The organism is Sphingobium sp. DN12 (assembly GCF_051058005.1).
GTDB classification, from domain to species: Bacteria; Pseudomonadota; Alphaproteobacteria; order Sphingomonadales; family Sphingomonadaceae; genus Sphingobium; species Sphingobium yanoikuyae.
The window spans coordinates 57,672-169,432 of sequence record NZ_CP173718.1 but is presented as its reverse complement, the minus strand read 5'-3'; the positions used below and the strand labels follow the sequence as shown (position 1 = coordinate 169,432).

The following is a 111,761-nucleotide window of genomic DNA, read 5'->3' as shown; positions in this document are numbered from 1 at the left end:
CGCGGATTTGCATGCTGCCAGGAGCAGGTTGGCGACCTGTTCGACGCCGAACTGTTCGCCGCTGAACGTGACTTGTGCGTCGTTGGCGTCGTTCGACCGGATGTCGATGGCGCAGTCGAGACAGGGGAAGCCAGGATCGGGAAAGATCGCGAGGAAGGTTCCGAACTTCGAGGCGCCTTCGGGGGGGAAGACAGCCCGAAATGCCGGATCGAGGGCGTCATATTGCCGCGCAAGATCCTCGTCCTCGCCGCCTGTGTCGAGAATCCCGCAGGCTTGCTCGGCGACGCGAAGGAGCATGGCGTCGGCATGGCTCATGAGGATGGTGAAGGCGGCTTTGGTGTAAGTGTTCGCCATGATGCTGATCTCCGTCCGGGTTGGGAACAGGCGCGGTCAGGCGCTTTCGACGTCGGACAGACGCGCGCGTGCGGCCGCGGCCTCGTCCGGGAAGGCGCCTGCAAGGTTGGTGTGGAGGGTCTCGAAATCGGGGACCGGGAAGCGCCCGTCGGGACGCGGGCGAGTGATGAGCAGGGCGCTCACGACCGCGGCGGTGGAATCGGGATGCACGATCCGGGGGGTTTCGCCGTCATGGATGACAGGCGCGCTGAAGCCGGCTTCGAGCCAGGTGCCAAGGCCCTCCTCGACCTGTTCGGCATAGGCACAGACGGCCTCGTCGGTCTCGTCGTCGATGTGCAGGACGAGCGTGACGTAGCGGCCGAAATCGTGGGCGTTTGACAGGGCAGCGAGACGGCAGCCGGGAGGCGGCGCGCCGTAGCGCGCGATCAGCGCGCATTTGTAGGTTGCGATTTCGAGGCGGTTGAGCGCGTCGAAGTCGGGCGATTGGCCAAGCTGCGCGCAATCCTCGTTGGTGGGACCGGCACCGAGGTCGATGACATGGGGCATGGGGTTCTCCGTCGATCGCTATTGATCGATCGCGCCCATCCCCCTCACCTTCTGCCCGGAGGCTCAGTCGCCAAAGAGGCGCCGCTTCATCGCGATCTGCGCCGGTCCATCCTTTGCGCCGAGCGTTTTCAGCCGGTCGGTTTCGAGAATGCGGCCAAGGTCGGCAGGAAGCCGCGCCCAGCGTGACGCGATCGCGATGGCGTCGGAAGCCGATTTCAGCTCGCCAGGTTCCGTCCCGTGCCAGACAATCGTGTCATCCTCGCCATCGAGATGGGGATGCCGTCGTAGAACCTGAACGAAGAAACTGTTCAATGGCCGGTCCCAACCGATGCTGACGCTGATATCGGGTTCGATGCCGGTAAAATCGTGACGGCTCATGTCGCGTCTCCTTGGAAGGTCAATTCCTGACGAATGTTTCCGCCTCACGCCGCAGAATGCCGGGTGACGAAAACCGATCCTGTGTCGTGCCGTTCACGCCTTGGGACAGGCGATCGCGAATGACGTCGCTTCGGCGTGGATAGGCAAGTCGAGGCAGGTCCTGGCCTGTTCGGCGCGCGTCACGGGTCAACTCGAAGCAATAGGTAAATAGCGGGCTTTGCCGATCGCGCGTGAGGATGCCGCGGTTGGTCAGGCGGGTGAGCCAGTCGGCGGGATGTTCGCCGGACATGGGCGCAGGCGCGCCAAGATCCACAAGGTGGGCGATTGCGCCGCCATGTCCTGAATCGAGTGAGCGGATTTTGGAGAGGGCGCGCCCGGATATCGTTTGCCCCGCGAGGCGCAGGACAGTCCTCGGCCTCGTTGTGCCCCGATAGGCCCCGGAGAGAGCGGCATAGACGACGCCGCAATGACCGAAGGCAGGGTCGGAAAAGCTGACGACGGCATCGATGGCAGGTTTGGCCTGGCGCAACAACCTGAAGGCACGGGCTGTAAAGAAGCTCTCGCCGTTGGCTGCGACACTGGGCAGGCACAGGAGACGCTGAAGGACGCAGCCGCGTGCAGCATCGGCATAGCCGGTGTGCCGGCAAATCACCGCGTTGCTCGCGGGTACGCCGAAGACGATCAGACCCACGAGCGAGGAACGCCCCGCGGCGCCCGGGCCGAACAGGCCGCACGCCAGCTGGGCGGCGGGATAGCGTGGCAGGTAATGATGATCGGCGAGGAACGCCCTGGCGATCTCGTGGCTGACGACATCGACGGCATAGCGCGACGGCTCGATCACCGTGTCGTTCGAGACGAAGAGGCTGCGCCGGTCGCGCCAGCGTTGTGAACGGGTGGTGAGCATGGGATCGTCCTTGGGCCCTGGAGCGTGTCAGGCAACGTAGCGCGGCGTCTCGGGCCGCCGGCTGTGCCAGATGTCGGCGGCCCAGCCCTCGACCCAGGCATCTGTTATCGCGTCATGGTCGAGCTCGCCGGTTTCTATAAGGTCGCGGATTTCCGCCCGCGCCTGCGCGATGGCTTGTTCCCAGGGATCGAGCGGCGGGGGCCGGACCGGGATGTCTGCGGCCTCGGTCAAGAAGCGCGGGGGTTCGAGCAGGCGCGCGCATTGGGTTCGATACCAGCGGTCCATGAAGTCGGCTGCAAGCCGGTCCGTCTTGGAGATGCGATGCCGCAGGGCATGCCTTCGAGCCGCGATGCCCCATCCCTGGCTGTCGATCGAGGCAATCCAGCGTGCGAAGGGCGCAAGATAAGGCAGAGCGTCGCCCTTGACCCCGAAGAGATGTGCCTTCGTCCCGATGGGCAGGATATGGGTGAGCCGCTCGACGACGGCGATCAGTCCCTGAGGTCCGTGGGTCGGCCGACGGCACATGCTGCCGATACCGATGACCGAGCCGGGAAGGACGATCGCGTCGATGGAATCGAGCGATCGGGCATAATCGTCGGGCTCGCGGCCCTGGATCACCGGCATGAACCGTTGGCGGATGCCGAGATCGCCGGCGCGTGCGAAGCATTCGCGGTTGGTCGCGGCAGTGCGCGCGACGCGGTCGAGAACCTCTTCCCGCTCATGGGCGACTTCGTGCTCGCAGCAGTAATCGACCGACGATATGCGCCGAAAGGGATAGGATGCGGCCAGGGTCATATAATCGGCGATCGACCATGGCAGGCCGCGGTAGCGCACCATCATGGTGTAGCCTGCGGAATCGAGGTCGAGACTTGCGAGGTCTCTCGCATTGGCGAGGGTCCCGGTTCGCCATCCGGACCATTGCCGCCAACCATCGGCCTTGCGCCAGCGCGACAGGCAATTGGCTGAGATCAGAACGGGCGCGCACAGCGCGGCAGCGCGCGCCAGAAGCGGGCCGTTCGCCAGATGGGGGAGGCCAAGGACGATTTCGATCGTCACAGATCCTCCCGCAGCATGAGCGTCAGCACGCGGCGCGTGATGCGCGCGTCGGCGGGGTCCTGCGAACCATATTCGAGGTGTTCGTCATAATAGTCGATCGAGAAGAAGACGCGGACGTCGCCAACGGTAAACTCGCCGCGATTGCGCTCCTTGTCGCGGGGGTCGAACGTGCAGCGGCGCAGGGCCTGGAGGAGATGGGCCTGCGCGATCGCCTCGGATGCAGGCGTATCGCCGGCAAGAGCGCCGAGGCAGGTGCGGGTGACGACGATGCGGGCGGTGCGATCGAGGCCTTGGCGGCAACGGTCGTTGAGGCGGCCTATGGTGTCGATGCGCGTATCGGTGGCGGCGCAGATCATGATCGATCCTTCCGTTTGCAGGGTTGGTTTTGCGAAATGCGGTCAGGCGGCGATCGCGTGCGCGGGTCCGCGGCCTCGTTGTGGGAAAGCGGCATGGAAGCGATCGAGCCAGTCGGTCATCGTCGGTCGCTCGCCGATGGGTATCTGGCCCGCAACGTCCTGGAACCGGATGAGGTCTGTCGGCGCGTCGCGCACGATGCGGTCGATTTCATCCGGCGGAAGCAGCTGCTCGTTCCGAATGAAGAGCGTCATCGAGCCGGGCCGCGCCCGGGTCGTTCTGCGCCACAGGCCCTCGACGGTATGCAGTCGTGGCGCGGCGCGCGCCTCGACCAGAACGATGAGGCGCAGGCACCATGCGGGGAGCGCTCGGATTTCCTCGGGCCGGTTGGCGATGCACAACCATTATGTCGCCATTGAGACGATCCATTCCCTTTGACGGGATAAGGATATTGTCCCATTATCGATCGGGTCGGGGCAATAAAATGGAAACGCCCAGTGTCATGTCGAGGGTTCAGTGCATCTTTTCCCGTTCGATCCTTGGCTCGGCGTCGAGCCTATACTTCTTGATGGGACGATGATCCGGCCTGCGCTTGATGACTCCATAAAGCAGGACGCAATCAAATACTTACCCGAAACAAATCTCCCTTCTCTCCTTCATTCCGACGGAAGCCCCGTTGTAGAAGTCAATTCGTTCATCACGTTCCTGCGATCCGATGGCGTGTCCCTTGCCAGCGCAGGCCACTATGCTCGAGATCTTCAGGTCTTTGCCCGTTACCTGCGGGATGCGCGTTCAAAGTCGTTACTCGACGCATCGAGTGCCGACGTAGGGAAATATCGCAGCCTTCGGCTCGAAGGGCCGGGCGAGCTCCGACTATCGGGATCGTCTTGGAAGCGCACCTCTGCGGCGCTAACGCGGTTCTATCAATGGGCCGCCAGCGAGGACGCAGGACTGATATCAGTTGCGCCGAAAACCAGATTCCGCCGTGATGGCGCGGTTGCCGAAGATACGATCCGCATGATCCCGCTCGAGGATTACGTTCTGTTCCGAGACCAAGGCCTGCTCGGTGGGGGTTACGCGAACGGCATCACTCACCGGCGGAATCCGATGCGCGATGCCGCGTTCGCCGAGCTGCTTGTGACGACAGGGGTTAGGCTCGAAGAAGGCGCAAGCCTTCTGATCGGTGAGCTTCCGACGACGAACGCCCGCGTCTTTCACGGCTGTCGCAGCACCATGATCGACCTGCCCGCCAGAATCACCAAAGGGCGCAAACCTCGATCAGTGCCGTTCCCGAGGCGGGTAGCCAGTAACTTCATCGACGCTTATATTCGCGAGGAGCGGAGCCAGTTGGTCGATCGCTGGCGACGCGCGGGTGGGGTCCGGACCATGCGGCAGCCGCTCATCGGCACGCTTGCAGGCGGGCAACGCGTTTTGATCAAGGGCGAGCGGCGCCCTCGATCACTGGCGACTCTGCGCATCGACGAACGACGCAACCTCCTATTGCTGCCCGGATCGGGCGCACCATTGGAAAGTGCGCAGCCGGCAGCATTGTGGCTGGCGCAGGACGGCCAAGCCCTCACCCCCGCGGCATGGCAGTCGATATTCCGGCGTACCAGCAAGAAGTTGTCGGAGGACATGGGCTGGGACCTACACGTATCGCCCCATACCCTCCGGCATACCTTTGCCGTCTACTGGCTTACACACCTCGTCAAAGCGGAAGTGATGAGGCTCGACGATCGATCTGTCCCGGATCGAACCGAGGAAATCTACATGAAGGTTGTCAGCGACCCCTTGCGCCGGGTCCAGCGATGGCTGGGTCACGCCAGCGTCCTGACCACTGAAAAATATCTCACCTACCTCGATGAAGCCTTCGAAATCGTAGATCAGGCGGCCGAGGCGCTGGACTCTCGTCTGATGGGCTTCTTCTAGCAGTGGGTCGCCCTCGCCTCTCGTTCCGCGATTTACCTCCGCAGCAGGATGAGGAGCCGCGAGCCGACGCGATCGTAGCCTATCATCATCGTGACGGTGTCGGGCGCGAAATGACCTGGTTGCTGCACGAGGTGGGGAACGAAGGCCTGGGTCGCGATCTTGCCTTGTACCTTGGGCCGATGATGAACGAGCTGTTCGCCGGCCTGGCCGTCCCGAGTGTCGAACAGTATCGACAGAGCTGGATCCCGCTCGGGAAACATCTGTCCTCCAGCGGGCGCCTCAACGGGGGGCTTCGCGTGATCACGGCCGCTGACATCGATGCCTGCGACGTTCGGGGTCAATACTCCCGGTTCCGTTGCCTTGTTCACGGCCTTCGCGCGATAGACGAACGAAACCCTGATCTGCTTCGTCCGGATCTGAAGGCGCGGATCAACTTCACGAGCCGGCACAACGGAACGGCATTACGGCCCCGCGAACCGTTGACACCGTTCGTCGCTCGCGTCCTGAAAGACGCCGCTGATCGCAGCGTGGTAGCTACACGCGAAAGGATCTTGTCGGGCCGCGAGCAGATCGAAGCTTTGCGAAACAAGCCGGAGAGGAGCCGCTTTGAGAATGTGTTCCTGAGGGTCGCCGACGGCACGCGCCCCGCTCGAAGCGAGTTCGACATGTTCAAATATCGCAAGGTTGCCATCGCCGCGGCCAGCGATCTTCTCGTTCTGACCCTGCCTGATGCGATCTGCTTCATCATCGCCATCGCGCTCCGGGTCGAAATGCCGATAGAATGCCTGCGGACCCTGCGGCGCGACTGCCTGAAGAACCCCGCGAGAGGGTACGTCTCCATTGAATACACAAAGGGACGAGGCGGCCCCCGCGCGAAGATCAAGCGCGAACGCGTGCGTGATGGTGGAATTAATACGCCCGGCGGACTCGTTCGCCTTGCCCTCGAACTATCCCGACCCGCCGCCGAGCGAATGGCCGATCGAGGGGACCCGAATGCGGATTACCTGTGGGTGGGCTTCGTTGCAGCCGGACTGCCGAGCTGGCGGCGGTTCAGCCTTTCTACCCACAACTTCTATGCCGCGATCAGGAGCCTTGGGCTCGTCGACGAAGCGGGCAAGCCGATAACCAAGATCGTTCCCGCCCGGCTAAGGAAGACGGTGAAGCGGGACAATTACTTGCGCCACACAGGCCACCTTCGGCGCTTCGCGAGCGATCACTCGAAGCCAGTTGCCGCTCGGCATTATGCCGCGGTGGACGGGCTTCGAGAAGAGCATGCACGCTCGGTAGCGGTCGCTGAAGGTCAACTGTTCGACATGGCGATGATGCCGTTGGTCCTGCCACCGAAGGAGGAAGTCAGCGCGCTCGCATCCGGCCTCTCGATCGGAAACCAAAAGCTCGACGCAGGCGCGGTCGCGTCGTTGGTCTCAGGCGATGCCGATACGTTCCTTGGCATGTGTTCCGGCTTTTGGTCGAGCCCTCTTGGGCGGAACGACAACGGCTCCTGCGCCACCGCGTTCACCGGCTGCCTCCATTGCTCGAATGCAGTGTTCACCGCACGAAAACTGCCTGCATTGCTGACCTATCTGACATGGCTAGCTGAACGGCGCGCCGTCATGACGGAAGCGGAGTGGCACGAGCGCTACAGCGCCGACCATAATCGAATTATGGTACAGATACTCCCCGTGTTCGACGCTGGCGATATCGAACAGGCTCGGTCCACGGCGGAAAATGCCGCTGTGGCGCCAGCGCTGCCGCCACATCTTCAGCGGGGCTGAACATGCGTCGGGTTCTGGAACGTGCCGAAGCATCTTGGCGGATTGACCGTTCGGCATTGGTGATTCCGCCCCAGATGGTCGTGAGTGGCCGTGAGCAGCAGAATATCTCTCTGGTCGGGGACGATAAGTGGCTGCTCGAATGTGCCATCGCGCGGCCGACAAAGGCCCATGAAGCCTGTATCTGCTTCGGTCGGATCGCCGATGCTGATGAGCGGGAGCTCATACGAGAATACCTGTTCCTGTCTTTAAACTACGACTCCCGAGACAATGTGCGCGGCCGCCTCGGCGTCCTGAAACCTGGTTCGCTGATGCAGGTCGGCAATATAATCCGGCATTTTCTACAAGAAGTGCGGGAAGCCGGACTTCGACTCCACGAGATCGATCAGCCTTGGCTGGATCAGTGGCTGTCCGCGAAGCGGCACCTCGCACCGGCAACTCTTGTCTACAAGATCCTCTGCGTACGGCGACTTGCGCTCTATACGCCCTCCCTGTCGTTCCGGGGAATCGAGATAGCTCCTTGGGGTAACCGTTCAGCGACTAGGATCGCGGGATACCGGGGTGGCCGAGAAAATGTCACACCGCGAATACCGGAAGCCATTAGCGCGCCGGCGTTGCGGTGGGCCATGTTCTACGTCCATCATGGGATCGACGATCTTATCGCCCGACATCGTATAGCTGGCATCAACATCGCCGCGCGTCGGCAGAGAGTGTCACCGAAACTAAGCGACCAGCGCCTGCGCGCTTATTTGGATGCGCTTGAAGCATCGGGCTCTGGAGTACCGGCGACCCAAGATGGTCGACCCGCGTGGCCAGAAATCTGCAAGGCCAGCGGCCTCGGCGTGGCAGTGCTGAAGGCACGCTCAGCTATGCTCGAGAAGGCAATCTCGCAACTCGGAACCGAGCGCCCAGGCGCAAGCAGTGGTTGGGCCAGCATGCCAGGAACAAACATTGCGTGGCGGTCGCATCTTCCCAGCTTCAGCAGCCGTTATACCTTCATACCGGCGATAGCCGCGTGCTATCTCGTAATCGGCCTATTATCAGGAATGCGCGGCGAGGAAGCGGCCGCGCTCAAGCGTGGTTGCCTCAGACTCATGCGCGACGAACATGGGAAGGTTAAGGGCTACGAACTCGTCGGAAGAATCTTCAAAACCCGTAAAAACGTCGACGGCGCTGAACATCGCTGGACCGTGATAGAGCCTGTTGCCAGGGCCGTATTGGCAGCAATACGGTTGCAGGACTATCTACACAACAGCGCCGATCGAACGGAAGCGCCGCGAGATGATGAGCCCCTGTTCAAACCGGCCTTGATTCGGGGGGTGGGCAATGTCCAGCTTACGGCGCATCAATCGACCGTATACCTGAATTACTTTGCCAAAGAGTGTCGCCGGCTCGCCGAAGAAATGGCAGCGGCGGCGCCCGCCGAAGCCGACCGCATACTGGCACTTTATCATATCCCGGACGAGGGTGATGAACCCTGGCGGTGGCGCACGCGTCAGCTCCGCCGCACCCTTGCATGGTACATCGCCAGTCAGCCCTTCGGCGTGATCGCGGGCATGATACAATATGGGCACGCGAGCGCCATGATGTTCGAAGGCTATGCGGGCACTTCCCAATCCGGCTTCCGTTCGGAGATCGAAGAGGAACGTCGCCTCGCTCAGCTCAGCGATATCGTCGAGATGTACGAGGACTGGAAGGCAGGGATCAATCCAGGCGGCCCCATGCGATCGAAACTCGTCGCCGAATTTACAAGCATCAGAAACAAGATCGGAGATCTGCCCGGCACGGTCGTTGATGATCGGCGCCGCGCAAAAATGCTCTCGAACACCGCCGTCACGCTTCATCCGGGTTATATCAACGACTGCTTCTTCTATGCCGACCACGCCCTCTGCTTGAAGGTGAAAGGAGCTGAGGCGCAGCCGGCATTTACGAGGTGCCAGCCTGCTCGTTGTCCGAACAGCGTGGTGGCGAGGCGGCATGTGCTGGCTCTGCAATCATGCATCGCAGATGCCGAGACCATGAAAAATGGCAAGAACATCAGCCCGATCCAGAAACACGCCATTGAGGCACAGATCGATATTTACAGGCAGTTGCTGGAACAGGTCGAACGATGACGACGAAAGCGAACCCTCCCCGGAAATCGCAAGCCACCGTCGCGCTGCTTGACGCCTATAACCGCTTGCGCGACGGCAAAGGCACCGCGACGAATGGCAAGCTGAGCATAACCAATGTTGCGCGCGAGGCGGGGGTCAGTCGAGCGACGGCCTATCGATGCTCCAAACTTCTCGCTTTGTTCGATGAAGCTCCGAAGCCGCCGAAGGCTAAACCACAAAGCACGAGCGGCAAGGCCGAGCTGCGAAACGTGATCAACCAGTTGCTCAATCGTATCATCATGCTGGAGGCTGCGTTGGAAGCCAAAGACGCGGAACTCCGGCAATTGCGCTCAATGCTGCCAAAACCACGGCCGGCCGACTCATGATGCGAGCAAGTCCTGAGGACATTACAATCGACGCCACGTTGCACGCTCAATTCGCTCTACGCTACATGGCGACGCGAGACCGCCACGGGCGGGCTACGCATTGAAGGCAGGTTCAGTGTAAAACCCTCCCCGCTTGCGCAGCACTGATCCTCCCCTGCACAACGCTTGATGGATTTTGGTTGGGCCCATCACTCGACGAAGAATTCCCTCAATCAACGGCCCGCCTGCGACCAGCAGCTTGAATGGGTATCTCGCATGTAAATGACCGCGATTGGCCGGTAGGCGACTGTCCGGTTCGGAGCCGGGATGCGTGGATAGCTGACGGTCGTTCGGAGTCGGCAACCGACCAAAGCACGAACCCGCTCCGCGGGAGGGTCGCTTGGGGTGACGTAGCGTAGTATTTGTGAGGCTTTCGGCGGTGCGGCGGCGCCCGCCGACGGTGGAGTTCCTTCAACGGAGAGGAACTTACCATGGATGCTATCACGACTGCTGCCCCGACCCATTCGCTGCGTGAGCGGATGCTGCAGGACATGACGATGCGTGGCTTCGGGGCGCACACGCAGAATGACTATATCCGACATGTCCGGAACTTCGCCGCGTTTCTCGGCCGCCCCCCGGACACGGCCACGGTGGAAGACCTGCGGCGTTATCAGGTTGACCAGCACGAGCGCGCCGTTGGTCCAGCCACGATCAATGGCGCGGTATCGGCACTGCGGTTCTTCTTCGGGATAACCCTCAGGCGGCCGGAGATGGCCCTAGCGCTGGTCGTCGTTCGCTTCACACCCAAGCTGCGTGTGGTCTTGAGCGTCGAGGAGACAGCGCGGCTGCTCGAGGCTGCGCCAGGCATCAAGTACAAGGCGGCCCTCAGCGTGGCCTATGGCGCGGGCCTGCGGGTTTCGGAGGTTGCCCACCTCAAGGTCGATGACATCGACAGCACCCGGATGATGATCCGCGTCGAGCAGGGCAAGGGACGCAAGGACCGCAACGCCATGCTTTCACCCCATCTGCTGGATTTGCTCCGTCAATGGTGGCGCGAAGGCAAGCGGCGCGAAGTGATGCTACCTCATGGCTGGCTGTTCCCCGGCCGCAGTGGCACGGATCCGGTCTCGGCTCGCCAGTTGCACCGCGTCGTGCAGGAAGCGGCCGAGCGCGCCGAGATCCACAAGCGGGTAAGCCCGCATACACTGCGCCACTCGTTCGCCACTCACCTGCTCGAGCAAGGCGTCGATATCCGGGTCATCCAGGTGCTGCTGGGACACGTGAACATCAACACGACCGGCATCTATACCCAGGTCTCGAGCAAGACGATGCGGGCAGTGGCCAGCCCGCTCGACCAGATTGTGGCCGTGATGGAAGGCAGGGCACCTCCCGGTTGAGCCGGTGCGCACCTCACTCGAGGTCGCCGATATCTTCCGGAGCAGCGGGCCGGCCTATCGCGCGGCCCATGCCGGGCATCTCAGCCTCGGCCAGCTCAAGGTCATGACGGCCATCGAGAACTGCCGCACCGCCGCGCTGGGCGGTCACGTCGAGGCCTGCGACGACTGCGGGCACTGGCGGGTCGCCTATAACTCGTGCCGCAACCGGCACTGCCCCAAGTGCCAAGGCGCCGCCGCGCGCACCTGGCTGGCCGCGCGCGAGGCTGACCTGTTGCCGGTTGGCTACTTCCACGTCGTGTTCACCCTGCCTAACGAGGTCGCAGACATCGCCTTCCAGAACAAGGCGGTGGTCTATGACCTGCTGTTCCGCGCAGCCGCGGACACGATGCTGATCATCGCCGCCGATCCCAAGCACCTTGGCGCGCGGATCGGCATCACCGCCGTGCTGCACACATGGGGATCGGCACTGACCCACCATCCGCACGTGCACATGATCGTGCCTGGCGGTGGCATCGCGCGCGACGGCACGCGCTGGATCTCGTCGCGCCCCGCATTCCTGCTGCCGGTGCGCGTGCTGGGCGCCTTGTTCCGCCGTCTGTTCGTCACCCGTCTGCTGGCGCTGTTTGACGCCGGCAAGCTGGGCTTCTTCGGCGCTCAGGCTCATCTTGCCGCCCGCAAGGCGTTCCTGCAGCATTTCTCGCCGATCCGGAAGAAGCGCTGGGTGGTCTATGCCAAGCCACCCTTTGCCGGGCCGCAGGCGGTGCTGGCCTATCTCTCGCGCTACACGCACCGGGTTGCCATCTCGAACCGACGGCTCATCACCTTCGACGAGACCGGTGTGACGTTCCGCTACAAGGACTATCGCCGCCCTGCTGCTGAACGCCAGCAGGTCATGACGCTGGCGACGGACGAGTTCATCCGCCGCTTCCTGATCCACGTTCTGCCGCGCGGCTTCCACCGCATCCGGCATTACGGCCTGCTCGCCAGTTCGACCCACAAGGATACCATGGCACTGGCCCGCAGACTGCTGGGCGTTACTGTACCGGTCGAGGAGCCCGAACCCGACGAACCTCCCGACCATCGCCCGCCATGCCCATGTTGCGGCGGGCACATGACCATAATCGAGGCCTTTGCCCGCTGGTGCCAGCCCCGCGCGCCGCCATCATCGGCATCGCCAATCCGGGGGAATGCGCCATGATCCGGCATGACTCAGGCTGCACGACGGTCGCGCCCATGGCGTCCTGGCCGATGACCCAGTGCATGCCCATTCCGGAATCGAGCCCAGCGCAGGGCACACCGACCAGCAAAACCACCACCGTCCGCACTCTGATGCCGCACAAAGTCACGTTGATCCGGCCAGAACCGACACTTGCGGATCAGCGTCGCTTACCCGTCCGAACCACCCCAAAGCCGCTTTACCCATAGACCAGCGCGTGGGGCCCGCGGGTTCCTGCACTGGAGGCTTTCGTACGCAAGCGCCCGAAACCCTTCACAAAATGCGTCGTTCACCGCTCGGGCTTCTAACGGCAGCTTGTTTCGGAACCTGCCGTTTGCTCGTTGCGAACCTTCGTGGCCGCCCAACAAGGGATTACAATCGCTGCGACACCGGTATGGCTTTTGGTCGATGAGTCGCGATGGAGGATCCGGTGCAGATCTCCAGGATAGACCTTCACCAAGATGATTGCCTCAACTCAGACTGTTACTAGATGATCGGCAAGAAAGGGCCTCCGCCGTCGATGGATCGTGAAATCGAAGATATGTCCCTACGCCTGAAGCAAGGGCTTCTCTGCCACGGATTGACCGTCACGGCCGCCCATTGAATGTTCCAGGTCGCCAGCACCTTCGATGCGGCGAGCAGCGGCAATGAGGTTCTGCTTTTAAAGAACAACTGGAACGACCGGTTCACCTGGATCACTCAGTTCTATGTCACGGTCGTCGATGCGGACGGCACGCGCACCCATGCCCTCCCAGCACGACAACGATGTTCACTACGTCCGGTAAGTCGAGCATGGACTCCCCATCAACGATCTCGCCTGCCATCTGAAGTGCCATCAAGATCCCGACCGAGATGGCGATACCCAACTCGGCCAGCACGCTGCGCATCCCCAAAGCCGACCGGGCGTCACAAAGATTTACAATCGTCGCCAACTCCTGTTGCCTGAAGGGCCGATAACAGCCTCAGACATCAAGGAGGCGGTTATGCGGCAGGACGATCGACACTGGACACGGATCATCCTGCGGCCCGATCCGTCCCCTTGATTGCATACCGCAATTTCCCCTTTGCGCTGGCTGTTGTCCCTTGCTCCTCCCCCTGGACGGCCAGCGCCGACGCGGTGCGGATCCTCGCCCCCCGGATCCGCACCGCGTCTTCTTGTTCGAAAGGCTTCACCATGAACCATTATCCGATCGCGGTCGCGACCGCATTGCTCGCCAGCGTGTCGACTATCGCCAATGCTGCCCCGGCCATGACGCTCTATCCACAGCAGATTGGCGCGGAAACGGCGCGCTATCAGCATGGCAGCGCGACCATTTCCCTGAAATCACCGACGGCCACCGTCGAAATTCGGCCCCTGCCGGTGGAAGACGGACGCGCCGCCTTTTCCATTGCCATCTTCAACCATGACGGCCGCCCCGCCAATCTGGGGATGGAAAATATCACCGCTGTCGTGAACGGCATTCCGACACCCGTTCCCACCTATGCGCAACTGGCGGAAGCAGCCGAGCGGAAGGCACGCCAGGCGAAGATCGGTACTGCGCTGTTCGCCGGCGTGCTGGCAGGCGTCGCATCCACCGCATCGAACCAGGGCAGCTATTATCGCCATGTCCGTGGCCCGCGCGGCGGCTTTACCCAGGCCATTCACTGGCAGGACGATACGCCTGGCGTGATCGGCGCGACGGCCGCGGTCGCAGGCGGCGCGATGGTGATCGGCGGCATCGACCGCAAGCTCGACTACACGCTGGACCAGTTGGGAACCCAGATCTTACAGACGACCACGATCGACCCCGGCAGCAGCTTTGGCGGCATGGTCATCCTGCCGATCGATCGGGACGCCGGCCATCCGGCCGATATCAGGGTCAATGTCGCCTTTGACGGCAGGGTCTATGCCTTCGGATTTCGCCTGACGCGCTCGGGCATCGGCGTGCCTGCGCCCGTGCCCGCGGCGGCAAGGGCGGACGCGCCCGGCGTCCAGGCATTGCCTGTCGACCTTGCCGGCGAAGGTGGCGGCGAATGACCATGGCGGAAAGGGGCCGGATGTGCGCAGCGGCGATACCGCTGGTCGGCGCCCTGCTGTTGTTGCCAGCGTGCGCCGGCACAGCCGTCCATGACCTCAGCATGGCGCCCGCGCGGTCGCAGCAGATACCCGGCGCCATTGGGGTGCGGGTGACGCTGGCGCCGGACATCCGGTCCGATCCCGATGCGGGCAAGGCCGCGCATCGTCTGCAGGCCGAACTGGTCAAGGCCTATCGCAAGGCTGGCCTCCCCGCCTCCGTCACGCCGGACGGGCAGCCCTCTCCCGGCGAAGCCACGGTAAGAGTCCAGATCGTCCGGGCGGACCCCGGCAACAGCACCGAACGGTTGCTGATCGGCTTCGGCGCGGGTCGATCAGCCCTGCTCACCAAAGCCTCGTTCGACATCGCCGGACAAGCCGGCCCGGCCATGTCCTTTTCCGCCACCGCCAAGGATGGGCGCAAGCCCGGCCTGATCGTGCCGGGCGCTGTGGCGGCCGCCACCGGCGAATTGTCGCGCCTTGCCATCGGTGGTGGCGTCAGCCTGCTGGTGGGACGCCGCAGCGGGCTGGACGGAGGCGCCAAGCGATCCGCCGCTCTCATCGTCAAGCAAACGCGGCAATTGTACCGCGCGTCCGGCTGGCCCTGGCCATCCGACAAGGGCTGCCCCTCCCCCTCTTGCCAGCAAGGTTCCCGCAATGAAGATGCATCCCCCCATCCAGCCGCCGCTTCCTGAAATTCCGCTGGTCGACAATATGTTCGCACCAGAAATATTAGCTGGCGGCCTGACCGGCCTGTCACTGCTCAACGGCATCGTGACGGTCACGCTGGAAAATCCAAGGGCCGACCATGGCCGCCCCGATCCCGGCCTGGAACGTGTTGCCCCGATAAGATGATCTTGCCCCGAAAGGACAGCCCATGGCTGCGACATTTTCCTTCAGCATTCAACAGCAGCTGGTGCTGACCGCCGCCCGTCAGTGGTGTCGGGCGCGGCACCTGCACATCCCTGCCCAGCCGCATCTCTACCGCAAGCTCGCCCGCCACGGTTGCGGACAGCTGGCTCCCGCCTGCGACAGCCTGATGAGGCTATCCGAACTCGTGCTGGGGCATCCGTTTCGCTGCGGTGCCGGCCTGGCCCTGTCGGAGGATGAATGGCGACTGCTCGACATGATCGAAGGGCGCGAGCGCCAATTGGTCCACGAATGCAGCGTCGCGCTGGCGAGCGCTTTCCGCCATGCCATCAGGTCGCTGCACATCATGATAGACATGGCCTTTAACATCGACAGCGGCGAGCCGGTGAAGCGTACCGTCGCTTCGACCGGCCTGATCGCCGCCTGATCGCCAGACACGATCATTTCATCAGCGCATTCACTCCGGTCAGCGTCTCATCGCCCAGATCGCCGGTCGCGGCGGCGAGCTGGAGCCGGGCCGTCATATAATCATATATGGCCTGACGCCGGTCGCGGTCGGTCGAAAAGCTCTGGCTCTGCGCATTCAGGACATCATCCTGCGTGCGGATGCCTACCTCCCGCCCGGTATTGGCGGCATCCTGCTGCAAGCCGGCCGATCGGTTCGCGGTGTTCAGGGCCGCTATGCGGCGCGCGCCGGTCGATACGGCATGCCAGGCCTGCTGCGCCTGAAGACGAGCATCCCGCCGCGCGGCATCCAGGGCGCGCTCGGCCTTGACGGCGTTGGCGCGGGCTTCCCGTTCCTTCGACTGAATCGCCCCACCGGCATAGAGCGGAATGGTGATACGCAGCCCGGCCGACGCCGACTGGATGCGGTCGGGAATGATGCCATTGCCCCCTTCCCCGCCCAGCCGATACTGGCCCTGATAACCGGCGACGCCTTCGACGACGGGGCGTCCCGCAAGGCCGTAGCGGTCGATATCGGCTCCTGCGGCCTTTGCCTGATGCTCGGCCGCCTTCACCAGCGGCGACTGACGCTCCGCCTGCTCGATGGATGCTTCCAGCGTCACGAGCGGCAACGGCGCGGCGAAATTCCCGGCGGGTCGGTCCAACCCTTCCGCCGGCAAGCCCGTCAGTTCGGAAAAATCGGCACGGGCATAGGCCAACTCGGCCTCGGCGCCGATGCGCTGTGCTTCACTCGCGTCGCGGCGGGCCTCCGCCTCGCGCACGTCGGTGATGCGCGCGCGCCCGGCATCGAAACGCGCCTGCGCAGCGCGCCGTTGCTGTTCTGCCGCATCGACCTGTGCCTGATAGGAGCTTAGCCTGTCCTCGGCCGCCAGCACCTTGAAATAGGCCTGCGATACACGAAGGATGAGTTGTTGCTGCTCGCCGGCAAACTGCACATCGGCGCCGGCCGCCTTTTCGCGCAGCTGGATCGACTGTGCATGTTTAGATGCATCATACAAAGGCTGAACCGCCTGCACGCCAACGGTCGCCCGGCCGCTCGATCGGCTTCCGGTAAAGACCGGGTCCAGTTCTTCCGGGAAACGGGCGTTGGTTTCTGTGACATTATATTGGTATCCGCCCTGAAGCTGTACGCTGGGCCGCTTGAGCGCCCGCGCCTGAACGGCGGCCTCCTGCCCCGCGTCGCGCTCAGCCTGCGCGCCCAGATGATCGGGATCATGCGCCGCCGCTGCTTGCCATGCCTCCATGAGGTCGGTCGCATGGGCGGGCGGCGCGAGCATGGCCGCTGCGGTACAGAGGAAAAGGCGCTTCATGCGGAAATCTCCTGGCTGTCGGCGCGATGCTGCGGGCGGTCGAAGACCAGCTCGTAGAGCGCGGGCAGGACGATGAGGGTAAGGATGGTGGCGACCATCAGGCCGCCCATGATCGCCCAGGCCATCGGCCCCCAGAAGGTCGACCGGGTGAGCGGGATCATGGCGAGGATGGCGGCGAGCGCGGTCAGCAGGATCGGGCGCAGACGATGGACGGCGGCTTCGCGCACGGCCTCCCGCATCGCCAGGCCATGGCCCGACAAGGTGTCGATCTGCGCGATCAGGATGACCGAATTGCGCAGCACCATGCCGAACAGCGCCAGCGATCCCAGCATGGCGACGAAGCCGAAGGGGATGCGGAACAGGGCCATGATGAGCGCCACGCCGATCAGCGCCAGCGGCCCGGTCGCCAGCACCACCAGCATCCGCTTCACATTCTGGAGCTGGAGCATCAGCAGGATGACGATCACGAAGATGGCGAAGGGCACGGCGGCCATGGTCGCCTTCTGGTTGATGCTGCTCTGTTCTTCCGACCCGCCCTTGACGATGGAGGCGCCGGACGGAAGATCGCGGCGCAGCGCCTCGATCTGCGGTTCGATCCGCTTCGTCAGGTCGCTTGCCTGCTCGCCTTCGACATCGGCGGAGATGGTGATGGTCGGCTGACGGTTGCGCTGGTAGATGACGGCCGGTTCGCTGCCCGCCGATACATGGCCAAGCTGGGCCAGCGGCACTGCGCCATTGGGGGTGGAGATCGGCAGGTTGGCGATGCGACCAAGGTCGGTCCGCTCCGCCGCACTCAGGCGAAGCACCACGTCGAGGGCCAGATCGCGATCCCGAAAGCTGGTGGTACCCGCCCCGCCAATCGCCGCCTGCAACGATTGCTGCACCGCCTGCGTCGACAGGCCGATCGCGCGAACCTTATCCTGATCCAGGTCGATCCGAATGGCCTTGAGCGGTTCGCCCAGATCGCTGTTCACGTCGCGCGCGTGACTGTCCGCACGGATCAGTTCCTCCAGCTTCTTCGCGACCGGCACGATCTGCGCAAGGTCCGGTCCCGCCACACGATACTGCACGGGCTGGCCGACCGACGGGCCATTTTCCAGACGGCTGACACGGCCGCGCGCTTCGGGGAAATGCATGGCGAACAGGCTCTGGATGCTGGCGATCACGCCTTCGCGCGCTTCCTCATCCCTGGTCTGGAGCACGAGTTCGGCCAGCGTGATATCGGGCGTCTGGACATTGAGCGGCAGGTAGAAGCGCGGCGATCCACCCCCGACATAGGCAGTGGTGGACACCACCCGGTCATCGCGCGCCAGCAGCTTTTCCATGCGGGCGGCGACGGCCTGCGTCTGGGCGAAGCTTGCATTTTGCGACAGCTGAAGGTCGACCACCAGTTCGGGTCGGTCGGACGCGGGAAAGAATTGACGGGGCACGCCGATCTGGAACAGCAGCATCGACCCCAGAAACATGGCGAGCGCGACCGCCACCACCGTCTTGCGCCGGTCGAGGCAGCGGTCGAGCACGCGCCGGAACCAGCCGTAGAAGCGGCCTTCATATTGTTCTTCGGGCTCTCCCGCGTCGTCACGCGCATCCGCGCGCTGGGGCAGCAGATGATAGGCGATGAACGGCGTGAAAATGACCGCGACGATCCACGACAGGACCAGCGAAATGGCGATTACCTGAAACAGCGAGATCACATATTCGCTGGCTGTCGCCTTCGACATGGCGATCGGCAGGAAACCGGCGACGGTGATGAGCGTGCCGACCAGCATCGGCACCGCCGTCACGCTATAGGCGCTGACGGCCGCCCGCGTCCGGGTCCATCCCGCCTCCAGATGCGTCGCCACCGCCTCGACCACGATGATCGCGTCATCAACCAGCAGACCCAGCGCAATGATGAGTGCGCCCAGCGAAATGCGCTGAAGGTCGATGCCTATATACAACATGCACAGGAACGTCATCGCCAGCACCAGCGGGATGCACAGCGCCACCACGATGCCCGGCCGCCAGCCCAGCGACAGGAAATTCACCGCCAGCACGATGACGATCGCCTCGATCAGCGATGTCGTGAATTCGCCGACGGATTCGTCGACCACATGGGTCTGGTCGGACACGGTATGAATGCCCACGCCGACCGGCATTTCGGACTGGAGGGCAGCGATCGTGCGCTTCAGATCCTCGCCGAGGCGCGCGACGTCACCGTCCGACCGCAGGCTGATGCCCACACCGACCGCGTCCTTCGCTCCGAAACGCATCCTGAACGTCGCAGGATCGACCGGCTTGCGTTCGACCCTGGCTATGGCGTCGAGCCGAACGCTTTTGCCGTTTGCGACGATCGGCGTTGCGGCAATGGCCTCCACCGATGCGAAATCGCCCGTCACCTGCATCCGCACCCGTTCCGCGCCGGCCTCTACGATCCCTGATGCAGCGACCGCGTTGGTGGTGTCGAGCGCGTCGGCTATCGCCTGCGCAGAGATGCCCGACATGGCGAGACGCGCACTGTCATAGGTGACATAGATGGCTTCATCCTGCGCGCCGATGATCTGCGTCTTGGCGACATCGGGCAGCGCCTGGATACGGTCGCGCAGCGTCTCGGCATAGCGTTTGAGCACCGGATAGGAAAAGCCGTCGCCCGTGACGGCATAGATATTGCCGTAGGTCGTGCCGAATTCGTCATTGAAGGCCGGTCCGACGACCCCGTCGGGCAGGTCCGCGCGATTGTCGGTCACGGTCTTGCGGATGCGATACCAGATATCGGGGACGGCGCTGCTCTTGACCGTCGATATGAGCGTGACGTTGAGCGTCGCCTGACCCGGTCGGGCCTTGCTCTTCACATAATCGATCTCGGCGATATTCTCGGTCAACACCGTCTCGATCGGCTTGATCACCTGTTGCGACATCTGCTGCGCCGTCGCGCCGGGCCAGCCGACGGTAATCATCATCGTCTTGACGGTGAATTCGGGGTCTTCCTTGCGCCCCAGCGCCATGTAGGAAAACAGGCCCGCAACGGCCGCCAGCACCAGCAGGAAGCCGACCATCTGCTGATGGGTGAGCGCCCAGCGGGACAGGTTCATGCCCTTCATGTCGATGCTCATGACTGCGGCACCTGCACGATACGAACCTTCTCGCCCGCACGCAGCAGATGCACCCCGGCCGTGACGATGGTCTCGCCCGGTTTCAGGCCGGACCGGATGGTCAGCATGTCGCCCTGCGCCGCGCCGATCTGCACGGCGCGCGGCTGCACCACCATCGTTCGCTGGTCGAGCACCCATGCCTGTGCGCGCCCGTTGGATTGCAGCACGGCGGTCAGCGGCACCCGGACGGCGGCATCGCCGGCATCGCCTTCGACCCGCAATTCGGCGGTTTCGCCCATCAGCAGCGCCTGTGCCGGCGCATCGACGGACAGGCGTGCCGCAAAGGTCCGCGTCGCGGGATCGGCAGCGCCCGATATGCTGCGCAGTCTGGCGGCATAATGCCGGCCCGGGCTGCTCCACACGCTCACGCTCAATCGTGAGGCGGACCGGACCCGGTCCAGACTGCCTTCCGGGAGCGCCACCGCGATTTCCGGCCGGGACGGGTCGGCCAGCGTCACGATCGCCTGTCCCGCGCCCACGACCTGACCAACCTCACCCTGAATCTGCGTGACGACGCCGGCGCGCGGCGCCGTGAGGACGGTGCGGCCCAGCTGCGCCGATGCCGTTCCGCTCTGGGCGCCGGCGGCACGCAACTGCGCCTGCGCCTGAACGGCCGCCGCCTTCTGCTGATCGAACTCTGCGGGGGAAATGAAGCCCTGCTTCAGCAATTCGCGCGACCGCGCCAGATCAGCCTGCTGCACGGCGGCGGCGGTCCGGGCCGAACCGCTCTGCGCCGCCGCGCTGTCCAGCGCCCGCGCATAATCGCTGTTGTCGAGACGCAGCAACGTCTGGCCCGCATGGACGCTGCTGCCAAGGTCGATCCTGCGCTCGACGATCCGGCCCGCCACTTCGAAACCGATCTGGCTTTCGAAGGCGGACCGGATTTCGCCGGCATAGGTTGTGCCGATGCCGGCATCGGCGCCGATGCGCTGGACGGCCACGGCACGCCGTTCATCCCTGACCTGCGGCTCATCCCGACAGGCCGGAAGCAGCAGCAACGCGATCGGTACGATATGGGCAAAACGTGCCATTCCATCCCCATGGAAAAAGGCCGCCGAGGCAGGCCGGTTCATGCAAGGCCAAGGGAATGGAGCAGGTCTGCAACCATCTGATACGCACTTTGTAACGCTATGTAACAGGCTGGCGGCGCTAGGCGCGCGTTCAGCCTGGTCAGTCGCCGATAGTGCCGGACCATGAGGCCGACCCGCCATTGGGACCGGTCATGTTGCGATGATAGGTTGCGGTCCCGTCGCCATTGGCTGTCGCGCTGGTCGATCGCCCCCAGCTTTTTCCGCTGTTGGTCACATGACTGGTGGAGCCGTGGAACTGCCCGTCCTGCGCCTGATACCCGCGCTGGCTGCTGAAGCCACGTCCGTCATTGGTCTGGACATTGCGACTCATGGCTGCCTGCCCGCCGCCGCGCGAGGCGTTGTAGCTGCTGTGCAGCCCTCGCCCATTCGGCCCCTGCACGTTGCGGCTGTGGCTATATTGAAAGGAACGGTTGCGGGCTTCGGCCGTCGATATGCTGGCTGCGATGGCCAGGGTCGAAACGATGATCGTGGTGAATTGGCGCAATGTCATGATGCATACTCCTTCTCCGCGTCAGCAAAAGGCGCGGGACGGGACATGTCGCACCGCGCCGTGAACGGCCTTGCCGCATAATGTGTCGGATATTTGCAGCGGGATCGGGCGCCGGATCGCGCTGTTACAAACCGTAATCTGTCTTCACCCGGGGGTCGAACATGCTGCGGTGGCGCGCGCTATATCGGCCACGCTCATTTTGGGCCTGATACAAGGAGAATGACATGAAATATCTGACGAGCGCCCTGTCGCTGGCCGCCGCGGTCATCGCCCAGAGCCCGACCGCCATGGCGCAGGATGCGTCGGCAAAGGCCAGGGAAATGTTCATCAAGGCCGACACCAATCAGGATGGCGCGCTGTCGCTGGAAGAATGGAAGGCGGCCGGTCGCCGCGATCGTGGTTTCGCGATGATCGACGCCGACAAGGACGGCAAGGTCACACCGGACGAACTGCGCGCCGCCGCCGCAAAACGTGGCAAATGATCAATTCCCCCTGGAACCATGCTAGATGGTTCCGGGGGCGCTGCACCATCGGCACAGGCGCTGACGACAAAGAGGTATGGCATGGTGGCCGAAACGCAGGCATCAAATGGCAAGGTCGCGATTGTCGAGGATGATCCCGGCATTCGAGATCTGGTGCGCATGTTGCTGACCCGTGAGGGGTTTGAAGTTCTGGCCATGGAAAATTCGGCCGGTCTCGACGTCGATGGCGTGCTGGAACGGCTCGATTGCCTGATCCTCGACCTGATGTTGCCCGGCGAGGATGGGCTGGAAATATGCCAGCGCCTGCGCGCCCGCTGGCCGCGCCTGCCGATCCTGATCGTCACGGCGAAAGACGATCCGATCGACCGGATCATCGGGTTGGAAATCGGCGCCGACGATTATCTCGCCAAGCCGTTCAACAAGCGGGAATTGCTGGCGCGGCTGCGCTCCATCATTCGCCGGACCCGTGACATAGACACGGCCGCCAGCGAGGAGAATGGCGACAGTTTCCGGTTTGACGGCTGGCTGCTGCGCCTGGGCGCGCGCGATCTGACCAACCCGGCGGGCGAGCCGGTGGGCCTGACCACCAGCGAATTCGACCTGCTCCATGCGCTGGTGCTACACCCACGCCGCATCCTGTCGCGCGAACTGCTGATCGACTGGACACGGGGCGGTCATGCCAGTCCGGTCGATCGCGTCATCGACGTGCAGATGAGCCGGCTTCGGCGCAAGCTGGGCGACGATCCGCGCGAACCCGTGATGATCCGCACCGTGCGGGGCGACGGCTATCTGTTCGCACCGGCCGTCACCCGATGCTGAAGCTGCGCCCGCCCCGGTTGCGAGAGCGGATAGGCCTCATCGTCCTGCTCCATCTGCTGGCCATGATTGCCGTCATTCTGCTGTTCCTGGAACAGACGGACATGCGCAAGATGGCCCCGCTATATCGGGTGCCCGTTCCCGAAAAGGTCGCTTTGGTCGTCACCGCATTCGAACGCACGCCGCCCAGATCGCATCCCGATCTTGTCCGCGCCTTTTCCGATGCGACCATGCGCGTCACCATGCTGGCGGCACTGCCTGCGGGCCAGGCATCCTCCGCCACGCCCACGACCCTGTCCCGCTATCAGGAGGCTTTGGGCGGCAGGCCGTTCCGCATCGAAACATCAGGCGACATCGGCCCCGCAGACCTCGACATGCGCCCCGCCGTCACGATGAACCCCGTGCGGATATCGGTCGCCCTGTCCGGCGGCGATGCCATTATGATCGAACAGATGGTCGCAGCGCCGCTGACCAAGATCGTCAACAATCTGATGCTGTTCCTAGCCGCCGTTGCGATTGTCGATATCGCTGTCATCCTGTGGCTGGCCGCGCAGACGACGCGGCCTGTCGAACGGCTGGCCCGCGCTGTCCGCGAGGACAGGCTGGATGCGCTGAAGCCCGACGGCCCGCGCGAGATCGTGGAACTGGGCGAAGCGTTCCGGCAATTGCGCCAGCATCTGCGGACGCTGCTTGATGAACGAACGCGCATGCTCGCGGCCATCGCACATGATTATCGCACCTATCTGACCCGCATGGACCTGCGCAGCGAATTTATTGAGGATGACGAACAGCGTGCCCTCGCTGGCAAGGATATCGAGGAAATGCGCGACCTGCTGAGCGACACGCTTACCTTCGCACGGGAATCGGCCGCGACCGACCTAGACATGGCGACATGCGACATTCGCGCCGAACTGGCGCTGGTCGCCGAAGAGCGCCTACAGCGCAACCAGCATGTGGACGTCGCGCCCCTGCCCCATGCCGTCCATGCCCATGTCTCCCATATTTCCTTCCAGCGCATGATGGCCAACCTGCTGGACAATGCGGTTCGCTACGGCGGCGGACAGGCGCGTATCCTTGTCGAACCCGACGGCCCGTTCATCCGCATCATGGTGGAGGATGACGGCCCCGGCGTACCCGAACCCAGCCTGCCGCGCCTGACCGAACCGTTCGAGCGGCTCGAGCCGTCGCGCGCGCGCAGGACGGGGGGCGTGGGCCTTGGCCTGTCGATCGTCCAGGCACTGACCCAGCGCTACCGGGGCGACCTGGTGCTGGAAAATCGCGCGGAAGGCGGGTTTCGCGCCATCCTGTTGCTCCGCAGTGCAGGAGGAACCGGACCGGCATGACCGACACGGACTGATACATGGCACCCGACCGGATGATGCAAAGGCCATCCATATCAGGCTTCCCACCCAAGGAGTCCGATCATGCCCCGGTTTTTCAATCCCCAATCCCTCACGAAGCACGGTGTCAGCGTCAGCGCCGCTTTTGCAGGCAGCGTGACCCTGTTCCTGTCCGTCATGGCCATAATGGCCAGTCCCGCCGCAGAGGCGCAGGTCGTCCGGCATACGACCGTCGCGCCCCGCGCCGGGGTCGTGCACAGCCGCACCGTCATCGTCGATCGCGGCCGTCCCGGCTGGTGGCGCGGCCACCCCGGATTTGTCCATTATCACGGGCCGCGCCATGGCCATTATTTCGCGCCCGGCTACGGCTATTACCCCATCCCGCCCAGACATGCGCATAGCGTTTGGATCGTCGGTGGCACCCTCCCCCTGTCGATGCGCCATTATGTCGTCGTCAATCCGGTCGGCTATGGACTGTCCCCAGCACCGACCGGCCATATCTGGTGCTATGCGGGAACGAATTTCGTGCTGATCTCCCGACACACCGGCGTCATCATCCAGTCCGTTGCCGGTGGTTGGTGAAAAAGCGACACTCGCTGGCAGTGCTTCTGACTGCCAGCGGCCCATACCGGTCTTTCCGCCGACGATTCCCAATGCTCAGGTGCAGTCCGCCAAGGACTTGCAACTCGCGACCAACTCAAGTCGCTCGGATGCGACGTTAGCAGGTCGGCTTACGGCGGAACTGGCCATTCACTGGTTACAAAGCTGCCTTCCGCAGTGCGCCATTATGTTCATTCGGCATGCCAGTAGGGAATTCCGAGCACAGTCAAGCTCGACGGATTCGTTGAGCACTCACTCCAAAATGAGCGCTTAAACTTCAAGTCACGAGACCCCAGATAAAATTGATCGAAATTTGACATGAAAACAGTGCTTAATCCTAATGTTTCAAGGTATTGGGCGTGTCTCTGCATCGCGCTCCCACACAACTTGATCAATGGACTTTCAGAAAATTACGATCTTGCTGGCGAAGTATATCGTCTCAAAGAATCGTTTTCCGTCATTACCGAAAATGCTACTATCAACTCAACATTCCGCCGATCATTGAAAATGAGCGGACATTCCTCGGGCTCGCAGCCGATTAAAGTTGTTTGCGGTTGCCGCAAAACGGGGGATTACATATGTTCAGGAGCAATCTTGCGGCAGCGGTTAAACCGCCGCACGAAACTCACTATAAACAATTTTCAACACTTCTACGGGAACGGGCGATTGGCGCAGTAACTCGCTGCATGACGGGCGCCATGCTTCTTTTGGCGACCTCCGGCTGCAGCACGACCCGCTTCACGCAGACCGCCGGACAGTTCGGCGCGCTGACCCGAAGCGCTGCCGAACAGCAGAATGAGCGTCTGGGCGCAGTGGCGGCGGACGAGATTGAGCGATACCGGCAGAGCTTGGCAGAGACGAAAACGGAGCTCAGGTTCCGGGATTGCGCGAGGACACTCGCCGATGTTCCGCCCGATCCGGAATCCGCGCTCGTCAAACCATTTCCGCGCTGCAGGCTCACGGAACGGGTATCACAGGGAGAATTTCGGGAACTCGCTCCCGACGTCCGATTCGAGAACATCACGACTCTCAATTCCGCTTTGGTAGACTACGCCAGCGGCCTGGTGCTGCTCGCCGCGGACGCTTCGGAAGATCAACAAACCTTCACCGCTTCGGTGAGCAATCTGGCGTCTTCGATCGGAGGACTGGACGGCGCGATCCGCAAAGTCACCGGCTCCAGCGAGGAAGATTCTGCGGCTAAGCTCAACGCGGTCGGGACGCTCGTCGCGAAACTGGGCAATCTCTACTTTGCCGCGCGTCGTCAAAGCGTCCTCAAGCATATGATCATTGAAGCCGACCCACTGGTCCAGCGCTCCGCGGCAATCCTCGGCGACGCCGACTCTCAGCTCGACCTTTATGATCGGCTTCCGCTCTACGAAGCGGTCGTTAAGGCGCAGCAGAATGCGGATGAAGTGCGCGCGGGAGGCGATGTCACTGCGATCCGTTCCGCGCAGGACAAGCTGTTTACCGCAGTCGAGCGATTCAACGCGTATCAAATCGACCGCTCACGCTTTGCCGCGATCGGCGCGGCTCACGCCAAGCTCGTCGAGGCGGCCAAAGCCGGAGCGACGATCAAGGAGTTGCACGAAGCCATAGTCGCCATCGTCGATCTTGCGAGCACTATCGGTGAGACCAAGAGCGCCTTTGAAACGGAGAAACAGTGATGGCCGTTCAAGTTAAAACTCTGCCAGTCTATAAGAGCCCGATCCAAAAGTTGTTGAGCAATACCAGCATGTTATGATTCACGCCGTCCTTGCGAGAGATGGAGTGATCAATGGCATGGACTGGCATTGCTCGAGATGAGCATAGCCGCAAAGGACTGCGGTATCCAAGCGACATGACGGACAGAGAGTGGGCGCTGGTGGCACCGTTCATTCCTCCGGCAAAGCACGGCGGTCGGCGTCGCAGCACGAATATGCGTGAAGTGGCCAACGCGTTGCTCTACCTGGCCTCGGCCGGATGTGCCTGGCGCCTGCTGCCCAAGTGCTTTCCACCGGTCTCGACGGTCCGGCGCTATTTCTACGCCTGGCGTAACGCGGGATTGTTTGAGGTGATGAACACGCTGCTGGTCATGAACCTGCGAGAGATCGAGGGGCGCGAAGCCTCTCCCAGTGCGGGCATCATCGATAGCCAGAGCGTGAAAACGACCGAGAGCGGCGGTCCGAGTGGGTATGACGCAGGCAAGAAAGTCAAAGGTCGAAAGCGTCATATCCTGACCGACACCTCCGGCTTTCTGATCTCCATCCTCGTGCACACCGCCGATATTCAGGACCGGGATGGCGCCGTCGACGTGCTCAAAAGGATTTGCCAGCGCTTCCCTTGGCTGCGCCATATCTTCGCCGATGGTGGCTACGCCGGTGACAAGCTCAGAACGGCACTCGCCAAAGCCGGGAACTGGGTGATCGAGATCATCAAACGATCTGATCAAGCCAAGGGCTTTGAAGTCCTCCCGCGCCGCTGGGTCGTCGAGCGCACCTTCGCCTGGCTGGGACGGTGTCGCCGCCTCGCAAAGGACTGGGAAGCGACCATCGCCTCTTCAACCGCCTGGGCTATGATCGCTTCTATCCGCATGCTCATCCGCAGAACCGCAAGGTATTGCTACGCCTGAGAAACTTTTGAATCGGGCTCTTAGCGGCAAGAGCCTGTGCCAATTGTGAAAGCCCCTGTTGACGAACAAGTAGCGCCTCTTCCCGTTGTTGCATGTCCCGGACGCTTATGAACCCCCTTGCAGCAACCGGACGTATCCGATCGAGTTCGCGATGAGCCGATGAGACGAGATTTTGCTGAATCGCAATCTGCGATTGGAGATGTTTTACCTCTTCTACGAGACCGGCATGTTGCGCCGCGAACTGCCGCAATTGTGCGCCTACAGCTTCTTCGGTAGCAATTTCCTGGGCGAAGAGTTGAGAATCTTGCGCGGCGATGGCAGATTCCACCCGCACAGCGGGAGTTTCAATGCTCGCGCTATCTTCCTCTGCGCGTATCAGGGCCAAGTAAGCTCCTGACTTCACCTCCTGCCCCTCTTCCACAGGCAGCGACGCGATCACGCCACTTCTCCCAGGAACAATTAGCGATATACCTGCCGCTGGGACTATCGAACCAGACGCTATCTCAACCCGAGTATAGCTGGCCAATGATAGAAATATCAAACAGGATAATACAATCCCTACAATAAAATATCCTACTAATTGCCAAGACACCGGAACGAATATTTCGACGTTGCCTGGAAGCTTATTTATTGAGGAGTCTGAAACGTCTTTCCGAAACATAGCCTCATGAAAACCTCTATAAATATAGATTTAGTAGATAAATTACATTGTAGAGCCAATTAATTCAATTCCTCTATGATCAGAAAAATATTTTACAATCACTCGTCCGCCCGACGTTGTCCATATTCTCGGTTTTTCTTCACCAGGCTCATAAATTACTTGGTCTATGGGAACGGATTCTATATCTTGACCTTTCCTAAACGATTGCAAAAGAGTGGTTTTGGAATGGTCAAATTCTTTAAACTCACGAAACTGCCCGACGAAAAAAATCCGAAAATCTTTCCAGTTTGGAACATTAGCGCTAAATGAAACGCAAGGATGTACTACAGAGGCGCTAACTTGGCCCGCATAAGGTGGAAACGTAACAGCCCTGCCGTGCTTTGTAAATATCACCGGCTTAGTCCACATTGCTCGTTGAGAGCAATCATTGTTACGCATTCGACCATTAGCTGCAACTTGATCAATAGAAAGTAGGCGGTAGTGATACCCTATTAGGTATCCAGCCATCATCTTTTCCCCATCATCACGGACTGATGTAACAATATGATCGAATCCAGCTATAACAATGGTCTTTCCTCTAATTTCTTTTATGGAATCATGCAGCTTTTTTGCTTGATTTTTCTCACGAAATCTTACAAAATTTCCAGAATTGCTAGCAATATCTTGTTCTTCATCGGTAAGTTCATATGCTATTAATTTATAATTTAATTTTTTAGCCAGTCGAACCAAATTTGCAAATACAGGGTCACGGACATACTTTCCGGCTTTTCCATTAACATCCGGTAGCGATACCGAGTTTTCAAATTCTACTTTATCGGCATTAAATGCTTCAGCAGCTATTTTTGTGTATCCGATGGATCGAAGTTTCTTTAAGATTTTTGCGACAAAAAATCTATGACTTGAATCGAAATGGGATTCGTTAAATAGGACAATGTCAGCATCTTTTGCTTTTTCTGTTATATAAGTCTCAGCGTCGCGCGCTTCGGCCCCATCAATGAAATTAATTATATTCAATTTTTGGGCTGGCTTATCTGAGTTGTATATAGCCATGGAGTCTTTGTATCTTCCAACCATGGCATTGTTTTCAGCCTGGCGCATGGCAATATCAAAGCCTACACCTGAATCCTCTTTGGCAGCATAGTGCCGTAGGTCAATCCGATCGCGAAGATAGCAAAGTGAATCGTCTAAATCCCATTTAAATATGTTAAATGGTTCTTCGGTAAATCTAGAACTACATTTATTCAAATCTGAAGCTTCTCCAAACTCACACACCGCAATCATGGCGCCGATACCAAACGTACCGACACCAAATTTACTCAGGAACAACTGACGAATGTATGAATTCATGAATTTTCGGCTCCTCAGCCATAACTAAATTGGCAATCTTGTCAAATTCATGCAGATACACGTGAGGCTTGTTGTTATATACGAAATCATCCGACCTCGATATTAGGAACTTAGAGCCCGATCCAAAAGTTGTTGAGCAATACCAGCATGTTATGATTCACGCCGTCCTTGCGAGAGATGGAGTGATCAATGGCATGGACTGGCATTGCTCGAGATGAGCATAGCCGCAAAGGACTGCGGTATCCAAGCGACATGACGGACAGAGAGTGGGCGCTGGTGGCACCGTTCATTCCTCCGGCAAAGCACGGCGGTCGGCGTCGCAGCACGAATATGCGTGAAGTGGCCAACGCGTTGCTCTACCTGGCCTCGGCCGGATGTGCCTGGCGCCTGCTGCCCAAGTGCTTTCCACCGGTCTCGACGGTCCGGCGCTATTTCTACGCCTGGCGTAACGCGGGATTGTTTGAGGTGATGAACACGCTGCTGGTCATGAACCTGCGAGAGATCGAGGGGCGCGAAGCCTCTCCCAGTGCGGGCATCATCGATAGCCAGAGCGTGAAAACGACCGAGAGCGGCGGTCCGAGTGGGTATGACGCAGGCAAGAAAGTCAAAGGTCGAAAGCGTCATATCCTGACCGACACCTCCGGCTTTCTGATCTCCATCCTCGTGCACACCGCCGATATTCAGGACCGGGATGGCGCCGTCGACGTGCTCAAAAGGATTTGCCAGCGCTTCCCTTGGCTGCGCCATATCTTCGCCGATGGTGGCTACGCCGGTGACAAGCTCAGAACGGCACTCGCCAAAGCCGGGAACTGGGTGATCGAGATCATCAAACGATCTGATCAAGCCAAGGGCTTTGAAGTCCTCCCGCGCCGCTGGGTCGTCGAGCGCACCTTCGCCTGGCTGGGACGGTGTCGCCGCCTCGCAAAGGACTGGGAAGCGACCATCGCCTCTTCAACCGCCTGGGCTATGATCGCTTCTATCCGCATGCTCATCCGCAGAACCGCAAGGTATTGCTACGCCTGAGAAACTTTTGAATCGGGCTCTGAGAAACGGGAGCCTCCGTTTAACGACGTGGGGATTCCTGTCAAAATTGGAGTACCTTCTGGTGAGGAAGAGCCAAAAAGGTTCACCGTAAATGTAAGTCCATCCTTTGGCTATGCGAACCGGGCGGTGAACATTATCTATAAAGGCCGCCGTCTTACACTTTACGCCAGTCCACGTATGCCTGGATACACGGATGACAATTTTGTGCATTTGAATACTGCTCAAGCGGATGCATTAGGTGCTCCTCGTGCAAACACGAGGGACAGTAGCCGGAGAATAGATGATCCTTATGTCCAATCGGCGTTTGCGGTCGAGGTCGTCAATGAGGATCCGAATCTATACGATCCAGTATGCCCAATGCATTGGAATGCCGAACGGAACCCATCACTCTGCAAGAAGGAGAAGCAGCTAAGAACTTCAGAATATCTGAGACTTTCGCAAAACGCAAATTGACTAATTACCCTGTTACATATTGGTTAGTATAAAAGAAAAATTGCGCGAGAGAATGGTAGATATTCTTGAAAACATCCGGGGGCAGCCTCTCGAGCGGCAGGTTCATCCGAAACCCGTCGTTCAAGGTCAAGCCCACGAAGGGCGGGTTTGTCCCAGACCACGTCATAGCTGTCGTTCGGCTCAACAGCGCAGGAAGACGCGAGCCGTACGACCAACTTGGGCGCGTAACAGACATTTCCCAATCTGTCGGCGCAACGATCAAGGCCGCATCAGCAAGTCCCGACGGGCAATGGCAAGTCAGTTTCTTCCGCTCAGCAAAGTCATTCCGGATGCCGCCGCGACGAGTCGCACCGCCTTCGGCGGTTGCGCTCGGGACAGTTGCAAAGTGCAGTAGCGCTTTGCAACTGTCCCGAGCGCTTCAATGGCCTCGGATCGTCTCAAACGGCGGATAATTTTGTAGCCCATAAATAAAGGGTTGCGGTGAGACGAGACACCATCTGCAAACATAAAGGGAAGCAGGCCGACTTGGGGGGCACGGGCAGGCCTTCGGCGACGATGCGGGCGGTGCAGTCTGCCCGATCCCAGTTCCAGCGGCGCAGGGGGTAATCGCACCGATAGAGGGGATCGTCGATCGAGAGCGCATGATTGGCGCGCGCAGTGTCGCGGGGTCCGGCATCGTAGCCGATGAGGCGTATGACCCGCTGACCCCTGCTCCATGCCTCGATCGCCGGTTGCCAGGTCTTGAGGAACGCGTCCTGCGGCGCTTTCTTGTATTTGAGGCTGCAACTGGAGCCGCCGAGCGATTTGCTCGGCAGCGTCGCGTTGGTCAGGCACATCTCGAAAATATGAAGTCAAGTTGTCTATGATGGCGTTTGCTGCCGTGGATATCAGGGGCTTATTCTCAATTTACCTGCCCGCGGTGTTCATGAACAATCTGAACGATCGGTAGAGTTGCAAAGCGCTACTGCACTTTGCAACTCTACCGATCGTAACCGCTAAAGGCGGCATGCTGACCATTGATCTGTGCAGATCATTGAAGGGATACCCGCATCTGATGTCATTGCTGCTTTTTCAAATAAAGATCAAACCAGGCGATTAGCTCATCGTAGAGATTGCGTACATTTGCAGGGGAAAGCGCAATAGAATGGTTCTCTCCGTGATAGCGCAGCAGGCGCGCCGGCTTTCCTTGCTGATCAAGCAATGTAAACATCTCCTCGGCTTCGGCAACGCTTCCCCGTATGTCGAATGTGCCGTGCGCCATGAGCAGCGGGGTATGGATCGTTGAAGTGTACATGATGGGCGAATTGGCCGCGTAAATCCCTGGATCACGATAGGCCTGTGCTGGCATGCGCATGGCAGTCGTCACGATCGTGGGATTAACTCCCTTGTCCTGAGCAATGCCTGGCCAACCGTCGCCGCTGCGATCAAACGCTCCGTACGTCGTGTGCATGTCCGCGATCCCATCGATAGCGGCGGCTGCCGCGAAGCGGCCGGTTTGCGTAACAAGGGAGTAGGTAGCGTAGCCGCCGAAACTCTGCCCAAAGAGCCCGACACGTCTCGGGTCGCTCCCTTCCAGTTCGATGAGTTTGTCCACAGCCGGCAGCACCCCTTCTTTCATATGGAGGTAGGGGCCACCGGATAGCTCCTGTGCGCGCGGCATGGATGGGACGAGGACCGTATATCCTTTCGCTGCATAAAGTTGAAGGTTGTAGATTCCGGGCAGAAGGCGGTCATCCCAATAGTCTTGCTTGCCCCGGATCATGGTGCCCGGATAAACCCAGACCAAGACTGGGTGGCTTTGCCCTCGACGGTGTCCGGGCGGATGGATCACCAGGGCCTTCAGCGGTGCTCCGCCTTCACTGACATAATCGATCGTGGAAATTGCCCCCCAGTCGATGGAGGCCAGATGGTGGTTGACCCGGAAAAGCTCCAGCGTCCGATCGGTGCCGGCCGGCCTTCCTTGTAGCACCACCCCCCGATCAGTCAGTTCCCGCCATATCGAACCGTACCTGTCCTGAGCGAGAAGCTGTGCGCCTGAGGGTAAATCAAGACGCTTCGACTTGGTCGGGGGAGAGGCTGGACGCGGTTTGCTCCTTTCCGACAGATACCACCAAGTTTCGGTTCCCTCGCTGGCTGAAATCTGCCGGCCGCGTATGAGCAGGGAGCTGTTTTTGAGCCATCGGGCAGAGAGCTCGTGGTCAACCGGACCGGCGTCCCAAGTCCGATCGACAAAGTTTGGGGCGACGGAAGAGACTTTCCCGGAACTTGCATCGAGACGAAACACACGCACGTCGCGGGTACTGCCGGACGCCCGCGCGCGCAAAAGCAATGCGGTACTGTCAGGAGACCAGTCAAGCAGGTCCAGTGGATAGCGTGCCTCTTCCGGCACCGTGACCCGGCGCGGGGGAGACTTGGCGGTAAGGTCGATGAGGATGAGCCGCTTATCCGATGCGGTTTCATCGTTGTTAAGAGGTTTCGGCCCGACTTCCTGCGGCGGGATCACGCCAGCAGGGGCCAGGACAGCCGCTGTTTTGCGGTCCGGGGACACCACTAGGGAGAGCATTCCGCGAAAAGGAAAGGCTGGGACGCTAGCCAGAAGCTGCCGTTCGCCACTCGCTGCATCAATCAGCGAGATTTCCACCTGATACTGTTCTCGTGTGCCAGAGAGATTTTCTCTGCCGCTGTCGGCGACGTCGACGGTGCTTGTCGTTCCATCCCGCAGCGTTTGGGCGACCTCACCGGCAAATTCCAGTGCGCGCGTGTTCTGGGTGAGCAGTGAAGAATTCTGCCCGGCGGGCATCTGCAGGACGAGCAACCTGTGTTCGTCGAGCCAGAGAAATGGTGCGCGTTCGCCTGCCCCCTCCGAGGGTGTACATCCCAGCGACTGGCGCTTCGCGTCTGCTCCTCCACGCAAGTCCAGCGCATTAAGCGGAGAGCCGTAACGCGTCATGGTCATCATGGGCTGCTGCGAAATGCGCCGGATCCCGTCTGTAGCGCGGGTCCACATGTATAGGCGAACGGCATCCCCGCCATGTGGCTCGGCTCCTTCGGGGCGGGTCGATAGAAAGGCGATCCTTTTACTGTCTGGACTCCACTGCGCGCACCAGTTTCCTGCCGCTGCCGCATGCCCATCAGTGAGGTTCCGACGGTCAGACCCATCTCGCCGAACAAGCCAGACATCGGCGCGGGACGGATCCACTTCATAAAAGGTGCGACCGGCCACTTCCCCCTCTCCGGCTGGCCGTTGCACAACGACAGCAAGGTCCTCTCCATCGGGAGAGGCGGCGACCTGCTCCATAGCTACCGTGCGAAGGACATCGTCTATCGTCAGGGGGGCCGCATTTGCCGTTCCGGAGACCAAAGTGATGGCCATAAAGGCCAGTGAGACGTAAAATGATCTGCGCATGCCCCAACTTTGATCCCAGCAGTGAATATGGCCTATCAATAGAGGCGCCTATCTTTTTAAAGGCAAGATTTTCGGCTTGTTGCCACCGAGCCGGATGTCACCACTACAGATCGCAACGGTCACTGTGCCGGCGGTGATTTCAACATAACGATATTTGCGTCACTGCCCCTTTTCGAAGAAAGCCGTTCATAAGCTTGGCGCCAACGCGCCGCGTCGCGCTCGGCATTCACGCGAGCATGAAAGTGCCCGGCAGCTTCGGCCAACGCCATCTTGAGTTGCTTCCGGGTCTCGGAAAGTTCGGCTCGTAAATCGATGATGGTAGTTGCTGTCCCACGCGAAGCATGAGGTTTTGCCAGCTCCATCAGGCGGTGCTTGACGGTTGGATAGGTGGTATCTCTCGTTGCGATCAATGTCCGAGACCGGCCAGCCTCGAGCGCCACATTCGAAATGTTGATCGCAAGCCTGCCAGTCTCCTCTTTCCTTTTCTTAAGCGCCGGATGGGTCGGTCTGCCGCTCACCAAGCGTTCGATTGCCATCAAGAAATCGGTTTCGATCTCTGCTCGTCTCCTATTCTCTGCCATCCACCGCCTCCATATCGACGCGTGCTTCCAGCGCACCGATGTCAGCGCCAATCGCAACAAGTAGCGCACGGGCTTGGGCAGCTCGATCGCCGATGACCCGGAACGTGTCGCCGTTACCTGCGCGTACCGCGGCTCGGAAAGCCGTCATGTTGGCGAGGAAGCGATCCTCCCAGAAAGTACGGTGTTTTGAATCTATTACGAAGGATGGGCAGCCGGCGCACACGCCGGGCTCCCGTGTCTCATAGTTCGGCTCTTTATTCAGCCAGGAAGATGTGCCGGCGAGTTGGTGGCATCTCATCGCCTGCGGAACAAGGGGGAGGCATTTGCCATGGGGTGCGAACCACAGCCTGATATCATATTCGAACACGAGAGAGATTGCATTGCGCCACCCTTCGCCTCCGCCTCGGACGCCTATTTTGGTGCGCAATTCTTCAATCGAGGCCTGAAGTTGGTCGCCCATGCGCCCGGATACCAGCGTTTTGCCGGTGGCAAGTTCGTACAGGAGAAGCGCGGTATGTTGGCGCTGCGTCGTGGACAGCGGCTCAATCTGCAGAAGATTGGTGCCCCAGTAATGCCCTTCGGTCATCGCCTGGCTGATATGGTGAAAATGCATTTGCACTGCCGGAAGGAGGCGAGGATCAACACTCAGGGCGAAGTTTGCATAGAATTTTCTGAATTGGTGGCTGCGAATGCAGCGGCCGTTGGTGTTCTTGTACGGGACAAGGTCATTATCTTCGGCCGGATGCTCCGATTGGTTGGGGAGTGAAGTGAAATCTACCCACTCTTCGACAAAATCACGCATACCTTTCAGAAGGGACATGGATCGAATTTGGGCTACAGATGCCGACCTGACCGGCAACCCTCTGAGGTTCGTGAATTGTACCAGGAGGCGATCGGACCGAAGCATCTGCCGGTAGCGTGCAAGTAACTGATCCAAAATGATGATTGCCCGGACCGGCAGCGGCAAATCGGACGCCCCCTTCGGTCGCATTCCAGCAAGCCAGTCGACTTCTCTAGGGGTGTCCTCCATCTTCGAGATAACAGTCCGGATCAGGAAAATCTCGTTCAACCCAGTGAAGCTGGGTACGACGCGCACGCAACGCGGCAAGCCAGATTGGTCATCCATTCCAGCAGGAAGCCCACAAATCTCAGATATCCGCATGCCGGTGCCTGCTTGAATGGTGATCGCTGCCGCATTGCGTACGGCCAAGAGCAATTGCCTGAAGCGTTGTGCCGGGTAGATGAGTTCTCCGCGTTCGTTCGTGATGATCTCCAATCGATCGTGCCAAGGCTCTCCTGTTTGGGGATTCCTGCTGAATATGAAGGCCTTCAAGGCTTCGCCTCGAAGTTCCTTTTTATACACCTCGGACGTTCCGGGACCGGTGTGATGATCGGTCGGTTCGCGATCATTGATGGCATCGCATTGAGCCTGCAGTCTCAGGACGTCATCTGTGGGTTGGCCCAGGAAATCAGCGGCCCTGTTGAGAACAGGAATGGCAATCTCGTCAGGCAGCGGCATCGTGTATCCGTCCGCCCTCGCAGTAACCTCCCTAGCCATCTCGATGGCGCCTCGCCCTCCCCATGGAATCTGCGGCATCGGAGCGATGCCTGCCGCGGAAAGTTCCCCACGCTGCTGCCACAATGCGATTATGGGCCGAAGACGAAGGTTAGCCTGGGCTTGACTTAGGTCATCGCCGTCGGAGTCTTCGGCAAGGGAGTAAGCGAGGTCGTCACGATATGATGCGAGCGCTGCAGGATCGAGCTGATCCGGTTTGTCATAGCTGTTTTGAACCAACCAGGATGCCAAGTAACGTAGCCCGGTTGAGGTGGTCGACGCAGAACCCGGTGAGAGAGGTTGAGCATTGTTACCGGGCGAAGCAAAGAGCGACCATGCGAGACGACGCAGCCAGTCGAGCAGGTTGTTATGATGTTCGTCCAGCAGATTGCGACCATCAGGGAGGATCAGATCCCAAGAGAGCATGCTTGCCGACGAAGGGGCGCCAGGCACCGGATTGTCGAAGAACCAGCGAGCATCACCCCATTTGCTCGACGGGGATACTGGCGCATCGCGAAGATCTGCATCATGGCGCAGGTGGAGCCTGGAGTTGCTCGACAGGGTCGCGAAGGCCGTCATCCGACGGTGGGTAGCTTGACGTTCAGCCGCGAGGCTGTCGCGGCGATCACAGGGTCGACAAATTGCAGCAGAGCGTCGACATCTAGGAGGATCGGCGCCCAACGGGCGACCCAGGCCTTTGGTCCAACACTTGGCTGGGCCGCATATATCGCCTGACGCAGCCCCTGGTACAGCGCCACATTGGCAGCCTTCCCAATTTCTGCCGCAGCTAATGGGCAGCTGGGGCAATGGCCATAAGCATTACACAATCGCCCACGGCGCTGCCCAGGCAGTGGGCTGTCCATAGGGTCAAGGCAGATGAAGCCGGGCGTTGCCGCGCCGCGATCCATCGCGGGTGCAAGCAATCTTGAGCGCGGGTCGATAACACCATGAGTCTCACGCCATCGTTCACGTGCAAGGAAAACTTCTCCAAGTCGCTCATTATACCGCTGGATTGTACCGTTAGAGGTATAGTGGCGCCAGAGGGTCTGCGGATCTTGCTGTTGACCAACCGCGCGTGCAGCGAGGATATCACCGGTTGTCACCTGTATCTCATCGAGAATGGTCGGGCGAATTTGGGCCAGATAGAACGGTTCCAACCCATGGTCCTTGATAAAACTGCGCAAGGCGAGGCGCCATTTTGAATCCTGGGTATCGCGGTCGTCGCGACCGAAGGAGGTTACGCGCTTGTCGCCGCGCTCTGGTACGAACAGAAAGACATGATCCTCATCGCGTGGGTCAGTAATGTGTGGACGCAGACGTTCGGTCAGACGTCTCAGGAGGTCGAAAAGCTGGGCGGCATTAGTACCGTCTCCGGCAGTCGCATCCAATGTTGCGACCGGATCAGTGGCAGCCCTGGGTTTGCTCCCGACAATCCGAACGAACTGCTGCCCAAACCGATTCCCGAATGCAATATTGGACCATTCGAGGCTTAAGATCGTGTCGCTGTTGAACGCGGTCGCGACAGACAGGAGCAGAACGAAAGGAACGAGGTCGCGGCCGCTGGCGTAGAAATAGCCTGCGGTCTCTTCGCGGCCAAGAATCCGAGCAGCGTTCCCAATAGCTGTGTCATGTCGACGGATAACTTGAAAGTTCGGTATAACTCCCGGGTACATGCACTCCAATGCGGCGAGGCACAGGCCCTGGTCTTTCCGGTATGAGCCGCCGAGACAAAGAGCTTCTCTTCCCTTGGCGAGGAGATGTTCTCCTCGCTGCAGCCGCCCTGCAATCGCAAATACCTCCCCTTCGGCAGCCGAAATGATCCGAGCGAGATGATCCTTGGAAAGCCGGGGCCTCGGGCTGGTCTTGCGCGTTCGACCGACCCACAGGTTTCTCGGCACGTCGGCGATCACCCCTTGCGCATGCAAACCCCAGCCCGGATCATCCCGTAAGGCTTCCACGATTGCGATCAATGCGTAGAAACGAGCGGATCTCACTGAAGGTTGGAGGAGATTCCCGTGCCGGCTAGCTTCGTCGCTGTTCAGCCATGAGATAAAGGTCAGCATCAGGGATTTATCGAAATCAGCCAGTGTAAGATCGGCCCGTCCCGTTTGCTGGAGGAATCCGAACCACCCCACGGCTAAGTCGCGCTTTCGATGAATCTTCGTTTTATCAGCGTGTGAAGCACCCCAAAGGCGGAACCCGTGAGTGATGGGTTCGATCAATCGGGGATGATTGTTGAGAAAATCTAGTTCAATGGAAAGCGGAGGCAATCCGGCGCGCGGAAAGGTGACGATGGTCTTAGCCGATGAAGGTGCCGGAAGATTGCGCCGCCCTTCGAATGGAACGAGGCTGCCGGGGGCTTCTGCCTGCTTGCGCAACAACGCTGCAATCGATGGAGTGCGAGGGCTTCTCAAGGTTCGATCCCCAGCAATCGCCGAGCGTCGAAAAAATGTCCGTGCTGGCCAAATATCTCGACAAATGAGAGATAGGTGTTGATCGTCGTTGTCAGCTGCGCGTGACCAAGTTGGGCTTGAATCTTCTTCCACGGTTCAGGATTACCGTTCCGCTTCTCGAACCAATAGGTGAGCACAGCATAGGTATGTCGAAGATCGTGGACACAGTGACTGGCCCTCTCGCGTACGAATATCTGGCCCGTTCCTGGATCGGTGACGTTCTCCTTTAGTATCAGGTTGGTACGAAGGCATGCCTCCTCGATCACCTGCTGGAAACGCCGGTGAGATATCGGGCGACCTGGCGCATTGGCTTCCAGCCCAGACAGGAAAAGATTTGGAGGTTCGGCAGCGCAGTTTTCTCGGGCAAGAAGAGCAGCAGCGCGCTCTGTCGTAATGTACGTCAAAGCATCGAGGACGAGCCAGTTCGGAACGGCCACCATCCGCCTCTTGCGCCCTTTACCGATGATGGACAGAGGCTGCTCAGCGGCGGGTGCCGCTCTATCCGGTCGCATGCTTTCAATCTGATAATGGGTGAGTTGATGGAGCTCGTCGTTACGAAGGCCAACAAACAGGCCGAAATCGCCAATCAGTCTGTCACGACATGGACGTGGATCAGATACTTGCTCCGTTGCCCGCGGCCCCAGAGCCTGCAGAAATGCGGGAATCTCCGCCGCCATGAAAGGGCGTATCGTCGATTTGTGGGGGCGCCGCTTCGGTGCGAGATCAGTCCAGTACCGGGGTCGATCAACTCGACCGAGATGCGACAATGCCGAACGATCCAGTGGCGGCCGGAAAGGTGACCATGTCGAGAGCTGGCGTATGGAGGCGTCGCTGTGCCACCCCCATTCAAATGACCGCTCATAGAATGCCGCGATCACAGACATACGGTTCGCAATGGTTCCAGCTGCATATGGACGCTTGGTCAAGGGCGAGACACCGGTCTCATACATCTCGCGATAGGCAACGAGTTCCGGGCGGCCAGCAATGTGCAGATCCGGAATGCCGAGATCAGCAAGGAACTCGATCCAGCTCGCCATAGCGAATGCAGCATCACGCCAAGTATGTGGTGACGCTCTACGCCCACTCTCAACATAGTGACGGCGGATGAAGAAGGTCGGGAACTCGAGCAGGCGTAAGGTCTGGGCGTCAAATAGGGCCGGTTCTCCCTTCTTGAGGCCGTATGCCGCCGGCCCGTTCAGAAAAACGAGCACATCCTTCGGCAAAGACGCAAGGCTGAGACGGCTCTCCAAGTGGCACCCCCTTCGCGTGTAGCCAGATTACCCGGATACCTCGTCCGGCGAAATGCGCTTGCTGTCAGCCGGTCTCAGGCCGCCGCGAAACGCACACCAGAGGGATCACTTCATATTTTTTCCAGGATGCCGTAATAGGGCGGCCAGTGCTTGAACCGTTTTGGCGTGTACGAGACGATCTCGTGCCGGATGCCCCGGTCGCGCATCCAGGGGCCGATGACGTCGAGATAGGCGTATGTTTCCGGTTTCTCGTTCCCGGTGTCGGCTGTCAGCACGAGGTCGGGAGTTGCCCCGCGAGCATGCAGCTCGAGAAGCAGCGCAGTGCTGTCCACGCCGATGCCGTAAGCGAGGACCACCGGAGGCCCCGGGATGGGCATTGTCATGACGATTCCTCCGGCTCGAGATAGCTGTCGAATGGGGGACCGACCGCCTCGATCCAGGTGCCTTCGCGATCGAGTTCGGCGATGCGCGCTTGCAGGGCCGCCTTGAGTGCGTCGGGGTCGAGATCCTCGCCCTTGGCGTCGCTCGACACAGTGCTGAACGCGATCGTGAACGCGTGATTGTAGCGCGCCATTTCAGGCGACCTCGGGATCAGACGTCCCGGATGCGCGGGGCGCGATGGCGATGTCGAGCCGGTTGCGGCTCATGACGATGGTGACGGTGCGGTCCTCGGGAAGAAGGTGACGATGGTTGAAAAGCCGCGCGCGGATACTGTTTTCGAGCGCCGCGTCGTCGCCTTCGAGCAGACCGATGATGCGTTCGGCCGCGTCGGCGCGAAATCGCTCCTGCTGGGTCTCGTAGCTGTCCGCGTTGCTGTCTTCGCTGGCGTAGAAAATGGCATTTTCAAACAGATCGGCAACGTCCTGCGCGGTCATGGCGGTGCCGCGGCGAACGAAGATGCGGGTTTCCTCGACAGAGTTGCAGGAGAACTGGTCTGGCGCGAACGCGACATCGGCTGCGCATTCCACGGTGGCGAGGACGCCGGCTTGACCGATCGTCGCTAAAAGCGTGATTGCCTCGACAAATCCGTCCTCGGCTTCGATCGGCGCTTCCTTGCTGTCGGAGATCGTGAAGGTGCGGTCGCCCTGCGTGACGCGGAAGACAACGTCCTCGACGCGCGAGAGACGGTCGTACCAGCCATAGCCGGTGAAGGCGTCCTGGGCTTCGACCAGCGGTCCGCCGAAGGGGTTTTGCGCCGCGACCGCAGATTGCACCGGTTGGGCGACCAGCGCGTCGAAGTCGGGCATCAGGACCATGGCGGGATCGGTTTCGCGCATGCCCGTTTCGTAATTGCGGCTGCTGTCGGCCGCGGGCGCGGACCAGGTAAAGAGATACGGTGCCGCTTCGGGGAGAGTAACACCCATGTCTCTTGCGGCGCGCCAGTCGTGAAACGAGAGCCGGTGCCTGTCCTGCGCGGCGATCGCCCGGAAGATGGCGACGTGGACGGCGTGCCGCAGGTCGGCGATGGCGGCGTTCTCGACCACTTCCTTGCGTGCGGGAAGCACGAGCTGGATCTGCGGCGCATCGAAAATGTCGACCTTGGCGATCCAGTGCCCGCCGCGATCGACCTCCTGGACGAAAGGCAGGGCGCAGGGAATGGTGACGCCGTGGAAGTTGAGGCGGTGATCGCGCGAGGAATAGTGGGAGGGATTTTTCCGGAAGACACCGATCCGGGTGCCGTTCCATTCCTCGACATGATCGGCGTCGGCGAGCCAGTCTTCGTAGGGAAGGGCCTCTCCATCGAGGAGCACGGCAACCGGATAATGTTTCGCGGCGCGCGTAATGTCGTCGCGCAGGGTGCGGACCCACTCGCCCTGCACGCAGACGGTGATGGCGGTCCCGCAGGCGATAGGATCGGACGTGATCGCGATCGGGCGGCTCGTTTCCCAGGCAGTGGCCGGGATGTGCGCCATCCAGCCCTGGCGATCGGGCCGCGAGTAGGAACGAATAATGACATTCCGCCCGGCGAGGCTGAAGACGCCCATCCCGGCGGGATCTTCGGCGCGGCGGGTCTCGTCGGACCATCCCGATCGACCCAGTGTCACGATCGAGGCGGGGTCGGCAATGCCGTGACCGTCGTCGACGACATGGAGGAAAGTGTCGGCGCCCGATGTCTGGATCGACACCGATACGCACTGCGCACCGGCACGGCGGGCATTCTGGAACAGTTCGTTGATGACGTCGAAGGCGGTGTTGTTGAACAGCCGCGTCACCTTGGAGATGGTCTCGGGTGCGACGGCGGTTGCGATGGTGGCTGGGATCATGGGGACGCTCCTCGTGGCTGGCGCGCTTCTTCACGCCTCCCCGCTCGTTCCCTCTCCCCTCTCCTGATCGCCGGGGAGCGTCTGCTCTTGCAGGAATGTCCCGCGCCCGCCTCGAAAAGCCCCGACCACGGTGCCGCCGTCCCAGTGACCCCCAAGAATGCCTTTGCGCACGATACCGCAGACAGGAGCCCTGCGCGCGGCGAGAAGCCGTGCGCGGCGGGTATCGCGGTCTATCGGTTCGCCTGTCGCGATGTCTGTCAGGGATCTGAGCGGCTTCATGGCTTGTCTCCGGCGATATCTTCCATGGCAAGGATCTGGTCGAGTGTCGGTGGGGGCGTGCAGCGCGGTCGACGGCCGAACAGCAGTCCCATCTTCTGAGCATATTTGTGGACGGCGGCATGGTTCCGGCCCAGTGCCGTGACGACATCGGCAAAGGCGACGCCATTGTTGTAGGCGCGCTTCAGCGCATGGCGTTCGTCGTCCGTCCAGGGCTTCTGATATCCATGAACCAGGCCGAGGTTATTGGCGCGCGTGAACAGCGACGCCTTGGTCCGCCCCATGCGCGTCGCCAGTTCGGTCATTGGAATCTTGCCATAGAGCGCGCGCAGGGTGGCGATATCGTCGTCGGACCAGACCGGACCGCCGCGAAAGCCGTCCCGCATTGCATGGGTGCCGCGAAGTCCAAGATATTCGCTGCGCCAGCGGATCGAGTAACGGGTCCGCCCGAGACGCGTCAGGAGGGGTGTGAGGCTTTTGCCCTCCCGATAGGCAAGCGTGAGGAGAGCGTCCTCTTCGGGTGTCCATGAACGTCCCCAGCCCCGCCCGTAGCCGAGGCGTTGCAGGATCGCCTTGATTGCGATCTTGCTGCGTTCGCAATAGCCTGCTTCGACCAGCAGGGATGCGATGTGGCCGTAGCGATGCCCCTCTTCTGCCAGCGACAGCGTGAGCATGGCCTCGGCCTCGGTCCAGTCGGGGGGCTTTGCCGGATGGCGAAGGCCAAGACTGTTGGCACGGCTCGCGGTCCCTGACAGCGGGCGGCCGATAAGGATCGCGATCTGGGCGATGGGGACGGCGGCGGCATATCCAGCGCGCAACTGGGCATCCTCCCACGATGTCCAGCGTGGGGGGTTGCCTTCGGTGAGCCCCAGGACCCCGGCCCGCGCATAGACGGCGCTGCATGCGCGACCGAGATCGGCGGCAACGTCCGCGGTCGCGCGTGAGCCATAGTGGCGCGAGAGCCAGTTATCCTCGTCGGGCGTCCAGGGACGCTGGGAATGGCGGCGAAGGCCAAGCGTTGCGACCTTGTCGCGAACGCCGGCAAGACCCCGCCCCAGGGCGGCGGCGATCTCGGCCAGCGGGATATCGGCGCGAAAGCCGGTCTCGAGCGTGGCGACTTCCTGCGGGGTCCAGGCATTTTGCCGGAAGGGCATTTCGGGCAGGCGGCCCTCGGGCTCGGGGCGCACCGGACAGGCGACCAGTTCGACGACGGTGGGGGCAAGATCGGTCATAGCGACACCACAGCGACATCGCTCAGCCGCGCGCGCAGCCTGGCATGGAGGCGGGCGATCCGGTCATCGCCCCTTGGCATGGTATCGATCGCCGCGATTGCCGAGAGGAGATTGAGTGCGCGATCCGTTCGATCGGCGTCGAGGGACAGGTGCCGCGCCAGATCGCATGCCGTGCTGGCGTTGGGCGAAATGCGCTTGAGCGCGTCCATTATGGCAGCGGCATCGGTCGCGGAGGGATCGAGGAGGAACGCGTCGAGCGCGCGCGTGCCCTTGAGTGTTATGCCAGGACCATGATCGGCGACCTCGGCAAGGCCGGCAAGATCCAGCAGCCGCGCTGCCTCATCGGCCTCGATCGCCGCTGCCGCGCGAAGTTCCGGTGTCCTGCCCACATGCTGGGTAATGGTCGGATCGATATGTGCCAGGACAGGCGTCGCCGACAGTGCAGGCCCGAGCGCGAAGAAGTCGCCGGGGGCAAGGTTACGCAACAGGTCTGCGTCGCGTGGCGCAAAGCCCAGGAGATCGGCCGCGCGCGCGATGTCGCGGTCGAACACATTCAGCCCGACAAGGAAGTTCTGAAGTTCCGACACGACCGATGTCGATAGCTTGGCGAGCCGCTGGGTGGCGATAACGGTTGCCAGACCGCGTTTGCGTCCTCTGGCTGCAAGGTCGGTGAGGGTCGCGACCCCGAGCCGCCGGGCTTCGGCATCGCGCGCCGATCCTGCGACATGGGGCGCGAGAAGATGTCCCTCGTCGATGCACACAAGAACAGTATGTGCCCAGTCCTCACGCGGCGCGCCGACAAGCCCCGCGAAGAAGGCGGCAGCCTTGATGATCCGCTGGTCGGGGTCGAGGTCGGTGAGATCGACATGAACGGAGAGACGGTGCCGGCGGCTTCGGGCGGCAGCGGCGGTCAGGCCATCGGCGGTCAATTCGACCGCGCGGATCGTGGTCGCGCCGATATGCCGTGCGAGATTTTCGAATTCCCCTTCGGGATCGACGATGGCGACGGTCGTGTAATCGAATGCTTCCTCGATGATACGACGCAGCGTCCGGCTCTTCCCGGCACCCGAGCTGCCCTGGATCAGCAGCCGTCCGGCAAGGAGGCGATCGAGATCGAGTTCGAGCGATCCGGTGGAGTGGCGGCCGAGCGGTACGCGATTGGCCGCGGCCTCGGCGACGGAAATGGAAGCGGGCGAGGTCATGTCCGGTCCTTTGGGGCGACATCGGCGTCAGGCAGTGCCGGATCGTTGGCGGGCGGGGCGGCAATGGCGTCGGGATCGGGCGCAGGCGCGCCGTCCATGCTCTTCCAGTCCAGCATGTCGTCGCTTTCCCGTTCGCATTGCTGGCAGGTCGTGGAATCGTAAGTGCTCAGCAGCACCCATGCCTGGGTCTCGACATCCCAGACGGCGACCGCGTCCTTCGTCACATTGTCGCTGCCGCAATGGTCGCAGACAGGCTTGACCGCCTTTGTCGGGGGACGGAGGCGATCCTGGGTGCAGACTGACCAGTCGCCGTAGAATTTGCCGCCATAGGGCAGGCAGTCGCCCTCGATCTGGATGGCATGTTGGCCAAATCCGTCATGGAAATGAATGTCCGTATCCGGGAAAAACTTTTCCAGGACGTCGCGGGGAGCGCAGATCTTTACGTCGCTCCCGTAGGTGGTGTGAACATAGCTGAGGGGGCCGATGGCCGGCCCTTCGCTGCCCCATGCCTGCATGTCCCGGTCGGCGTTGTCGCGACCGTGAAAGAGATAGAGATAGACGCTCATGGCTCGTGCCTCACGATGCGGTGGGAAGGAGGGAGGCAAGCGCGCTGGCCGGCACCTGCTTGCTGATCGGTGCCGTGCTTTCGACGCGGATCGCTTCGAGGCTGTCGAAGGTCTCCGGCATCTGCCGGCGCTCGTAGCGGTCCTTGTCGACAAGTCCGTAGATGGGCTCGCCTTCGTGGCGGGCAAAACCCAGGGCATCGACGCTCACGACGCGGCGGAAAACGCAACCGACCTTGCCGTCGGGCACCCAGTCGGCCCAGGAGCCCGAGGCCGAGACGCTCTCATATTGGCCGATGATCGCCTGATAGGCGGCGCGCCGTCGCACGACATGGCTGTCGTGGATCGAAACCTCCTCGCCGGTCAGGTCTTTCCAGCGATCGGGATGCCAGCATCGCACCGATCGGCGGGCATTCTCGACCTGAAGAGCGATGCCGGGGATCGGCAGGCGGCGGAATTCGTCGGCGAAGCCGTAGAGAACCAGCGCATAATCGACATCCTCCTCGTAGAAGGGATCGTCGCGTCGCAGGGCGTCGGGCATTGCGGCTTGACGCTCGTCGGAAAGGACGTAGCCGCCATAGCTCGGCGTCCAGACCCGCCAGATGCCGGGCAAGACCTGCTCGGCCCGGTCGGGGATATCCCATGGCGTGGTTGCGGGCCGCAGGCTCGGTTGAAATCGGGTCATCTGTCGTCTCCCTTTGTGGATCGGACAGTTTCTCCCTCTCTCCTTCGGCTTCGATCGTCCCGGGGCGCAGTTTTCGAATAACGGGTTAAGTCATGTAGTCAGTTTCATCCGATCCGTAGCTGATCGAGAATGGCCGCTTCCAGCGCATCGCCTTCGAGATCCTCAGCGTGGATGGTGACGACAGGCGCGATCTCGCGCAGCTTCTCGACCTGGCGCAGCTTCAGCCCGAGCGTGTCAGCATCCTCGCCGGTCACGATTTCGAGGGCGGATTCGATGACCTCGCCGGTGGTGAAGTCCCGCAGGTCGAGAAGCAGATCGGGACGCAGATCGCCCGCGCGTGTCGCGATATCGAACAGGAGGCGTTTGAACCCGACACCGATGCCGCGGCGGCGGAAGCGATATTGAAGGTCGAGCAGCCCGACGATCGTCTTGCGCTCTGCAAGATTATGCACCGCAATAAAGTTTGCGGGTCGGGCGATAGGCTGGGCGTAGGCGCGGAGCGCGGCATAGCCCTCGCGCGGATTATGTTCACCGACGACTGCCAGAACCAGATAGGGCGGTCCCATCCGGCGCTGATTGACGCCGATATGCCGGATGCGGTTCTTGACCGTGAGTTCCCGGCCCTCTGCAAGGGTGATGGTCGAGCCGGTGACGTCGGTCGCGTAGAGAAGCAGAAACGCCTGCGGCGCATGTTCGCTCGGCCATTTCCGAGCCGCCTCGCGAAGTTTGGCGAAGACGATGCCGCGCTCATAGGGATCGATGTGGGTGTAGAGATGGCGCGCGAGCGGGATGCCCGGTGCGATCTGAACGCGCTCGGCGGCGTGGCGCAACGCGGCAAATTCGCTCGCCATCGATGTCGTCCTGGGTTCCCCGACCTCGAGCGGATCGACGACGTTGACGTGCGCCATTTCCATGAGAAGCCACAGCAGCCGGGCAAGCCGTGGGATGGCGACGCCGCGGGTGCGATCGTCGGGCTCGGTATCGGCGGGGAGCTGTGCCAGCTTTTCGGGGGCGAGGCGGTGCGCGGAGAAGAGCCCGTCAGGCTCGTTGATCGATCGCGGCGTGGCAGTCGCCCGTTCGCGGATACGCGGCGGCGCCTGTTCGCGGAAGAAGGGGCAATCGACATGATGTTCGGGGCGTCGCTGGCGAATGCTGGTCAGGCGGCGCAGATAATAGGTTTCCGCTTCGGAGAGATAGGCCGGTGAAAGCAGCGGGGGATCGGCCCCCTCTCCCAGGCAGTCGCAGGCGATCCATTGGTGATGGTCGCGCGCCTTGACCACCATGATGACCGAAGCGCGGTGATCGGCGTCCTCACCCTCGCCGGTGTACCAGCGCACCAGCGCCTCGCGGACCACGTCCGGGACGGGGGAACGGGAGGCAAGGCCCCTGGTATCGCGCGGAACAAGCCACATGGCGGTGAGGATACTCCATAAAGCTTGCAAGGTCACCTTTGTTCACGTTACGTTCAATGACGGAAGGAGTTCGCCATGCAGCAAGCGGATTTTATCGGTGCGTTCGATCTCGACACGGTGCTCATCGAATTGTCGGTGGATCTCGATATTCGCGTTACGCGCAGGATGCTGGCAGGAGCCTGCATCGGCAGCGATCCCGAAGATGCCTATCTGTCGGCGCGGGAACTGCGCGAATCGCTCGAATGGATTCATGAGGGCCAGGAGGCGGGCAAGGGAAAGCTGACCACGATCCTCGAAACCCCGTGTGACGATTTCCAGCGTTGCCTCTATTATTGCGTCGCCGGCAAAGGCGTCGTCACCATGCTGGATGACCTGGTGTGGCTGGAGAAGCTGCTCGAGGCGCGGGGGAGGCTCGCAGCGAGGCTTTATCGCGACAAGGCGGCCGTTAAGCCTCTGGTCAATCCGTATGTGGCGTCCGAACCCGACGGGCCGGTGGGGCGGTTCGATCCTGCCTTCAGGATCGGTGCATCATGGTCGCACGATCCGGGTCCCGACTATGTGGCGGACGACGATGGGCCGGGTCCCCGGCTCACCTACTGACGGCAAATAAAACAGCGGTCCGGCATGGGGGGATGCCGGACCGCTGCCTCAGGGAGGGAATGGGTCAGTAACGTCCTTCGCAGGCAAGCCGTTCCCCATGCCGCCAGCGTGCCGGGTCGATATATTCTCCGGCGTAGGCGCCACGCCCCTGGGTCTTCGCTTCGAGGGCTGCGGCGAGATAGGCCGATGCGCGCTCGGGATCGCTGCGCAGATACTGGGTCGCCGGCACCGCCAGGCCTTCCCGGATCATCCTTTCGCCCAGATCCTGTCCATCGACGGTGACGATCGCGACCGGTCGGCCATAGCTGTTGGCGCCGGTGGGCGTGACGGTGGCGGTGCCGCTTTTGAGTATCCGGGATGCCAAATCCTGCGCCAGCTTTCCGCATGGGTAGCAGGAACCCTTTGTCGAGCACATTTGCTTGCGCTCGAAGGCGTCGGCACCCGACAGGCGAAAGTCGATCGAGACGGTGTCGCCGTCGATCGCCCTGCCCTTCCCGCTGATCGGGCTGTCGTCGGGCGGTGGCGAGACCGCGCCGCAGGCGGCAAGGGCCGCGAGCAGAAAAGGAAGCGCGCTCCTCATGCGTAGCGCAGTTCGACTTCGACGTTCGGCCCATCGACGATGAAGGGCACGACGCAAAAGGGCTGGAGGGGTTCGGCGGTACGCACGATCGACACATGGCGCGCGCCCGCGTCGAACATGCGGGCAGCGACCGCCTGTGCGTTGGCGCGGCTGCACAGTCGCCAACGCTTGGGACTGATGGAGGTGGGAGTTTGGGCGGACATGGGGGTCATCCTGACTGGGGCGGCGGCGTCGATCAACCGAACACCGTCTTGTGGACGCGGGTTTGCGGCACGAGCGTCCAGGGGAGGTCTCGCAGGCCGCCGATGCGGTAGGAAGGATAGCCAGATCCCGGTTTTGCCAACGCGATCTTGCGGCCGCGCTTGTGGACGATGAACTCGTCGCCCTCATAGCCGTCGGTGAAGCGCACAGGGTTCGGCAGGCGGATGTGCATGCCGTGTTCGAGTTGCCGGGTGGGGCGAGCGAGACGTTCGAGGCAGCGCCGGCGCCAGTGCAGCGCACCGGGATCGTCGGTATCGCCCAGCAGCGCGAGGATGCGCTCGGGGCATTCCGCCTCGCATGGCCCCATATGTTCGGTCATATCCTTGAAGGCGAACACATACCCGTCCTTCGCCCGCGGGTTCCAGGTAACGAGGCAAACGATGGCGAAAGCGGGTTCATCGATGCCATCGGTCGAAGGCACCGCGGCCGCGTACCAGACCTTGTTGCGAAGACACGAGGAGGCAATGACGCGCAGCCCCTTGCCTTTCCCGTCGGCATCGCGCCGGTCGTAGGTGAACTGTGCCTCAAGATAGGCCTTGGGGGTTTGGTGGGGATACATGGATGACAGGGGCATGCTGAGCCAGCCCATGGCGGCGTCCTTTCGAAATGCGGTGGCATGAAGGTCAGGCGAACAGGCCGACCGGATCTGTGCGGGGGGCCGAGAGACGCAATTCCCGGCGCAGGCGGGCCGCGAACCGTTCGGGTGCCAGGAGGTCGCGGATCGACGCGAAGCGGCGAACGTCGCCGATGCAATCGTGAAGACCATCGACACGGCGATAAATGACCTCGCTGTCGGGACCCGGTGCGCCCAGTGACAGCTGGACGTGGACCTCCTCGCCATGAAGCGTGATTTCGCCCGATTGCGAGGGGTGGCTGCGGTTCGAGTGGATGCGGTAGCGCCCGTCTTCGAGACCGAGCGCATCGGCGAGACGCCGCATGGCCTTGCGACCGTCGGCGTGGAAGCGATCCTTTGCAGCTGCGTCATGGGCGACGCCGCGCACCGCGAGCGTGAGCAAGGCCGGGAAGCGTCGTAATTCGGCGATGGTATCGATGCAGCGACGCCGCAACAGGCTTTCATCGCTGCCCGCGCCGGCGATCGTGCCCAGATGCCGGGCAAGGAGGATCACTGCCGGATCGGTTTCGGCATTCTTGCCGGCATTGCGGCAATCGTCGATCGCGGTCGTGATCGCGTGAAGGGCGGCGGTGATCGTGGCGAGCGCACTGGGGTCGAGTGCCTGCTGGTGACGAAAGGCGACATCGTAGGACATGGCGGTCTCCTCGAGCGCCCTATGCGCTCGACTCCCCGCCATCCCCCTTCCCTCCCTGTCTCCGGGTCTCAGGCGCTATCGCGATCGTCGACCGCGATCAGCGTGTCGATCGCGACAGCGAGAGCCGTTTCGTCGCCGTTGACGATGCGCGCCGTCGGCCTTGCCGCAAGGACGCGGGCGCGAACATCGTCCAGCGCCCGGCCCTTGAGGGCATAGGTGAACACCTGGCCGTCTTCGATCGTCACCAGTTTCGTGCGACATTGCGCGCGCAGCCTTTTCGTTTCGGTCGCGCGGGTGATGAGCGCCGCGACCTCGAACTCGAGACAGTGGGGAAGGACGCTGTCGCCGAGCCGCGAGGCTGGCCTGTTGGCGGCGAGCCATGCGTTGACGGCGTCCTCGGTGACGGTCCCTGTAGGATGGAAGTCGTCCGCGCCGCCCGAGCCACGGTTCGAGGCGAGGAAGGCTTTGTTGCCATCGATCCAGATTTCCGCGCTGTAGCAGGCGGTCTCGTGCGAGAGGGAAGCGACGAGCTGCAATTTGCGCAGTTCGATGTGCATGGCGGGCTCTCCGTGTCATGCCGCAAGGGCTTGCGATGTGTGGGGTTGGGCGGCTTGGGCTGCGGCTGCCTCCCTGAGCCAGGCCACGGCCTGCTCGGCTTTCGCCGCGGCCTTGATGATCGCGCTCGCATCGCCTTTCAGAATGCGCAGCCAGTTGTCGATGTAGCTGGCGTGATTGTCGTGGAGCTCACCGGGAAGATCGAGATCGGCGCACACCAGACATTGCCCGATGCAGGCGACCAGTTCCTCGAACGCATAGGCGTTGTCGCCGAAGCGTTTGCCGAACTCGCGCGCGAGCCGCTGCGGTGCCCCTGAATAATGCACATATTCGTGCGCCAGGGTGCTGGCATAATGATCGTCCGACTTGAACGCGCCGCGCATCGGCATCCGGATATAGTCGCCGATCGGCGAGTAATAGGCTTGGTCTCCGCCATGTCGCACAGTGCCGGGCAAGGCTCCGAAGAACGCGTCGATCGCGGCGCGATGCACGCTTTCGACCCGCGGTTCGGGCGCTGCTGCGACAGGATAATAATAGGCCGGGAGGCCGTCGATCTGATCGACGTTAAAAACGGTATAGGACCGCAGGAAACGGATATTCTTCGTGGCCGCTTCGCCGGTCATCCGATCGGTATCGGTCTTCGAGAAGCTCGAATAATAGACGCTGTGGGCGCCGCGCTCGCCGCGCCGGACCTGCCCGCCCAGTTCGGTGGCCTGGCGATAGGTCATCCAGTTGCGGCCCGCATAGCCCTGTGCGTCGCCGATCGCCCAGAGATAGAGAGCGTTGATGCCGGTATAGGGTGTGCCGCAATGGCGGAGCGGACGGCCCCCTGCTCCGGTCAGGCCCCAGGGTCTGGACCAGGGGAGAACCCCCGCTTCCAGCTTGGCGATGATAAGGCTTGTGATCTCGGCCGCGACGTCGCGGCGCGGTCCTGCGGGTTTGCGTGTAAAGGTCATGGCGATGTCCTCGCGTCGCGGCCTGTCGCTTCGGGCCGCGGATAAAAAGAAAGCGGCGCGCCCCGGTATCGGGACGCGCCGCAGGGAAAGCCCAGGAGACGATGGGCGGGGGTTATTCGGCAGCGATCAGCGTGGGATCGGTCTCGTCGGAGGCAGTGCCGTCGTCCGGCAGGACTGCGTCCTGCGTATCGACATGGTCGCTCTCGGCGTCATCGGCATCCTCTGTCTCGATACCCTCGCCCTCATCGAATGCCTCGTCGTCGAGATCGCCCTCGTCGAAGTCGCTTTCGTCCACCAGCGCGGAGGCCATGTCGTAGCGCATGGCATCGGGCACCCAGGCCAGCGCGGCGTCTTTGGTCTCCGCCTCGGTGATTGCTTCGCCGGCGAACAGCTTCTCGCAGCTCGAAGAGATCTCGCCCTTCTTCGACCCCATGTAGCGAGCCGCGAGCGGGGCACCGCCGACCTGGGTCAACAGCGCGAGAAGGGTTCCCTTGGACACGCGATCGAAGAAGTTTGCCGAAGTCGGCCGCCACCATTTGGCCGGTTCGATCTCGAGGATGCTCGCGAGGCGGGCATGGAGCGGGTTGGTCTTGACCGAGTTATAATCGTCCTTGGCCTCGAGCGAGGACGCGACGACGATGGCAAGCCATGCGGCCTTGGCGTCGTCGTCGAGCGCGCGGAACCCTTCGAACCGGGTGACTGGATCTGAGGCCTGCGTCCAACTGGTGTCGAGCCCTTCGCGCGCATCGGCGATCGCCTGCTGGGCCTGGGTCGCAGGCTGATCCTTGGGCATCTGGGGGTCCTGCGGATGGTTTGCCCGCAGTGTGGTGCCATATCGGGTAAAATGCGTCGGGTCGGCGAGCGCGAAGAGCATGTAATCGAGCGCGAGCGCCGGATCGCCAAGGATCGAGGCAGCGAGAATATCGCGGCGCTGAACGGCCAGTTCATCGTGCAGACGGGCGCTGAGCGCCTTGCCCCCCGGTGCGACCGCTTCGGGCGGCAAAGGGGCGGTTTCGCGCGAGGACGGCGAAGAGGGGACCGGACGATCGTCGCCGGGGAGGCGGACAGGCGCCTCGCTGTAGTAGGTGGTGTCGAGCACCATCTTGCCGTCACGGCCGAGCGTCAGGAACACCCCGACCTGCCCCTTGATCTCGTCGGTGAGTTCGGGTGCCTTGGAGTTGAGCGCCTCATATTCCTCGCGCAGCGCGTCATACTCTTCCTCGAGCTTGCCGTAGGCGTCGGGTTCGAGGCTCTCGTCGGACATTTCCTCCTCGAGCACTTCGCATCGCTCGACGATGGCATCGGACCGTTCGGCCTCTTCCTGCGTCATCGGTGCGGGCGGGAGCACGACACGGTGAAGGTCGGAGGTGATGCCGTAGAGACTGGTGGTCGCAACGGGGCGGACCCATGCGACGCCCAGATTCTCGCCGAGGCGTTTGGCTTCCGCCTCCATGATCGCGGCAGCCAGGGTCTGAGCCAGTTCCGGATCGGTCCACCGATCCCCGTCCTCGCTGAAGAGTTCACGCTCGATGCGTCCGCCCGCCGCGACATAGGCATCGGCGCCGACAAGCACGGCAACCGGGTCGGTCGCTTTCATGCTATCGTTGGCGATGGCCCTTCGGATGCTGTCGGCATTGACGTAGGAGCTGTGGCCGTATTGCTGGAAGACGCGTTCCTGCTTGGCGACATCCTCGGTCGAGCCATAGGCCTTGGCGAGGTCGAGCGATATCCGTCCTTCGGAAAGCGCCTCGAAGATCGGGGGCGCGAGATTGGCGAGACGCAGCCGCCCTTCGATGAAGCGGCGGGTCTGCCCGAAGCGGCGTGCAACCGCCTCGATGTCGCCATCGGCTTTGAGAAAATGCTGGAAGGCAACGCATTCCTCGGCAGGGGTCATTGCCTCGCGCTGGAAATTCTCGGTGAGCGAAACTTCGCGCAGGTCGGCTTCGTCGCCGCTGATCACCTTGACCGGCACATCATATTGGGCCGCATCGATCTCGCCGGCTTCCGCCAGCATCATCGCGCCGAGATAGCGTCGATCGCCGGCAATGATCTCGAACATGCCCTTGGGGCGGGCAGCGGTGACGAGCAGATTCTGCATGATGCCGCGGGCGCGGATGCTCGCCGCCATCGCCTCGATGTTCTTCGGCGGGGTCGTGCGGACATTCTTGTCGGAGCGCTTGAGCTTGGCGAGTTTGACGGTCTGGGTCATTTGGGGTCTCCATGAGCATGATGGTGTCCGGCGCGCGTCTTTCCCCACACCGGACACCCTCCCCGATCCTCCTCCCCTTCCCGTCCCGCGCTTCGCGGGGGTTAGCCACGGGGGTCATGGCCCGAAGCGCAGGAGAAACGGGTATCGGCGGGAGGTCAGGCGGTCAGGCGCGCAAGCACCGCATCGGCAGTTTCGACCGGCACGAAGACGCGGGTCTTGTAGGCGATGATTTCGGTGAAGCAGCCGATCGACTTCAGCCACGGCAGCTGGTTGGCCGGAGCGCCCACGATCTCGATGCGGGGGCTGGTGTTGACGCGGACGCGTTTGACCTCGCATGCGAATGGCCGTTTGATGGTCACGGTGCCACCTTCGAGGGCGGCCTTGACGACTTCCGCAGGGCTAAGGACATCGTTGCTCTCAAGCCCCAGTTTGGAAAACAGTGCGGGCACGTCGCGGGGAAACACCATGCGCCCGAGCCACGAGCGCCCGCTGTCGTCGACCACCCGGTTGACGACGAGATGATCGCTGGGAAGGGCCGACCAGATCGGCAGCAGGAGTCCGGTCGCAAGGCGGATCGTCTCGGTGTCGACCTTGTCGAGGATCTCACGGACCTCGGCGCTCCATTCTTCCTCGAACCGCGCGCGCGAACATTCGCTCCAGGCCGTCTCGTAAAGATCGTTGAGCGCCAGATACTCGTGACGGGAGGGACGCATCAGTTCGATCCGGGGAATCGCCACGCCATCTTCGGTCAGCCAGGGCCGTGCGTTGGTGCGCAGGGCAACCTTGCCGGACTTGCCGTTGCGCACGAAAGCCGCGCTTCTGTCGGTATCGGCGATCCGCAGGACGCGCTCGAGCGAAACCGGATTGCGGCGGCGGGTGACCTCGATCGTGAGGAGATGGGACGTCGCTTTGCTGACCGGATCGGTGCGCAAGATCCTGTCGTCGAGGACGGTTGCTGTCTCCACCGTCATGGTCTCGACGCCGACATCGAGCGTGCCTGCCTCGCGCGCGGCAGCGACGCGGGCTTCGACCAGGGCGAGAAACTCGTCGAAGATGACGTTCTGCAAGCCGATCGGCAGCGCCAGAAGGCGGTTGAGCCAGCGCTGGATGGGGGGCAGGTCCTCCTTCAGCACGCCATCGGTGTCGAGCAGTTCAAGCCCGGTGCGGTGTTGGAAGTCTGTGAGGTTGGTGCTGGTGAGCTTGCCGGCGACCAGCAGATGATACCAGCTGACGAGGGCCGCCTTGGCATATTCGCTTTCCAGATTGTCGGCGGGATCGAACAGGTTCTGCCCGCCGGTCTGGCGCTGACCGCGAGTGAGCGCGCCCAGGCTGTCGAGCCGGCGCGCGATCGTCGAGGTGAAGCGCAGTTCGCCCTTGCAGTCGGTGGTCACGGGCCGGAAGAGAGGCGAGCAGGCCTGATGGGTGCGATGCGTGCGTCCGAGGCCCTGGATCGCCCGATCGGCCCGCCATCCCGGTTCGAGGAGCAGATGCGCACGCTGTTGCTGGTTCCTGGCGTCGAGGCTGGCATGGTAGGAGCGCCCGGTCCCGCCCGCGTCCGAGAAGACGAGGATGCGTTTGGTGCCCTCCATGAATGCGGCGGAGTCGGCCTGGGTGGCGCGCGCGGAACGCGATTCGAGCTTCTGCCCGCCACCTGGCAGATTGATGAGCCGCTTGGTGCGTCCGGTGACCTCGGCCACCATCTCGGTGCCGAACCGCGTGATGATGGCGTCGAGGACGGCGGCGATCGGCGGCAGGGCGCATAGCTGCTCGATCAGATTGTCGCGCTCCGCTTCGGCTTCCGGGTTGGTGACAGGGTTGCCGTTGGCATCGAGCAGCGGTCGCGATCGGACCTCGCCGGTGTCGTCACGGTAGAAGGTCATCTGCTGAACCGGAAAGGCGCGGGTCAGATAGTCGATGACGGCTTCTTTGCAGTCGCAGTTTATGTCGAGCGTGGCGGCGGGAGGCGCAGGTTTCCTTCGGTTTTCCATGATTTCACTCCAGATAATTACAGTTCCTTCGACCTCAACAAGTCGAAGGAAGCTACATGCGAACAAGATCATCATTGCCGTTTCGAGCGGCCTCGCTCCGGGTCGAAGACCCGCCCAGTCACGGCACCCTACTCACCGCATTCCTCTCCTCTCTGTCGCTCGACGAGAGGTCAGCCTGTGCGGTTCTGTTTGGCGCTGCTGTCCGCCATTTCCTGCATTGGCTGGAACTGCATGGGATCGCGATCCGCACGATCGACGATCAGGCTGTTCGGCGGTTCGAGAAGCACCGGTGCCGGTGCCACCGGTATTCGGCGCAGCAGCCAGTATATAAGGCGGACATTGCAGCGCGGGTCAGACGCTTCGTCCGCTTCCTGGAAGATCAAGGCTACGTCGAAGTCGACGACGGGATCGACGATCTGCCACGGCACCTCGCCGACTATTTCGACGCGATCGATCGCCTGCAACTCGCCGAGGGACCGGCGCAGTCCTATCGATCCGAGGCCGAGCATGTCGTGGCCTGGCTCCGCATTGCGCGACGACGGTGGGCCGATGTCGACGACACGATCATCGACCAGTACGCCGTGCATGATTGCCGTTGCCCGGTCTGGCGCAAGCGGGGCAAGCTGGTTGCCACGGGCACCAAGCGGCGGCGGCGCTGCGCTCGGCACTTCGTCGAGTTTCTGCGGGGTCGGGGCGTCGTCCCATCGGTCGAACCGATGGTGGACGATAACCCGCACATGGCGGCATATCTTACATGGCTCAAGCAACATCGTGGCGCGACCGACGAGACGATCCGGCGTTACCGGACCGATATCACGCGGCTCATGCCCATGCTCGGCGAGCCTTCACAATGGGATGCAGCCGCTCTCAGGCGCGCGTTCCAGCGACGAAGCAAGGAGACGCCGGGTTCGGCATCGCTGCTCGTCACGATAATGAGGAGCTACATTCGGTTTTTGATCGTGCAAGGCGAGTGCCGACCGGCATTGTTGCACGCGATACCATCAGTGCAACGCTACCGCCTTTCGGCGTTACCCCGTCACGTCGACCCGGCCACGATCGAGAAGATCATTGCAGCCTGTCCGACTGATCGGCCGGTGGAAGTCCGCGACAAAGCCATAATTCTCCTGCTCGCCAGGCTCGGACTGCGAGCGGGCGATGTCCGGGACATGCGGCTCGACGATATCGATTGGCGGGGCGGGTACATCCGGGTCAAGGGCAAGACCCGAAGGCCGGACCGGTTGCCACTGCCGCAGGATGTCGGCGACGCGATTCTGACATATCTTGCGGCAGCCCGCCCGAAGGCCGTCGAAGAGCATCTGTTCCTGCGCGTGCAAGCTCCGTTCCGGCCATTCAGCTCGTCTGCGGAGATCGCAGGCATCGTCGCACGCACACATGAGCGCGGTGGGATCGAAGGGGTGCCGACCGGGTCGCACATATTCCGGCATTCGCTTGCCACCAACTTGCTGCGCGCGGGCGCGGGCTTGGAGTCCGTAGGGACCATCCTGCGTCACAGCACGCCCGAGACCACTGCCATCTACGCCAAGGTCGATCTGCCGATGCTCATGAAGATCGCGCAGCCCTGGCCCGGAGACCTGCCATGTTGAACACACACATCTCAAGATACGTCGCTCTGCATCGCAGCCTGGGTCGGAAGTATTCCGAACAGGACCGGATGCTCCGCCAGTACGCTGCTTACGCCGAGGGTTTCGGCGATCGGCACACTCAGGTCCGGCGCATCTACGACTGGTGCCACACGTCGAGCTCACAATATGTGGCCCGCCGGAGGTTCGACACCGCACGTAACTTCAGCCTTTTCGCTCACGCCGAAGATTCAAGCCATGAAGTTCCGCCTGCCGGCGTCTTCGGCCGGGGCAAGCGGCCACGCCCGACGCCGACCATCATTGAACCGGACCAAGTGCGGGCGATCATGACTGCTGCATTGGACGTTCCACCCCAAGGCACGATCAGCCCATACACGTACCATTACCTGTTCGGGCTGCTGGCGGCGACAGGTCTCCGGATTTCCGAGGCCCTCGCGTTACAATGCAACGATCTGGTCGAGGATGGCCTGATCGTCCGCAACGGCAAGTTCGGCAAGCAGCGGCTGATTGCCTTGCAGCCATCGACGCGCCAAGCACTCGAAGCCTATCTCGCCCTCCGCGAGAAGCACGCGGCCAGGGGCAACGACCTGTTCGTCACTATCCGGGGACGGGCACCGCACAAGGTGCGCACCCACGTCGTGTTCGTCAGATTGGCCCGGCTCCTCGGATATCGTGGACCAACCGGTACGGCGGGCATGCGACTCCACGATCTGCGGCACACCTTCGCTGTCCGCTCGCTTGAGTCATGTCCGCCCGACAGGGAGGCCATCGCTCACCACATGGCCGGTCTCAGCGTCTATCTGGGGCACGTGTCGGTCGCCAACACGTACTGGTATCTCGAGGCCACTCCAGTGCTGCTGCGCGACATCGCTGCCGCCAGCGAGCAGCTTTACCGGGGAGAAGCGGCATGACGGCGCTAGCTCCCCATCTCTCGGCATACCTGCGTGAGCATCTGCCGCGCGAACGTGCCGTCAGCCCGCACACGGTGAAGACCTATGCCAACTGCTTCGTCCTCCTCGTTCAGTTCGCTGCCGATCGGCTGAAGCGTCGGCCGACCGATCTTGAGATCGAGGATCTCGGCACCGACATGATCATGGCCTTCCTGGACCATATAGAGACCGGCCGCGGCAGCTGCGTGCGGACCCGTAATGGCAGGCTCGCTGCGATCCGATCCTTCTTCCGGTACATCGAGTATCGGATTCCAGCCTGCCTCGATCAGGCTCTCCGCGTCAGATCGATCCCGACCAAGAGGACCGACAAGGCGCTGATCGACTATCTCGACCGGGCCGAGATCAAGGCGTTGCTCGACGCCCCCGATCCCCGCACTCGGCTTGGCACCCGCGATCGCGCCATGCTGCATCTGGCCTATGCTGGCGGGCTGAGGGTGTCGGAACTCGTAACGCTGCAGCTGCGCGATTTCCCGGACCGCTCCCTGTCCACCGTGCACATCATGGGCAAGGGTCGGCGTGAACGGGTCCTGCCGCTCTGGAAAGAGACCCAGTTCGTATTGCGCGCGTGGCTTGCGATACGGCCCGACGCGCAAGCTGCCGAGATATTCCTCAATGCCAACGGGCAGCCCATGACCCGCGACGGATTTGCGTTCCGTTTGGCCGAGCACGTCAAGACCGCGGCAATGAAGCAGCCGTCGATCCTTGGCAAACGGGTTACGCCGCACGTGCTGCGGCATTCCTGTGCGATGCACACGCTCGCGGCGACCGGGGACATTCGCAAGGTCGCATTGTGGCTCGGCCACGCCAGCATCCAGAGCACCGAGACCTACCTGCGGGCCGATCCCGAGGAGAAGCTGCAAATCCTCGCGGCCCATGGCGCGCCTGCAATCAAGCCCGGGCGCTTCAAGCCACCATCCGATGCCCTGATTACCATGCTTACCGACGTTCGAAGGCGGGCTTAGCCCGTCCCAGAACATTCCCCCTGACCCTCATATTATCTGGAGTGAAATCATGGAAAACCGAAGGAAACCTGCGCCTCCCGCCGCCACGCTCGACATAAACTGCGACTGCAAAGAATACGTGTAATGTGGATCTCAACATTAGACGGCTTCGCGGGGCGAAAGATCGATGTCGAGATCCGCGCGCTCATCGGCCGAGAGTTCGCCGAGGCGGCGGTCGAGGATGGCTTCGGCCGTCGTCACCAGCTGCAACACGACGGATTGATCTGCGGCAAGATGCTGTTCGATCGCGGCGATGACGGTCGGCAGCTTCGACGACAGGAGGAGTGCGCCGAAAAAGCGTTGCTTGCATCCCTCGAACCGTGAGCGCGCTGCGGCCTTGGCGCCGGAGTTCAGGGTCTTGCCCTCGGCAGCATCCACGACGCCGGTGAGTTCGAGGGCTTTTTCCAGACCGCGGTGAATGATTGCCCATGCGTCGGCATAGGTGTCATAGACTTCGATCTGTTCGGGCGTCAGTTCGTGGCGCAGGATGTCGTATTCGACGCCTGCGAAGCTGAGTGCGCGCGCGGTATAGAGTCCTGTGGCCTTGAGATCGCGGGCGACCAGCTCCATCGCCGCGATGCCACCCTGACGGATCTGGGTGATAAAGGCTTCACGGTTGGCGAAGGCGGTATCTGGCCCCCACAGGCCGAGCCGCACCGCATAGGCAAGATTGTTGACCTCGGACGCGCCGGTGGCGGACGCATAGAGCACGCGCGCGAGCGGCAGATGGTTCTGGAGCAGGACCCCTGCGATGCCCTGCTGCGACCCCTTCTTGGTGCCCATCGATCCCTCGCCGCCTGCAACGCCGCCCATCTCATGGGCTTCGTCGAAAGCGATCACGCCGTCGAAATCGGCACCTGCCCAGGCAATGATCTGGTCGAGCCGCGTGGCATCGCCCCGGTTTGAGCGCAGGGTCGGATAGGTGACGAACAGGACTCCCTCGGCCATCGATATCGGCTCGTCGATTTTCCAGCGCGAGAGCGGCTGCACATCGGCGGCAAGACCGCCCAGCGCGGTCCAGTCCCGGATCGCATCGGCGTGCAGTGCTTCGTTCTTGCTGATCCAGATATTCTTGCGACGACCGGCAAGCCAGTTGTCCAGAATGACGGCCGCGACCTGACGCCCCTTCCCTGCCCCGGTGCCGTCGCCCAGGAAATAGCCTTTGCGATAGGCCCGACCGTCGTCGGCGAGGACCAGGCCGACGCCTTCCTTGTCGGGCTTTGACAGGCCGGGGATGAACTGGGTCCAGGCATGACCGGCATAGACGACGGTCTCGAGTTGCGAGGAGGACAACAGCCTGTCCGTCACGGTTCGCTCAGGGAGCGCGGGCACATGGGAGGGGATCGGCGCCGGGATCGAGCCCATGGCGATGGATTCGACCAGGGCGGTCGGATGCTCCCCAGCGGTATCGAAGACGATCCGGCTCGGGCGATAGGGAAGATAGACGCCGGTCTGCTCGGCCAGCGGTGCCGCCGTTTCGAGGACGGCATAGCTTACGGGAAGCACGTCGTTGCGCGCCGGTGCGCGGAAGATTCGCGGCGTGGCGGCGGGCTTCGACTTGACGCTGCGCATCAGCGAGATCGGGCCGCTGCGTTTGACAGGCGTTGGCGCGACCGCGGTCATTGGCAGGCGTGGCGGGATCGCGAGGACATCGAGAAGGTCAGCGACATCGCGGCGCTGGATCGTTGTTGTCGTGGTATCGCCCACGGCCTTGTCGATGACGTAAAGGCGGACTGCGACCCCGGTGCCGTGCTTGCCATAGGCATGGGTGAGCCGGATCGAGGTGCGGAGGCTGACGCTGGCGAGCGTGGTCGACCAGACCGATGCCATGCGTGCCGATTGCGCAAACCAGTCGGGCATGATTGCCACGACGCGTCCCCCCGGTGCCAGACGTTTGATGGCGGCCTGGAGATGGCGGACGGCTGCCAACGCATCGGCGCCGCGGCCGAGCGACCGCGAGAATGGCGGGTTCATGAGGATGAGGCCGGGGCGCGGTGCTGCCGTCATGACGCTGGCGATCTGTGCGCCGTCATGCCCTGTGACGCTGGCAAGTGGATAGGCCGCTGCTAACCGAGCGCGGCGGGCCGGGTCGATCTCATTGAGATGAAGCGCCGCGACAGGTGGCAGGCAGGCGATCAGCAGGCCGTTGCCCGCGCTCGGTTCAAGGACGATATCGTCGTCCTGTGGCGCGGCAAGCAAGCAGGCAACCGCCGCAAGGTCGAGCGGCGTCGAGAATTGCTGCCAGTCGATCTGTTCCTCGCTGCGGACGGTCTGGGTGGGAAGTCGGCCGACAAGAGCGATCGCCTCTGCGATGCTTGGAGGCTTTGCCCCGCCATTGACCGCCAGGACGGTCGCATGCTCGAGGATTTCGAAGCTCTCGCGCTGGGTCCAGTGGCCATCGGCGTCGCTGCCGCCAAAGGCGTTTGCCATTGCGTCGTTAAGCTTGGCGCGGGTGATTTTGACCCCGCTTGCGATCGAGGCCGCGACGTGACGGGCAGCAGCGGTGGCATTTCCGGCGCGGGCAGGCGCCGTATCGAACAGGTCGGTCATGGGGATCTCCAGGGCTTGGGCTGCTCGTGCAGCTCGCAAACCCGATCCCCCTCCCCTTCAGGCTCCTGGCTTCAGGACGTCGGCCCAGTCGCCGAAGCGCGGCGGTGGCGGCATCCGCTTGAGGATGAACCCCTGTGGGCGGTAGGCGGCCCAGGCTTTCCGCCGCGCGCGCCGCCCTTCGAAATCATTATCCTCGGCGAAGATGAGCGTGGTGACACTCGCGGGGATATAAACACGGTCGAGGCGCGCTGCGCCAAGGGTCGCCCAGCAGGGAATGCCGTGGATCTGGCTGAAGGCAGCCGACGTCTCGAACCCTTCGCCAAGGGCGAGTGTCTCGCGAACGCGCACCCCCTGCCACGTCGCGCCGCCCGGCGTTCCCAGGGTGACCTTGTCGAGATAGCTCCCGGTCTCAAGGTCGAGGAAAATACGCTGGATCGCTCGAAGTACGCGCCCTTCCCGCGCCGCGACCAGGAGGGCCGGGAGAAAACGGGTCAGGGGCTTTGGACCCCACGGGCAGCGCGGATGAAAGCGCAAGTCGTCGAATGTGCCGGTGATACCGCGAAAGCGCAGATAGGCTTGCGCCGGCGTACCCTCGATCGGGAGAGCATCGTTCCACAATCGCTCGAGATTTGCGGGGCGTCCAGCGCGCTGGGCGGGAGGTGGCTCGTAGCGACGACCCGGTTCGATGCGGGCGATCTCGCGCAGGACGTCGTCTGCCGCGCAGCCGGCAAAGCAATGGACCAGGATGCCGTCATGCCCTTGCCGCAGCGACAGGCTGGGTTTGGAATCTGCGTGCGCAGGGCACCGGCACATGGCGTTGAAGCCGTGCCATGTGCCGCCAAGGGTGCCGACGATATCGACGAGGGTCTGGGTGGGTTTAAGGGCAACGAGGGGCATCACATATCCTTTCTCGTCTGCTCGACCCCCCTCCCCTTTTCTGATCGTCCTATCAGCGGTCCTTCGTAAACAGCGCCCAGGCTTCTTCGATGAGTACGCCCTGGGTGACGCCTCGGCGCTGAGCTTCATCCGCGATTTCTAATGCGACATGCGGCAGTACCTTGGCGTGGACTTGTCCTGTTCTTGGACTTGGACGCCGACCAGCCTTGCGAGGTTCAGGGTCGCGAGAAACGAACCCATGTTCTTCTGCCGCCTCGTCTGCCGCTCGGAGTGCAGACGCATCTTGTGGTTTTGGCCGGGTTTTCAGGCCACCGATGTCGATGGCGAAACTTGGCTTTTCGGTCATCGTGCAGTCTCCTTCAGTCGTTCTACGACGGCTTGCATAAATGCTGAGGCGTTCTGCTGTGCTGCGACTGCATTCCCCTGGGGTGGCATCGTGTAGAGATCGCCACCGAATTCGAAGAGGCTGGAGAAAGCCGATCGTTCCAACAGGTCGGGTTCTATAACGTCAACGCCTTGTCCACGGAGCGAAGCGACAATCCCGGAATGCTGCTTGGAACGGACTGTTTTTGTCATCGTGAATACCGCGGCATATCGAATCTGCCGACCCAGCGATTCCTCTTCTTCCATTATCAGGGCGATCGCGCGTGCGCCGATTGTTGCATCGAGAGTGGTTGCTCGCATCGGTGTAATAACAAGATCGGCTTGCGATATCGCTCGCGACATCAGTCGTGAAGCCACACCTTCCATGTCGACGATGACGATTTCCCCATCGCGATCGAATTCTTTGATTGTTTTGATGACTGTCGATTCCGTCACGTCGTTGAGAACCTTGATTCTCGGAGGCAATGCTCCTCGGCTTGCCCAAAGGCTGACGGACATATTCGGATCGCAGTCTAGAAGCGTAACGGGCACGCCAGCGTGAGCGAGTTCCGTGGCCAGAATGACCGCTGTGGTACTCTTGCCGGCCCCTCCTTTCGGGGACGCGATCGTGATTGTTGGCATGGGGACCCCCTGAATGTTGTTGCCCGGAGCGCTTTCGCAAACCGGGTTTTGGTATCAATCGGATATGCTTATCAACCGGATTTCATCGATGACCAGATATGGCAATTAACCTGGTATATGCCATAACCGGATTGGAATGGAAACCCGGTATTGGCGTCGACCGGGTACTCGAGATGACCCGATAATTCCTTGCACCTGATAAGAGGGCTTACCCGATAATCCCTTATACCTGATAACACATCATACCTGATATTCCTAAATATCCGGTTTCCCAGATTATCGGGTGATCTCAATAATCCGGTATAACCTCTAACTCGGTTCGTCAAATTATCCGATTAGGATCGTCATGCGCCCAGGAGCGATGAGGGCGTGCACACAATCGTGCACAGCGGGCTTTGACCGAAGCCAAGTGACTTAGGGCCCGGAAGCAAAGCTCATTTGGTAGTTGCACGATCTGATACGATCAGACTGACGTCGAGTAGAGGGGCGCTCTGCCAATTTAGCTCAACAAGTCACCCCTTGACGGACGCACAGTGTAATTTTTTTCCACATTGACCGGATTGGTCGACTCTGGCTGTTTGAAGCTATGAACTCATGCCTCGCAATAAGACTTGTAACAGGTGTAACAGCGATCGCGGCCGTTTCTTCACCCGTCGCTGCGTCGCAGCGTAGAGTCGAGATCGTCGCCTTTGGTGACATATCCCGGGGTGCTGTAATTGATGTCGGTCCCGCGCGCGCTATCCCCAGGCAAGCAGACGTGCCTGAGATTGGTGTTTCGCCGGAAAGACTTCAAGCCGATTTCCGCAATATTACAGCGGGAGAGAACGCCTGGGGTTCGGATATACCGAATCCTTCGGTTTCTGTTCCTCTTTGGATGCAGACCGGCACGGTGATGACCGGCGCAGCTCGGGCTGCGCAAAATGTCGTCGCACCCTTCATGTATAGTCCGGCCGCCTGCTCAATCACGCCATACCGTCCGCGTGGCGATCTGGCCCCTTGGCAGGAGGCACGAAGAGCGCGCTATTTCCCGATGATCTCAGCCGTAGCTTGTGAAGCTGGGGTCCCGACCGGCCTTCTCGACGCTCTAGTGGCCCAGGAAAGCCAGTATGATCCGCTTGTGGTCTCGCCCAAGGGCGCCGTTGGCCTGACCCAGTTGATGCCTGGCACGGCGCGCGGGTTGGGCGTTTACAACTCTCGCGATCCGCTTGCCAATCTGAGGGGAGGGGCGAGGTATCTTCGTTCTCACCTAGACGAGTTCAAAAGGGTCGACTTGGCGCTGGCAGCCTATAATGCCGGTCCGGGTCGCGTTCGTATGCTCGGCCGGATACCGCCGTTCCGTGAGACGATCGATTATGTTGCCGCAATCACCAAGGGTTGGAGCAACGGCGTGTCAAGAATGGCGTCGATCCAGACGGCTTCCCACCCCAGTCTTCCTAGGATAGCGCAGGGCAGGGGGGTCGAATTGTTTGCCTACACATCAACGAGTGTTTCAAACCCCAGATAGTGTGCAAAATAGATCGCAATACATAAAACTGCCGGCGCACCTTGGAGATAGTTGATCTGCCAACGTACCCAGACCCTGGGGAGCACGAGCATCTTATCCAGCGTCGATGTTGTGGGAAGACCGATTCCCCCCTGTCGATAGTCGTAAGCTGTTTTGGCAATTGCGAAGGTAGCGCACATTAATGCCATGACGCCGACGGCGGCATAGAGGGAGAGCCAGGCCTGAACTGTCGCTTGGGGCATGTTCGCTACCTAACAGTAAGATCCTGTCGCTTCCTTAACTCTCTGATCGTGCCGAAGTTACCGGAGGCTGGATCAGTTTGCGCTAAGGAGGGCACAGCGTGGAAAGTACGCCAGACAACGCTAAGTGAGAACGTTCGGAGAACCGTCGATCGGGGAAGGGGCGGGCCTCCATCGAGTAACCGCGATCAACCTGATCACAGCCTGACGTCACAGCACCCTGACATCTGTGACGTCTGACATCTTGCGGAGCTGCTCCAAGAATTCACGGTGCCGCGTGGGAGTGTCGCAGAACGAGATATGCATCCGGGTTACCCCGTCCTGTCGTTCGTATGCAAGCGGACCTTCCTGTAATCGGCATTTGCTGAGAGCGTCGTGGATGGCTTGGACAACGCTCTCGTTCTCATATGTTGTAATTTGATATTCGAGGATTTGCCACTTTTCGCCTAAGCGTTTTTCGATGAGCGCAAGCACGCGCAGCGCGGCCAGCGCCAGACCGACGCCTACGCCCGCCAACACATACTCCTGCGTGGCGGCAGCAAGGCCCAACGCGCCGTTCACCCAGATAAGAGCGGCGGTCGTCAACCCGCGCACGGTGCCGCGATGCTGCAATATAACTCCCGCACCCAGAAACCCGAGGCCCGTCACCACATTTGCCGCGACCCGTCCGGTTTCCATCCCCGGAATTGAGCGCCCAGCCAGGACGAATATGGCCGTGCCCAACGTGATCAGAAACTGTGTCCGAAGGCCTGCGGGTTTGCGCGCCAGTTCACGCTCGAAGCCCAGTGTCAGGCCGACCGTCGCGGCGGCGACAAGCGGCAGCAATGTGTCGATGATGAACTCAGAAAACGACATTGTCACAGCAGGAACGGGGGGCGGAAATCAAACGCGGCGCGACGAGAGATGATGCGCCGCATCGCCGCCGCGAACAGGCGATCGCCCGGGCGGGGGCACGGGTATGATCGCCTATGGTCAGCGATGCGGCGCTGGCCGGGCGCAATTGCGGCGACCCGCCCGGCCAAAGGCGGCAGTGGAAGGATGATTCGGAAGCAGGGTTGTCAGGCACGGGCGGATTCTTTGGCGGTGTCGGCACCGATGGCGGAAATCATTTGCTCCAGATGCCCGTCCAGCACGTCCAGGGCCGCGCGCCGCGCGGCAAGTCGTGCCCGCAGGCATAGCAGAAATTCGATGGCATCGCCGCCGCCGCCGTCCAGAGCGTGACACAGCCTGGTCAGTTCATCGAGGCCGACGCCCGCCTCGAACAAGGTGCGCACGAAGCGCATCCGCTCCAGCGCATGATCGTCATAGAGACGGTGACCGCTCTGCGTGCGGCGCGCCGGGCGCAGCAGCCCGCGCAGCACATAGTCGCGCACAATATGTACGCTCACTCCGGCATCATGGGCCAGACGGGACGCTGTGTAGGGGGCATCGGACACCTCCCTCCTCTGTCGGCAGGGCATGCGCTCCCCGGAGTTCGATCCGCGCGCTGCAAATCCGATGTCAACTGGGTTGTATGCGATCATGGCGTTGCCCGGTGTGGCGGGTGCAACAGCTGTCGATTCAGCTCCTGGCCCACACAAAAAGCCTCCCGAACGCCGATGATGGTCAACCCCGGACGCTTGGAGGCCCAGTCTTGCGCCACATGGGTAGAAGCAAAGAAATGGACGTGGCAGCAGAAGGACCGACGAACGTCGTTCGTTTCCTGCGGCGGCACCAACGACACCGCCACGTCGGCGGGTTCAACAGCCCGTATCTCGTTGGGTGACACGGTAAGCGAAACGGGCGCTCCGGTGGCAGCGCAACGCGATGAGACGCGGGCTGTACAGCCGAGCAGCGCCGGAAACATCAATGTATCCAAAGCGCACCAGGCGTAGAGGCGGCGGCCGTCGATCTCGAAGGAATGCGCCGTTTCGCGTAGGGTGAGGCCGTGGCCGATGATGTTTCCGTCATCATCATATTCGGTACTGGCGGTTTGCGCGAGCACGGCGGCGATGCGCTCATCAGGCCAGTTGAGAATCCCGGCAAGCGTGGTTCGCGATACCGGGCGCCCCTTGGCGAGTTCCCGCAACAGCGCGACGAGGAGTTCCGCGGAATCTTGAGACCGACTGATCGACGGGAAATGCTCGATATATGTAGTGGGGCTCATGACGCTCTCTTTCATCCTGCGCAGCAGGACAGTTTTGCCACATCCTTGCCGAAGCCCTGTGCGGCGAGTTTCAGGCCCTCGACCGTGGTGAGATAGGGAAAGATCGTCTCGCCCAGCGCCTTCGTCGTCATGCCGTGTTTGATCGCGAGCACCATGGTCTGGATGCTGTCGGCTCCCTCGGGCGCGACGATTTGACCGCCCAGCAGGCGATCGGACGTTTTGTCAGCGACCAGCTTGATCAACCCCCGTGTGTCGCGAGCGGCCAGTGCCCGCGGCACCTGGTCGAGGGCGACGATCGAGGTCTTGGTCTCGAAGCCCGCTGCCTGCGCTGCCCTTTCGCTCAGTCCCACGCCCGCCACCTGTGGGTCGGTAAACGTGACCCAGGGCATGACCGTATTGTCGTAGACGAGGTCGTCGCCGTTCAGCGCGTTGTGCGCGGCGAGCTTCGCGCCATAGGCCGCCATATAGACAAACTGATCGCGACCGGTGACGTCGCCGGCCGCATAGACATCCGGTCTCGAGGTGCGCATCCGGTCGTCCACGACCACACTGCCGTTGTCGGCTTGGGCGATGCCCGCTTCGACAAGGCCGAGGCCATCGGTATTCGGCGCCCGTCCGGTGGCTACGAGCACCTGCTCGGCGGCGATCACCTGCTGTGCGCCGTCGGTGGTGATACTCAGCTCGACGCCGGCAGCCGTGCGCGCGATTCCGCGATAAGTTAGTCCGGTCCGGACGGTAATGCCCTCGTCGCGGAGATAGCCGGTCAGCGCCTCGGAGATTTCCGGCTCGGCCTCCGGCAGCAAGCGGCGGCGGGTGATGAGCGTCACCGCCACGCCGACGCGCGCGAACATCTGCGCCAGTTCGCAGCCGATATAGCCGCCGCCGATGACGAGCAATGAGCGCGGTAGCGCGCCAAGTTCCAGGGCAGTCGTGCTGGTGAGATAAGGCACCTCCTCAATGCCGGGAATGTCCGGCAGGGCCGGCGAGGTGCCGGTCGCGATGATGATCTTGCCCGCTGAAATCGCGGCGCCATTCACCATCACGCCCTGCCCGTTCAGACGCGCCGCGCCTTCCAGATAGGCAACGCCGTTGTACTCGGGCAGCAGGTCAATATATTTCTTCTGCCGCAAGCTGGTGACCAGCTCGTCCTTGGCCGCGACGAGCGCGGGCCAGTTGGCCACGCTTGCTTCCCCGACCAGGCCGGGAAAGCGTTGCGCGGCCCGCACACCATGCAGCGCCTCGGCCGCGCGGATCATCGTCTTCGACGGCACGCAGCCGACATTGACGCAGGTGCCGCCGATGGTGCCGTGGCCGATCAGCGCGACATTGGCGCCCTGATCGGCGGCGGTGATCGCGGCCGAGAATCCGGCCGATCCGGCGCCGATGACGGCAAGGTCGTAGCCGCCCTTACGGCTTCCTTCGGTGGTGCAGCAGTCTGACATGTTCAGCTATTTTCCTTGTTCGTTTGTGTTTCAGTCGCACAGCAATCTGCGGCGCGTTGTCGGCGCCAGAGGCCATAGCCGGTGAGCGCGACAAAGAAGGCGAGCGCCGGCATGAGGACATAATCGATCCAGCCCAGCCAGGCCGACAACCCGATCGCGCCGAGCAGGACAACCAGCAAAGGCGTGGCGCAGCAGATCACAGCAATGAGCGAGCCGGCGATGCCGGTCTTCAGAAGCGTTGCGTCCTTCATGCTGCGGTCCTCATCCCGCCGGGCGGGCCGGATAGCCGGCATTGGTGGACGCGGCGGCAATGGCTGCGACGGTGGCGGTCGCCGGGTCATAAATGACCGTCGCCGTCTTGGCGGCGAAGTCGACAGTGACGGACTTCACTCCGGCGACGCCTTTCATCGCCTTTGTCACTGTCACCGGGCACATGGCGCACGTCATGTTTTCGATGCTGAACGTTGTCTTCTGGACCGCGGCGGCTTGCGCGGGGGCAGCTTGCGCGGCGAGCGGTGAAATCGTCGGCGCCGAGAGAAGGCCGGCGGCGCCCAGGGCCGCCGCGCCGAGCGCGATGAGAAGGGGGCGTTTCATATGGGTTTCTCCTATGGGGTAGCGTGATCAGTAGAACAGCGGCGCCCACCAGCTGATTGTCAGGGCAAGGAGGACCAGAACCGTGGCCAGCCACAGCGCCGACTTGGTGATGCGCGAGGCTTGCGGCCGAGCGCAGTAGGAATCTTCCGCGCAGGCCCCCTTCGGCTTGAAATAGACCTGCCGGAATCCGAGCCCGATAAAGACGAGCGCTACGGCGGCGGCGTAGGGCTTGTAGGGTTCAAGGGCCGTGAGGTTGCCCATCCAGGCGCCGGAAACGCCGAGCATCAACAAGAGAAGCGGCGCGATGCAGCACGTCGAGGCGAGGATCGCTCCGACCACACCGCCCGCCGCGAACCATCCTGGCCGGCGGCTCGCCGTTGCCTTTGGCTGCTCAAGAACCTGCATTTGCATATTAGCGCGATCCATGCGACTCGCCTCTCGATTGCTATTCCACTTCATGCTACGCTCTGTAGGTACTACAGACTCAAGAGGTTTTTTGGACCGATGAGCGATCACGTTTTCGGGAAGGGAATGCAGCGCGCTGACTTGGCCAAGCTTACGGGCTGCAATCTGGAAACCATCCGCTATTACGAGAAAATCGGTATGATGCCGGACCCGCCGCGCACGGCCTCCGGCTACCGCATTTATGGCGAGGACCACGTATCCCGCCTGCGCTTCATCTTGCGCGGCCGCGAACTCGGCTTTTCGCTCGACGAAGTACGCGGCCTGCTTGCCCTCGTCGAGGGCGGCGCGCAGACCTGCGCAGAGGTCAAGGAGCGCACTGAGCGGCATCTGGCCGATGTGCGCGCGAAGATCGCCGATCTCAGGCGCATCGAGAAAGTGCTGACCCAGACCGCCGCGCAATGCTCCGGCGATATGGTGCCGGACTGCCCGATCATCGAGGTGCTCGCCTCATGACCCGCTGAGCGTTAGGATTTCGTGTTCTCCCGCAAACTACCCCTTCTTGCGCAACAGCGGAACGACTGCAATTCTCCACCCGGCTCTGTTGCAAAGATTGGCGGCAGTCAGAGGTAGGCTGTCGCTCTGCGCCGATCAGGCGGCTGCTGCGAAATGGTGGTTGAGCATGCCCATGGCCTCCGTCAGCGCCGAGGGCCCAATGCCAAAAGCTCTCTCCACAAGGCGCACCTCGCCCCTGATGCCGGGCTGCAGGCACCAGGGGCGAGCCTGTCCTTTGCGCAGGGCTCGCATGACTTCGAATCCCTTGATCGTGGCATAGGCCGTGGGGATCGATTTGAAACCGCGCACCGGCTTGATCAGTATCTTGAGCTTTCCGTGATCGGCCTCGATCACGTTATTGAGATACTTCACCTGCCGGTGGGCCGTCTCCCGGTCCAGCTTTCCTTCGCGCTTCAATTCGGTGATCGCTGCACCATAGCTCGGCGCTTTGTCGGTATTGAGCGTGGCAGGCTTTTCCCAGTGCTTCAGGCCTCGCAGGGCCTTGTCCAGGAACCGCTTCGCTGCCTTGGCGCTGCGGGTCGGCGACAGGTAGAAATCGATCGTGTCGCCCCGCTTGTCGACTGCCCGGTACAGGTAGGTCCACTTGCCCCGCACCTTGACGTAGGTTTCATCCAGGCGCCAGCTCGGATCAAAGCCACGCCGCCAGAACCAGCGCAGCCGCTTCTCCATCTCCGGGGCGTAGCACTGGACCCAGCGATAGATCGTCGTATGGTCGACCGAAATGCCGCGTTCCGCCAGCATTTCCTCAAGGTCGCGATAGCTGATCGGATAGCGACAATACCAGCGCACCGCCCACAGGATCACATCACCCTGGAAATGGCGCCACTTGAAATCCGTCATCGTTCCGTCCGTCCAATCTCCGCCAAGCATGCTCAAGCTTCACGATTTTTGCAACAGAGCCCCAGCTACAACTGGCGAGCTACATCTTCTTCTTATGAGCCTTGGGGGGCACCTTCGTAGCGGCCCTCTAGGCTTACCTTGGATGGCGACGGCAGGGTTGCTCCCTCCCCCGCTGCTGTTCTCAGGCAGCATCGGAAACGCACGGAGATCATCGGTCATTCGCTGCCGGATTGAGATCGCCGCTCGGCATAGCGGATGACGAACGCCTCCCAGACGCGTAGCCATTCGGTGTCGGTCCGTGGCTGCTTGATCCCCGGAAAGCCTGCCCGGAACGCTGTCGCCATATCATCGACCGACCAGGGTTTGCCTTTTTCGAGGCCAATCGCTCTAAAGGCTGCCTCTCGTGTTCCGTAGCTCATCGAACCTGCAGGGAAAGCCTGCTTGGGCTCGTCCTTGCCGACCTGAGCTTTCGCTCTTGGCGCGCTGACCGATGATCTCGGTGCCGTTTGATCCGGCTGAGCACCGATGAGCCGCAAGTGTGACCCCACGAGCTTGCGCTCCAGCGGCGCCGGGGACGGGTGAAGCACGACCTTGCGTCCCGAGAGATCGACATTTGCGTTCGGATAGACAGCCGACACGAGCTGCATTGTCTCTCGAACCGTCTGACGAAAGCGCTTGCTGTCGGCATCGTTGCCGAGGTGCTTGGCAAGCTGATCCCAGGATATGACCTGACCCTTGCCTGTGATCCGCGGTAGCCGATATGCCAAATAGGTATAGAGATCGAGCGCCGTAGGGGTGCCCTTCAACTCGCGGATGGCGACTTCGTTGAGCGGTACCGCATGATCCACCAAATGGCTATAGAACGCTTCGGACATCCGGATCTCGCGGGCAAAAGCACCGTTCGCGCCCAAGCTTCCGGCATATTCGTTGGAGATCTTGACGTCTCGGACGGCGAAGGCGTTATCGCCGGCATCCGTCCCGTCCCACCGGATCTGCCACTCGCAAGCGAGCAGACGGTCGACCTGCTCGCGCATGAGGTTGGCCGTGCCGCGCGGTCCGTAGGACACGGTCTGATACCCGAGCCGGCGCATCCACTCGGTGAAGTTGCGGCCCAGATAAACATCACGCGAGCGCTTCGTGACGGCCTGGGAAAGCAAATAAATCAGCGCGACTCGCGGATAGGCTCCGTACGGAACTCCCAAGCTACGGAAGACGGGCTTTCCGTCCACCGTCTGAAGAATAGGCTTGGGATTGATGGCGAGAGCATACCTGCCGTCTTCGCGTAAGATCGGCTGGGTGTCGTCCTTCGGCCGTTTTGTGGGTAGGCTCATGGCGCAGAGCGCGGAATGGAGGAAAGCTGGAACCGGTTCTTCGTCATGAACGCGTAGGAAGGCGTCCATCGTAAGTTGGGTGCCAGCGGCCTGGGCGACCCGGCGAACCCGGTCCTCGCCGCCGTCGAGCATGGCCAGAGCGTATTGATGCCCTATCGGTTTATGGCTGTCACCGCTCATGCCTTTGCCCTTCCCCGACTCACGGGCTCTGATTGGCTCCTTTCAACAGCTTCGGACGGCTTTGGCAAGCATGTTGGCAGTTTCAGCGCCGGCAGCAGGGCGAAACCTCCAAATTTACCGATGATGTCGGTGCGGTTTGCCCCCTCCCCTTTTCAAAATTGAAAAACGATTCGCCCAATCGGATTTCTATAGGGATTCGAGTCTTTAGGTATGGGCTCCGAGATCATCGGTCGGGTCGGAACCGAGATCATCGCTTTCCGGCACCGAGTTCATCGGCTCGCACCGACATCATCGGCGGTTATCCACAGCCCTGATCCCCACAACGGCCTGAGCGCTCGGGAACGCACTGGCCGCGGAAAACCGCACCGAGATCATCGGTCGCTGCCGCAAGTCAGGAGCCGGCGAACTCTCGAAGCCCCAGAACGGCTCGGAGATCATCGGTGAAGTTGCAAGGTTGGTGGACAATTCTTGCTCCAAACTGCCAACGACGGTAGAGATTGGCTTCAATCTCACAAAGTGGCGGCCATGGCGAGCGAACAAACCTTAGAAGCACCTCAGGACGAACTGCTGGATGACGGTCTCGGCCTATTGCACCGGCGCGCGCTCACGATCCTGAAACGGATCCGGGACAACGCAATTGATCCAGAGACTGGCGCGAAGAAGGGGCCGTCCTTCCCCATCTCGAAGGCGGCGGCGCTGGTTAGCCGCACGGCTTCTGCAATCCGCGAGGCCGAACGGGACGGCCGCCTGCCGGCGCGGGGGCGGACAGCGTCCGGTCACCGGGTGCAATATTCACTCGAGGAACTCGACCATATGCGCGAGGTGTTCGGTACGCGGCCGTGGCGCTCGCCTGAGGACGTGCCGGCCATCATTTCCGTGTCGAACTTCAAGGGAGGTGTGGGCAAGTCGACGATTGCACTTCACCTAGCGCAGCATTTCGCCATTCGTGGCTATCGCGTGCTGTTCATCGACTGCGACAGCCAGGCAAGCTCGACGATGATGTTCGGGTATCGACCTGATATCGACCTGTCAGAAGAAGACACGCTTTACGGGCACTTCCACAACCCCGAGCTGCTCGGGGTTCGTAAGATCATCCGCAAGACGCATTTCTTCGGACTAGATTTGATCCCTGCCAACCTCAAGCTCTACAATCTCGAATACGAGATCGCGGGCTATCTGGCGCAGAACCAGAGCTTCGACATCATCGACATGATCGCGCAAGCGATCGATGACGTGGTCGACGACTATGACGTCGTTATCATGGATCCACCGCCAGCCCTCGGCATGGTCTCCATGGCTGTCCTCCAGGCGGCGAACGCGATGGTGATACCGGTTCCGCCGAGCGTGATTGACTTTGCGTCAACCGTTTCCTTCATCGACATGGCGCGCACTACCATGCGGCAGCTGGAAAAGCTCGCGGGGAGGGTGAAGCCGGCATACAATTTCATCCGCCTCGTCGGAAGTAGGGTGGACGAAAGCAAATCGATGCAAAGCGAAATCCTGACCATGATGCGTCAGGTTTTTGGAGGTTCGATGATCAGTTCGGTGCTGCGTACGAGCGCCGAAATCGACAACGCAAGCTCTCGCATGAAGACCGTTTTCGAACTGGATCGACCGGTCACTTCCCACGAGGTCCACAACCGCTGTGTGAAGTACCTGAACGAGGTCTGCCTCGACATCGAGAAGGATGTCCTGCGCACCTGGCAGAGCCGGGCAGGGGAGGTGGCGTGACATGAATTGCCACGTGGCAACAACTCGAAACACGTCAGTATATGAATATGTTACGTCTGGCGCGGCGAGGCACACGCAGTGGATCACCCGCGACGATGAACGCCGGTTGCCACGTGGCAACGCAACCCTCGCCAAGCGGCTTTCAGGCCAAGTTGCCACGTGGCAATCGCGGCAGGGTGGAACAATTTCAAGTGGGATAAGCGATGATGTCCAAGGGTAACAGAGGCTTCGGCAGCAGTCTTACTGAGGGTCTAGACGAGGCAACCGACGTCGACACCGCTGCGCCGGCCGAAGGCATTATGGCGAGCCGCAGCCAAGCCTTGGCCCGCATCGCATCGGGCAAGGTGGTGACAGACCGTACCGAGTGGGTCGATCCTGCGAGGTGCCGGCCGTGGCGACTTCATAATCGCGATCTCGACCATCTCAATGAAGAGACCTGTCGCGATCTCATTGACGCTTTTCTCTCGGCGAAGAAGCAGCGCATTCCGGCAATCGTCAGGAGGCTGCAAGGCGATCCCGACTTCGATTTTGAAATCATCGCCGGGGTGCGGCGCTGGTGGACGGTCAAGTGGCTTCGTGAGCATCACCATCCTGAATATGACTACCTCATCACGATCCAGTCGGTTTCCGACGAGGAAGCATTCCGGGTCTCGGACATCGAGAATCGTTCCCGCAAAGACATCTCCGATTGGGAGCGGGCGAAGGAATATTCACGTGCCCTGGCGGAGTTCTACAATGGCTCGCAGGCCGAAATGGCAGAGCACCTCAAAATATCTCGCTCGTGGCTCAGCCGGCTGCTCGACGTGGCGCGCCTGCCGCAGTCCATCGTAGCCGCCTTCAGCGATCCTCACGATATCACCGTGCGGATTGCCCGCGACGTTAAGCCGCTCTCAGTTGACGCGAAGATGTTGCCGTTGATGGAGGCAGAGGCGCGGCTGATCGAGAGCGAGCGAGCCGATCTCGGAGCCAAACTGCCGGGCGCCGAGGTCGCCAAACGGCTCGTGCGCGCGACTGTCGCCCCAAAGCAAAAGGGTGGCGCGGAAGTGGAGCTTAAGGCGAGGAACGGGAAGGCGATGTTGCGCTATACGCGGGGCAGCCGCGGCGGCCTGTCCTTGAAGGTACTGCCACGCTCGGGTGCTTCGACCGACGAGGTTCTGGAATCGATCCGCAGCCTGCTTGAACCTTGAGCAAAACCGGCGGACTGCGACTCCGGAAGCGCTAGCCAATGCGACCGGAGTGGAGGTCAGCGGCTCGCAAGAAGCGCGTCTATGCGCTCCATCTCCTGGTCGAAGGCGACAAACGCCTCGGCCAGGTCCCGGCGTGGGGGCAGGGGAGGGGGCTCCTTTGGAGGTCGGCCGCGTTTGGGCGCCACAAAGCCAAAGTCGACAGCTAGATCTGCGGCAACGAAGATGCGCCAGGAACGCCGCCGCGTAATCTCGACGAGAAGCTTGGCCGAGGCGGCTCGTGCTAGGAGCTTGCTCGCGCCAGCAAGAGTCAAGCCGAGCGCGCCAGCCACCGATTGCGGCGAAAGCACCGGATGATGGCAGCTTAGCGCAGCAAGGGCGGGAAGCATGCCTGGCCGATACTCGGCCATAATCTTGCGCTGCGCATCCCGATAAAGCCTTTCGAGTCGATCGAGGCGATCAAGCCCGGCAATGGCGGCCGCTTCAACCGAGCGAACGGCCGCTTGCCAGTCATGGTCCGCTGGCATGCGTTTGAGGCGCAGCGCCTTGGCCCCTCCCGCGAGGCAAGGCAGCGGCGTCGTCGTCAGATCGTAATCGCGCAGCGCGAAGGCCAGGCCTAGCCATGGCTCGATGGTCGCGTCGATGCGGGCATGCTGGCGAACACGCTCGAGGGCCCGGACGAGGGCTGGGTGCTCCGTGACAAAATGCGGTTCCGTTACAGCTACCGGCAGTTTGTCACGCCAGGCGAGCCGATCAGGCTCGCGCAGCGCCTGCGCCCACGCCGGGAAGCCGTCGAATACATCCACGTTGGTCGCGCGCCGCGGCCGTTCTGGAATATGGATGCCGCAGCCCCAGGAAAATACGTCGATTTCGTCGATCTCCGCCGCCTGCAGGTGGAGCGCCCGCGCATAGCCCGACCAAGCAGCTCGGCGCGCCCAGGCGGATGCGGCTGAACTGACGCAAATGCGGGCATCGAGGCGCGAAATTGCCGCTGTACACGACGCTACGCTTGCAACCATCCGCGGGCTGTAAGTGGGGCCGAAGCGGGCCGGCGAGGAAGGTGCGGGCATAGCCAACAGTAAACCGAACAGGCATCTAAGTAAATCGTGCCGAGATACACAGTGGTGATAATAGGTCGTTATCAACACTGGTGGGCTGCGGACCGATCGTGTAAGACGCCGCAGCAATATCAAGGCGCCAGAAGGAAACCCGTGAATTTCGATGATGATCCGATCCGCAAGGCGATGCGGGACCTGAACGGCACGTCCGATATCATCCGCGCCGCAACGCAGGCGGGAAGGAACGCCGATGTCCTCGCTAGGGCGCTGAAAGGGCAGCGACGCCTTGACGAGATGCTTAAGCTTCGACCGACGATCTTCGAAGAGATGGCGGCGAATCACAAGCGCATCACAGACATGCTCGAGCGCCGTCCCAACATCATCGAGGAGATGGCCCGCCGACAAAGCGAGTTCGATAAGTTCGTTTCGAGCGGCGGCTATGCGCAAGCGACCGGTCGCCTTTCCGCCTTCCAAGAGGCGCTCGCGAGCGTCGAGCGGCTCGACAAGCTCCTGCCGAAGGCTGACGTTTATCAGCGCATGCTGGGTGCGCGCCCGCTGATCCCCGATACGGTGGCCGATGCTCTGGCGCGTGGTGGCGCGCTTGCGCCCATGCTCGAACGGCTCGGCACCGCGGCCGCGCTGGACCGATCGATTGTAGAGCAGCTTGCCGGTGTCGAGGAGTTCATTGCTGGCACGAATGCCGCGCGCCTTTCCCGCGCCGCGCTTTCGTCGAACTTCCCGGACCTCGTGCCTGAGCTGCGCTTTCCCACCGCGGCCGAGATCGCCGCAGTGGACCTTGCCGGAGTTGCGGGGGTGGGTGATCCGGCAGGGGAGTGGGCGCGTGCGACCGCCGCGCAGATGGCGGGCATTGAAACCCCCTGGGTGCGCGATGATCAGCCCGAGCTTTCAATCGAGGGTTATGCCGCTTTCAAGGGCATGACCGAGATTGTGGCGCGCACCAGTCCTGCCGCCCCTCGAGCCACCCAGCTGGTGCGCGCCGAGCTTGGCGACTATCGGCGCGAGGATCAGGGCGACGAAGCGGTCGACGACGCGATGCTGGCCTCAGGCCTGCGCATCGCGCGGGGCTTCGACATGCGCTTGGCCAGCCTGCCGATGGCGCTCGTGGGCAATATATTCGTGCCCTTTGGCATGGTTCCGGAAGCACCACCCGAAGCCGACCCCGATGAGCTCGATGCGGTCATCTCCTTGATGTTCCGCCAGCTCGAGCGCCGGCTGCGGGCCTTCATCGATCGGTCGATGAAGGCCGGGGTAGGGGAGAAATGGATCCGCCAGCGCGTCCACAAGAATATCCGCGAGGAATGGGAAAGACGGCGCCAGGCCGATGTGGACGCGCAGCGCGCACCTGGAGAGCTATTCGACTATGCCGATTTCGGTGACTATCGCGGCATCATCGAACGTGGCGAGAATTGGCGCGACGTGTTCCAACCGTTCTTCAAGGTGAAAACGTCAATCGGCGAGACGCTCGGCCGCCTCAGCGTCATTCGCAATCCAGTCGCGCACGTGCGGCCTTTGACCGTCGAGGATCTGCTCGTGCTGCGTGTCGAGGGCAACCGCCTGTACCGCTGGATGGGTGAGCCCGTGCCATGATCGATAGCGCAATCCTGGCACCCCAGGGCGAGACCGATCGCCATGGCAGTCTGGCGGTTGTCGCGGACGTCCGCGAGCTGGTGGGTCCAAGAGCACCGATCGACGAGGCGCTCGTTGCCGCCGCCGTTCGAGGATGGTCTGCGAACACGCGCCGCGCCTTCCGTTCGGACCTGACTCTCTGGGGCAAATGGTGCCGTCAGAACCGGATCGCGGCCGATCGCGCCGATGCCGCGCTCGTGGCGTCCTGGATCCGCGCTCTCGCCGGCATCGACGACAGCAGCGAGACTCAGCGGGCGATGGCGACGATCGAGCGCTACATCGTCAATGTCGGTTGGGCTTACCGCATGGCTGGTCTTCCCGATCCAACGTCCATGCCGCTCGTTCGGCTTGAGAAGAAAGCGGCGCGCAAGGCTCTCGGCGTCAAGCAGCGACAGGCCCGAGCCATTCGCTTCAAAGGCGAAATATCGGACCTGGACAGCCCGGCCGTGGGGGTCTGTCTCGCTCATCTCGTCAGAGCGTGCCGGCGCGACGAACTGGGCCTTCGCGATGAGGCATTCCTGCGCGTCGCCTACGACACCGGGGCGCGGCGGTCTGAGCTCGTGGCGATCGATGTCGACCATGTCGAAGGGCCAGATACCGAGGGGGCGGGCATTCTCTTCATACCTTCGTCGAAAACCGACCAGGTGGGGGAGGGGGCCTACGCCTATCTTGCGCCCAAGACGATGGCGGCGATACGCCGCTGGCGCGACAAGGCCGATGTTCGAAAAGGCCCCCTATTCCGGCGGGTCGAAACCCATTTTGACGGGTCTGTAGCTGCTATAGGCCGAAACCGTCTCCATCCCAACAGCGTCACCTTGATTTACCGGCGGCTGATACGAGCGGCCTGGGAACGCAAGCTTCTGGGTGCGATGTCTGAAGCCGAGCTTGAGCGCTGGGTGGCCGCGGTTTCGTCGCACTCGATCCGTGTAGGCGTGGCCCAGGACAATTTCGCGGCCGGGGAAGGCTTGCCCGCGATCATGCAGGCTTACCGCTGGCGCGACCCGAAGACGGTCATGCGCTATGGTGCGCGTCTCGCGGCCAAGAGCGGCGCCAGCGCTAGACTGGCCAAACGTTTCGCTGATTGAGCGAGCTGATCGACCCAGCCGAACGACGTTCTGGTCGTGGTTGCGCTCTCGTCAGGCAGCCTTGAGCCAGCTTACATCTTTTGCATCGTCGCTCGGGCCAGCCGTGAGGCCGCCGGTCATTTGATGCCCGGCGGTCTCAACCGGCTCGGGTCAACCCGTGGCAGGCAGGCGAACCTCGAAGGTGCTCCCTTCGCCCACCGCGCTTCTGGCCAGCACGATCGAACCGTCATGAAGCTCCACCAGCTGTCGAACCAGCGCGAGGCCGATGCCGAGACCGTCTTGCGTTGCACGCGCGCCACCTTCGATCTGCTCGAAGATCTCGAAAATTCGGCTCTGCTGCTCGGCCGGTATGCCAACGCCGTTGTCGGTGACCTGCAAGAGCGCCGAGGACCCGTCCCGGCCGACACTGAGATCGATCCTTCCGCCCGGCGGGGTATATTTCACGGCATTGCCTACGAGGTTGTTGATGATCTGGGTGATCCGGGCCGGGTCCGCATCGAGCCAGATGGGCTCCGGCGTCACGTCGAGATGGAGCGCGTGCTCTGCCTCCTCGAGGGCGGGCCGAACCGCCTCCATTGCAAAGCCGAGAACCTCCTGAAGATGCAAGCGCTCCTTTCTCAAGGATATCTTGCCCTGATCGATCCGCGCGATGTCGAGGAGATCTTCGACCAACCGGGTCACATGCTTGAGACTGCGGCGCATGCCGCTGCGGATTTCGCGCGCCAGCTCGGTTCCTTCGCGCTTTTCGAGGAGCTCGAGTCCACCGCTCAGCGCCATGATCGGATTGCGGAGCTCGTGACCAAGCACGGCGAGGAAGCGGTTCTTCTGCCGGTCGGCTTCCTGAAGCGCTTTCGTGAGGCCTGCGAGTTCGTCCCTTTGTGCGATGATCTGCCGCCGCTGACCGTAGAGATCGAAGAAGACATTGGCCTTGGAGCGCAGCACGTCGGCTTCGATCGGCTTCTGGATGAAGTCTACGGCGCCCGCTTCATAGCCGCGGAAGCGCCGGGTGACGTCGGCGCTGCCTGCGGTAACGAAGATGATCGGGATATGACGCGAACGCTCGTTGGCGCGCATGATTTCGGCGAGTTCGAACCCGTCCATGCCGGGCACGCGAGCGGTGTCCGCCGTTCACGCGCTCAGTTTGCGGACGTCGATTTGTTTGGACGCAGCTTCAATGCTGATCTCGAAATGATCGGTCTGGACGACATCGATGATTCCAGCCGGCCGATATCCAACGACGTTCGTGCCGCCCCGATGGCGCAAGCTGTCATAGGCAATGCCGGCTGAGGCCGACGCGCGAATTGTCTCGCCGAATGCCTGTGCTCCGGCATAGCTGTTCGGGAGATAGGCATCGGGATAGGCTGACTGCTGGCCGCAGATATCTAGGTAATTGCCGACCAGCGTGGCGCTGTAGGAGCGATAGGTCCGTGCCATGGCCTCTACCGAGCGCGCCACCGTTTCACGCCGCAGATGATGTCCGACCTCGGCCGCAGCCGTGACGATCGAGGCCGACGCGTACCAAGCGCCAAGATCGGGACCATTGAACCGCATGCCGCCGGGCGCGACATGGAGAAAGGATGCCATGATGATGCTCGCGTTGGGACGGCCATAAACCCACTGATCGCGAGGCAGGCGATCGATCCGTTCGGCCACCAGGCGGTCGTTCGTCCAACCGGCAAGCTCCATTACGGCAGCCGCGTCGGCGGCTGTCGCCACCGTGTCGAACAGGCCGATGGGGGGAAAGCGCGACGGCACAAGTCGATACGCCGGCCGAGGCGCGGGCCTGTAGTCGGTCACCCGAAGACGATTTCGCTGTCGCTGTAGGGAGCGAAGCCTTCGTCGGCGGCGTTCGGAGCCATGTAGATGCCGCCGCGCGCACTATCGAGGAAACGGCGCACGGTCATCAGCCCGTCCTGGGTGCCGCTCGTCAGCAGATCAATCGGCGGATGGCCGCCGAACACCGGAGCGTCGTGAGGCTGGCGCAGCCAGTCGATGCCTTCATGCTCGTCGGCGAACAGCACGCCCAGCGCCTGATGAATGCCGAACAGTGCCGAGATCCGGGTAAGCACGTCGACATCGAGGGTGATGGTCCCATGTTCGCGCGCCTGCTTGCACCAGCTATGATAGGTCGATCGGGAGGGATAGCCGAGCACCAACCGGCGCTGTTCCTCGTTAAGCCCCCACAGGTCGGCAATCGCGACGAAGGTCCGCATGGCAGGTGCGCTCAGGCGGCGTCGATTGGCCGGCGCGAAGCGGGACAGGTCCAGGCGCGGCGGAAGTTCCGCCGTCTGGCCGCCGCCTTCAATCGCGTTCCTCGCCATTTGCGCCTCCTGAACGGATTTGGATATAGTCCAAATCTGGACAGTTCGCAATTGCGCGAGTGCTTGTCGCGAATGGCTGGGGGGAGGGGCGACGGCACGAGCAACCAACGCCCGTGCCGCTCCATCCATCGATCCAGCATGTCGGGCGACACGCGCAGTCGACACAATACCAGAACAGCGCTGAACGGCATCGAGACCGCTAAGCGGGACAGGTTTCCGCCGCCATAATAGCGCCCGTTGCCGATGGCGATCTGAAGGGTGCGAACCCTGACGGTCTGTCCATCGTGCGAGACGGTCGCCCGGAACGGACGGACCGCGCGCAGCGCCCGGAGCGCCGCAATGATGTAGCTCCACCGGCCAAAGCGGCGTTTCGCCTCGCGAGTCAGCGCCTGCGCCAGGTCGGCGCTGAGCCCGATGCTGGCCACGTTGAAGAAGAGGTGTCCGTTTGCTTCACCCAGGTCGATCTTCGATGTGCGCCCTATGGTGGGCAGCGACACGCATTGCTCCAGCGTGCAACCGCCAAGGCCCAAGGTCCGCGCGAGATCGTTCGCGGTGCCGGCCGGCAGCAGGGCGAGCGGCAGGCCCGTTGCGAGCAGGCCTCGCGCGGCCGCATTCATCGTTCCGTCGCCGCCTGCGACCATCACGAAATCCGCGGCGTCGCCCTGCTGGGCGATCCAGGGGCTGACCTCCTCGGATGTCCTGCTGTCGAGCCGAGTGACCGTGCAGCCCTGGTCGGCGAGCAACCGGTGCGCTGCCTCGCCCATCGCTGCGCCCGACCGGCTCAGAGCATTGATCACGAGCAGTGCGCGCGTTGGACGAGACGCCAAGACCATTCCTTTCCAAATGAGCGGCGCTTGCATGCGGACGAGGCAAGGGCAGAAAAAAGACGCCGGCGGGAAGGCAGGGGGGACGTCCCCGCCGGCAAGGTTGTTCAGGCCGGGTGCGCGGCCTGGTCCCTCGTCTTCCATAGCGACCAGCCGATGCCGGCCGCCAGGATCGCGAAGGTGACCGAAAGCGAAGCCACGGGCGGGATCTTCGCCAGCCCCAGAGCGTCGGCGACGAAGATCTTGGAGCCAATGAACACAAGCAGGATCGCCAGCGCGTACTTGAGATAGTGGAACCGGTCCACCATCGCGGCCAGGGCGAAATAGAGCGCCCTGAGGCCGAGTATGGCGAAGATGTTCGATGTGTAGACGATGAACGGATCGGTCGTGATGGCGAAGATCGCCGGCACGCTGTCGACGGCAAAGACCACGTCGACGATTTCGACCATGAGCAGGGCCAGCATGAGCGGGGTCATGAACCAGGCCTGCTTGCCGGTGGCGGGGTCTGCCTGCTTCACCCAGAAATGCTCACCATGCAGGCGGTCGGTCACGCGGAAATGCCGGCGCACGAACTTGAGCACGGGATTGGCCGCGACGTCATATTCCTTGTCGGCGAAGAGCCACATCTTGACGCCGGTGAAGATCAGGAAGGCCGCGAAGACATATAGCACCCAGCTGAACTGCTCGACCAGCGTTGCTCCGACGCCGATCATGATCGCGCGCAGGACGATGACGCCAAGGATGCCCCAGAACAGCACGCGATGCTGGTAGAGGCGCGGTACGGCGAAATAGGTGAAGATCATGGCGATGACGAAGACGTTGTCCATCGCCAGGCTTTTCTCGACAACGAAGCCGGTCAGATAGTTCATGCCCGCGGTTGCGCCCATGTACCACCAGACCCAGCCGCCGAAGGCGAGGCCGAGCAGGATGTAGGCCGCGGACGTCACCAGGCTTTCGGTGACGCCGATTTCCTTCGACTTGCGGTGCACGATGCCGAGATCGACCGCGAGCATGACGATGACGATTCCCAGGAAGCTCAGCCAGAGCCACAGCGGCTTGCCGAGCCAATCAACAAACAGGAAATCCATGTGTCTCTCCTTTCGCGGCCGGCAAGCGGCCGCGTTTGTCCCTCCGACATCGCAGACGGTCAGTCTGCCAGCGGGGCCCGGCGGGAAGAGTGACGGCGGCCGCGCGGGGCGGCGCGCCGCCGATCAGTCGAAGAGCTCTTCGAGAAAGCTCTTTCGGCGCTTCTGATAAGGCGGGTGGTAACCGCTTTGATGGGGCGGACCGCTCCAGCCGGGCGACGTCTGGGCAGCCGCGGCTGGTGGGGCGGGCGGGGCCGCACTGCGCTCGATGATCTTGTCGAGCTCGCCGCGGTCGAGCCACACGCCCCGGCAGGAGGGGCAATAGTCGATTTCGATGCCTGAGCGCTCCGACATCTGGAGCTCGGTTCTGCACGAAGGGCAAAGCATGATCAGTTCTCCTGGCGCTGGCCGAAGAAGGTCAGCAGCAGCTGGAAAAGGTTGACGAGATTGAGGTAGAGCGAGAGCGCGCTCATCACGGCGAGCTTCTCGGCGGCTTGCGTGCCGCCATAAGCCAGATAGTCCGACTTGGCGCGCTGGGTGTCGAACGCGGTGAGCGCGGTGAACACGATCACCCCGACGATGCTGAGCACGAGCTGCAAGACGCTCGAGGCGAGGAAGAGGTTGACCAGGCTCGCGATGACGACGCCGACCAGACCCATCAGCAGGAAAGTCGACCATTTCGAAAGGTCGCGGCCGGTCGTGTAGCCCCATAAGCTCATCGCGAGGAACATCGAGGCGGCGATGAAGAAGGTCGTCGCGATGCTCTGCCCGGTAAAGACCAGGAAGATGCTCGCCATGGAGATGCCCATGACCGCGGCGAACGCAAAGAACGCCGTTCGGGCCCCAGCCGTGCTCATGCGCTCGATGCGGAAGGAGAAGAAGAGGACAAAGGCCAGCGGCGCGAACATCGCCGCCCATTTGAGCGGCGTATTGAAGATCGGCTCATAGATCGCCGGGCTCGAGGCGACGCCGAGTGCGACCGCGCCGGTGATGGCGAGGCCGAGGCCCATGTTGCGGTAGATGCCCAGCATGTGCCGGCGCAGGCCGGCGTCAAAGGTTGCCGTCGCCGCGCTCGCGGCATGCGCGTTCGCAGATGGGTAGGATCTGTAACGCTCCATCGTCACACTCTCCTCGGTGTTCGCGCGAGGGCAGCGAGCCGGTCCTTCAGGGCCAGCTTGAGCTTCTTCAGGCGCATGATTTCGAAGGGGTTGGGGACCGTATGGCGCTGCTCGGCGCGAAGCGCTTCATCGATCCGCTTGTGCATCTCGTGCAGACGGAAGGCACGCCAGTTCATTGTATATCTCCTCTAGTCACAAACCATGGGTTCGATCGGAGAGCTGACGGCATTTCGGCGATGATAGGGCCCGCTTGCATGCCATCGGAACGTCCGATGTGGTCCGACATCGCACGACAGGACTTCTCGCCGCTGCCGTGCCAGAGGGGCCCGGGCCACGTCATGTAATTAGCGAAGGAGCGGTGTTCTCGCCAATCGATCTCTCCCCTCTCGGTGATAGGATTAGCCTATCGGCTTACGCGCCTACGATTGTCAGCGCCTCGCATCGGACGCATTCCGCGATACGGGCATAGGCGTCGGCAAAGGCGGCGCCGTGCCGCCAGGCCGCGGCGATGCTGCGGGTCGGTTGCCAGTTCTTGACCTCCAGCACTTTGACTCCGGCGCTGCCGCCTACTTCCGAGCGGATATAGAGATCGGGAAGTATGGTGAGCGCGAGGCCCGTCGCCGCCATCTGCCGCAGGCTATCGAGGCTAGTGCCCTCGTAATCGCGCAGCAGCTCCATTCCGAGTTCCATGCAGAAGCCAGCGACCTGCCGATGGAGATGGTGCGCTGAATGAAGGCTCAACACCTGCGCGCCCTTGAGGTCGCTTTTGCGAAGGACCGGCCGCTGCGCAAGGGGGTGGTCCGGCGCGGCCACAAGCCGGAGCCGTTCGCGAAAAAGCGGCTCGACTATCGCCCCTTCGCCGGCGATCGGCAGCGGACCGAGCAGCATGTCGAGCTGACCGCGCGCCAGCTCGAGCGCCTGTTCATCCGGAATGCCCTCGCGGATATAGAGCCGCAAGCCCGGCTGTTGGCGGTGCAGCGCCAGGATCACGTTCGACATAAGATAGGGCCCTAAGGTGGGCGTGACGCCGAAGCGGATCGTGCCGGCGTTGCCTTCCTGCGCGCGCCTGGCGAGCTCGCGCATGTCTTCCACGGCCACCAGCACGCCGCGCGCGCGTTCGGCAAGCTCGCGGCCGATGGGCGTTAGTTCGACACTGCCCTGATTGCGTTCGACAAGAACGGTTCCGAGGCGCTGCTCGAGCGCGCGCAGCTGCTGGCTGAGCGAGGGCTGAGAGACGTGACTGGCCTGCGCGGCTCGACCGAAGTGGCGCAGGTCCGCGAGGGCGACGAGATATTCGAGCTGGCGGAGTGTCGGCATGACAGGACGATAGAGCGAAACTATCGCGTGGCTCAATCCTCATTGGCGCTGTCTCTTCTCGTCAGCTAGGTCCCCGCTTCCAGTTCCACTGGAACTTCCCGGGCTGCTTCGCCGCGCGACACGGTGAGCTTGACGACATTGCCGACCTTGCGGTCGTCGAGCTTCGCCAAAAGCGCGCCGAGGCTGTCGACATCTTCTCCGTCGATCGCGGTTATGCGGTCTCCCGGCACGATCCCGCCCGGTGTCGCCGTGATGCCGACAAGGCCTGCGCGGGCCGCGGGCGATCCGGGGCGAACGCTTAGGACATAAACCCCTTCCCGTCCGGTGATCGCTTGCAGGCGTTCGTTCACCTGCTCGTCCGCTTCGACGCCGAGAGCCGGCCGAACATAGCGGCCGCTTTTGATAAGTTGCGGGACAACGCGCATGACGGTGGCGACCGGGACCGCGAAACCGATGCCTGCCGATGCGCCTGACGGGCTGAAGATCGCCGTGTTGATCCCGATCAGGCGTCCGCTCGAGTCGAGCAGCGGGCCGCCCGAGTTGCCGGGGTTGATGGCGGCGTCGGTCTGAATGAGATGTTCGATGCTGGGTCCGCCGCGCTCGCTTGGCAGCGATCGGTCGAGCGCAGAAATTATGCCGGTGGTGAGCGTCCAGTCGAGCCCGAACGGATTGCCGATGGCAAAGACCTTCTGTCCGACCTTCAGATCCTCGCTGGTACCGATGGGAACGGGTGCCGGGCGGCGCAGCGCAACGCCGATCTTGAGCAGCGCAAGATCGTGGCTCGGGCTGGCGCCGACCAGCGAGGCGCGGAACTTGCGACCGTCGGCAAGTTGGACCGTCGCCTCCGAGGCGCCCTGGATCACGTGGAAGTTGGTGACGACGTGCCCGGCGCCGTCCCAAATTAAGCCGGACCCTGTGCCGCGCGGGACGGAGAATACATTGCGCGACCAGGCGTCCTCCACCAGCTGGGATGTCGAGATATAGACGACCGATCCGCGGGCCTTTTCGAACAGGGCTATGGTCGCCTTTTCATCGCCGGCAAGGTCGCCCCGCGCCGTTACAAGCCGGGATGCGGGATCCGCTGGAGCCATCGGCTGCAGGACGCGCCACAACAGGATCAGTGCGGCGGCGCAGGCAGTGACGAGAAGACAGCGGCCGATAAAGCCGAGTTTCGCTGTTTCAGGGCTCATTCCTGAAGACATGTTGCGCCTCGGGGAATTGCGTCAAGTATCTCAGATCCCGATTGTTGCAGGCGAGCTGCCGCGAGGCTCGCGACTTGCGGATGGTGGCGGGGTGAATGGCATGCTCCTGCTATGAGCGAACGTTCCGCGCCGCTCGGACGATCGACGTCCATGATACGCTTGATCGTCGTAACGTCTGTGCCCTGACCTTGACCCCATGGTGAAGCAGCGTTCGCTATCGGCCCACTGCCGCGTACTTGTGAAATCGTGAGGTGTTGGTCAGAGGATCTGCGACGTAGATCTCGGCTTCGAAGACAGAGAAAGGACGATCATGATCGGCAAGATTCTGGGTGCGATTGCGGGCGAACGAGCGGCCAAGCACGTGCGGGGGCTCGGGGGCCCCGGCGGAGCGCTCCTTGGCGCTGGCGCAGCCGCGCTGATACGGCGTCTGGGGCCGCTCGGCCTCGTTGCGGTCGCTGTCGGCGGATATGCGCTGAAGCGGCACCTCGACGCCAAGAACGCCGAACAGCCGGGGGCAGATGGGCAGGACAACGAGATGCCTGCCAATAAAGCCAGTCAGCCCGGTCAAGCGTAAGCTCTATATCGCGCCTCTGGCGGCCCAGAGATCAGGCGCAGCCAGTGACTCCTGTTCCCGGTCCGCGAGAGCGATAACTTTCGTAAAAGCCTCATGCTGCGACAGCCAGACCTTGCCTGAGAGGCCGTCGAGCAGATGCGAGCGCTCGAGCGCGTCCATGACCGGGCCTTTGACTTCCGACAGGTGCAGGCAAACACCGGCGTCGGCAAGACGCCGATTGATCATCTCGAGGCTCTCGAGTGCGGAGGCATCGATGGCGTTGACCGCCGAGCACATCAAGATGAGGTGCCTCACGTCACGTTTTTCGGCGATTTGTTCGAGAATGGCCCCTGTGCATTATTTGGGCACAGATTCACGGTAGCGGCTTGGTGAGCAAGGGCATGAAGCCGTCGGCATCGAGCTTGAGGTTCTCCGCCCAGACATAGTCGCCCGTCAGATTTATGTGGTCCCAACCCAAAGGGGAAAGCTGCGCCAAAATGGCAGGATCGACGGAGGCACCCCTTCGCTGCAATTCGCCAATGGCGCGGCCGAGATAGCGGCAGTTGAACAGGATTATCGCGGCGGACGTGAGATTGAGAGCCGCTGCCCGGATTTGTTGGTTCTCAAGGCCTCGATCCCGGAAGCGTCCGAGACGGTGGAAGGCGATCGCCCGCGCCAGACTGTTGCGCGCCTCGCCTTTGTTCAGTTCAGCGGTCACCATCCGGCGCAGTTCCGGTTCTTCGAACCAACGTAATGTGAATAGGGTCCGCTCGATCCTACCGACCTCACGTAGGGCTGCGGCAAGGCTGTTCTGCTGGCGGTAGGCAGAAAGCTTCTTCAGGATCAGCGAAGGCGTGACGGTGCGATCACGCATGGCGCCGATGATTTGGGCGATCTCAGGCCAGTGGCTTACAATGAGGTCGCGGTTGAGTTTTCTGCCGAAAAGCGGGCTCAGCCGGCCGTAACGGTTGGCAGGCTCGAACGCGTAGAGGCGGCGATCGGACAGGCGGGGAATACGCGGCTCAAAATCGAGGCCAAGCAGATGCATGACCGCGAAAACGATGTCGGAGACGCCGCCACCGTCCGTGTGCAGAGCGGTGAGATTAGCATTGCTGTCGTGGCCGAGGATACCATCAAGGGCATGGATGGCTTCGCCTGCCGTGCCAGCGATGACAGTGTGGTGAAGCGGGGCATAACGGTCTGTGATCGTCGTGTAGATCTTCACCACCGGGTCGCGGCCGTAATGCGCGTTGACCGTTCCACCCGCCTCGCCGGCACCACCGAGATAAAAGGCCTGCCCATCGGCAGAAGCACGGTGGCCGGGGCCGAACCAGGCGGCAATCGGTTCAGCATGGATGGCGTCGGTCAAACAAGCAAGAGCAGCGCGGAAGGTTTCCTCGCGCATATGCCAAGTCTGCATGCGCAGAAGTGCCCGCCGTGATGCTGCCCCGCAGACTTCTGCCATTCGTGACATGCCAAGGTTGGTCGCTTCCGCGATCAGCGTGGCAAGAAAGGCCCGCTCGTCAGTCGGGGGAAGCCCGGTCGAGACATGACCGAAGTGCTGGGTGAAGCCCGTCCAGCGCGCGACCTGCGATAGAACATCGGTGATCCGTGTAGCCGGCAGCATACGATAGCAGGTCCGCGCGAATTTCTGCCCTGCATCGTCCTCGCTGTCGTCCCTTGTGTCCTTGGGGAAGCGCAGCCGATCTCCGACGAACAAAGCGCCGTCGCCACTATTCAGGCTGCTTGCTACCTTGGACAAGGACTGGTCGAGCTTCTCGGCGCGCTCATCAAGCCAGGCATGTGGGTCACCAAGGGTAAACGCCGCTTGCCGTTGCACGCCTGCCGGCGCCAGCAGGGTATCAAGCGAGCGGTGCAGCCGGGAGGTCGGAACCCAGATATCGCCAGCTGCAAGTGCATTGGCCAGTGCGCTGTAGGTCGCCATCTCCCAATGGGTCCGGTCTATCCCGCCTGCGACGATGACGTGCCGGCGCCAGCGCCGTTCGACATGGTCAAGCGGTGGAAGGTCCGGAAAGGGTTTGCGCCAATCACCATCGAGGTCCGACAAAACCGCCATCGCCTCGCGCAGCGCCATTGTGCTGGCGGGGCCCCGAAAATCAAAGGCCCGCAGGAATGCCGGTCCGGACCGTTTGAAAGCACGATATTCGGCCGCGATTTCGTCGAGGACGTCGTCCCGATGCGGGGTGGCCGTGCGCCGGATGATCACAGCATCGGCCTCAATTACGTCGAAGGAAGCAATGCCTTGGACCGCCGCGCTGATATCCTCGCCATTCCGCGCCGTCCGGGTGATTGCCTCGAGGACCTTGGCGACCCTGACCATCCGCTCGCGGCCCTCGCTTCCGGAGATGGCCACGCGCTGCTCAAGACGTTTTCGCGCCCGCAGATGGGCGCGTCCAACCAGCGATCCGAATATGCCGATGGCGGCATCTGTCAATGTGGCTTCCAACTCGCTCAGCGTGGCGAGAAGAATGACATGCCGACGGGCTGGCCGCATCTGCTGGAAGGCTTGGGCTGTATAGCGCACCCCCTCGCGGGCGAACTGGGCCATGCGCGGCTCATGCGCTGGATCGAGTGCTCGCGGCAATCCGCATGACGAGCGGATCAGGCCAACCTTTTCGACAATTTCGGTAAGGGATGCCGGCGCAACGCGAGGTTGGGGTTCGCGAAGCCAGGAGAAGCGGCTTTGCCGGTCGTGCACTTTGTCATCGACCAATTCATCGAGACGCCGGCGTGCATCAGCATCAAGGCTACCGGCAATTTCGGCGATCAGTTTCGTTTCGGCGCGGTGCATCGCTTCGGCGGCCATTCGCTCCACCACACTGACACCAGGAATGACGATAAGGCGACGACGCATTTCATCCAGGAGCCGGTCGAGCAATATCCGCCCGTCGGTAGTGCCTTTCGCTTCTTTGATCAGCCATGCCATGATTTCCGCACGAAGCGGTTTGCCAAGGTCACGAAATCCAAATCGAGCCTTGATCCCGGCAAGCTGATCGTAACGGGTAGGATTGCGGCGAGCGAAGTGGGCAATGATGTCCGGCTCCACGCCTACCTGCTCGGCGATGTGGTCGAGCATGACCGCCGGTAACAGCTCATTTTGACGCAAGTGCCGTCCTGGGTAGCGAAGGCAGCTCAGTTGCAGAGCATATCCGAGCCGGGTCGCCGGCGTGCGTGCGGTCTCGATGGCCGCCAGGTCAGCGGCATCGAAATTGCAATGCTGCATTACCATCGCTTCATTATCGGGGAGGGCCAACAGGGCGGCGCGTTGCCGCCCGGTCATAGGAATGCGTCCAGGCACCTTTTTCCTCCAAAAACCTCTTGCCTTACGTCCCCTTAATGAAAGAGGATTGTGAAAGGCAAAAGCCTGCGGAGAACCGTTGGCGTTTCGCCCCCTCCGGATACGACCGTTTGCGAATGAGGTCAAAATGCTGATCGGCTATGCTCGCATCTCAAAAGGCGATGATCAGAGCACGGCCTTGCAACTGCGCGCTCTGAAGGAAGCTGGGTGCGAGCGCGTGTTCGAAGAGGCGGCCAGTGGCGGCCGCTGGGATCGGCCTGAATTGCAGCGAATGCTCGACCAGCTGCGCGAGGGGGATGTTGTTGTCGTCTGGAAGCTGGACCGCCTGTCGCGGTCACTAAAGGATCTGCTGCATCTGCTCGACCGGATAGAGACGACAGACGCGGGCTTTCGGTCACTGACCGAAAATATCGACACCACGACGCCGGCGGGACGGATGATGATGCAAATGGTCGGCAGCTTCGCCGAGTTCGAACGCGCTATGATCCGCGAGCGGACCAAGGCAGGTCTCGATCAGGCGCGATCCGAGGGTCGCGTTGGTGGCCGCCGACCAAAGCTCAATGCCAAGCAACGGGCCGAGATCGCCGAGAGTGTGACTTCGGGCCGTAAGTCCGCTGCTGAAATGGCACGCATCTTCGGCGTCAGCCAGCCCACGGTGTCGCGGATCGTCGCCGAGCGGCGCGCTTTCCTTGAAGGGACTGTATGAAAGTCGGCCACGATCTCTCGCGCATCATCAAATTCGCAACCCACGAAGACTGGGGCGAGGCCCTGCACGATGCGCTCTCCGATCACGTCGGTGCCGCAATGGAGGAGTTCAACCTCGAATTCGATGAAATCGGCGACATTGTCAGCGAACACTATGCCGGGGTGCTGTTTGGCTGCGCGCTCGAAGACCTTATGACGCGCCGGTTCGAACCCGACGGCGAAAATCTGGTCGATGAGTATCTGAAGCGGCGTGGATGGAATGAAGCGGCGCGCACAAAGGCTTATCTGCGCACCCTTCGGGATTCAGCAATGAGTTTGTACGAAGTCAGCGACGTGACGCCGGGCGAGGGATTCTTCGTCCGCGATCTGGTTCGCGGTGGTGAGCCCATTCGCATCAGGGAAAAGTCTGGATCGCGCACGCTGCGGCAATGGGACCGGATCGCTGTCAGGGTCGTGCCCGAACGCAATGGCCATGTGCTGTCCGGCGTCATCCTGCCATTCACTCCCGAGGCTGCAGAAACGCTGATCGAGGGTTTGAGGATCGCGAGCGGAAAGCGCCGAAAATCGACCAAAATCGATATCGAAGTCGATACACTTGCCAGCATCGCGCACCTGTTCACGACGGCATGGCTGTTCGATATCCTGCCCAAAGCATTGGGGCTTCAAACCCCCATTGTACAGAATACCGATGGCGATGAGCTGGTGTTCCACAATGTGCGGTTTCCGTTCAAACGCGGGACTTCTGCTGAAACCGTCGCTGCGCTGCTTGACGTGCACCCCGAACTGCACCGCGCCAACGATCAGTTTTGGAACTGGTTGAAGCCGTCAACAGACACGATACCGCGTGCAAAAGGCCCCGGAAAGCTTGCCTTCGGAACAAGCACAGACGATGGCCGGACCGTGTTTGGCAGCATCGAAATCAAGGGGAAGTCTGTCGTTCTTTCGGTCAACTCGGCCAATCGGGCAAAGATCGGAACAGCGGCGCTATCCGAATTGCTGGGCGCCGCTGTAGGCAAGCCATTGACCGAAATCGAAACTATCGAACAAGCAATGCGCGACCATCACAGTCCGCCTTCACCGGAACTCGATATTCCGCCAGAAGCGGCTGAGGAGCTGATCCACAAGATGATGGACCGGCACTACCGCGAAACGCTTGATCAGCCTGTCGGAATGCTCGGTGATCTCACGCCGCGCGAGGCAGCAACGACCGCCGGCGGGCGCAAGAAGATCGTAGAGTGGCTCAAATTTATCGAAAATCGGTCGGCTAATCACCCCGATGAAGCGGATCCTATGGCAACCTACGATTTTTCCTGGATCTGGCGGGAACTCGGGGTCGAAAAGCTCAGGAAATAGGGGCTTTGAGACAGTGCGACCTACTACCGTATATCTGTGTCCCAATAATGCACTGAGGCCAGGAGGCGCAAATTGAACGACTTCGCACAAGCACGGCTCGATATGTTCGCGAGCGGTTTATTCGGCCAAGGCAATGCTTTCTGGCGCTGGATCGCCACGGACGAGGCGCGCCCCTATCTGGCCGCTTTCGCTGCCGATCGTGCGCCTCCCAGCGAACGCGAGTTTTTCGCGGTCGATGTTGCCGCAGAGGATCTACTTGATTCCGATCACCTGGCCGAGCTGGCCCAGCAGATCGAGGCGACGCACGGCTAGCGCCATACGCGCCAGGGTTAGCCGCGAGCCGCTTTGCGCTGTTGCTCCGCTACGTCGCGGATCATGGCTGCCCAGCATCCCAAAATCATGCCCTCTTCATTATCGACTTCGCTTGTCGCGACCGCATAGATGCCGAGCAAGTTTGCGACCTCTCCCATCTCGACAATGCCTTGGCGCGCAAGCAGCGTGGCAAACATCGAGAGTGCTCCCCCCATTGCCCGGACCAGCGGCGCATCTTGTAGCAGATGGTCAAATTCGTGGGGCGGGTTACTGGACATAGATTGTTCCAATCAAATAAAGCGACTGCCTTTCAGGACTTATCGTCGGAAGTGGTATCCGCTGCCAATAATTCGACAACCGATAATCTGAAAACATCGGCAAGGCTCTCCAAGGTAGCAAGCGTTGGATTGCCTTGTCCGCGAACCATGTATGAAATGTGCGACGCCGCAACGCCCGAGCGTTCGGACAACTCCCCTTGAGTTATGCCTAGCTTCTTTAGTTCGCGAGCGATGTTGGCCCCGACCTGGGTCATCAACGGCGATGTTCGTTTCAGGTATATGGTTGGCATCGTGTTCGCGTCCTTCTGGCTAGGCGCAGAATGTCGGCACGGGCAGCATGGCGCAATAGGGTTGCTCAAGCAGCTATTTGCGCCATGGCTTTCGCGCCTAGCGCAGATGGTATAGATTGTGCGCCATATTTGGACGAGCGAGGTTCAAACCCTGCATGGACGGTCAGGACGACGCGATGAAATCGGCCATGGAGCTGTTCGCAGCTCGGCTTGCAAAGCGCGATGTAGAGAGGCCGATCACCGACCATCGGACCGTCGAGCGGTTGATCGCGATGCTGGAACCGCATGAGCAACAGGTTGTCCGCTTGCGGATCGGGCTTGGCCCCTCTCCCGCGCTCACTCTTGCCGCGACTGCAAAGATCGTCGGTGTGTCGCCAAGCCGCATCGGCCAAATCGAGGACAAGGCATTCCGAAGGATCAGATGGGTCTGCAACAACATAGACATTCACGATCGTTCGGCGCTGGATGCTTTGATCGCGCGCAGGCGTGATGAAGCGGCTGAGGCCGAGCGGATCAGGAAACGCGATGCCTTGCAAAAGGCGCTAGATCAGGAGCGGAAGCGCAAAGCCAAGCAAGACCGGGACGAGGTCAGGCGAGCGAAGGCGCGCGATTCCGCTTGGAACCGCAAACTACGCGTGGCGCAGGCTGAGCTTGATCGGATGAGATCCGACGCTCAGTTTTTTGCCGAACAGATCGCTCAAATCGAGCAGCGCGCTAATTGGCTGAGGGCAATTTTGCCGCGCGACCGCCAATTGGCGGCGCTGCGCGAACAGGCCGATGAAATCCGCGATGCGATCGCGAGCGCAGAAGCCAGCATATCCAACATGCTGGCCTCGCCCCCGGATGGTCCCCAGCTAGGCAAGGAAGCTTCAACAAACGATGGCCACTGATATTGAGCCGTCCCCCGCCTTCGCGCCGCAGATCGGCCGCGTTTATTTGCGCGTCAGCACCGATGCACAGGACTTACGCCGACAGGATGCCATCGTAGCCGAGGCGAAGGCAGCGGGCTATTATGTCGCGGCAGTCTATCGGGAGAAGGCATCGGGTGCCCGTGCCGACCGCCCCGAGTTGCTGCGCATGATTGCCGATCTTCAACCCGGTGAAGTGGTGATTGCCGAGAAGATTGACCGGATTAGTCGTCTTCCCTTGGCCGAGGCCGAGCAGCTGGTTGAGACAATTCGTGCGCGAGGCGCGCGACTTGCCATTCCCGGCGTCGTGGACCTGTCCGACCTCGCGGCCGACGCCGAGGGCATCGCCCGCATCGTGCTCGAATCTGTTCAGGCGATGCTCTTGAAGATCGCCCTGCAGATGGCTCACGACGATTACACCGATCGCCGCGAGCGACAGCGCCAAGGTATCGCCTTGGCAAAGGCCGCAGGGCGCAGCGGAGGGCGCAAAGGCGATCGGGCAACGCACGCCCGCATTGTGGCATTGCGCGAAGCGGGCAAGAGCATTGCCAAAACGGCAGAGCTGGCCGATTGCGACCGCAGCACCGTCAAGCGGGTGTGGGCGGCCCATCGTGCCGCCCAGGTGCAAGAACCCAGCCCTCAGCGAAATCATCGTGAGCGGAACCGCTGATTGCCCTTTCTGTTCGGCTTCAAGCCGGTGGCAGCTGCCACCGGCAGTCCCCTGCCCGCGTCAACGGACGGCTCTGTTGCAAAGATTGGCGGCAGTCAGAGGTAGGCTGTCGCTCTGCGCCGATCAGGCGGCTGCTGCGAAATGGTGGTTGAGCATGCCCATGGCCTCCGTCAGCGCCGAGGGCCCAATGCCAAAAGCTCTCTCCACAAGGCGCACCTCGCCCCTGATGCCGGGCTGCAGGCACCAGGGGCGAGCCTGTCCTTTGCGCAGGGCTCGCATGACTTCGAATCCCTTGATCGTGGCATAGGCCGTGGGGATCGATTTGAAACCGCGCACCGGCTTGATCAGTATCTTGAGCTTTCCGTGATCGGCCTCGATCACGTTATTGAGATACTTCACCTGCCGGTGGGCCGTCTCCCGGTCCAGCTTTCCTTCGCGCTTCAATTCGGTGATCGCTGCACCATAGCTCGGCGCTTTGTCGGTATTGAGCGTGGCAGGCTTTTCCCAGTGCTTCAGGCCTCGCAGGGCCTTGCCCAGGAACCGCTTCGCTGCCTTGGCGCTGCGGGTCGGCGACAGGTAGAAATCGATCGTGTCGCCCCGCTTGTCGACTGCCCGGTACAGGTAGGTCCACTTGCCCCGCACCTTGACGTAGGTTTCATCCAGGCGCCAGCTCGGATCAAAGCCACGCCGCCAGAACCAGCGCAGCCGCTTCTCCATCTCCGGGGCGTAGCACTGGACCCAGCGATAGATCGTCGTATGGTCGACCGAAATGCCGCGTTCCGCCAGCATTTCCTCAAGGTCGCGATAGCTGATCGGATAGCGACAATACCAGCGCACCGCCCACAGGATCACATCACCCTGGAAATGGCGCCACTTGAAATCCGTCATCGTTCCGTCCGTCCAATCTCCGCCAAGCATGCTCAAGCTTCACGATTTTTGCAACAGAGCCCTGATGGATGCCCAGTTGACTGGCAGCGGGACAATTAGCCGTTCAGCTTGTCCTTGAGCGCCTTGGCGGGCGCAAAGCCCAGCTTCTTCGACGCTGCGATCTGGATCGTTTCGCCCGTGGACGGGTTGCGGCCTTCGCGTGCCGGGCTGTCCTTCACCTTGAACTTGCCGAAGCCGTTGAGGCTGATCTCTTCGCCGCTGGCGGCCGCATCGGCGATCGACGCGAAGACGAGATCGACGACAGCGCGGGCGTCAGCCTTGGTGCTGCCGGTCTGGCTGGCGATCTTGTCGGCCAGGTCATTATTGTTCACGGGAATCCTTTCCGCTCGTTGTTGGTGTGTTGCCCATAGTCACCTGCGCATGGCGACGCCATGGGCAATGCGCGCATCAAGCCCGCATTTGCCGAATAAATGGAATGGTTCGTCATGTTCGGCGCCTCACCGCACAACGGCCAGCCCGATGCGGAACCGGGTCGTGCGGCGGTCATAATCGAGCAGGTTCTCGCCATAGCCGTAGAAGCTTTGGCCAAAGAGATAGAAGTCGGGACCGCCACCCAATATCCGTCGCAGGGGATAGGACATGTCCGCCGAGACTGCGCCCTTGCCTGTCGACAGGTTGAAACGGGTGGAGGTGGAGAGGCGCAGTCCATTATCCTCTCCAACCTCCATAAAGAGGCTGCCATTGCCCCTGTATCTGCGAATGTCGGGATTGTCGGAGCGGTCGCCGACAAAGAGCCACGCACGTGGCGCCACGGTCAGGCGCCAGCCACCGCTCAGCGGGAAAGCCGCCATGGGCGCGACATAGATGCTGTTGATACTGCGCGAGGCATCGCCGTCCCGGCCGTTGGATTCATGGCGCAGGCCGATTTGCCCGCTTACCGTCGCCTTGCCCGCGATCGCGACAGGCTCCGACAGATAGAAAAGCTCGGGCTGGTAGTCGATGTTGCGGAAGGGCGATGATTCCGCACCCAGATCCCAGAACATACGCTGCGTGTATGCGAAGTAGAGGCCGTCCCGAAGGGATGCATGATCTTCTTCGCGGGCGCGGCTGCCGAAGAGTTGATATTTGAAGCTCAGCTGGATGCGCGCTTCGCTGTTCGTGCCCGGACCGTACACGGCGTAGATCGGTTCATAGGCCGACAAATTTTCGAGGAAGGCGTTGCCGACTGTCCGGTCTGCTGGCGGTGGCGCGGGCAGGGGGGGCGCCTGCGCCGCCACCTGTGCCGTTGCCTGCGTGGAAGGCGGAGCGACTTCGAGCGCGATCCTTTGATCGTTCCACGCGGGAACCGACAATATTTCGCCGGCACTGGACGAAGCGAGCCGGTATGCCGCCTTGGCGAAGCTGCCAGGTGCAAGCTCCAAGGAGGCAGGCGTAGACGAGGCGCGCTCCAGCCAGACCGCATGCGCAACGTCGTCTGCGGTGAGCGTGGCGGCGACGCGATCAGGCAGAACGACAGTTTTTTGGGTGTCTGAAGCGTTCAGCAGCCGAACGTCGACCTCGACATTTCCGCCAGCTTCGCGAAGCGCGGCGCGGCTGATCAAAATCTCGATGCCATCCTGAGCCATAGCAGGCGTCGCGATGAGGAGGGCGGCGGAAACCGCCGAAAGGATCGATGCGCGTGTCATGCGTGAAGATGCTGTCCGTTGTCGACCGGGATCACGGTGCCCGTGATCCGCTTTGCGGCGTCGCTGACAAGGAAGGCCGCGAGCGCGCCGACGTCAGCGATATCCACCAGTTGCCCCTGTGGAACCTGTGCCGCCGCGCGGTCCAGCAGTTCGTCGAAGCGGTCGATCCCGCTGGCCGCGCGCGTCGAAATCGGGCCGGGCGATATGGCGTGCGCACGAATACCCTTTGGTCCGAGTTCTGCAGCCATGTAGCGCGTTGCGCTTTCCAGCGCGGCCTTGACCGGACCCATCATATTATAATGCTCCACCACACGTTCGGAGCCGTAAAAGGTCACGCAGAGCAGGCAGCCCCCGTCCGTCATCAACGGCTCTGCCAGCTTCGCCATACGCAGAAAGCTGTGGCAGGATACATCCATCGCCATGGCGAAGCCGTCTGCCGAACTGTCGATCACCCGGCCATGCAGGTCATCCTTGGGTGCGAAGGCGATCGAGTGCAGCAGGAAGTCCAGACCACCCCAGCGTTTTTCAACTTCCGCAAAAAGTGCCTCCATCTGGCCCGGTTCGCGTACATCGCAGGGCGCGGTCCATTCGACGCCCAGCCTGTCCGTCACCGGTTGAACCCAATCCTGCGCCTTGCCGTTCACATAGGTGGCGGCAAGCCGCGCACCGCCGCGTGCAAACGCTTCGGCACAGCCGGAGGCGATGGAATGTTCGTTGGCGATGCCAATGACGAGGCCGCGTTTTCCGCGAAGGTCGATGATGGGGTTCACGGCTGCACTCCAAAGAGAACGGAAAGAGTGTGAAGGCAGATCATATGCTCCTCGTCGGTAGGGATGACGCGGACCTTTACAACGCTGTCATCGAAACTGATGGCCGGAGCGCCGGCCGCGTTGGCGATTTCGTTGATCTGGATACCAAGCCATTCGAGCCGCTGGCAGATACGGCTGCGTATGTCGGCCTGATGCTCGCCGATACCGGCCGTAAACACGATGCCATCCAGGCCGCCAAGGGAGGCCGTCAGGGCGGCGACCTCTCGTGCGGCACGCCAGACGAACAACTCTATTGCATCCGCAGCCTCGGCACGGTCGCTCGCTGCAAGTTCCCGCATGTCACTGGAAATGCCGGAAACGCCGAGCAGACCCGACTTGCTGTAGAGCATGGACTCCACCTCCGAAGCGCCCATGCCCATCTGCGTCTGGAGATGCAGTACAACGCCGGGGTCGAGCGCACCGCAGCGTGTTCCCATCATCAGTCCGTCGAGCGCGGTGAAACCCATCGTTGTGTCGACGCTTTTTCCGTCCGCCATGGCGCACATCGATGCGCCATTGCCCAGATGCGCCACGACCACGCGCCCGCGCGCCATGGCCGGGTCGATTTTGCGCAGTTGATGCGCGATATATTCGTAGGAAAGGCCGTGAAACCCATAGCGCCTGATCCCCTGATCGTGCAGCGCTCGCGGTAGGGCAAAGCGCGTGGCCAGCGGCGGGCGGTCATGGTGGAATGCGGTGTCAAAGCAGGCCACCTGTGGCAGTTCGGGCGCGATGGCGGCAATGGCGCGGATCGCTCCAAGGTTATGCGGTTGATGGAGCGGGGCGAGCGCACTGAGGCTTTCCAGCTCATCCAGCACCGCATCGTCAATCAGGCACGGTCGTGAGAAGTCTGTGCCGCCATGAACGACGCGATGGCCGATGGCGATCACCTCGCGTCCGTCGAGATGCTCTGTAGCCCAGGCAAAGAGCCAGGCGAGGAGGTCGGCATGCGTCAGCGCGGCTTCATCCCGCCAGTCATGCTCCTGCAGCAATGCTCCTGCAGCATCACGGATCGTCAGGCGCGGGGAAATACCGATGCGTTCGATCTTGCCGCCTGCCGAGAGAGTGGGCGTGCGGTCGTCATCGAGCGTGAAGAGGGCGAATTTGATGCTGGAGGAGCCAGCGTTGAGGCTGACAATCGCCTTCATGCGGGTGCCGCTCCGGACTGTGCTTCGGTTGTCTCTTCGGTGCCGGGCAATCCCGGCGCCGCCTTTGTCGCTGCGCGTGAGAGCAGTACCGCCACGGCGCAGGAGGCAAGCCGCGTGCGCAGACTGTCCGCCCGGCTGGTGAGGATGATGGGTACGCGGGCACCCAATACCACGCCCGCAGCATCCGCGCCGCCCAGAAAGGTCAGCTGCTTGGCCAGCATGTTGCCCGCCTCAAGGTCTGGCACGACAAGGATATCGGCTTTCCCGGCGACGCGCGAAACGATGCCCTTTTCCTTTGCGGCCGCTTCGCTGACGGCATTGTCGAACGCGAGCGGCCCATCGAGCAGCCCGCCCGTGATCTGGCCGCGGTCAGCCATTTTACAAAGAGCCGCCGCATCGAGGGTCGTCGGCATGGCGGGGTTGACGGTCTCTACTGCCGACAGGATCGCGACCTTTGGTTCCTTGCGACCAAGGACATGGGCAAGGTCGATGGCGTTGCGGATGATATCCGCCTTTTCCTCCAGATTCGGCGCGATGTTGATGGCCGCGTCGGTGATGATGAGCGGTTCCGGATGCCCCGGCACATCCATGACATAGGCGTGACTGATACGGCGTTCGGTACGAAGTCCGTTGGCACGCGATACGACCGCGCTCATCAGTTCGTCGGTGTGGAGCGACCCCTTCATCAGCAGGACGGCTTCACCCGAATGGATCAACCCGACCGCCTTTGCAGCGGAGTCATGGCTATGGGCGGTGGCCACCAGCCGGTATGCGGAAATATCCTTGCCCGCTTCCTTTGCCGCAGCGCGAATGCGCGCTTCGGGGCCGACAAGAATAGGATTGATCAGGCCCGCTTCGGCGGCCTCCACCGCTGCTGCGAGCGCCGCCGCCGAACAGGGATGGGCCACGGCCGTCAGTGCCGGATTGCCGGCAACAGCTTCTATCAGGCGATGATAGCCGTCATGATCGGACAGGCGGATATCGGGAAGCGCGACACGCGGGCGACGGATTTTCTCGGTCGGCGCTATGACTTCTGCTTCGCCCGCGATAACCGTTTCGCCATGCTGGTTTTCGCAACGGCAGTCGAGCAGGATGATATGTCTGTCGTCGTGCTTTTCCCTGACGGTCACCGACGCGGTTATGACATCCCCTATGCCAACCGGCCGTTTGAAACGGAGAGACTGGCTGAGGTAGATCGTGCCGGGGCCAGGCAGTTCCGTGCCCAGAACAGCGGAAATCAGGCCGCCGCCCCACATGCCGTGCGCAATGACCCGGCGAAAGAAATCCCCTTCGGCGAATTCAGGATCAAGATGCGCAGGGTTCACGTCGCCGGAGGCCAGCGCAAATACCTGAATGTCCTTCTTTGACAGCGTGCGGGTCACACTCGCCGTATCGCCTATCGCGATCTCGCCATAGGTTCGGTTCTCGATCGTGTCGGTATCGTCCAAGGCTACTTCTCCAGAACATAGCTGCCCGGCGCGTCGCCGAGCGTCGGATAACCCTTGTCCGCTGCGCCCATGGATGGCGGGGGTACGGATGCGCCGGAACGTGTGCCGAGCCATTCGCCCCACGCCGTCCACCACGACCCCTCCTGTCGGGGTGCGCGCTCCCGCCATGCCGTCGGGTCGAGCGGTGGACCGTCCATCTCGCGCGTCAGCACCTGAAAGTGCCGGTTCTTGCGGCCGGGCTCGGATACGATACCGGCATTGTGGCCGCCGCTCGTCAGGACGAAGGTTGTTTCCGCGCCGGTGAGCATGTGGATCTTATGCACCGACTTCCATGGCGCCACGTGATCGCGTTCTGTGCCGACAACGAAGAGCGGTGCACGGATCGCCGCCAGCGCGATCGTGCGGCCATCGACTTCATACTTGCCCTCGGCCAAGTCGTCATTGAGGAACAGGCGGCTGAGATATTCGCTGTGCATGGCGTAAGGCATCCGGGTGCCATCCGCATTCCACGCCATCAGGTCGATCATCGGCTCACGCTCGCCCAGCAGATATGTCTGAAGGACGTGTGACCAGAGAAGGTCGTTGGAACGCAGCAGCTGAAACGCGCCGCCCATCTGGCTGCTGTCGAGGAAGCCGTGGCTCCACATCATGTTTTCCAGGATGTTGAGTTGCGCCTCGTCGATGAAGAGCCCGAGTTCGCCCGGCTCGCTGAATTCGGTCTGCGCGGCGAGGAGTGTCATGCTTGCCAGGCGGGTGTCGCCATCGCGGGCCATTGCCGCCGCGGTGATCGACAGGAGCGTGCCGCCAAGGCAATAACCGGCAGCATGGACCTTTGCGCTGCCGGTGATCGCCGTGATCGCATCCAGCGCGGCGATCGGCCCGAGGCGGCGATAATCATCAAGGTCGAGGTCGCGATCCTGCGTGCCGGGATTGTGCCACGAGATCATGAAGACAGTGTAGCCTTGCCCCGTCAGCCATCGAACCAGCGAGTTTCCGGGCGACAGATCCAGGATGTAGTATTTCATGATCCAGGCGGGCACGATCAAAACCGGCTCTGGCCGGACCGTCTCTGTGGTCGGTTCATACTGGATGAGTTCCATGAGCCGGTTGCGGAAGACGACCTTGCCCCTTGCCGTGGCGACATTCTCGCCGACGACAAAATCCTCCGTGCCGACCGGGCGCTCTCCGCGCGCCGTGCGTTGCACATCCTCAAAGAAATGACGCATGCCGTCGGCCAGGCACTGGCCGCCGGTTTCCACTATTCTTTGTTGTACCACCGGGTTCGTGGCGATGAAGTTTGTCGGCGCAAACATGTCGAGCATCTGGCGTGCCGTGAACTCCATAATGTCTTCATGATGCCTGCTGACCCCGCCGATCCCGGTGGTCGCGGCGTGCCACCATTGCTGATTGAGAAGGAAGGACTGGGCGAGCAGATTGAACGGTGGCTGTTTCCAGGCGGCATCCGCAAATCGCCGATCCTGCGGCAGCGGTTCGATGGCCGGAGCGGCATCGGGATCCTTGGCGCTGCGCGCGACGAAATCCAGCATGCGAAGATATTTGCGGGACAGTTTCGCGCCGAGTTGAAGCTGCTTCCCCGGAGAACGGGCAAGATGCATCGCCCAGTCAGAGGCGGCGAGCGCAAGTGTCGAGGGTGAAAGGCCGAAAGTCGCCTGAGCGACGGCCGACGCGGCGGCTCTGTCCAGCACATCGCAAATACTGTCCAGCGGATCGGGGCGCTCTTGCTCAGCGGGCATGTGGCACCTCCCCATAGATCATCGTCCGTTGCTGCCGTGCGCCAAGAAGTGTTGCGGGATCATCTTCGGATGAGGCGCGAAGGGCAGGCACACCGCTGGCGAGCAGATCCAGCGTAGCGTCAATGAACGCCGTCTTTTCCTCGGCTGTGTTCGACAGGCCGCCCTGCCGCAGGATGCGTCGCTGGGGGATCGTTACAAGCGCGTCAAACAGGAAGCCGGCAACGAAGTCGATTTGCTCCGGCGTCGCTTCCGACACCCCAGGGTCGCTCCGTAAAATGTTTTGAAACGCGCTGACCCAGTGGTCGATTACGCGCTGATATGTCCCGTCTTCCAGATCGGGTTCCAGGCGACGCAGTTCCTCCCTGAGCCCCATGAATGCCAGCGCTCTTGGTGTGGTGGTCGCCTCGACAAGAATGTTGGCAAGGAAGGCCATCTTTCTTCGAACATTCCCTTGCGGCAGTGGCGTGTCCACAAGAGCCGCAAAATAGCCTCTTTCCTGTTCGCGAATGGCCAAGAGCAAGCCGCGCTTCGACCCGAAGCGCTGATAGAGCGTACGTTTGCTGACCTGCGCCGCCGCAGCCACGGCATCCATGCTCGTTGCTTCGTAGCCGCGCAGGAAAAACTGCTGGGTCGCGACCTCCAGAATATGGGTGCCCAGCAATGTGGTGATGGAGCCGGGCGGCCGGCCAATTCTCGAGTGCGGTGCGGGTATCTGGGGCTGTCCCGGTATGGCTTTGCCCATTTCTTTTTCCTCGGTGCGCGAATGCAGAATCATAGGCTGGAATATGACCTGAAGCGATATATACACTTATACGTATACATACTGATTCCTGCGTGCCGATGGAAAGAGTGAAAGGCGATCATCCGAGCGACAAAGGAGCTGAGTTCTCGATGACTGGAATCGCGATCGTAACAGGCGGGACACGCGGCATAGGTGCCGCGGTCACGAAGGCCTTGAAAAAAGAAGGATATCAGGTCGCAGCCATCTATCACGGCAACGATGTGGCGGCTGAGCGCTTTGCTCGGGAAAATGCTGTGCCGATATTCAAATGGGATGTTTCGGACGAGGCGGCCTGCCTCGAGGGCACTGCGCGGGTTGAACAGGAACTCGGCCCTGTTTCCGTTCTTGTGAATAATGCAGGAATCACACGCGACGTGATGTTTCACAAGATGAAGTGGGAGGATTGGCGGGCCGTACTGTCCACCAATCTCGATTCCATGTTTGCGATGACGCGGCCTGTGATCGAGGGCATGCGCGAGCGGCGTTCCGGCCGCGTCATCAATATTTCGTCGATCAATGGCCAAAAGGGGCAGGTCGGGCAGGTCAACTACTCTTCCGCGAAGGCTGGCGTGATCGGCTTCACCAAGGCGCTGGCGCAGGAAAACGCCGCACGCGGCATCACGGTCAACGCAGTGTGCCCCGGTTATATCGACACTGATATGGTCGCTATGGTTCCGGATGAGGTCAAAGCGAAGATCGTGTCCACGATTCCGGTGGGTCGCCTTGGGGCGCCCGATGAAATCGCCTCTGCTGTGACCTGGTTGGTTTCTCCAATGGCCAGTTTTTGCACCGGATCGGTCCTTACCGTGAACGGTGGGCAATATATTGCCAATGGGTGATGCTGCGCTTTCACCTACCTTACGGGGGCATCAATCCCCGCGTCTCCACGTAACCTTGAACTGACCTGAAAGGATTTTTCAGATGAGCTATCCCTTCGATCAATGGACGACTGTTGCCGGTGCGAACCGGGACCTGCTTTTGAAATATGCCGAGATCATGCGGCATGCGGGCGAACGCCAGGCGAGCATCGCGACGCATACGCTTGCGATCCTGTCGCCCAAGAACGGCGAACAGGCGCAACCTGTGCATGCGCCGAACTTCTCCGGATTCTCGGAGATATGGCAGGAAATCGAACAAAACCGGCAAGCGACCATGGAAGAAACCAGGGCAGCCTTCAAAGCGTGGCAGGCGGACGTCGGCCATTGCTTTGAGGCCGACGCCGGCCGTCAACAGCTCGCTGCAGCCTTTGAGACATGGACATCATCCTTGTCGAAGTTGTGGCCCGGTGCTGCCGCAGGCGAGAAAGGCAAAGCCGAGAAAAAGCCGGCGTCCTGATGATTGCTTGAGTCAGAGTCATGGACCTCTCCTTCCATATTTCATGAGGGCTAGGAGGTGCGTGTGCAGGCTGGCTGGAACTTGATCGTGGCGTCAGAAAGGGACGATGTGCGGCACAAATTTGGTTTTGGAACAGGGGAGGCCCGAAGAGGGTGGCAAGCGTCACGGGCCGCCTGCGCGCTTGCTGTTTTCGGCTTTCTTTCGGGATGTTCATTCGCGCCGGACCATGTGCGACCGGCCCAGCCGGTCCCTGCTGTCTATAATGCGGAGACCGTACCCGGCAGGGCGATCGCATATTTGGGCTGGCGTGATTTTTTTCGCCATGCCGAGCTCCAGCATCTGATCGAGGAAGCGCTTGCGAACAATCGTGATGTCCGCATTGCGGCTACGCGGGTGGCGGAGGCACGCGCGGCCTGGCGTATCGAGGGGGCGTCCCTGTATCCTCAACTCGATGCTGTGGGAACGGGCACGCGGGGACGTACGCTGTTCAACCTGCCGACGGTCGGGGCCACACCGGTCGATGTGAAACAGATCAGCGCGCAGTTGAGCGCCAGCTGGGAAATCGACTTTTGGGGGCGTCTGCGGAATCTGCGCGATGCCGCGCGGTGGCAATATCTTGCCACGGAAGAAGCCCGCAGGGGTGTTGCTACCAGTCTGATCGCGCAGGTGGCCAATGGCTATCTGCTCGAGCGCGAATATGAGGAACGTGTCGCGCTCGCAAAGGATTCCATCGGAACACGCGAAGAGTCCCTGCGCATCATGCGCCGACGCTTTGACGTTGGTTCCGGTTCAAAGCTGGACATGATGCAGGCACAGATCCTGCTGGCACAGGCGCAGGCAACGTTGCAGGGGCTGGAGCAGGATCGCGTCGTCAATCGCAATGCCCTGGCGCTGTTGGTAGGACGGCCGGTGGACATTTCGCCGGGCAGACTTTCCCTTGCGGACGTGCCAGAAAACATGGTCCTGCCGGCCGGGTTGCCTTCGGATCTGCTGACCAATCGTCCGGACATTGTTGCCGCCGAGTATCAATTGCGCGCGGCCAACGCCAATATCGGCGCTGCCCGTGCTGCCTTTTTGCCCAACATCAGTCTGACGGGTGCCTATGGCACCATGAGCGACGAACTGGACGGACTGTTTTCAGCCGGAAGCAAGGCGTGGACCTTTGCACCGACCATAGCCCTGCCGCTCTTCAATGCCGGTCGACTGAAGGGCAATCTGGACGTGGCGAAGGCGCGGGAAGAACGCGCCGTCGCCGAGTATGAGCGTACGGTGCAGGCTGCGTTTCGTGACGTTTCCGACGCGCTGGTGCAGCGTCGGCAGTTGCAGCTTCAGATCGGTACGACACGCACGATGCTCGATGCGCAACGCGAACGCGCGCGGCTCGCGCTGCTCCGCTTTGACAATGGGCGATCGGCCTATCTGGAGGTTCTGGACGCGCAGCGCGATCTGTTCGACGCGGAACAGGCGCTCGTCCGGCTTCGGCGCGCCGAACTGGCGAGTATCGTCGCGCTCTATTCAGCGCTGGGCGGCGGTTTTGTCGCTGACCAGACTTTTGACAACGGCCCTCAGGGCAACACTGATGGGGGATCCAATCCATGACGCAGCCGACGAAGAAGACCTGGCTTATCAGGGGAGGGATCGTGGCAGCCGTGGCCGCAATAGGGCTTCTGCTCTGGTCGCTGCTGAAGCCGTCGGCGCTGCCGGAAGGCATCGTCGGCGGGAACGGGCGGATCGAGGCGCTGGAGATCGACATTGCCGCCAAAAGCCCGGGCCGCATTCGCGATATCGTCAAGGACGAGGGCGAACTGGTCAATGCGGGCGACGTGGTGGCGCATATGGATGTCGAGACGCTGAATGCGCAGTTGTCCGAAGCGCAGGCGCAACTGGCGCAGGCCCTGAACAATGTCCAGATCGCCGAAACGCAGGTCGGCCAGCGGCAAAGCGAGCATGCAGCCGCGGTGGCGACAGTCCGCCAGCGGGAAGCAGAGCTCAATGCCGCGCGTAAGCGCCTTGCCCGGTCCGAAACGCTGGCGCGTGAGGGCGCAACGCCGGCGCAGGAGCGCGACGACAATCAGGCGGCCGTCGAAGGGGCGGCGGCAACCGTCGAGGCGGCCAAAGCGCAACTGGCATCGACGCAGGCCGGAATCGCTGCGTCGCGCAGTCAGGTGATCGGCGCGCGCTCCAACGTCGATGCGGCGCGCGCGACGATCGTGCGGATAAAGGCAGACATCAACGATGCCGATCTGCGCGCGCCGCGCGGTGGCCGGATCCAGTATCGCGTGGCGCAGCCGGGCGAGGTTGTGGCCGGCGGCGGACGCGTGATGAACCTGGTCGACCTGTCGGATGTGTATATGACCTTCTTCCTGCCGGAAACGACCGCCGGGCGTGTCGGCATCGGTAGCGAGGTTCGTCTCGTGCTCGATGCCGCTCCACAATATGTCATTCCGGCGAAGATCAGTTTCGTCGCCGACGTTGCGCAGTTCACGCCCAAGTCGGTGGAAACGGAGAGCGAGCGCCAGAAGCTGATGTTCCGGGTGCGCGCAAAAATCGATCCCGCGCTTCTGCGCCGTCACATCGCGCAGGTGAAGACCGGGTTGCCAGGCATGGCCTATGTCCGTGTCGATCCCAACACGCCCTGGCCAGCCAGTCTTTCCAATCTTGTGAAGGAATAGGCCAGTGGCCTTGTCTGCGGAACGCCCGATGGTCGTTCGCCTTGCACAGGTGCGCCTGCGCTATGGCAAGGCGGAAGCGCTGCGCGGGATCGACCTGGATATAGAAGCCGGCCGAATGATCGGCGTCATCGGCCCCGATGGTGTGGGCAAGTCCAGCCTGTTCGCGCTGATCGCCGGCGCGCGCGCAGTGCAGGAGGGGACGGTCGAGGTTCTGGGCGGCAACATTGCCGACAGCGACCATCGGGATGCCGTCTGCCCGCGCATCGCCTATATGCCGCAGGGGCTGGGCAAGAACCTCTACCCCACGCTGTCGGTAGAAGAGAATCTGCAGTTCTTCGCGCGCCTCTTTGGCCACAGCGCAGAGGAACGCCGGCGACGCATCGACGATCTTACCCGGAGCACCGGCCTGTATTCCTTCCTGTCCCGCCCGGCGGGCAAGCTGTCAGGCGGGATGAAGCAGAAACTGGGGCTTTGCTGTGCGCTGATCCACGACCCAGACCTGTTGATCCTTGACGAGCCGACCACCGGTGTCGACCCGCTGGCGCGCGCGCAGTTCTGGGACCTGATCGCCCGTATCCGCAAGCAGCGCCCCGGCATGAGCGTGATCGTGGCGACCGCCTATATGGACGAGGCGCAGCGTTTCGACTGGCTCGTCGCGATGGACGATGGTGCAGTGCTGGCCACCGGCACACCCGCCGAAATCCTTGAACGTACGGGCTCCGACAATCTTGAGGCGGCGTTTGCTGAGTTGTTGCCCGAGGAAAAGAAGCGCGGGCACAAGCCGGTGATCATTCCGCCGCTCGACGTTGACGAGAATGACATCGCCATCGAAGCCCAGAATCTGTCGATGCGCTTCGGCGACTTTGTCGCGGTCGATCATGTCAGCTTCCGCATCCGGCGGGGCGAGATATTCGGCTTCCTTGGCTCCAACGGTTGCGGCAAGTCGACGACGATGAAGATGCTGACGGGCTTGTTGCCAGCCAGCGACGGGCAGGCCTGGCTGTTCGGCAACGTGGTTGATCCGCGTGACATGGCGACGCGCGGCAGGGTTGGCTATATGAGCCAGGCCTTCTCGCTCTACAGCGAGCTGTCGGTCCGGCAGAATCTTGAGCTGCATGCCCGGCTGTTCCATGTGGCTGCCGACGAAATACCGGGCCGGGTCGAAGAGATGGCGGCGCGGTTCGGGCTGGAGCCTGTGATGGACGATCTGCCCGAGCGCTTGCCGCTCGGTATCCGTCAGCGCCTTTCCCTGGCCGTCGCGATGGTTCACAAACCCGAGTTGCTGATCCTCGACGAGCCCACCTCCGGCGTCGATCCTGTTGCACGCGATGCGTTCTGGAGGCTGCTCGCCGAACTGTCGCGGCGCGACAAGGTGACGATCTTCATTTCCACCCACTTCATGAATGAAGCGGAACGGTGCGATCGCATGTCGATGATGCATGCGGGCAAGGTGCTGGACAGCGACGTTCCGGCGAAGCTTGTGGAAAAGCGGGGCGCAAAGACACTCGAAGAAGCGTTTATCGGCTATCTGATCGAGGCAACGGGCGAGAGCGAGGTCGAAGCGGAAGAGGTGACGCCGGATCAAGCCCGGGTCGTCCATGAGCCGCTTCCCGTGAAGCAAAGTTTCAGTCTCCAGCGCATGTTGAGCTATGTCTGGCGTGAGGTGCTCGAACTTCAGCGTGATCCCGTGCGGGGCACATTGGCGCTGGGCGGCACGGTCATATTGATGCTGGTGATGGGCTTCGGAATAACGCTGGACGTCAACGACCTGCGCTATGCCGTGCTCGACCGGGATCAGAGCAGTGTGAGCGAGCGCTACCAGCTCGACATTTCCGGATCACCCTATTTCACCCAACGACGTCCGATTACAGACTATGACGACCTCGATCGGCGGATGAAGAATGGCGAACTGGCGCTGGCCATAGAGATACCACCCAATTTTGGCCGCGATGTGCAACGCGGCCAGGATGTTGCCATCGGTGCATGGTTCGATGGCGCGATGCCGCAACGCGCGGAAACGGTGCAGGGGTATATCCAGGGCATGCACCAGCACTGGCTGGCCGACCAGATGCGTATGGCCGGCATTTCCGGGACAGCTGGATCCGTATCGGTTGAAAATCGCTTTCGTTACAATCCCAACGTCACCAGCCTGCCTGCGATGGTACCGGTCGTCATTCCGCTATTGCTGCTGATGCTGCCGGCCATGCTGACGGCTTTGGCGGTGGTGCGAGAGAAAGAGACCGGTTCCATCATCAATCTGTATGTCACGCCAGTGACGCGATCGGAATTCCTGCTTGGGAAGCAGCTCCCCTATATCGCGCTCGCCATGATCAATTTTGCGGTCATGTTCCTTATGGCGATCTTCCTGTTCAACGTGCCGCCGACCGGTAACGTGATGGCGCTTGTCACGGCGGCATTGCTATTCTGCGTGATATCGACGGGCATGGGGCTGTTGGCGTCGGCGGTTACGCAAAGCCAGATCGCAGCGATGTTCCTTGCCATGATGGGTACGCTGATTCCGACCATTACCTATGGTGGCATGCTTGATCCCGTATCCTCGCTCGAAGGCGGGGCTCGGATCATCGGCGAAATATATCCCTCG

108 protein-coding genes and 3 pseudogenes (2 of these 111 cut by a window edge) are annotated in these 111,761 nt (G+C 61.8%); 37 read left to right on the top strand and 74 right to left on the bottom strand.

The genetic code is table 11. The features are described from left to right. The 7 genes and pseudogenes from ACI6S0_RS24195 to ACI6S0_RS24165 all read right to left on the bottom strand — a co-directional run. Positions 1–354 carry the 5' portion of a hypothetical protein gene (locus ACI6S0_RS24195; RefSeq protein WP_069336077.1) on the bottom strand. 351 nt of this gene lie to the left of the window's left edge, so only the first 354 of its 705 coding nucleotides appear in the window; its start codon is at positions 352–354; its stop codon lies beyond the left edge, outside the window. Positions 355–390: 36 nt separating this feature from the next. Continuing rightward, positions 391–900 carry a hypothetical protein gene (locus ACI6S0_RS24190; RefSeq protein ID WP_069336076.1) on the bottom strand — a complete coding sequence of 170 codons (510 nt, stop codon included), beginning with the start codon at positions 898–900 and terminating at the stop codon, positions 391–393. Positions 901–963: 63 nt separating this feature from the next. Further along, entirely contained in the window at positions 964–1,278 is a 315-nt protein-coding gene (locus tag ACI6S0_RS24185) for a hypothetical protein (protein WP_069336075.1), read from the bottom strand. Positions 1,279–1,297: 19 nt separating this feature from the next. After that, positions 1,298–2,182 (bottom strand): hypothetical protein, encoded by an 885-nt coding sequence (locus tag ACI6S0_RS24180; protein ID WP_234792002.1) that lies wholly within the window; start codon positions 2,180–2,182, stop codon positions 1,298–1,300. A 27-nt stretch (positions 2,183–2,209) separates the two neighbouring features. Next, on the bottom strand, positions 2,210–3,238 hold the full coding sequence (locus ACI6S0_RS24175; protein WP_434406007.1) for a DUF7221 family queuine tRNA-ribosyltransferase-like protein: 1,029 nt from the start codon (positions 3,236–3,238) through the stop codon (positions 2,210–2,212). Then, positions 3,235–3,594: a DUF3768 domain-containing protein gene (locus tag ACI6S0_RS24170; RefSeq protein WP_069336073.1), complete on the bottom strand. Its 360-nt coding sequence runs from the start codon at positions 3,592–3,594 to the stop codon at positions 3,235–3,237. Before ACI6S0_RS24170 ends, ACI6S0_RS24175 begins: the two co-directional genes overlap by 4 nt. 42 nt (positions 3,595–3,636) lie before the next feature. Next, positions 3,637–3,996, bottom strand: a pseudogene (locus ACI6S0_RS24165) (hypothetical protein); the annotation flags it as partial. A gap of 172 nt (positions 3,997–4,168) precedes the next feature. Here ACI6S0_RS24165 and ACI6S0_RS24160 point away from each other — a divergent pair. From ACI6S0_RS24160 to ACI6S0_RS24135, 6 genes are all read left to right on the top strand, one after another. Next, positions 4,169–5,521 (top strand): tyrosine-type recombinase/integrase, encoded by a 1,353-nt coding sequence (locus ACI6S0_RS24160; protein WP_037522502.1) that lies wholly within the window; start codon positions 4,169–4,171, stop codon positions 5,519–5,521. Positions 5,522–5,631: 110 nt separating this feature from the next. Further along, positions 5,632–7,296: a hypothetical protein gene (locus ACI6S0_RS24155; protein ID WP_048939653.1), complete on the top strand. Its 1,665-nt coding sequence runs from the start codon at positions 5,632–5,634 to the stop codon at positions 7,294–7,296. A gap of 2 nt (positions 7,297–7,298) precedes the next feature. Beyond that, complete coding sequence (locus ACI6S0_RS24150; RefSeq protein WP_048939652.1) at positions 7,299–9,407, top strand: hypothetical protein; 2,109 nt, start codon at positions 7,299–7,301, stop codon at positions 9,405–9,407. Further along, the gene (locus ACI6S0_RS24145) at positions 9,404–9,772 is read left to right on the top strand and encodes a hypothetical protein (RefSeq protein ID WP_010409068.1); all 369 of its coding nucleotides are present in this window, start codon (positions 9,404–9,406) and stop codon (positions 9,770–9,772) included. The genes ACI6S0_RS24150 and ACI6S0_RS24145 overlap by 4 nt, the downstream gene beginning before the upstream one ends. Before the next feature lie 470 nt (positions 9,773–10,242). Then, the gene (locus ACI6S0_RS24140) at positions 10,243–11,148 is read left to right on the top strand and encodes a tyrosine-type recombinase/integrase (RefSeq protein ID WP_010335858.1); all 906 of its coding nucleotides are present in this window, start codon (positions 10,243–10,245) and stop codon (positions 11,146–11,148) included. 4 nt (positions 11,149–11,152) lie between these two features. Continuing rightward, on the top strand, positions 11,153–12,346 hold the full coding sequence (locus ACI6S0_RS24135) for an IS91 family transposase (protein ID WP_010335857.1): 1,194 nt from the start codon (positions 11,153–11,155) through the stop codon (positions 12,344–12,346). 728 nt (positions 12,347–13,074) lie between these two features. Here the strand turns inward: ACI6S0_RS24135 and ACI6S0_RS24130 are convergent. After that, positions 13,075–13,296 (bottom strand): hypothetical protein, encoded by a 222-nt coding sequence (locus ACI6S0_RS24130; RefSeq protein WP_063976910.1) that lies wholly within the window; start codon positions 13,294–13,296, stop codon positions 13,075–13,077. 242 nt (positions 13,297–13,538) lie between these two features. Here ACI6S0_RS24130 and ACI6S0_RS24125 point away from each other — a divergent pair, with 242 nt between their 5' ends. Genes ACI6S0_RS24125 through ACI6S0_RS24110 form a run of 4 tightly spaced genes read left to right on the top strand, consistent with a single transcriptional unit; the run spans position 13,539 to position 15,714 of the window. Next, positions 13,539–14,381: a hypothetical protein gene (locus tag ACI6S0_RS24125; protein ID WP_048938958.1), complete on the top strand. Its 843-nt coding sequence runs from the start codon at positions 13,539–13,541 to the stop codon at positions 14,379–14,381. Beyond that, a complete protein-coding gene (locus tag ACI6S0_RS24120) occupies positions 14,378–15,112 on the top strand; it encodes a DUF4410 domain-containing protein (protein ID WP_048938957.1) in 735 nt (244 codons plus the stop codon). The genes ACI6S0_RS24125 and ACI6S0_RS24120 overlap by 4 nt, the downstream gene beginning before the upstream one ends. Continuing rightward, positions 15,075–15,272: a hypothetical protein gene (locus ACI6S0_RS24115; protein WP_125988448.1), complete on the top strand. Its 198-nt coding sequence runs from the start codon at positions 15,075–15,077 to the stop codon at positions 15,270–15,272. Before ACI6S0_RS24120 ends, ACI6S0_RS24115 begins: the two co-directional genes overlap by 38 nt. A gap of 22 nt (positions 15,273–15,294) precedes the next feature. Further along, entirely contained in the window at positions 15,295–15,714 is a 420-nt protein-coding gene (locus tag ACI6S0_RS24110; protein ID WP_048938955.1) for a hypothetical protein, read from the top strand. Positions 15,715–15,727: 13 nt separating this feature from the next. On the opposite strand, the gene ACI6S0_RS24105 is transcribed toward ACI6S0_RS24110, so the two are convergent. The 4 genes from ACI6S0_RS24105 to ACI6S0_RS24090 all read right to left on the bottom strand — a co-directional run bounded on the left by ACI6S0_RS24105 (position 15,728) and on the right by ACI6S0_RS24090 (position 21,774). Beyond that, positions 15,728–17,062, bottom strand: coding sequence for a TolC family outer membrane protein (locus tag ACI6S0_RS24105; RefSeq protein WP_048938954.1), 1,335 nt, complete (start codon positions 17,060–17,062; stop codon positions 15,728–15,730). After that, positions 17,059–20,154 (bottom strand): efflux RND transporter permease subunit, encoded by a 3,096-nt coding sequence (locus ACI6S0_RS24100; protein ID WP_199909693.1) that lies wholly within the window; start codon positions 20,152–20,154, stop codon positions 17,059–17,061. The genes ACI6S0_RS24105 and ACI6S0_RS24100 overlap by 4 nt, the downstream gene beginning before the upstream one ends. Then, positions 20,151–21,224: an efflux RND transporter periplasmic adaptor subunit gene (locus tag ACI6S0_RS24095; protein ID WP_063976908.1), complete on the bottom strand. Its 1,074-nt coding sequence runs from the start codon at positions 21,222–21,224 to the stop codon at positions 20,151–20,153. The genes ACI6S0_RS24100 and ACI6S0_RS24095 overlap by 4 nt, the downstream gene beginning before the upstream one ends. A gap of 139 nt (positions 21,225–21,363) precedes the next feature. Continuing rightward, a complete protein-coding gene (locus ACI6S0_RS24090; protein ID WP_048938952.1) occupies positions 21,364–21,774 on the bottom strand; it encodes a hypothetical protein in 411 nt (136 codons plus the stop codon). Positions 21,775–21,998: 224 nt separating this feature from the next. On the opposite strand from ACI6S0_RS24090, the gene ACI6S0_RS24085 reads away from it, so the two are divergent. The 6 genes from ACI6S0_RS24085 (at position 21,999) to ACI6S0_RS24060 (ending at position 27,620) form a co-directional block, all read left to right on the top strand. After that, positions 21,999–22,256 (top strand): EF-hand domain-containing protein, encoded by a 258-nt coding sequence (locus ACI6S0_RS24085; protein WP_053094351.1) that lies wholly within the window; start codon positions 21,999–22,001, stop codon positions 22,254–22,256. An 81-nt stretch (positions 22,257–22,337) separates the two neighbouring features. Then, positions 22,338–23,075 carry a response regulator gene (locus tag ACI6S0_RS24080; RefSeq protein ID WP_434406006.1) on the top strand — a complete coding sequence of 246 codons (738 nt, stop codon included), beginning with the start codon at positions 22,338–22,340 and terminating at the stop codon, positions 23,073–23,075. Continuing rightward, a complete protein-coding gene (locus ACI6S0_RS24075; RefSeq protein WP_048938950.1) occupies positions 23,069–24,415 on the top strand; it encodes an ATP-binding protein in 1,347 nt (448 codons plus the stop codon). The genes ACI6S0_RS24080 and ACI6S0_RS24075 overlap by 7 nt, the downstream gene beginning before the upstream one ends. 81 nt (positions 24,416–24,496) lie before the next feature. Continuing rightward, complete coding sequence (locus tag ACI6S0_RS24070) at positions 24,497–24,994, top strand: RcnB family protein (RefSeq protein ID WP_048938949.1); 498 nt, start codon at positions 24,497–24,499, stop codon at positions 24,992–24,994. Between the two features lie 596 nt (positions 24,995–25,590). Beyond that, complete coding sequence (locus ACI6S0_RS24065) at positions 25,591–26,676, top strand: hypothetical protein (RefSeq protein WP_139149962.1); 1,086 nt, start codon at positions 25,591–25,593, stop codon at positions 26,674–26,676. A 110-nt stretch (positions 26,677–26,786) separates the two neighbouring features. After that, positions 26,787–27,620 carry an IS5 family transposase gene (locus tag ACI6S0_RS24060; protein WP_038293239.1) on the top strand — a complete coding sequence of 278 codons (834 nt, stop codon included), beginning with the start codon at positions 26,787–26,789 and terminating at the stop codon, positions 27,618–27,620. On the opposite strand, the gene ACI6S0_RS24055 is transcribed toward ACI6S0_RS24060, so the two are convergent. Both ACI6S0_RS24055 and ACI6S0_RS24050 read right to left on the bottom strand, forming a co-directional pair. Then, a complete protein-coding gene (locus ACI6S0_RS24055) occupies positions 27,586–28,059 on the bottom strand; it encodes an HlyD family secretion protein (protein ID WP_234831487.1) in 474 nt (157 codons plus the stop codon). The two genes, ACI6S0_RS24060 and ACI6S0_RS24055, sit on opposite strands and share 35 nt — an antisense overlap. A gap of 264 nt (positions 28,060–28,323) precedes the next feature. After that, the gene (locus tag ACI6S0_RS24050; protein ID WP_125987621.1) at positions 28,324–29,628 is read right to left on the bottom strand and encodes a hypothetical protein; all 1,305 of its coding nucleotides are present in this window, start codon (positions 29,626–29,628) and stop codon (positions 28,324–28,326) included. Positions 29,629–29,817: 189 nt separating this feature from the next. On the opposite strand from ACI6S0_RS24050, the gene ACI6S0_RS24045 reads away from it, so the two are divergent. Beyond that, positions 29,818–30,651 (top strand): IS5 family transposase, encoded by an 834-nt coding sequence (locus tag ACI6S0_RS24045; protein WP_038293239.1) that lies wholly within the window; start codon positions 29,818–29,820, stop codon positions 30,649–30,651. Positions 30,652–31,625: 974 nt separating this feature from the next. Here ACI6S0_RS24045 and ACI6S0_RS24040 read toward each other — a convergent pair. From ACI6S0_RS24040 to ACI6S0_RS23975, 14 genes and pseudogenes are all read right to left on the bottom strand, one after another. Beyond that, positions 31,626–31,955: pseudogene (locus tag ACI6S0_RS24040) on the bottom strand (hypothetical protein); the annotation flags it as partial. 227 nt (positions 31,956–32,182) lie between these two features. Continuing rightward, positions 32,183–34,084 carry an alpha/beta hydrolase family protein gene (locus ACI6S0_RS24035; RefSeq protein ID WP_228167499.1) on the bottom strand — a complete coding sequence of 634 codons (1,902 nt, stop codon included), beginning with the start codon at positions 34,082–34,084 and terminating at the stop codon, positions 32,183–32,185. A gap of 566 nt (positions 34,085–34,650) precedes the next feature. Next, positions 34,651–35,112: a hypothetical protein gene (locus ACI6S0_RS24030; protein WP_048939543.1), complete on the bottom strand. Its 462-nt coding sequence runs from the start codon at positions 35,110–35,112 to the stop codon at positions 34,651–34,653. Continuing rightward, a complete protein-coding gene (locus ACI6S0_RS24025) occupies positions 35,099–37,246 on the bottom strand; it encodes a hypothetical protein (RefSeq protein WP_125999104.1) in 2,148 nt (715 codons plus the stop codon). The genes ACI6S0_RS24030 and ACI6S0_RS24025 overlap by 14 nt, the downstream gene beginning before the upstream one ends. Then, a complete protein-coding gene (locus ACI6S0_RS24020; RefSeq protein ID WP_143840433.1) occupies positions 37,243–39,045 on the bottom strand; it encodes a hypothetical protein in 1,803 nt (600 codons plus the stop codon). Before ACI6S0_RS24020 ends, ACI6S0_RS24025 begins: the two co-directional genes overlap by 4 nt. A gap of 32 nt (positions 39,046–39,077) precedes the next feature. After that, positions 39,078–40,370 carry a tyrosine-type recombinase/integrase gene (locus ACI6S0_RS24015; protein ID WP_434406005.1) on the bottom strand — a complete coding sequence of 431 codons (1,293 nt, stop codon included), beginning with the start codon at positions 40,368–40,370 and terminating at the stop codon, positions 39,078–39,080. A 110-nt stretch (positions 40,371–40,480) separates the two neighbouring features. Further along, positions 40,481–40,753, bottom strand: a complete 273-nt coding sequence (locus tag ACI6S0_RS24010; RefSeq protein WP_434406004.1) for a hypothetical protein — start codon at positions 40,751–40,753, stop codon at positions 40,481–40,483. Continuing rightward, on the bottom strand, positions 40,750–40,944 hold the full coding sequence (locus ACI6S0_RS24005) for a hypothetical protein (RefSeq protein WP_063976906.1): 195 nt from the start codon (positions 40,942–40,944) through the stop codon (positions 40,750–40,752). The genes ACI6S0_RS24010 and ACI6S0_RS24005 overlap by 4 nt, the downstream gene beginning before the upstream one ends. Before the next feature lies 1 nt (position 40,945). Beyond that, the gene (locus ACI6S0_RS24000; RefSeq protein ID WP_122129070.1) at positions 40,946–42,634 is read right to left on the bottom strand and encodes a sensor histidine kinase; all 1,689 of its coding nucleotides are present in this window, start codon (positions 42,632–42,634) and stop codon (positions 40,946–40,948) included. A 275-nt stretch (positions 42,635–42,909) separates the two neighbouring features. After that, entirely contained in the window at positions 42,910–44,142 is a 1,233-nt protein-coding gene (locus ACI6S0_RS23995; RefSeq protein WP_063976904.1) for a hypothetical protein, read from the bottom strand. Beyond that, positions 44,139–45,344, bottom strand: coding sequence for a helicase HerA domain-containing protein (locus tag ACI6S0_RS23990; RefSeq protein WP_063976903.1), 1,206 nt, complete (start codon positions 45,342–45,344; stop codon positions 44,139–44,141). Before ACI6S0_RS23990 ends, ACI6S0_RS23995 begins: the two co-directional genes overlap by 4 nt. Beyond that, positions 45,341–45,910: a hypothetical protein gene (locus ACI6S0_RS23985; protein WP_063976902.1), complete on the bottom strand. Its 570-nt coding sequence runs from the start codon at positions 45,908–45,910 to the stop codon at positions 45,341–45,343. Before ACI6S0_RS23985 ends, ACI6S0_RS23990 begins: the two co-directional genes overlap by 4 nt. Before the next feature lie 10 nt (positions 45,911–45,920). After that, positions 45,921–46,592 carry a DUF7007 domain-containing protein gene (locus ACI6S0_RS23980; RefSeq protein ID WP_063976901.1) on the bottom strand — a complete coding sequence of 224 codons (672 nt, stop codon included), beginning with the start codon at positions 46,590–46,592 and terminating at the stop codon, positions 45,921–45,923. A 104-nt stretch (positions 46,593–46,696) separates the two neighbouring features. Continuing rightward, positions 46,697–48,004, bottom strand: coding sequence for a hypothetical protein (locus ACI6S0_RS23975; RefSeq protein ID WP_063976900.1), 1,308 nt, complete (start codon positions 48,002–48,004; stop codon positions 46,697–46,699). Positions 48,005–48,079: 75 nt separating this feature from the next. Between ACI6S0_RS23975 and ACI6S0_RS23970 the strand changes: the two genes are divergently transcribed. Further along, entirely contained in the window at positions 48,080–48,604 is a 525-nt protein-coding gene (locus ACI6S0_RS23970; protein ID WP_063976899.1) for a hypothetical protein, read from the top strand. Between the two features lie 64 nt (positions 48,605–48,668). Here ACI6S0_RS23970 and ACI6S0_RS23965 read toward each other — a convergent pair whose 3' ends face one another. The 8 genes from ACI6S0_RS23965 to ACI6S0_RS23930 form a co-directional block, all read right to left on the bottom strand. After that, the gene (locus tag ACI6S0_RS23965) at positions 48,669–49,184 is read right to left on the bottom strand and encodes a thermonuclease family protein (protein WP_063976898.1); all 516 of its coding nucleotides are present in this window, start codon (positions 49,182–49,184) and stop codon (positions 48,669–48,671) included. Continuing rightward, the gene (locus ACI6S0_RS23960) at positions 49,181–49,387 is read right to left on the bottom strand and encodes a hypothetical protein (RefSeq protein WP_063976897.1); all 207 of its coding nucleotides are present in this window, start codon (positions 49,385–49,387) and stop codon (positions 49,181–49,183) included. The genes ACI6S0_RS23965 and ACI6S0_RS23960 overlap by 4 nt, the downstream gene beginning before the upstream one ends. Before the next feature lie 32 nt (positions 49,388–49,419). Further along, on the bottom strand, positions 49,420–50,034 hold the full coding sequence (locus ACI6S0_RS23955; protein ID WP_063976896.1) for a DUF6927 domain-containing protein: 615 nt from the start codon (positions 50,032–50,034) through the stop codon (positions 49,420–49,422). 34 nt (positions 50,035–50,068) lie between these two features. Further along, positions 50,069–50,713 carry a hypothetical protein gene (locus ACI6S0_RS23950; protein WP_063976895.1) on the bottom strand — a complete coding sequence of 215 codons (645 nt, stop codon included), beginning with the start codon at positions 50,711–50,713 and terminating at the stop codon, positions 50,069–50,071. 68 nt (positions 50,714–50,781) lie between these two features. After that, a complete protein-coding gene (locus tag ACI6S0_RS23945) occupies positions 50,782–51,270 on the bottom strand; it encodes a hypothetical protein (RefSeq protein ID WP_063976894.1) in 489 nt (162 codons plus the stop codon). A gap of 15 nt (positions 51,271–51,285) precedes the next feature. Then, positions 51,286–52,224 carry an ArdC family protein gene (locus ACI6S0_RS23940; RefSeq protein ID WP_122129069.1) on the bottom strand — a complete coding sequence of 313 codons (939 nt, stop codon included), beginning with the start codon at positions 52,222–52,224 and terminating at the stop codon, positions 51,286–51,288. A 112-nt stretch (positions 52,225–52,336) separates the two neighbouring features. Beyond that, positions 52,337–54,433, bottom strand: a complete 2,097-nt coding sequence (locus ACI6S0_RS23935) for a ParB/RepB/Spo0J family partition protein (RefSeq protein ID WP_122129068.1) — start codon at positions 54,431–54,433, stop codon at positions 52,337–52,339. 155 nt (positions 54,434–54,588) lie between these two features. Then, on the bottom strand, positions 54,589–56,496 hold the full coding sequence (locus ACI6S0_RS23930) for a strawberry notch C-terminal domain-containing protein (protein WP_434406003.1): 1,908 nt from the start codon (positions 56,494–56,496) through the stop codon (positions 54,589–54,591). Between ACI6S0_RS23930 and ACI6S0_RS23925 the strand changes: the two genes are divergently transcribed. The 3 genes from ACI6S0_RS23925 to ACI6S0_RS23915 are packed head-to-tail and all read left to right on the top strand — an operon-like array spanning position 56,478 to position 59,934. Then, a complete protein-coding gene (locus ACI6S0_RS23925) occupies positions 56,478–58,025 on the top strand; it encodes a tyrosine-type recombinase/integrase (protein WP_434405294.1) in 1,548 nt (515 codons plus the stop codon). The genes ACI6S0_RS23930 and ACI6S0_RS23925 overlap by 19 nt on opposite strands. Continuing rightward, a complete protein-coding gene (locus ACI6S0_RS23920; RefSeq protein ID WP_434405295.1) occupies positions 58,019–58,933 on the top strand; it encodes a tyrosine-type recombinase/integrase in 915 nt (304 codons plus the stop codon). The genes ACI6S0_RS23925 and ACI6S0_RS23920 overlap by 7 nt, the downstream gene beginning before the upstream one ends. Then, the gene (locus tag ACI6S0_RS23915) at positions 58,930–59,934 is read left to right on the top strand and encodes a tyrosine-type recombinase/integrase (protein ID WP_434405296.1); all 1,005 of its coding nucleotides are present in this window, start codon (positions 58,930–58,932) and stop codon (positions 59,932–59,934) included. The genes ACI6S0_RS23920 and ACI6S0_RS23915 overlap by 4 nt, the downstream gene beginning before the upstream one ends. Before the next feature lie 138 nt (positions 59,935–60,072). On the opposite strand, the gene ACI6S0_RS23910 is transcribed toward ACI6S0_RS23915, so the two are convergent. From ACI6S0_RS23910 to ACI6S0_RS23895, 4 genes are read right to left on the bottom strand one after another with little or no spacing between them, the layout of a single operon-like run. Next, positions 60,073–62,523: a strawberry notch family protein gene (locus ACI6S0_RS23910; protein WP_333885766.1), complete on the bottom strand. Its 2,451-nt coding sequence runs from the start codon at positions 62,521–62,523 to the stop codon at positions 60,073–60,075. A gap of 57 nt (positions 62,524–62,580) precedes the next feature. Continuing rightward, positions 62,581–63,420 (bottom strand): DUF7146 domain-containing protein, encoded by an 840-nt coding sequence (locus ACI6S0_RS23905; RefSeq protein ID WP_063977164.1) that lies wholly within the window; start codon positions 63,418–63,420, stop codon positions 62,581–62,583. A gap of 52 nt (positions 63,421–63,472) precedes the next feature. Next, entirely contained in the window at positions 63,473–63,766 is a 294-nt protein-coding gene (locus tag ACI6S0_RS23900) for a chromosome partitioning protein ParB (RefSeq protein ID WP_081261105.1), read from the bottom strand. Continuing rightward, on the bottom strand, positions 63,763–64,425 hold the full coding sequence (locus tag ACI6S0_RS23895; protein ID WP_063977163.1) for a ParA family protein: 663 nt from the start codon (positions 64,423–64,425) through the stop codon (positions 63,763–63,765). The genes ACI6S0_RS23900 and ACI6S0_RS23895 overlap by 4 nt, the downstream gene beginning before the upstream one ends. Before the next feature lie 757 nt (positions 64,426–65,182). Between ACI6S0_RS23895 and ACI6S0_RS23890 the strand changes: the two genes are divergently transcribed. Continuing rightward, on the top strand, positions 65,183–65,929 hold the full coding sequence (locus ACI6S0_RS23890; RefSeq protein WP_234781661.1) for a lytic transglycosylase domain-containing protein: 747 nt from the start codon (positions 65,183–65,185) through the stop codon (positions 65,927–65,929). Here the strand turns inward: ACI6S0_RS23890 and ACI6S0_RS23885 are convergent. The 8 genes from ACI6S0_RS23885 to ACI6S0_RS23850 form a co-directional block, all read right to left on the bottom strand. Beyond that, the gene (locus ACI6S0_RS23885; RefSeq protein ID WP_063977162.1) at positions 65,896–66,171 is read right to left on the bottom strand and encodes a hypothetical protein; all 276 of its coding nucleotides are present in this window, start codon (positions 66,169–66,171) and stop codon (positions 65,896–65,898) included. The genes ACI6S0_RS23890 and ACI6S0_RS23885 overlap by 34 nt on opposite strands. Before the next feature lie 207 nt (positions 66,172–66,378). Beyond that, positions 66,379–67,023, bottom strand: a complete 645-nt coding sequence (locus tag ACI6S0_RS23880; RefSeq protein WP_004213231.1) for an MgtC/SapB family protein — start codon at positions 67,021–67,023, stop codon at positions 66,379–66,381. Positions 67,024–67,226: 203 nt separating this feature from the next. Then, positions 67,227–67,628 (bottom strand): mercuric resistance transcriptional repressor MerD, encoded by a 402-nt coding sequence (merD, locus tag ACI6S0_RS23875; protein WP_037492485.1) that lies wholly within the window; start codon positions 67,626–67,628, stop codon positions 67,227–67,229. 59 nt (positions 67,629–67,687) lie between these two features. Further along, a complete protein-coding gene (gene merB, locus ACI6S0_RS23870) occupies positions 67,688–68,314 on the bottom strand; it encodes an organomercurial lyase MerB (protein WP_004213233.1) in 627 nt (208 codons plus the stop codon). 11 nt (positions 68,315–68,325) lie between these two features. After that, complete coding sequence (merA, locus tag ACI6S0_RS23865; protein WP_004213235.1) at positions 68,326–69,756, bottom strand: mercury(II) reductase; 1,431 nt, start codon at positions 69,754–69,756, stop codon at positions 68,326–68,328. A gap of 2 nt (positions 69,757–69,758) precedes the next feature. After that, positions 69,759–70,007, bottom strand: a complete 249-nt coding sequence (merF, locus tag ACI6S0_RS23860) for a mercury resistance system transport protein MerF (RefSeq protein WP_004213237.1) — start codon at positions 70,005–70,007, stop codon at positions 69,759–69,761. Between the two features lie 10 nt (positions 70,008–70,017). Further along, a complete protein-coding gene (locus ACI6S0_RS23855; RefSeq protein WP_004213238.1) occupies positions 70,018–70,350 on the bottom strand; it encodes a heavy-metal-associated domain-containing protein in 333 nt (110 codons plus the stop codon). A 27-nt stretch (positions 70,351–70,377) separates the two neighbouring features. Beyond that, complete coding sequence (locus tag ACI6S0_RS23850) at positions 70,378–70,776, bottom strand: mercuric transporter MerT family protein (RefSeq protein ID WP_004213240.1); 399 nt, start codon at positions 70,774–70,776, stop codon at positions 70,378–70,380. A 78-nt stretch (positions 70,777–70,854) separates the two neighbouring features. Between ACI6S0_RS23850 and ACI6S0_RS23845 the strand changes: the two genes are divergently transcribed. Next, positions 70,855–71,268, top strand: a complete 414-nt coding sequence (locus ACI6S0_RS23845; RefSeq protein WP_004213241.1) for a MerR family transcriptional regulator — start codon at positions 70,855–70,857, stop codon at positions 71,266–71,268. Between the two features lie 135 nt (positions 71,269–71,403). Here ACI6S0_RS23845 and ACI6S0_RS23840 read toward each other — a convergent pair whose 3' ends face one another. Then, positions 71,404–72,168 (bottom strand): IS6-like element IS6100 family transposase, encoded by a 765-nt coding sequence (locus tag ACI6S0_RS23840; protein ID WP_015449415.1) that lies wholly within the window; start codon positions 72,166–72,168, stop codon positions 71,404–71,406. Between the two features lie 215 nt (positions 72,169–72,383). After that, entirely contained in the window at positions 72,384–73,679 is a 1,296-nt protein-coding gene (locus tag ACI6S0_RS23835) for a replication protein RepA (protein ID WP_069336927.1), read from the bottom strand. A gap of 525 nt (positions 73,680–74,204) precedes the next feature. Here ACI6S0_RS23835 and ACI6S0_RS23830 point away from each other — a divergent pair. Continuing rightward, positions 74,205–75,410: an AAA family ATPase gene (locus ACI6S0_RS23830; RefSeq protein ID WP_099232178.1), complete on the top strand. Its 1,206-nt coding sequence runs from the start codon at positions 74,205–74,207 to the stop codon at positions 75,408–75,410. A 206-nt stretch (positions 75,411–75,616) separates the two neighbouring features. Next, positions 75,617–76,597 (top strand): ParB/RepB/Spo0J family partition protein, encoded by a 981-nt coding sequence (locus ACI6S0_RS23825; protein ID WP_069336930.1) that lies wholly within the window; start codon positions 75,617–75,619, stop codon positions 76,595–76,597. A gap of 56 nt (positions 76,598–76,653) precedes the next feature. Here the strand turns inward: ACI6S0_RS23825 and ACI6S0_RS23820 are convergent, their stop codons facing one another. Beyond that, positions 76,654–77,613 carry a hypothetical protein gene (locus ACI6S0_RS23820; RefSeq protein ID WP_069336929.1) on the bottom strand — a complete coding sequence of 320 codons (960 nt, stop codon included), beginning with the start codon at positions 77,611–77,613 and terminating at the stop codon, positions 76,654–76,656. A 192-nt stretch (positions 77,614–77,805) separates the two neighbouring features. On the opposite strand from ACI6S0_RS23820, the gene ACI6S0_RS23815 reads away from it, so the two are divergent. Both ACI6S0_RS23815 and ACI6S0_RS23810 read left to right on the top strand, forming a co-directional pair. Further along, positions 77,806–79,260, top strand: coding sequence for a Swt1 family HEPN domain-containing protein (locus ACI6S0_RS23815; protein WP_069336925.1), 1,455 nt, complete (start codon positions 77,806–77,808; stop codon positions 79,258–79,260). Beyond that, a complete protein-coding gene (locus ACI6S0_RS23810) occupies positions 79,257–80,384 on the top strand; it encodes a tyrosine-type recombinase/integrase (RefSeq protein ID WP_069336924.1) in 1,128 nt (375 codons plus the stop codon). Before ACI6S0_RS23815 ends, ACI6S0_RS23810 begins: the two co-directional genes overlap by 4 nt. Before the next feature lie 150 nt (positions 80,385–80,534). Here the strand turns inward: ACI6S0_RS23810 and ACI6S0_RS23805 are convergent, their stop codons facing one another. From ACI6S0_RS23805 to ACI6S0_RS23745, 13 genes and pseudogenes are all read right to left on the bottom strand, one after another. Beyond that, positions 80,535–81,485, bottom strand: coding sequence for a hybrid sensor histidine kinase/response regulator (locus ACI6S0_RS23805; RefSeq protein ID WP_081331678.1), 951 nt, complete (start codon positions 81,483–81,485; stop codon positions 80,535–80,537). Between the two features lie 27 nt (positions 81,486–81,512). Continuing rightward, positions 81,513–82,181: an RES family NAD+ phosphorylase gene (locus ACI6S0_RS23800; protein ID WP_099232165.1), complete on the bottom strand. Its 669-nt coding sequence runs from the start codon at positions 82,179–82,181 to the stop codon at positions 81,513–81,515. Beyond that, on the bottom strand, positions 82,178–82,705 hold the full coding sequence (locus ACI6S0_RS23795; protein WP_069336918.1) for an MbcA/ParS/Xre antitoxin family protein: 528 nt from the start codon (positions 82,703–82,705) through the stop codon (positions 82,178–82,180). Before ACI6S0_RS23795 ends, ACI6S0_RS23800 begins: the two co-directional genes overlap by 4 nt. Then, positions 82,609–83,532 carry a diacylglycerol kinase family protein gene (locus ACI6S0_RS23790; RefSeq protein WP_234792260.1) on the bottom strand — a complete coding sequence of 308 codons (924 nt, stop codon included), beginning with the start codon at positions 83,530–83,532 and terminating at the stop codon, positions 82,609–82,611. The genes ACI6S0_RS23795 and ACI6S0_RS23790 overlap by 97 nt, the downstream gene beginning before the upstream one ends. 104 nt (positions 83,533–83,636) lie before the next feature. Further along, the gene (locus ACI6S0_RS23785) at positions 83,637–84,617 is read right to left on the bottom strand and encodes a TerC family protein (RefSeq protein WP_021224327.1); all 981 of its coding nucleotides are present in this window, start codon (positions 84,615–84,617) and stop codon (positions 83,637–83,639) included. Between the two features lie 123 nt (positions 84,618–84,740). Further along, positions 84,741–85,001: a zf-TFIIB domain-containing protein gene (locus ACI6S0_RS23780; protein WP_069336917.1), complete on the bottom strand. Its 261-nt coding sequence runs from the start codon at positions 84,999–85,001 to the stop codon at positions 84,741–84,743. Between the two features lie 2 nt (positions 85,002–85,003). Then, positions 85,004–85,732: a Bax inhibitor-1/YccA family protein gene (locus ACI6S0_RS23775; RefSeq protein ID WP_069336916.1), complete on the bottom strand. Its 729-nt coding sequence runs from the start codon at positions 85,730–85,732 to the stop codon at positions 85,004–85,006. 2 nt (positions 85,733–85,734) lie between these two features. Beyond that, entirely contained in the window at positions 85,735–85,908 is a 174-nt protein-coding gene (locus ACI6S0_RS23770; RefSeq protein ID WP_021224324.1) for a DUF465 domain-containing protein, read from the bottom strand. Between the two features lie 235 nt (positions 85,909–86,143). Continuing rightward, positions 86,144–87,085, bottom strand: coding sequence for a LysR substrate-binding domain-containing protein (locus ACI6S0_RS23765; RefSeq protein ID WP_081331675.1), 942 nt, complete (start codon positions 87,083–87,085; stop codon positions 86,144–86,146). A 29-nt stretch (positions 87,086–87,114) separates the two neighbouring features. Beyond that, positions 87,115–88,251, bottom strand: coding sequence for a S1C family serine protease (locus ACI6S0_RS23760; RefSeq protein ID WP_069336914.1), 1,137 nt, complete (start codon positions 88,249–88,251; stop codon positions 87,115–87,117). Positions 88,252–88,465: 214 nt separating this feature from the next. After that, entirely contained in the window at positions 88,466–88,819 is a 354-nt protein-coding gene (locus ACI6S0_RS23755) for a hypothetical protein (protein ID WP_164522511.1), read from the bottom strand. 9 nt (positions 88,820–88,828) lie between these two features. Then, positions 88,829–89,149, bottom strand: a pseudogene (locus ACI6S0_RS23750) (sodium-independent anion transporter); the annotation flags it as partial. Between the two features lie 28 nt (positions 89,150–89,177). Further along, entirely contained in the window at positions 89,178–92,105 is a 2,928-nt protein-coding gene (locus tag ACI6S0_RS23745) for a Tn3 family transposase (RefSeq protein WP_122129177.1), read from the bottom strand. 145 nt (positions 92,106–92,250) lie between these two features. On the opposite strand from ACI6S0_RS23745, the gene ACI6S0_RS23740 reads away from it, so the two are divergent. From ACI6S0_RS23740 to ACI6S0_RS23730, 3 genes are all read left to right on the top strand, one after another. After that, complete coding sequence (locus ACI6S0_RS23740) at positions 92,251–92,829, top strand: recombinase family protein (protein ID WP_122129176.1); 579 nt, start codon at positions 92,251–92,253, stop codon at positions 92,827–92,829. After that, positions 92,826–94,181, top strand: a complete 1,356-nt coding sequence (locus tag ACI6S0_RS23735; protein WP_122129175.1) for a hypothetical protein — start codon at positions 92,826–92,828, stop codon at positions 94,179–94,181. Before ACI6S0_RS23740 ends, ACI6S0_RS23735 begins: the two co-directional genes overlap by 4 nt. Before the next feature lie 72 nt (positions 94,182–94,253). Then, a complete protein-coding gene (locus ACI6S0_RS23730; protein ID WP_122129174.1) occupies positions 94,254–94,493 on the top strand; it encodes a hypothetical protein in 240 nt (79 codons plus the stop codon). A gap of 17 nt (positions 94,494–94,510) precedes the next feature. Here ACI6S0_RS23730 and ACI6S0_RS23725 read toward each other — a convergent pair whose 3' ends face one another. Together ACI6S0_RS23725 and ACI6S0_RS23720 are read right to left on the bottom strand one after the other, a co-directional pair. Beyond that, complete coding sequence (locus ACI6S0_RS23725) at positions 94,511–94,771, bottom strand: hypothetical protein (RefSeq protein ID WP_234831432.1); 261 nt, start codon at positions 94,769–94,771, stop codon at positions 94,511–94,513. A gap of 32 nt (positions 94,772–94,803) precedes the next feature. Further along, positions 94,804–95,061, bottom strand: coding sequence for a helix-turn-helix domain-containing protein (locus ACI6S0_RS23720; RefSeq protein WP_122129173.1), 258 nt, complete (start codon positions 95,059–95,061; stop codon positions 94,804–94,806). A 155-nt stretch (positions 95,062–95,216) separates the two neighbouring features. On the opposite strand from ACI6S0_RS23720, the gene ACI6S0_RS23715 reads away from it, so the two are divergent. Both ACI6S0_RS23715 and ACI6S0_RS23710 read left to right on the top strand, forming a co-directional pair. Then, positions 95,217–95,951: a sigma factor-like helix-turn-helix DNA-binding protein gene (locus ACI6S0_RS23715; RefSeq protein WP_006953917.1), complete on the top strand. Its 735-nt coding sequence runs from the start codon at positions 95,217–95,219 to the stop codon at positions 95,949–95,951. Then, complete coding sequence (locus ACI6S0_RS23710; protein ID WP_004213279.1) at positions 95,941–96,639, top strand: recombinase family protein; 699 nt, start codon at positions 95,941–95,943, stop codon at positions 96,637–96,639. The genes ACI6S0_RS23715 and ACI6S0_RS23710 overlap by 11 nt, the downstream gene beginning before the upstream one ends. Positions 96,640–96,762: 123 nt before the next feature. Here ACI6S0_RS23710 and ACI6S0_RS23705 read toward each other — a convergent pair whose 3' ends face one another. The 8 genes from ACI6S0_RS23705 to ACI6S0_RS23670 all read right to left on the bottom strand — a co-directional run bounded on the left by ACI6S0_RS23705 (position 96,763) and on the right by ACI6S0_RS23670 (position 105,146). Further along, positions 96,763–97,527 (bottom strand): IS6-like element IS6100 family transposase, encoded by a 765-nt coding sequence (locus tag ACI6S0_RS23705; RefSeq protein ID WP_001389365.1) that lies wholly within the window; start codon positions 97,525–97,527, stop codon positions 96,763–96,765. A gap of 95 nt (positions 97,528–97,622) precedes the next feature. Next, entirely contained in the window at positions 97,623–97,898 is a 276-nt protein-coding gene (locus ACI6S0_RS23700) for an HU family DNA-binding protein (RefSeq protein WP_122129149.1), read from the bottom strand. A gap of 126 nt (positions 97,899–98,024) precedes the next feature. Then, positions 98,025–99,152 carry a phospholipase A gene (locus ACI6S0_RS23695; protein WP_434406002.1) on the bottom strand — a complete coding sequence of 376 codons (1,128 nt, stop codon included), beginning with the start codon at positions 99,150–99,152 and terminating at the stop codon, positions 98,025–98,027. Positions 99,153–99,208: 56 nt separating this feature from the next. After that, the gene (gene fabI / locus ACI6S0_RS23690; RefSeq protein WP_122129147.1) at positions 99,209–99,982 is read right to left on the bottom strand and encodes an enoyl-ACP reductase FabI; all 774 of its coding nucleotides are present in this window, start codon (positions 99,980–99,982) and stop codon (positions 99,209–99,211) included. Beyond that, entirely contained in the window at positions 99,979–101,169 is a 1,191-nt protein-coding gene (locus tag ACI6S0_RS23685) for an acetate/propionate family kinase (protein ID WP_122129146.1), read from the bottom strand. Before ACI6S0_RS23685 ends, fabI begins: the two co-directional genes overlap by 4 nt. After that, entirely contained in the window at positions 101,166–102,617 is a 1,452-nt protein-coding gene (locus ACI6S0_RS23680) for a bifunctional enoyl-CoA hydratase/phosphate acetyltransferase (RefSeq protein ID WP_234831428.1), read from the bottom strand. The genes ACI6S0_RS23685 and ACI6S0_RS23680 overlap by 4 nt, the downstream gene beginning before the upstream one ends. Before the next feature lie 2 nt (positions 102,618–102,619). Continuing rightward, a complete protein-coding gene (locus ACI6S0_RS23675; RefSeq protein ID WP_122129145.1) occupies positions 102,620–104,371 on the bottom strand; it encodes a PHA/PHB synthase family protein in 1,752 nt (583 codons plus the stop codon). Beyond that, positions 104,361–105,146 (bottom strand): TetR/AcrR family transcriptional regulator, encoded by a 786-nt coding sequence (locus ACI6S0_RS23670; RefSeq protein ID WP_122129144.1) that lies wholly within the window; start codon positions 105,144–105,146, stop codon positions 104,361–104,363. The genes ACI6S0_RS23675 and ACI6S0_RS23670 overlap by 11 nt, the downstream gene beginning before the upstream one ends. Before the next feature lie 116 nt (positions 105,147–105,262). Here ACI6S0_RS23670 and phbB point away from each other — a divergent pair, with 116 nt between their 5' ends. The 5 genes from phbB to rbbA all read left to right on the top strand — a co-directional run. After that, entirely contained in the window at positions 105,263–105,991 is a 729-nt protein-coding gene (phbB, locus tag ACI6S0_RS23665; RefSeq protein WP_122129143.1) for an acetoacetyl-CoA reductase, read from the top strand. Between the two features lie 82 nt (positions 105,992–106,073). Then, entirely contained in the window at positions 106,074–106,487 is a 414-nt protein-coding gene (locus ACI6S0_RS23660; protein WP_122129142.1) for a hypothetical protein, read from the top strand. Between the two features lie 57 nt (positions 106,488–106,544). Next, positions 106,545–108,086 (top strand): efflux transporter outer membrane subunit, encoded by a 1,542-nt coding sequence (locus tag ACI6S0_RS23655; protein ID WP_337587054.1) that lies wholly within the window; start codon positions 106,545–106,547, stop codon positions 108,084–108,086. After that, positions 108,083–109,159, top strand: a complete 1,077-nt coding sequence (locus tag ACI6S0_RS23650; protein ID WP_122129141.1) for an HlyD family secretion protein — start codon at positions 108,083–108,085, stop codon at positions 109,157–109,159. Before ACI6S0_RS23655 ends, ACI6S0_RS23650 begins: the two co-directional genes overlap by 4 nt. A 28-nt stretch (positions 109,160–109,187) precedes the next feature. Next, positions 109,188–111,761: the 5' portion of a ribosome-associated ATPase/putative transporter RbbA gene (rbbA, locus tag ACI6S0_RS23645; RefSeq protein WP_122129140.1), read on the top strand. 144 nt of this gene lie beyond the right edge of the window; only the first 2,574 of its 2,718 coding nucleotides appear in the window; its start codon is at positions 109,188–109,190; the stop codon falls past the right edge of the window.

What these genes read in the sequence shown, in the direction of transcription:
- ACI6S0_RS23855 (WP_004213238.1), bottom strand. Translation starts at nt 70,350, where the DNA reads ATGAAACGCCCCCTTCTCATCGCGCTCGGCGCGGCGGCCCTGGGCGCC.
- ACI6S0_RS24120 (WP_048938957.1), top strand. Translation starts at nt 14,378, where the DNA reads ATGACCATGGCGGAAAGGGGCCGGATGTGCGCAGCGGCGATACCGCTG.
- ACI6S0_RS24065 (WP_139149962.1), top strand. Translation starts at nt 25,591, where the DNA reads ATGTTCAGGAGCAATCTTGCGGCAGCGGTTAAACCGCCGCACGAAACT.
- ACI6S0_RS23820 (WP_069336929.1), bottom strand. Translation starts at nt 77,613, where the DNA reads ATGGTTGCAAGCGTAGCGTCGTGTACAGCGGCAATTTCGCGCCTCGAT.
- ACI6S0_RS23850 (WP_004213240.1), bottom strand. Translation starts at nt 70,776, where the DNA reads ATGGATCGCGCTAATATGCAAATGCAGGTTCTTGAGCAGCCAAAGGCA.
- ACI6S0_RS23990 (WP_063976903.1), bottom strand. Translation starts at nt 45,344, where the DNA reads ATGACCTCGCCCGCTTCCATTTCCGTCGCCGAGGCCGCGGCCAATCGC.
- ACI6S0_RS23710 (WP_004213279.1), top strand. Translation starts at nt 95,941, where the DNA reads ATGGCCACTGATATTGAGCCGTCCCCCGCCTTCGCGCCGCAGATCGGC.
- ACI6S0_RS23940 (WP_122129069.1), bottom strand. Translation starts at nt 52,224, where the DNA reads ATGACCTTTACACGCAAACCCGCAGGACCGCGCCGCGACGTCGCGGCC.
- ACI6S0_RS24085 (WP_053094351.1), top strand. Translation starts at nt 21,999, where the DNA reads ATGAAATATCTGACGAGCGCCCTGTCGCTGGCCGCCGCGGTCATCGCC.
- ACI6S0_RS24115 (WP_125988448.1), top strand. Translation starts at nt 15,075, where the DNA reads ATGAAGATGCATCCCCCCATCCAGCCGCCGCTTCCTGAAATTCCGCTG.
- ACI6S0_RS24160 (WP_037522502.1), top strand. Translation starts at nt 4,169, where the DNA reads ATGATCCGGCCTGCGCTTGATGACTCCATAAAGCAGGACGCAATCAAA.
- ACI6S0_RS23825 (WP_069336930.1), top strand. Translation starts at nt 75,617, where the DNA reads ATGTCCAAGGGTAACAGAGGCTTCGGCAGCAGTCTTACTGAGGGTCTA.
- ACI6S0_RS23725 (WP_234831432.1), bottom strand. Translation starts at nt 94,771, where the DNA reads ATGTCCAGTAACCCGCCCCACGAATTTGACCATCTGCTACAAGATGCG.
- ACI6S0_RS23895 (WP_063977163.1), bottom strand. Translation starts at nt 64,425, where the DNA reads ATGCCAACAATCACGATCGCGTCCCCGAAAGGAGGGGCCGGCAAGAGT.
- ACI6S0_RS23715 (WP_006953917.1), top strand. Translation starts at nt 95,217, where the DNA reads ATGGACGGTCAGGACGACGCGATGAAATCGGCCATGGAGCTGTTCGCA.
- ACI6S0_RS23660 (WP_122129142.1), top strand. Translation starts at nt 106,074, where the DNA reads ATGAGCTATCCCTTCGATCAATGGACGACTGTTGCCGGTGCGAACCGG.
- ACI6S0_RS23910 (WP_333885766.1), bottom strand. Translation starts at nt 62,523, where the DNA reads ATGACCGACCTGTTCGATACGGCGCCTGCCCGCGCCGGAAATGCCACC.
- ACI6S0_RS24140 (WP_010335858.1), top strand. Translation starts at nt 10,243, where the DNA reads ATGGATGCTATCACGACTGCTGCCCCGACCCATTCGCTGCGTGAGCGG.
- ACI6S0_RS23780 (WP_069336917.1), bottom strand. Translation starts at nt 85,001, where the DNA reads ATGCTTTGCCCTTCGTGCAGAACCGAGCTCCAGATGTCGGAGCGCTCA.
- ACI6S0_RS23885 (WP_063977162.1), bottom strand. Translation starts at nt 66,171, where the DNA reads ATGCCCCAAGCGACAGTTCAGGCCTGGCTCTCCCTCTATGCCGCCGTC.
- ACI6S0_RS23675 (WP_122129145.1), bottom strand. Translation starts at nt 104,371, where the DNA reads ATGCCCGCTGAGCAAGAGCGCCCCGATCCGCTGGACAGTATTTGCGAT.
- ACI6S0_RS23930 (WP_434406003.1), bottom strand. Translation starts at nt 56,496, where the DNA reads ATGATGATCTTGTTCGCATGTAGCTTCCTTCGACTTGTTGAGGTCGAA.
- merF (WP_004213237.1), bottom strand. Translation starts at nt 70,007, where the DNA reads ATGAAGGACGCAACGCTTCTGAAGACCGGCATCGCCGGCTCGCTCATT.
- ACI6S0_RS24050 (WP_125987621.1), bottom strand. Translation starts at nt 29,628, where the DNA reads ATGAATTCATACATTCGTCAGTTGTTCCTGAGTAAATTTGGTGTCGGT.
- ACI6S0_RS23650 (WP_122129141.1), top strand. Translation starts at nt 108,083, where the DNA reads ATGACGCAGCCGACGAAGAAGACCTGGCTTATCAGGGGAGGGATCGTG.
- ACI6S0_RS23720 (WP_122129173.1), bottom strand. Translation starts at nt 95,061, where the DNA reads ATGCCAACCATATACCTGAAACGAACATCGCCGTTGATGACCCAGGTC.
- ACI6S0_RS23695 (WP_434406002.1), bottom strand. Translation starts at nt 99,152, where the DNA reads ATGGCTCAGGATGGCATCGAGATTTTGATCAGCCGCGCCGCGCTTCGC.
- ACI6S0_RS23995 (WP_063976904.1), bottom strand. Translation starts at nt 44,142, where the DNA reads ATGACCGATCTTGCCCCCACCGTCGTCGAACTGGTCGCCTGTCCGGTG.
- ACI6S0_RS24070 (WP_048938949.1), top strand. Translation starts at nt 24,497, where the DNA reads ATGCCCCGGTTTTTCAATCCCCAATCCCTCACGAAGCACGGTGTCAGC.
- ACI6S0_RS24005 (WP_063976906.1), bottom strand. Translation starts at nt 40,944, where the DNA reads ATGGCGCGCTACAATCACGCGTTCACGATCGCGTTCAGCACTGTGTCG.
- ACI6S0_RS24150 (WP_048939652.1), top strand. Translation starts at nt 7,299, where the DNA reads ATGCGTCGGGTTCTGGAACGTGCCGAAGCATCTTGGCGGATTGACCGT.
- ACI6S0_RS23795 (WP_069336918.1), bottom strand. Translation starts at nt 82,705, where the DNA reads ATGGCGAGGAACGCGATTGAAGGCGGCGGCCAGACGGCGGAACTTCCG.
- ACI6S0_RS24030 (WP_048939543.1), bottom strand. Translation starts at nt 35,112, where the DNA reads ATGGCAGAGAATAGGAGACGAGCAGAGATCGAAACCGATTTCTTGATG.
- ACI6S0_RS23960 (WP_063976897.1), bottom strand. Translation starts at nt 49,387, where the DNA reads ATGTCCGCCCAAACTCCCACCTCCATCAGTCCCAAGCGTTGGCGACTG.
- ACI6S0_RS23975 (WP_063976900.1), bottom strand. Translation starts at nt 48,004, where the DNA reads ATGTGGCTTGTTCCGCGCGATACCAGGGGCCTTGCCTCCCGTTCCCCC.
- ACI6S0_RS23810 (WP_069336924.1), top strand. Translation starts at nt 79,257, where the DNA reads ATGATCGATAGCGCAATCCTGGCACCCCAGGGCGAGACCGATCGCCAT.
- ACI6S0_RS23950 (WP_063976895.1), bottom strand. Translation starts at nt 50,713, where the DNA reads ATGTCCTACGATGTCGCCTTTCGTCACCAGCAGGCACTCGACCCCAGT.
- ACI6S0_RS23835 (WP_069336927.1), bottom strand. Translation starts at nt 73,679, where the DNA reads ATGAGCGGTGACAGCCATAAACCGATAGGGCATCAATACGCTCTGGCC.
- ACI6S0_RS23735 (WP_122129175.1), top strand. Translation starts at nt 92,826, where the DNA reads ATGAAAGTCGGCCACGATCTCTCGCGCATCATCAAATTCGCAACCCAC.
- ACI6S0_RS23980 (WP_063976901.1), bottom strand. Translation starts at nt 46,592, where the DNA reads ATGACCCGATTTCAACCGAGCCTGCGGCCCGCAACCACGCCATGGGAT.
- ACI6S0_RS24000 (WP_122129070.1), bottom strand. Translation starts at nt 42,634, where the DNA reads ATGATCCCAGCCACCATCGCAACCGCCGTCGCACCCGAGACCATCTCC.
- ACI6S0_RS23670 (WP_122129144.1), bottom strand. Translation starts at nt 105,146, where the DNA reads ATGATTCTGCATTCGCGCACCGAGGAAAAAGAAATGGGCAAAGCCATA.
- ACI6S0_RS23925 (WP_434405294.1), top strand. Translation starts at nt 56,478, where the DNA reads ATGCGAACAAGATCATCATTGCCGTTTCGAGCGGCCTCGCTCCGGGTC.
- ACI6S0_RS24145 (WP_010409068.1), top strand. Translation starts at nt 9,404, where the DNA reads ATGACGACGAAAGCGAACCCTCCCCGGAAATCGCAAGCCACCGTCGCG.
- ACI6S0_RS24080 (WP_434406006.1), top strand. Translation starts at nt 22,338, where the DNA reads ATGGTGGCCGAAACGCAGGCATCAAATGGCAAGGTCGCGATTGTCGAG.
- ACI6S0_RS24010 (WP_434406004.1), bottom strand. Translation starts at nt 40,753, where the DNA reads ATGACAATGCCCATCCCGGGGCCTCCGGTGGTCCTCGCTTACGGCATC.
- ACI6S0_RS23770 (WP_021224324.1), bottom strand. Translation starts at nt 85,908, where the DNA reads ATGAACTGGCGTGCCTTCCGTCTGCACGAGATGCACAAGCGGATCGAT.
- merD (WP_037492485.1), bottom strand. Translation starts at nt 67,628, where the DNA reads ATGCCCTGCCGACAGAGGAGGGAGGTGTCCGATGCCCCCTACACAGCG.
- ACI6S0_RS24075 (WP_048938950.1), top strand. Translation starts at nt 23,069, where the DNA reads ATGCTGAAGCTGCGCCCGCCCCGGTTGCGAGAGCGGATAGGCCTCATC.
- ACI6S0_RS23840 (WP_015449415.1), bottom strand. Translation starts at nt 72,168, where the DNA reads ATGACGGATTTCAAGTGGCGCCATTTCCAGGGTGATGTGATCCTGTGG.
- ACI6S0_RS24095 (WP_063976908.1), bottom strand. Translation starts at nt 21,224, where the DNA reads ATGGCACGTTTTGCCCATATCGTACCGATCGCGTTGCTGCTGCTTCCG.
- merB (WP_004213233.1), bottom strand. Translation starts at nt 68,314, where the DNA reads ATGAGCCCCACTACATATATCGAGCATTTCCCGTCGATCAGTCGGTCT.
- ACI6S0_RS23805 (WP_081331678.1), bottom strand. Translation starts at nt 81,485, where the DNA reads ATGGACGGGTTCGAACTCGCCGAAATCATGCGCGCCAACGAGCGTTCG.
- ACI6S0_RS24180 (WP_234792002.1), bottom strand. Translation starts at nt 2,182, where the DNA reads ATGCTCACCACCCGTTCACAACGCTGGCGCGACCGGCGCAGCCTCTTC.
- ACI6S0_RS23985 (WP_063976902.1), bottom strand. Translation starts at nt 45,910, where the DNA reads ATGAGCGTCTATCTCTATCTCTTTCACGGTCGCGACAACGCCGACCGG.
- ACI6S0_RS24170 (WP_069336073.1), bottom strand. Translation starts at nt 3,594, where the DNA reads ATGATCTGCGCCGCCACCGATACGCGCATCGACACCATAGGCCGCCTC.
- ACI6S0_RS23775 (WP_069336916.1), bottom strand. Translation starts at nt 85,732, where the DNA reads ATGGAGCGTTACAGATCCTACCCATCTGCGAACGCGCATGCCGCGAGC.
- ACI6S0_RS24045 (WP_038293239.1), top strand. Translation starts at nt 29,818, where the DNA reads ATGGCATGGACTGGCATTGCTCGAGATGAGCATAGCCGCAAAGGACTG.
- ACI6S0_RS23965 (WP_063976898.1), bottom strand. Translation starts at nt 49,184, where the DNA reads ATGAGGAGCGCGCTTCCTTTTCTGCTCGCGGCCCTTGCCGCCTGCGGC.
- ACI6S0_RS23955 (WP_063976896.1), bottom strand. Translation starts at nt 50,034, where the DNA reads ATGGGCTGGCTCAGCATGCCCCTGTCATCCATGTATCCCCACCAAACC.
- ACI6S0_RS23905 (WP_063977164.1), bottom strand. Translation starts at nt 63,420, where the DNA reads ATGCCCCTCGTTGCCCTTAAACCCACCCAGACCCTCGTCGATATCGTC.
- ACI6S0_RS23685 (WP_122129146.1), bottom strand. Translation starts at nt 101,169, where the DNA reads ATGAAGGCGATTGTCAGCCTCAACGCTGGCTCCTCCAGCATCAAATTC.
- ACI6S0_RS23915 (WP_434405296.1), top strand. Translation starts at nt 58,930, where the DNA reads ATGACGGCGCTAGCTCCCCATCTCTCGGCATACCTGCGTGAGCATCTG.
- ACI6S0_RS24185 (WP_069336075.1), bottom strand. Translation starts at nt 1,278, where the DNA reads ATGAGCCGTCACGATTTTACCGGCATCGAACCCGATATCAGCGTCAGC.
- ACI6S0_RS24190 (WP_069336076.1), bottom strand. Translation starts at nt 900, where the DNA reads ATGCCCCATGTCATCGACCTCGGTGCCGGTCCCACCAACGAGGATTGC.
- ACI6S0_RS23970 (WP_063976899.1), top strand. Translation starts at nt 48,080, where the DNA reads ATGCAGCAAGCGGATTTTATCGGTGCGTTCGATCTCGACACGGTGCTC.
- ACI6S0_RS23845 (WP_004213241.1), top strand. Translation starts at nt 70,855, where the DNA reads ATGAGCGATCACGTTTTCGGGAAGGGAATGCAGCGCGCTGACTTGGCC.
- ACI6S0_RS23830 (WP_099232178.1), top strand. Translation starts at nt 74,205, where the DNA reads ATGGCGAGCGAACAAACCTTAGAAGCACCTCAGGACGAACTGCTGGAT.
- ACI6S0_RS23935 (WP_122129068.1), bottom strand. Translation starts at nt 54,433, where the DNA reads ATGACCCAGACCGTCAAACTCGCCAAGCTCAAGCGCTCCGACAAGAAT.
- ACI6S0_RS23920 (WP_434405295.1), top strand. Translation starts at nt 58,019, where the DNA reads ATGTTGAACACACACATCTCAAGATACGTCGCTCTGCATCGCAGCCTG.
- ACI6S0_RS23740 (WP_122129176.1), top strand. Translation starts at nt 92,251, where the DNA reads ATGCTGATCGGCTATGCTCGCATCTCAAAAGGCGATGATCAGAGCACG.
- ACI6S0_RS23745 (WP_122129177.1), bottom strand. Translation starts at nt 92,105, where the DNA reads ATGACCGGGCGGCAACGCGCCGCCCTGTTGGCCCTCCCCGATAATGAA.
- ACI6S0_RS23880 (WP_004213231.1), bottom strand. Translation starts at nt 67,023, where the DNA reads ATGTCGTTTTCTGAGTTCATCATCGACACATTGCTGCCGCTTGTCGCC.
- ACI6S0_RS24105 (WP_048938954.1), bottom strand. Translation starts at nt 17,062, where the DNA reads ATGAAGCGCCTTTTCCTCTGTACCGCAGCGGCCATGCTCGCGCCGCCC.
- merA (WP_004213235.1), bottom strand. Translation starts at nt 69,756, where the DNA reads ATGTCAGACTGCTGCACCACCGAAGGAAGCCGTAAGGGCGGCTACGAC.
- ACI6S0_RS24155 (WP_048939653.1), top strand. Translation starts at nt 5,632, where the DNA reads ATGACCTGGTTGCTGCACGAGGTGGGGAACGAAGGCCTGGGTCGCGAT.
- ACI6S0_RS24035 (WP_228167499.1), bottom strand. Translation starts at nt 34,084, where the DNA reads ATGATGACCATGACGCGTTACGGCTCTCCGCTTAATGCGCTGGACTTG.
- ACI6S0_RS24025 (WP_125999104.1), bottom strand. Translation starts at nt 37,246, where the DNA reads ATGACGGCCTTCGCGACCCTGTCGAGCAACTCCAGGCTCCACCTGCGC.
- phbB (WP_122129143.1), top strand. Translation starts at nt 105,263, where the DNA reads ATGACTGGAATCGCGATCGTAACAGGCGGGACACGCGGCATAGGTGCC.
- ACI6S0_RS24090 (WP_048938952.1), bottom strand. Translation starts at nt 21,774, where the DNA reads ATGACATTGCGCCAATTCACCACGATCATCGTTTCGACCCTGGCCATC.
- ACI6S0_RS24125 (WP_048938958.1), top strand. Translation starts at nt 13,539, where the DNA reads ATGAACCATTATCCGATCGCGGTCGCGACCGCATTGCTCGCCAGCGTG.
- ACI6S0_RS23760 (WP_069336914.1), bottom strand. Translation starts at nt 88,251, where the DNA reads ATGTCTTCAGGAATGAGCCCTGAAACAGCGAAACTCGGCTTTATCGGC.
- ACI6S0_RS24060 (WP_038293239.1), top strand. Translation starts at nt 26,787, where the DNA reads ATGGCATGGACTGGCATTGCTCGAGATGAGCATAGCCGCAAAGGACTG.
- ACI6S0_RS23705 (WP_001389365.1), bottom strand. Translation starts at nt 97,527, where the DNA reads ATGACGGATTTCAAGTGGCGCCATTTCCAGGGTGATGTGATCCTGTGG.
- ACI6S0_RS24100 (WP_199909693.1), bottom strand. Translation starts at nt 20,154, where the DNA reads ATGAGCATCGACATGAAGGGCATGAACCTGTCCCGCTGGGCGCTCACC.
- ACI6S0_RS23900 (WP_081261105.1), bottom strand. Translation starts at nt 63,766, where the DNA reads ATGACCGAAAAGCCAAGTTTCGCCATCGACATCGGTGGCCTGAAAACC.
- ACI6S0_RS24110 (WP_048938955.1), top strand. Translation starts at nt 15,295, where the DNA reads ATGGCTGCGACATTTTCCTTCAGCATTCAACAGCAGCTGGTGCTGACC.
- ACI6S0_RS23785 (WP_021224327.1), bottom strand. Translation starts at nt 84,617, where the DNA reads ATGGATTTCCTGTTTGTTGATTGGCTCGGCAAGCCGCTGTGGCTCTGG.
- ACI6S0_RS23945 (WP_063976894.1), bottom strand. Translation starts at nt 51,270, where the DNA reads ATGCACATCGAACTGCGCAAATTGCAGCTCGTCGCTTCCCTCTCGCAC.